This window comes from Levilactobacillus hammesii DSM 16381 (assembly GCF_001434395.1).
Classification (GTDB): Bacteria; Bacillota; Bacilli; order Lactobacillales; family Lactobacillaceae; genus Levilactobacillus; species Levilactobacillus hammesii.
In genome coordinates this window covers 57,672-173,014 of record NZ_AZFS01000044.1, presented here as the reverse complement: position 1 = coordinate 173,014, position 115,343 = coordinate 57,672, and the positions used below count along the sequence as shown (strand labels likewise).

109 protein-coding genes and 2 riboswitches (2 of these 111 cut by a window edge) are annotated in these 115,343 nt (G+C 48.9%); of the genes, 65 read left to right on the top strand and 44 right to left on the bottom strand.

The features are described 5' to 3' along the window. The 21 genes from FD28_RS03455 to FD28_RS03355 form a co-directional block, all read left to right on the top strand. On the top strand, positions 1-549 hold the 3' portion of the coding sequence (locus FD28_RS03455) for a Nif3-like dinuclear metal center hexameric protein (protein WP_057732622.1). It extends 258 nt beyond the left edge of the window; the window shows 549 of its 807 coding nt (coding positions 259-807); its start codon lies beyond the left edge, outside the window; its stop codon occupies positions 547-549. Between the two features lie 55 nt (positions 550-604). Beyond that, complete coding sequence (gene pepT / locus FD28_RS03450; RefSeq protein WP_057732619.1) at positions 605-1,846, top strand: peptidase T; 1,242 nt, start codon at positions 605-607, stop codon at positions 1,844-1,846. 260 nt (positions 1,847-2,106) lie between these two features. Further along, complete coding sequence (clpB, locus tag FD28_RS03445; protein WP_057732617.1) at positions 2,107-4,728, top strand: ATP-dependent chaperone ClpB; 2,622 nt, start codon at positions 2,107-2,109, stop codon at positions 4,726-4,728. 267 nt (positions 4,729-4,995) lie between these two features. Beyond that, positions 4,996-8,343: a DNA polymerase III subunit alpha gene (dnaE, locus tag FD28_RS03440; RefSeq protein ID WP_057732615.1), complete on the top strand. Its 3,348-nt coding sequence runs from the start codon at positions 4,996-4,998 to the stop codon at positions 8,341-8,343. 95 nt (positions 8,344-8,438) lie between these two features. Next, the gene (locus FD28_RS03435; protein WP_057732613.1) at positions 8,439-9,155 is read left to right on the top strand and encodes a transaldolase; all 717 of its coding nucleotides are present in this window, start codon (positions 8,439-8,441) and stop codon (positions 9,153-9,155) included. A gap of 1,086 nt (positions 9,156-10,241) precedes the next feature. Next, complete coding sequence (pyk, locus tag FD28_RS03430; protein ID WP_057732611.1) at positions 10,242-11,999, top strand: pyruvate kinase; 1,758 nt, start codon at positions 10,242-10,244, stop codon at positions 11,997-11,999. A 298-nt stretch (positions 12,000-12,297) separates the two neighbouring features. Further along, complete coding sequence (locus FD28_RS03425) at positions 12,298-13,179, top strand: CvfB family protein (RefSeq protein WP_057732609.1); 882 nt, start codon at positions 12,298-12,300, stop codon at positions 13,177-13,179. A gap of 11 nt (positions 13,180-13,190) precedes the next feature. After that, complete coding sequence (gene xerD / locus FD28_RS03420) at positions 13,191-14,087, top strand: site-specific tyrosine recombinase XerD (RefSeq protein WP_057732607.1); 897 nt, start codon at positions 13,191-13,193, stop codon at positions 14,085-14,087. A 54-nt stretch (positions 14,088-14,141) separates the two neighbouring features. Beyond that, a complete protein-coding gene (locus tag FD28_RS03415; protein ID WP_057732604.1) occupies positions 14,142-14,537 on the top strand; it encodes a hypothetical protein in 396 nt (131 codons plus the stop codon). Continuing rightward, positions 14,491-15,279: a segregation and condensation protein A gene (locus FD28_RS03410; RefSeq protein ID WP_057732602.1), complete on the top strand. Its 789-nt coding sequence runs from the start codon at positions 14,491-14,493 to the stop codon at positions 15,277-15,279. Before FD28_RS03415 ends, FD28_RS03410 begins: the two co-directional genes overlap by 47 nt. After that, the gene (gene scpB, locus FD28_RS03405) at positions 15,257-15,865 is read left to right on the top strand and encodes an SMC-Scp complex subunit ScpB (protein ID WP_057732600.1); all 609 of its coding nucleotides are present in this window, start codon (positions 15,257-15,259) and stop codon (positions 15,863-15,865) included. The genes FD28_RS03410 and scpB overlap by 23 nt, the downstream gene beginning before the upstream one ends. Next, positions 15,866-16,588 (top strand): pseudouridine synthase, encoded by a 723-nt coding sequence (locus FD28_RS03400; protein WP_057732598.1) that lies wholly within the window; start codon positions 15,866-15,868, stop codon positions 16,586-16,588. A gap of 60 nt (positions 16,589-16,648) precedes the next feature. Next, positions 16,649-16,766, top strand: a riboswitch (FMN riboswitch). A 116-nt stretch (positions 16,767-16,882) separates the two neighbouring features. Beyond that, on the top strand, positions 16,883-17,464 hold the full coding sequence (locus FD28_RS03395; protein WP_057732596.1) for an ECF transporter S component: 582 nt from the start codon (positions 16,883-16,885) through the stop codon (positions 17,462-17,464). 102 nt (positions 17,465-17,566) lie between these two features. Next, on the top strand, positions 17,567-18,610 hold the full coding sequence (locus FD28_RS03390) for a helix-turn-helix domain-containing protein (protein WP_057732594.1): 1,044 nt from the start codon (positions 17,567-17,569) through the stop codon (positions 18,608-18,610). After that, a complete protein-coding gene (locus FD28_RS03385) occupies positions 18,603-20,024 on the top strand; it encodes a RecQ family ATP-dependent DNA helicase (protein WP_057732593.1) in 1,422 nt (473 codons plus the stop codon). The genes FD28_RS03390 and FD28_RS03385 overlap by 8 nt, the downstream gene beginning before the upstream one ends. Positions 20,025-20,095: 71 nt before the next feature. Then, entirely contained in the window at positions 20,096-20,728 is a 633-nt protein-coding gene (locus FD28_RS03380) for a LysM peptidoglycan-binding domain-containing protein (RefSeq protein ID WP_057732591.1), read from the top strand. Between the two features lie 32 nt (positions 20,729-20,760). Beyond that, the gene (cmk, locus tag FD28_RS03375) at positions 20,761-21,441 is read left to right on the top strand and encodes a (d)CMP kinase (RefSeq protein ID WP_057732588.1); all 681 of its coding nucleotides are present in this window, start codon (positions 20,761-20,763) and stop codon (positions 21,439-21,441) included. Positions 21,442-21,520: 79 nt separating this feature from the next. Further along, entirely contained in the window at positions 21,521-22,828 is a 1,308-nt protein-coding gene (gene rpsA / locus FD28_RS03370) for a 30S ribosomal protein S1 (RefSeq protein ID WP_057732586.1), read from the top strand. 217 nt (positions 22,829-23,045) lie between these two features. Continuing rightward, a complete protein-coding gene (der, locus tag FD28_RS03365; protein ID WP_057732584.1) occupies positions 23,046-24,353 on the top strand; it encodes a ribosome biogenesis GTPase Der in 1,308 nt (435 codons plus the stop codon). Positions 24,354-24,592: 239 nt separating this feature from the next. Beyond that, positions 24,593-24,868: an HU family DNA-binding protein gene (locus FD28_RS03360; protein WP_011667553.1), complete on the top strand. Its 276-nt coding sequence runs from the start codon at positions 24,593-24,595 to the stop codon at positions 24,866-24,868. Between the two features lie 225 nt (positions 24,869-25,093). Continuing rightward, a complete protein-coding gene (locus tag FD28_RS03355; RefSeq protein WP_057732582.1) occupies positions 25,094-26,356 on the top strand; it encodes a tetratricopeptide repeat protein in 1,263 nt (420 codons plus the stop codon). A gap of 126 nt (positions 26,357-26,482) precedes the next feature. Here the strand turns inward: FD28_RS03355 and FD28_RS03350 are convergent, their stop codons facing one another. After that, positions 26,483-27,376, bottom strand: a complete 894-nt coding sequence (locus FD28_RS03350; RefSeq protein WP_057732580.1) for a YitT family protein — start codon at positions 27,374-27,376, stop codon at positions 26,483-26,485. A 198-nt stretch (positions 27,377-27,574) separates the two neighbouring features. On the opposite strand from FD28_RS03350, the gene FD28_RS03345 reads away from it, so the two are divergent. The 4 genes from FD28_RS03345 to FD28_RS03330 are packed head-to-tail and all read left to right on the top strand — an operon-like array spanning position 27,575 to position 32,162. After that, positions 27,575-28,768 carry a CCA tRNA nucleotidyltransferase gene (locus FD28_RS03345; protein WP_057732578.1) on the top strand — a complete coding sequence of 398 codons (1,194 nt, stop codon included), beginning with the start codon at positions 27,575-27,577 and terminating at the stop codon, positions 28,766-28,768. Between the two features lie 28 nt (positions 28,769-28,796). Then, positions 28,797-30,686, top strand: a complete 1,890-nt coding sequence (locus tag FD28_RS03340; protein WP_057732576.1) for an ABC-F family ATP-binding cassette domain-containing protein — start codon at positions 28,797-28,799, stop codon at positions 30,684-30,686. Positions 30,687-30,698: 12 nt separating this feature from the next. Next, positions 30,699-31,649 (top strand): thymidylate synthase, encoded by a 951-nt coding sequence (locus tag FD28_RS03335; protein WP_057732574.1) that lies wholly within the window; start codon positions 30,699-30,701, stop codon positions 31,647-31,649. Positions 31,650-31,670: 21 nt separating this feature from the next. Then, positions 31,671-32,162 carry a dihydrofolate reductase gene (locus FD28_RS03330; protein WP_057732571.1) on the top strand — a complete coding sequence of 164 codons (492 nt, stop codon included), beginning with the start codon at positions 31,671-31,673 and terminating at the stop codon, positions 32,160-32,162. A gap of 541 nt (positions 32,163-32,703) precedes the next feature. On the opposite strand, the gene trhA is transcribed toward FD28_RS03330, so the two are convergent. Further along, complete coding sequence (trhA, locus tag FD28_RS03320; protein ID WP_057732568.1) at positions 32,704-33,345, bottom strand: PAQR family membrane homeostasis protein TrhA; 642 nt, start codon at positions 33,343-33,345, stop codon at positions 32,704-32,706. Between the two features lie 167 nt (positions 33,346-33,512). Here trhA and FD28_RS03315 point away from each other — a divergent pair, with 167 nt between their 5' ends. The 8 genes from FD28_RS03315 (at position 33,513) to topA (ending at position 41,102) form a co-directional block, all read left to right on the top strand. After that, positions 33,513-34,364, top strand: a complete 852-nt coding sequence (locus FD28_RS03315) for a DegV family protein (protein ID WP_057732565.1) — start codon at positions 33,513-33,515, stop codon at positions 34,362-34,364. Positions 34,365-34,429: 65 nt separating this feature from the next. Next, positions 34,430-35,359, top strand: a complete 930-nt coding sequence (locus FD28_RS03310; RefSeq protein ID WP_057732564.1) for a GDSL-type esterase/lipase family protein — start codon at positions 34,430-34,432, stop codon at positions 35,357-35,359. Positions 35,360-35,407: 48 nt separating this feature from the next. Beyond that, positions 35,408-36,010 carry a YpmS family protein gene (locus FD28_RS03305; protein WP_057732562.1) on the top strand — a complete coding sequence of 201 codons (603 nt, stop codon included), beginning with the start codon at positions 35,408-35,410 and terminating at the stop codon, positions 36,008-36,010. Between the two features lie 15 nt (positions 36,011-36,025). Further along, positions 36,026-36,247 (top strand): YozE family protein, encoded by a 222-nt coding sequence (locus tag FD28_RS03300; RefSeq protein ID WP_057732560.1) that lies wholly within the window; start codon positions 36,026-36,028, stop codon positions 36,245-36,247. Between the two features lie 46 nt (positions 36,248-36,293). Beyond that, positions 36,294-37,157 carry a ribosome biogenesis GTPase YlqF gene (ylqF, locus tag FD28_RS03295; protein ID WP_057732558.1) on the top strand — a complete coding sequence of 288 codons (864 nt, stop codon included), beginning with the start codon at positions 36,294-36,296 and terminating at the stop codon, positions 37,155-37,157. After that, the gene (locus FD28_RS03290; protein WP_057732557.1) at positions 37,147-37,935 is read left to right on the top strand and encodes a ribonuclease HII; all 789 of its coding nucleotides are present in this window, start codon (positions 37,147-37,149) and stop codon (positions 37,933-37,935) included. The genes ylqF and FD28_RS03290 overlap by 11 nt, the downstream gene beginning before the upstream one ends. A 28-nt stretch (positions 37,936-37,963) precedes the next feature. Beyond that, positions 37,964-38,872, top strand: coding sequence for a DNA-processing protein DprA (dprA, locus tag FD28_RS03285; RefSeq protein WP_057732555.1), 909 nt, complete (start codon positions 37,964-37,966; stop codon positions 38,870-38,872). 118 nt (positions 38,873-38,990) lie between these two features. Next, the gene (gene topA / locus FD28_RS03280) at positions 38,991-41,102 is read left to right on the top strand and encodes a type I DNA topoisomerase (protein ID WP_057732553.1); all 2,112 of its coding nucleotides are present in this window, start codon (positions 38,991-38,993) and stop codon (positions 41,100-41,102) included. A 665-nt stretch (positions 41,103-41,767) separates the two neighbouring features. On the opposite strand, the gene FD28_RS03275 is transcribed toward topA, so the two are convergent. From FD28_RS03275 to FD28_RS03265, 3 genes are read right to left on the bottom strand one after another with little or no spacing between them, the layout of a single operon-like run. Then, positions 41,768-42,439 carry a chloramphenicol acetyltransferase gene (locus FD28_RS03275; protein ID WP_057732551.1) on the bottom strand — a complete coding sequence of 224 codons (672 nt, stop codon included), beginning with the start codon at positions 42,437-42,439 and terminating at the stop codon, positions 41,768-41,770. A 9-nt stretch (positions 42,440-42,448) separates the two neighbouring features. After that, positions 42,449-42,778: a GIY-YIG nuclease family protein gene (locus FD28_RS03270; RefSeq protein ID WP_057732549.1), complete on the bottom strand. Its 330-nt coding sequence runs from the start codon at positions 42,776-42,778 to the stop codon at positions 42,449-42,451. A gap of 4 nt (positions 42,779-42,782) precedes the next feature. Beyond that, the gene (locus FD28_RS03265) at positions 42,783-43,535 is read right to left on the bottom strand and encodes a DUF2087 domain-containing protein (protein ID WP_057732547.1); all 753 of its coding nucleotides are present in this window, start codon (positions 43,533-43,535) and stop codon (positions 42,783-42,785) included. Positions 43,536-43,835: 300 nt separating this feature from the next. Between FD28_RS03265 and xerC the strand changes: the two genes are divergently transcribed. From xerC to FD28_RS03245, 4 genes are all read left to right on the top strand, one after another. Beyond that, positions 43,836-44,744: a tyrosine recombinase XerC gene (xerC, locus tag FD28_RS03260; protein ID WP_057732641.1), complete on the top strand. Its 909-nt coding sequence runs from the start codon at positions 43,836-43,838 to the stop codon at positions 44,742-44,744. 13 nt (positions 44,745-44,757) lie between these two features. Further along, a complete protein-coding gene (hslV, locus tag FD28_RS03255; protein ID WP_057732546.1) occupies positions 44,758-45,300 on the top strand; it encodes an HslVU peptidase proteolytic subunit in 543 nt (180 codons plus the stop codon). A 22-nt stretch (positions 45,301-45,322) separates the two neighbouring features. Continuing rightward, positions 45,323-46,735 carry an ATP-dependent protease ATPase subunit HslU gene (gene hslU / locus FD28_RS03250; RefSeq protein WP_057732544.1) on the top strand — a complete coding sequence of 471 codons (1,413 nt, stop codon included), beginning with the start codon at positions 45,323-45,325 and terminating at the stop codon, positions 46,733-46,735. Positions 46,736-46,950: 215 nt separating this feature from the next. Further along, positions 46,951-47,826, top strand: a complete 876-nt coding sequence (locus tag FD28_RS03245; protein WP_057732542.1) for an aldose 1-epimerase family protein — start codon at positions 46,951-46,953, stop codon at positions 47,824-47,826. A gap of 83 nt (positions 47,827-47,909) precedes the next feature. On the opposite strand, the gene plsY is transcribed toward FD28_RS03245, so the two are convergent. Further along, complete coding sequence (gene plsY / locus FD28_RS03240) at positions 47,910-48,533, bottom strand: glycerol-3-phosphate 1-O-acyltransferase PlsY (protein WP_057732540.1); 624 nt, start codon at positions 48,531-48,533, stop codon at positions 47,910-47,912. Positions 48,534-48,807: 274 nt separating this feature from the next. Here plsY and parE point away from each other — a divergent pair, with 274 nt between their 5' ends. The 9 genes from parE (at position 48,808) to xerS (ending at position 59,837) form a co-directional block, all read left to right on the top strand. Continuing rightward, a complete protein-coding gene (gene parE, locus FD28_RS03235) occupies positions 48,808-50,784 on the top strand; it encodes a DNA topoisomerase IV subunit B (protein ID WP_057732538.1) in 1,977 nt (658 codons plus the stop codon). Positions 50,785-50,807: 23 nt separating this feature from the next. Beyond that, on the top strand, positions 50,808-53,255 hold the full coding sequence (gene parC, locus FD28_RS03230) for a DNA topoisomerase IV subunit A (RefSeq protein WP_057732536.1): 2,448 nt from the start codon (positions 50,808-50,810) through the stop codon (positions 53,253-53,255). Positions 53,256-53,416: 161 nt separating this feature from the next. Next, positions 53,417-54,376 carry a LysR family transcriptional regulator gene (locus tag FD28_RS03225; RefSeq protein ID WP_057732533.1) on the top strand — a complete coding sequence of 320 codons (960 nt, stop codon included), beginning with the start codon at positions 53,417-53,419 and terminating at the stop codon, positions 54,374-54,376. 34 nt (positions 54,377-54,410) lie between these two features. Continuing rightward, on the top strand, positions 54,411-55,340 hold the full coding sequence (locus FD28_RS03220; RefSeq protein WP_057732531.1) for a manganese-dependent inorganic pyrophosphatase: 930 nt from the start codon (positions 54,411-54,413) through the stop codon (positions 55,338-55,340). Positions 55,341-55,487: 147 nt separating this feature from the next. Next, a complete protein-coding gene (locus tag FD28_RS03215) occupies positions 55,488-56,063 on the top strand; it encodes a matrixin family metalloprotease (RefSeq protein WP_057732529.1) in 576 nt (191 codons plus the stop codon). Positions 56,064-56,222: 159 nt separating this feature from the next. After that, a complete protein-coding gene (gene msrB, locus FD28_RS03210) occupies positions 56,223-56,672 on the top strand; it encodes a peptide-methionine (R)-S-oxide reductase MsrB (RefSeq protein ID WP_057732527.1) in 450 nt (149 codons plus the stop codon). Between the two features lie 19 nt (positions 56,673-56,691). Beyond that, positions 56,692-57,216: a peptide-methionine (S)-S-oxide reductase MsrA gene (gene msrA / locus FD28_RS03205; RefSeq protein ID WP_057732525.1), complete on the top strand. Its 525-nt coding sequence runs from the start codon at positions 56,692-56,694 to the stop codon at positions 57,214-57,216. 46 nt (positions 57,217-57,262) lie between these two features. Continuing rightward, the gene (locus FD28_RS03200; protein ID WP_057732523.1) at positions 57,263-57,712 is read left to right on the top strand and encodes an NUDIX hydrolase; all 450 of its coding nucleotides are present in this window, start codon (positions 57,263-57,265) and stop codon (positions 57,710-57,712) included. A 1,060-nt stretch (positions 57,713-58,772) separates the two neighbouring features. After that, a complete protein-coding gene (gene xerS, locus FD28_RS03195) occupies positions 58,773-59,837 on the top strand; it encodes a tyrosine recombinase XerS (RefSeq protein ID WP_057732521.1) in 1,065 nt (354 codons plus the stop codon). Positions 59,838-60,104: 267 nt separating this feature from the next. Here xerS and FD28_RS03190 read toward each other — a convergent pair whose 3' ends face one another. Both FD28_RS03190 and FD28_RS03185 read right to left on the bottom strand, forming a co-directional pair. Then, complete coding sequence (locus FD28_RS03190) at positions 60,105-60,461, bottom strand: iron-sulfur cluster biosynthesis family protein (RefSeq protein ID WP_057732519.1); 357 nt, start codon at positions 60,459-60,461, stop codon at positions 60,105-60,107. A 445-nt stretch (positions 60,462-60,906) separates the two neighbouring features. After that, positions 60,907-61,224, bottom strand: a complete 318-nt coding sequence (locus FD28_RS03185; RefSeq protein ID WP_057732517.1) for a hypothetical protein — start codon at positions 61,222-61,224, stop codon at positions 60,907-60,909. Between the two features lie 196 nt (positions 61,225-61,420). Between FD28_RS03185 and FD28_RS03180 the strand changes: the two genes are divergently transcribed. Then, positions 61,421-62,026, top strand: coding sequence for a TetR/AcrR family transcriptional regulator (locus tag FD28_RS03180; RefSeq protein WP_057732514.1), 606 nt, complete (start codon positions 61,421-61,423; stop codon positions 62,024-62,026). A gap of 581 nt (positions 62,027-62,607) precedes the next feature. On the opposite strand, the gene FD28_RS13190 is transcribed toward FD28_RS03180, so the two are convergent. Next, a complete protein-coding gene (locus tag FD28_RS13190; protein WP_157059828.1) occupies positions 62,608-62,802 on the bottom strand; it encodes a hypothetical protein in 195 nt (64 codons plus the stop codon). A 323-nt stretch (positions 62,803-63,125) separates the two neighbouring features. Then, positions 63,126-67,556: an NACHT domain-containing protein gene (locus FD28_RS03170; RefSeq protein ID WP_057732511.1), complete on the bottom strand. Its 4,431-nt coding sequence runs from the start codon at positions 67,554-67,556 to the stop codon at positions 63,126-63,128. A gap of 547 nt (positions 67,557-68,103) precedes the next feature. Between FD28_RS03170 and FD28_RS03165 the strand changes: the two genes are divergently transcribed. Next, complete coding sequence (locus tag FD28_RS03165) at positions 68,104-68,529, top strand: MarR family winged helix-turn-helix transcriptional regulator (RefSeq protein ID WP_057732509.1); 426 nt, start codon at positions 68,104-68,106, stop codon at positions 68,527-68,529. Between the two features lie 6 nt (positions 68,530-68,535). Further along, positions 68,536-69,693, top strand: coding sequence for an MFS transporter (locus tag FD28_RS03160; RefSeq protein WP_057732507.1), 1,158 nt, complete (start codon positions 68,536-68,538; stop codon positions 69,691-69,693). A gap of 269 nt (positions 69,694-69,962) precedes the next feature. Here FD28_RS03160 and FD28_RS03155 read toward each other — a convergent pair whose 3' ends face one another. From FD28_RS03155 to FD28_RS03130, 6 genes are all read right to left on the bottom strand, one after another. Continuing rightward, a complete protein-coding gene (locus FD28_RS03155) occupies positions 69,963-70,460 on the bottom strand; it encodes a cysteine hydrolase family protein (protein ID WP_057732504.1) in 498 nt (165 codons plus the stop codon). Positions 70,461-70,595: 135 nt separating this feature from the next. Next, positions 70,596-70,985 (bottom strand): type II toxin-antitoxin system death-on-curing family toxin, encoded by a 390-nt coding sequence (locus FD28_RS03150; RefSeq protein ID WP_057732502.1) that lies wholly within the window; start codon positions 70,983-70,985, stop codon positions 70,596-70,598. After that, complete coding sequence (locus FD28_RS03145) at positions 70,982-71,236, bottom strand: hypothetical protein (protein ID WP_057732501.1); 255 nt, start codon at positions 71,234-71,236, stop codon at positions 70,982-70,984. Before FD28_RS03145 ends, FD28_RS03150 begins: the two co-directional genes overlap by 4 nt. An 81-nt stretch (positions 71,237-71,317) precedes the next feature. Then, on the bottom strand, positions 71,318-73,450 hold the full coding sequence (locus FD28_RS13185; RefSeq protein WP_157059827.1) for an MFS transporter: 2,133 nt from the start codon (positions 73,448-73,450) through the stop codon (positions 71,318-71,320). A 15-nt stretch (positions 73,451-73,465) separates the two neighbouring features. Further along, on the bottom strand, positions 73,466-74,041 hold the full coding sequence (locus tag FD28_RS03135; RefSeq protein ID WP_057732499.1) for an NAD(P)H-dependent oxidoreductase: 576 nt from the start codon (positions 74,039-74,041) through the stop codon (positions 73,466-73,468). A gap of 75 nt (positions 74,042-74,116) precedes the next feature. Continuing rightward, the gene (locus FD28_RS03130) at positions 74,117-75,826 is read right to left on the bottom strand and encodes an MFS transporter (RefSeq protein WP_057732497.1); all 1,710 of its coding nucleotides are present in this window, start codon (positions 75,824-75,826) and stop codon (positions 74,117-74,119) included. A gap of 91 nt (positions 75,827-75,917) precedes the next feature. On the opposite strand from FD28_RS03130, the gene FD28_RS03125 reads away from it, so the two are divergent. Continuing rightward, positions 75,918-76,457 (top strand): TetR/AcrR family transcriptional regulator, encoded by a 540-nt coding sequence (locus FD28_RS03125; protein WP_057732495.1) that lies wholly within the window; start codon positions 75,918-75,920, stop codon positions 76,455-76,457. Positions 76,458-76,698: 241 nt separating this feature from the next. After that, complete coding sequence (locus tag FD28_RS03120; RefSeq protein ID WP_057732494.1) at positions 76,699-77,445, top strand: HAD hydrolase family protein; 747 nt, start codon at positions 76,699-76,701, stop codon at positions 77,443-77,445. A 31-nt stretch (positions 77,446-77,476) separates the two neighbouring features. Here the strand turns inward: FD28_RS03120 and FD28_RS03115 are convergent, their stop codons facing one another. After that, positions 77,477-77,716: a MerR family DNA-binding protein gene (locus FD28_RS03115; RefSeq protein WP_162255543.1), complete on the bottom strand. Its 240-nt coding sequence runs from the start codon at positions 77,714-77,716 to the stop codon at positions 77,477-77,479. A 223-nt stretch (positions 77,717-77,939) separates the two neighbouring features. Between FD28_RS03115 and FD28_RS13555 the strand changes: the two genes are divergently transcribed. After that, the gene (locus tag FD28_RS13555) at positions 77,940-78,134 is read left to right on the top strand and encodes a type II toxin-antitoxin system PemK/MazF family toxin (RefSeq protein ID WP_338034525.1); all 195 of its coding nucleotides are present in this window, start codon (positions 77,940-77,942) and stop codon (positions 78,132-78,134) included. Between the two features lie 258 nt (positions 78,135-78,392). Here FD28_RS13555 and FD28_RS03100 read toward each other — a convergent pair whose 3' ends face one another. Both FD28_RS03100 and FD28_RS03095 read right to left on the bottom strand, forming a co-directional pair. Beyond that, a complete protein-coding gene (locus tag FD28_RS03100) occupies positions 78,393-79,685 on the bottom strand; it encodes a YhgE/Pip domain-containing protein (RefSeq protein ID WP_057732488.1) in 1,293 nt (430 codons plus the stop codon). Positions 79,686-79,820: 135 nt separating this feature from the next. Further along, on the bottom strand, positions 79,821-80,462 hold the full coding sequence (locus FD28_RS03095; protein WP_057732487.1) for a TetR/AcrR family transcriptional regulator: 642 nt from the start codon (positions 80,460-80,462) through the stop codon (positions 79,821-79,823). A gap of 506 nt (positions 80,463-80,968) precedes the next feature. On the opposite strand from FD28_RS03095, the gene FD28_RS03090 reads away from it, so the two are divergent. Genes FD28_RS03090 through FD28_RS03075 form a run of 4 tightly spaced genes read left to right on the top strand, consistent with a single transcriptional unit; the run spans position 80,969 to position 83,780 of the window. Beyond that, complete coding sequence (locus FD28_RS03090) at positions 80,969-81,856, top strand: ABC transporter ATP-binding protein (protein ID WP_057732485.1); 888 nt, start codon at positions 80,969-80,971, stop codon at positions 81,854-81,856. Next, positions 81,846-82,598 (top strand): ABC transporter permease, encoded by a 753-nt coding sequence (locus FD28_RS03085; RefSeq protein WP_057732483.1) that lies wholly within the window; start codon positions 81,846-81,848, stop codon positions 82,596-82,598. Before FD28_RS03090 ends, FD28_RS03085 begins: the two co-directional genes overlap by 11 nt. Before the next feature lie 25 nt (positions 82,599-82,623). Continuing rightward, a complete protein-coding gene (locus tag FD28_RS03080) occupies positions 82,624-83,388 on the top strand; it encodes an ABC transporter permease (protein ID WP_057732481.1) in 765 nt (254 codons plus the stop codon). Between the two features lie 20 nt (positions 83,389-83,408). Then, complete coding sequence (locus FD28_RS03075) at positions 83,409-83,780, top strand: helix-turn-helix domain-containing protein (protein WP_057732479.1); 372 nt, start codon at positions 83,409-83,411, stop codon at positions 83,778-83,780. A 71-nt stretch (positions 83,781-83,851) separates the two neighbouring features. On the opposite strand, the gene FD28_RS03070 is transcribed toward FD28_RS03075, so the two are convergent. Further along, a complete protein-coding gene (locus FD28_RS03070; protein ID WP_057732477.1) occupies positions 83,852-84,550 on the bottom strand; it encodes an MBL fold metallo-hydrolase in 699 nt (232 codons plus the stop codon). A gap of 185 nt (positions 84,551-84,735) precedes the next feature. On the opposite strand from FD28_RS03070, the gene FD28_RS03065 reads away from it, so the two are divergent. Further along, on the top strand, positions 84,736-85,158 hold the full coding sequence (locus FD28_RS03065; protein ID WP_057732475.1) for a MerR family transcriptional regulator: 423 nt from the start codon (positions 84,736-84,738) through the stop codon (positions 85,156-85,158). Positions 85,159-85,275: 117 nt separating this feature from the next. Here FD28_RS03065 and FD28_RS03060 read toward each other — a convergent pair whose 3' ends face one another. Then, positions 85,276-85,536 (bottom strand): Txe/YoeB family addiction module toxin, encoded by a 261-nt coding sequence (locus FD28_RS03060; protein WP_057732473.1) that lies wholly within the window; start codon positions 85,534-85,536, stop codon positions 85,276-85,278. Further along, the gene (locus FD28_RS03055; protein WP_057732471.1) at positions 85,529-85,801 is read right to left on the bottom strand and encodes a type II toxin-antitoxin system Phd/YefM family antitoxin; all 273 of its coding nucleotides are present in this window, start codon (positions 85,799-85,801) and stop codon (positions 85,529-85,531) included. The genes FD28_RS03060 and FD28_RS03055 overlap by 8 nt, the downstream gene beginning before the upstream one ends. A 376-nt stretch (positions 85,802-86,177) precedes the next feature. Here FD28_RS03055 and FD28_RS03050 point away from each other — a divergent pair, with 376 nt between their 5' ends. From FD28_RS03050 to FD28_RS13180, 4 genes are all read left to right on the top strand, one after another. Next, entirely contained in the window at positions 86,178-86,996 is an 819-nt protein-coding gene (locus FD28_RS03050) for a helix-turn-helix domain-containing protein (protein ID WP_057732469.1), read from the top strand. Between the two features lie 75 nt (positions 86,997-87,071). Beyond that, on the top strand, positions 87,072-87,497 hold the full coding sequence (locus tag FD28_RS03045; RefSeq protein WP_057732467.1) for a hypothetical protein: 426 nt from the start codon (positions 87,072-87,074) through the stop codon (positions 87,495-87,497). Beyond that, complete coding sequence (locus FD28_RS03040) at positions 87,497-88,426, top strand: quinone oxidoreductase family protein (RefSeq protein WP_057732465.1); 930 nt, start codon at positions 87,497-87,499, stop codon at positions 88,424-88,426. The genes FD28_RS03045 and FD28_RS03040 overlap by 1 nt, the downstream gene beginning before the upstream one ends. A 2-nt stretch (positions 88,427-88,428) precedes the next feature. Continuing rightward, positions 88,429-88,566 (top strand): hypothetical protein, encoded by a 138-nt coding sequence (locus FD28_RS13180; protein ID WP_157059824.1) that lies wholly within the window; start codon positions 88,429-88,431, stop codon positions 88,564-88,566. A gap of 191 nt (positions 88,567-88,757) precedes the next feature. On the opposite strand, the gene FD28_RS03035 is transcribed toward FD28_RS13180, so the two are convergent. Beyond that, positions 88,758-89,408 carry an endonuclease III domain-containing protein gene (locus FD28_RS03035; protein WP_057732462.1) on the bottom strand — a complete coding sequence of 217 codons (651 nt, stop codon included), beginning with the start codon at positions 89,406-89,408 and terminating at the stop codon, positions 88,758-88,760. 210 nt (positions 89,409-89,618) lie between these two features. Here FD28_RS03035 and FD28_RS03030 point away from each other — a divergent pair, with 210 nt between their 5' ends. Beyond that, positions 89,619-90,125 carry an LURP-one-related/scramblase family protein gene (locus FD28_RS03030; RefSeq protein WP_057732460.1) on the top strand — a complete coding sequence of 169 codons (507 nt, stop codon included), beginning with the start codon at positions 89,619-89,621 and terminating at the stop codon, positions 90,123-90,125. 70 nt (positions 90,126-90,195) lie between these two features. On the opposite strand, the gene FD28_RS03025 is transcribed toward FD28_RS03030, so the two are convergent. The 7 genes from FD28_RS03025 to FD28_RS02995 all read right to left on the bottom strand — a co-directional run bounded on the left by FD28_RS03025 (position 90,196) and on the right by FD28_RS02995 (position 97,071). Beyond that, a complete protein-coding gene (locus tag FD28_RS03025) occupies positions 90,196-91,719 on the bottom strand; it encodes an endonuclease MutS2 (protein WP_057732458.1) in 1,524 nt (507 codons plus the stop codon). A 202-nt stretch (positions 91,720-91,921) separates the two neighbouring features. After that, positions 91,922-92,770, bottom strand: a complete 849-nt coding sequence (locus FD28_RS03020; protein WP_057732456.1) for an alpha/beta hydrolase — start codon at positions 92,768-92,770, stop codon at positions 91,922-91,924. Positions 92,771-92,909: 139 nt separating this feature from the next. Next, on the bottom strand, positions 92,910-93,233 hold the full coding sequence (locus FD28_RS03015; RefSeq protein WP_057732454.1) for a MazG nucleotide pyrophosphohydrolase domain-containing protein: 324 nt from the start codon (positions 93,231-93,233) through the stop codon (positions 92,910-92,912). Positions 93,234-93,316: 83 nt separating this feature from the next. Next, positions 93,317-94,684 carry an MFS transporter gene (locus FD28_RS03010; protein ID WP_057732452.1) on the bottom strand — a complete coding sequence of 456 codons (1,368 nt, stop codon included), beginning with the start codon at positions 94,682-94,684 and terminating at the stop codon, positions 93,317-93,319. A gap of 137 nt (positions 94,685-94,821) precedes the next feature. Continuing rightward, positions 94,822-95,109, bottom strand: a complete 288-nt coding sequence (locus FD28_RS03005; RefSeq protein WP_057732450.1) for an ArsR/SmtB family transcription factor — start codon at positions 95,107-95,109, stop codon at positions 94,822-94,824. A 92-nt stretch (positions 95,110-95,201) separates the two neighbouring features. Further along, complete coding sequence (locus FD28_RS03000) at positions 95,202-96,116, bottom strand: prenyltransferase (RefSeq protein ID WP_057732448.1); 915 nt, start codon at positions 96,114-96,116, stop codon at positions 95,202-95,204. Between the two features lie 109 nt (positions 96,117-96,225). After that, a complete protein-coding gene (locus FD28_RS02995) occupies positions 96,226-97,071 on the bottom strand; it encodes a class I SAM-dependent methyltransferase (protein WP_057732446.1) in 846 nt (281 codons plus the stop codon). Between the two features lie 251 nt (positions 97,072-97,322). On the opposite strand from FD28_RS02995, the gene FD28_RS02990 reads away from it, so the two are divergent. Then, complete coding sequence (locus FD28_RS02990; protein ID WP_057732444.1) at positions 97,323-97,844, top strand: VanZ family protein; 522 nt, start codon at positions 97,323-97,325, stop codon at positions 97,842-97,844. 189 nt (positions 97,845-98,033) lie between these two features. Here FD28_RS02990 and FD28_RS02985 read toward each other — a convergent pair whose 3' ends face one another. The 6 genes from FD28_RS02985 to FD28_RS02960 all read right to left on the bottom strand — a co-directional run bounded on the left by FD28_RS02985 (position 98,034) and on the right by FD28_RS02960 (position 103,557). Continuing rightward, entirely contained in the window at positions 98,034-98,471 is a 438-nt protein-coding gene (locus tag FD28_RS02985) for a GtrA family protein (RefSeq protein ID WP_057732442.1), read from the bottom strand. A gap of 281 nt (positions 98,472-98,752) precedes the next feature. Continuing rightward, positions 98,753-99,280, bottom strand: coding sequence for a folate family ECF transporter S component (locus tag FD28_RS02980; protein ID WP_235806840.1), 528 nt, complete (start codon positions 99,278-99,280; stop codon positions 98,753-98,755). A gap of 39 nt (positions 99,281-99,319) precedes the next feature. Further along, positions 99,320-99,417, bottom strand: a riboswitch (THF riboswitch). Positions 99,418-99,468: 51 nt separating this feature from the next. Beyond that, a complete protein-coding gene (locus tag FD28_RS02975; RefSeq protein WP_057732438.1) occupies positions 99,469-100,335 on the bottom strand; it encodes a DegV family protein in 867 nt (288 codons plus the stop codon). Positions 100,336-100,557: 222 nt separating this feature from the next. Then, entirely contained in the window at positions 100,558-101,805 is a 1,248-nt protein-coding gene (locus tag FD28_RS02970; protein ID WP_057732436.1) for an MFS transporter, read from the bottom strand. Further along, positions 101,792-103,060, bottom strand: coding sequence for an alkaline phosphatase family protein (locus FD28_RS02965; RefSeq protein ID WP_157059823.1), 1,269 nt, complete (start codon positions 103,058-103,060; stop codon positions 101,792-101,794). The genes FD28_RS02970 and FD28_RS02965 overlap by 14 nt, the downstream gene beginning before the upstream one ends. A gap of 65 nt (positions 103,061-103,125) precedes the next feature. Next, positions 103,126-103,557, bottom strand: a complete 432-nt coding sequence (locus FD28_RS02960; protein WP_057732432.1) for a MarR family winged helix-turn-helix transcriptional regulator — start codon at positions 103,555-103,557, stop codon at positions 103,126-103,128. 283 nt (positions 103,558-103,840) lie between these two features. Between FD28_RS02960 and FD28_RS02955 the strand changes: the two genes are divergently transcribed. Next, the gene (locus FD28_RS02955) at positions 103,841-105,550 is read left to right on the top strand and encodes an NFACT RNA binding domain-containing protein (RefSeq protein ID WP_057732430.1); all 1,710 of its coding nucleotides are present in this window, start codon (positions 103,841-103,843) and stop codon (positions 105,548-105,550) included. A gap of 87 nt (positions 105,551-105,637) precedes the next feature. Here FD28_RS02955 and FD28_RS02950 read toward each other — a convergent pair whose 3' ends face one another. From FD28_RS02950 to FD28_RS02920, 7 genes are all read right to left on the bottom strand, one after another. Then, entirely contained in the window at positions 105,638-108,211 is a 2,574-nt protein-coding gene (locus tag FD28_RS02950; RefSeq protein ID WP_057732428.1) for a carbamoyl phosphate synthase preATP-grasp domain-containing protein, read from the bottom strand. Between the two features lie 3 nt (positions 108,212-108,214). Further along, positions 108,215-109,291 carry a carbamoyl phosphate synthase small subunit gene (locus FD28_RS02945; protein ID WP_057732426.1) on the bottom strand — a complete coding sequence of 359 codons (1,077 nt, stop codon included), beginning with the start codon at positions 109,289-109,291 and terminating at the stop codon, positions 108,215-108,217. A gap of 24 nt (positions 109,292-109,315) precedes the next feature. Further along, positions 109,316-109,849 carry a bifunctional pyr operon transcriptional regulator/uracil phosphoribosyltransferase PyrR gene (gene pyrR, locus FD28_RS02940; protein WP_057732425.1) on the bottom strand — a complete coding sequence of 178 codons (534 nt, stop codon included), beginning with the start codon at positions 109,847-109,849 and terminating at the stop codon, positions 109,316-109,318. Positions 109,850-109,981: 132 nt separating this feature from the next. Continuing rightward, positions 109,982-110,905 (bottom strand): RluA family pseudouridine synthase, encoded by a 924-nt coding sequence (locus FD28_RS02935; RefSeq protein ID WP_057732422.1) that lies wholly within the window; start codon positions 110,903-110,905, stop codon positions 109,982-109,984. A gap of 3 nt (positions 110,906-110,908) precedes the next feature. Continuing rightward, positions 110,909-111,373: a signal peptidase II gene (lspA, locus tag FD28_RS02930; RefSeq protein WP_057732420.1), complete on the bottom strand. Its 465-nt coding sequence runs from the start codon at positions 111,371-111,373 to the stop codon at positions 110,909-110,911. A 495-nt stretch (positions 111,374-111,868) separates the two neighbouring features. Continuing rightward, the gene (locus tag FD28_RS02925; RefSeq protein ID WP_057732418.1) at positions 111,869-113,524 is read right to left on the bottom strand and encodes a formate--tetrahydrofolate ligase; all 1,656 of its coding nucleotides are present in this window, start codon (positions 113,522-113,524) and stop codon (positions 111,869-111,871) included. Beyond that, positions 113,521-113,937 (bottom strand): EbsA family protein, encoded by a 417-nt coding sequence (locus FD28_RS02920; RefSeq protein ID WP_057732416.1) that lies wholly within the window; start codon positions 113,935-113,937, stop codon positions 113,521-113,523. Before FD28_RS02920 ends, FD28_RS02925 begins: the two co-directional genes overlap by 4 nt. Positions 113,938-113,975: 38 nt before the next feature. On the opposite strand from FD28_RS02920, the gene FD28_RS02915 reads away from it, so the two are divergent. Then, positions 113,976-114,383: a ribonuclease HI family protein gene (locus tag FD28_RS02915; RefSeq protein WP_057732414.1), complete on the top strand. Its 408-nt coding sequence runs from the start codon at positions 113,976-113,978 to the stop codon at positions 114,381-114,383. On the opposite strand, the gene FD28_RS02910 is transcribed toward FD28_RS02915, so the two are convergent. Next, positions 114,359-115,343 carry the 3' portion of an NAD(P)/FAD-dependent oxidoreductase gene (locus tag FD28_RS02910; protein WP_057732411.1) on the bottom strand. Its footprint extends 140 nt past the window's final position, so only the last 985 of its 1,125 coding nucleotides appear in the window; the start codon falls outside the window, past its right edge; it ends in the stop codon at positions 114,359-114,361. The genes FD28_RS02915 and FD28_RS02910 overlap by 25 nt on opposite strands.

Here is a 115,343-nt window from a genome sequence, read left to right as displayed (position 1 = left end):
ACGCTCTTGCAGCACGGCATCACGGTCTACGGCGCGCATACCAACCTGGACAGTGCCCCCGGTGGGATGAATGACTGGTTGGCCGCGGCGTTGAATTTGCAAGATGTCGAGGGTTTGGTCCCCAGTAACGGGGTCACGGCGACGCCTAACATTACCATGGGGCGGATCGGCAATCTGGCAACATCAACGACGGTGCGGCAGTTTGCTGAGGATTGCAAGCGGATCTTCAAGGTGAAGGGGTTGCGATTGGTCAGTCATACCCCGGACGCGCCCGTGAAACGGGTTGCCGTCTTAGGCGGTAGCGGCGGGCCCTTTTATCAGACGGCTTTGGCCAAGGGTGCCGACGTGTATGTGACGGGTGATATCTCGTATCATCCCGGACATGACATGATTGCGGCTGGGCTAAACGTAGTCGATCCGGGTCACCATATCGAAAGCATCTGTAAGCCCCATTTGCAGGCGCTCTTCACCCAGTGGGCCACGGAAAATGAGTGGCCGATCACGGTAGTGGCTTCACGGTTAAATACCGACCCATTCACTTTTATTTAGCCATGAAAACGGGTACACTAAAAATGTAGTTAATTCAATTGAGGAGTGATTTATTTTGGCAAAGTATGAAAACCTGATTCCCCGGTTCTTGAAGTACGTCAAGATCAACACGCGTTCCGATCCAAACTCTGGTACGATTCCGTCAACCCCACGGCTGACAGAATTCGCCGAGGGCTTGGTGAAGGACCTTAAGGAAATCGGCCTGGACAATGTTCACATCAATAAGCAATGCGCTTATGTGTTTGCGACCTTACCAGCCAATACGGACAAGCAAGTTAAGAAGCTCGGCTTTATCTCTCACTTTGATACCGCCGACTTCAACAGCGAAAACATTAACCCCCAATTCGTGGAAAACTATGACGGCAAGTCTGTCATTAAGTTGGATGAAGCGGGCAAGTACACGCTGGACCCAGCCGTATTCCCTAACCTGAAGAACTATCAGGGCCACACGCTGATTACCACGGACGGCAGTACCTTGTTGGGTGCCGATGACAAGTCCGGGGTTGCTGAAATCATGGCAGCCGCCGAATACCTGTTGGCTCATCCTGAAATCAAGCATGGTGAAATTGAAATTGGCCTGGGCCCCGACGAAGAAATTGGGACGGGTGCCGACCACTTTGATGTTAAAGACTTTGGTGCCGATATTGCCTACACGGTCGATGGTGGCCCCTTAGGTCAATTGGAATATGAAACCTTTAACGCCGCCGATGCACAGGTTGAAATCACGGGGACCAACGTGCACCCGGCCGAAGCTAAGGACGTGATGGTCAACGCTTCGCAAGTGGCCATGGACTTCCACGCCGCTTTGCCAGAACATGACCGGCCAGAACATACCGAAGGGCGCGAAGGCTTCTTCCACCTTTACAGTATGAACGGGACGGTTGACAGTGCTCACCTGAGCTACATCATCCGAGATCATGACCGGCAGATTTTCGAAGACCGGAAGAAGCTCTTCCAAGGGGTCGCCGATCAATTGAACAAGGAATACGGTAGCGACCGCGTTCAAGTTACCATCAAGGATCAGTACTACAACATGCGTGAAGTTATCGAAAAGGACATGACGGTGGTTGATTTAGCCAAGGAAGCCTTGGAAGAATTGAACATCAAGCCACTGATCTTCCCTGTACGTGGGGGGACTGATGGGTCCAAGATCTCTTACTTGGGCTTACCAACGCCTAACCTGTTTGCCGGTGGCGAGAACATGCACGGTCGGTTCGAATACGTCTCCGAACAAACCATGGAACAAGCAACTGACGTGGTCATTAAGATTGCGGAACTTGCCGAACAACAGGCTTAAATTAATTAGTCAAAATTGGTCAAATTATTTTGAATTTTGGTCAAAATCAGTTAGAATATGAGTGAAAAATGGAGGTTAACCTAAGGGTTGCCTCTTTTTTGACCCCTGAGTTTTGCAAGTGTTGTGTCAGCTGGCTCGACTTATGAGCCAGGGTTAAACCCATAGGAATGATGCAGCGAACGGCAAATTCAGGCGATATGACGAAAACTGATTTGACTAAGCCCATAACTTTCAAAAAATGAAATCAAGGAGGACTCCATATGAATCCAGAAAAAATGACGGAAGCTTTAACCTCTGCACTAGGTGAAGCGCAACGAATTGCGATGACCCGGAAGCATCAGGCTGTGACCGTGGCCCATCTCTTTAAATATTTGATTCAACCGGGTGAACTCGGCCGGGAAATTCTGTCCGATGCCGGGGTTGATATTGCCGCTATGGATGGTGAACTTGACCGGGAACTGGACAGTATTAGTACCGTTTCCGGGAGCGGTGTGCAATACGGTCAGGAATTTTCTCGTAACCTGACGGATCTCCTGCAGAAGGCCGATGCGATTAAGGACAAGTATCACGATGACTTTTTGGCCATTGACACGGTGATGATCGCCCTCATGCAGCTGAATGGTGAGAGCCTGACGGATTATCTGAAGAGCCAGGGCATTACAGAGCAAATGGTGCGTAATGCCGTTGATAAGATTCGCAGCGGCGAACGGGTCACATCCAAGAATCAAGAGGACCAATACAAGGCCCTTGAGAAGTACGGGATCGATCTGGTCAAGGCCATGCGCAGTGGCAAGATCGATCCGATTATTGGGCGGGACGACGAGATTCTCTCGGTCATTCGTATCCTGTCGCGTAAGACCAAGAATAATCCGGTTTTGATTGGTGAGGCCGGTGTCGGGAAGACCGCCATCGTTGAAGGTTTAGCCCAGCGGATTGTGCGGGGGGATGTTCCTGACAATTTGAAGGACAAGACGATCTTCTCACTAGATATGGGGTCGTTAATTGCCGGTGCTAAATATCGGGGCGAGTTCGAGGAACGTCTTAAGGCTGTGCTCAAGGAAGTGACCAAGAGTGATGGTCAAATTATTATGTTCATTGACGAAATCCACAATATTGTGGGCGCAGGCAAGAGTGAAGGCAGCATGGATGCCGGTAACCTGTTGAAGCCCATGCTGGCCCGGGGTGAACTTCACTTGATTGGGGCCACCACGTTGGATGAATACCGCAAGTATTTGGAGCAAGACAAGGCGTTGGCGCGGCGGTTCCAACGCGTGGTGGTCAACGAACCCAGCATTGACGATACGGTGACGATTCTACGGGGCTTACGGGAACGGTTTGAGATCCATCACGGCGTTAAGATTCATGACAACGCCTTGATTGCGGCGGCCAAATTATCCGACCGTTACCTGACCGACCGGTTCTTGCCTGATAAGGCGATTGACCTAGTGGATGACGCCTCGGCCTCTATCCGGGTCGAAATGAACTCGGCACCGACCGAGCTGGATCAGGCCAGACGGCAAATGATGCGGATGCAGGTGGAACAGACGGCGCTGAAGCAGGAAACGGATGACGCTTCAAAGGCGCGTCTCAAGGAGTTGACCAAGGAGTTAGCCGATACCAAGGAAAAGGTCGACAAGTTAAGTGCCCGGTGGAACCAGGAAAAGTCGGCAATCAAGAGCGTGGGGGCCAAGAAGCTGGAACTGGACAAGGCCAAGCGAGACTTGGAAAATGCCGAATCCCAGTACGACCTGAACAAGGCCGCCGAGCTGCAACACGGGACCATTCCTCGCTTGGAACAAGAGTTGGCCGATCTAGAAAAGCAGGATCAGCAGCAGGATTGGCTGGTTTCTGAGTCCGTTACCGAGAATGAAATCGCCAACGTGGTAAGCCGAATGACCGGGATTCCCGTCACAAAACTGGTTCAAGGTGAACGTGAAAAACTCTTGAAACTGGCTGATCGTTTACACGACCGGGTCGTGGGCCAGGATCAAGCCGTGTCGGCGGTCGCCGATGCGGTCTTACGGTCACGTGCGGGTTTACAAGATCCGACCAAGCCACTCGGTTCCTTCCTGTTCCTAGGACCAACCGGGGTCGGGAAGACCGAATTAGCGAAGGCGCTGGCTGAAAACCTCTTCGATAGCGAGGATCACATGGTACGGATTGACATGAGTGAGTACATGGAAAAGGCTTCCGTTTCTCGACTTGTCGGTGCCGCTCCCGGCTACGTGGGTTACGAAGAAGGTGGCCAGCTGACCGAAGCGGTTCGGCGGAATCCGTATACCATTGTGCTCTTTGATGAGGTGGAAAAGGCCCATCCGGATGTCTTTAATCTGTTGCTGCAGGTCTTAGACGATGGTCGACTGACGGACAGTCAGGGACGGACCATTGACTTCAAGAATACGATCTTAATCATGACATCGAACTTGGGGTCCGAGCTGCTACTTCAAGGAACGGATGACCAGGGGCATATTTCACAGTCGGCCCAAGAACAGGTGGCCAAGCTCTTGCAGGCTCACTTCCGGCCGGAATTCTTGAACCGGATTGACGACACGATCATGTTCACGCCGCTGACGTTAGCCGATGTGCAACAGATCGTGGTCAAATTGATTGCGCACCTGGCAACGCGTCTGCACGAGCAGCAACTTGACCTGACCATTACGCCGGCTGCACAGGCCTGGATTGCCCAAAAGGGATACCTACCGGCTTATGGGGCACGGCCACTGCAACGGTTTATCACGACACACGTGGAGACGCCGTTGGCTCGGCAGTTGATTGCGGGTAACATCCCCGTTAACAGCCTGATTACCATTGATGTGGTTGATGATCAATTGACGTTCAGCCACGCGCTACAGGTCAAGACGGTTCCGACACCAGAGGGCTAACCATAGAAGGTCGCCGTAGCCGGAATAGCTGATAATCACAAGTAAAATAGAGACTAGCAAGTGAAACTGGTGGGATACGGCTCTTGGCCGCAATTCCGCCAGTTTTTTGTCGAAGAAATCGGCGGCAAACAAGGGAGAAGTTCTCCCCGTTTTTAGGCTAACGAACGAGCCCTAAATTGCCTAAAGAACATTTGTTCGGATTGACGAATTCCGGCATTTTTTCTGGTATAATAACGATAAATGATGGTGACGAAAGGAGTGGACAGGATGTTTGTCCCATTACAGGTCATGAGTACCTACAGCCTGCTACAGAGTACCAACCGAATTCCTGAGTTGGTTCAAACGGCTAAGGATCGGGGTTACACGACCCTGGCTTTGACGGATAAGAACGTCATGTATGGTGTCGTGGCCTTTTATAATGCCTGTCGTGCAGCGGGCATTAAACCGATACTGGGATTGACGCTGACAACCCAGGCGATTGGGGATGCAACGCAGCCGGCCGAGCTGGTCTTCCTGGCCCGTGACTTTACGGGATACCAGCAGCTGATGCAGTTGTCCACGGCCTATCAGGTGGCAGCGGCTCCCGTAGATTTGAGTCAGCAAACGGCTAATTTGACGCATCTTGACGTGATCGTGCCACTAAACAGTGAGGTTCATCAGCTACTGGAAATTGAAGATGTGCCGGCGGCCGTTCAGACCGTCCAACAGCTACAGCAGTGGGCCCCCGAACGTGTGGCGGTGGGCATTAGTCCGGATTTACCGACAACCAGTCAACACCAGTTAGCACAGCTACAAGAGGCAACACAGGCACCATTGGTGGGCCTCTCACCGGTCGAATACCTCGATCGTGAGGATCACTTCGCCGTGACCGTGTTGCGGGCAATCGATGCCGGTGCCGTGATTGAAGATCTGCCAGCGGCTCAGGCAACACTAGGGACACACTGGCTACGGCCGGCAGCGGAACAGGTGGAACGTTTTGAACATGCCGGATTAGCCGACGCGGTGACCGCCACGGCACAGTTAGCGGCGTCGTGTGACGTGACCCTGAAGTTTCGGCAGCCGCAGTTGCCACAATTTCCGACGCCTGATCAGCAGGCCTCCCAAGATTACCTGCGTCAGCTGTGTGTGGCTGGCTTACAGCGTCGTCTGACGGCGAATGGCATTACGGATAGCAAGCCCTATCAGCAGCGCTTAGAACGCGAGTTAGGGGTCATTCACCGGATGGGGTTTGACGATTACTTCTTGATTATCTGGGACGTGATGAACTTTGCACATCGGGCGCACATTCAGACGGGTCCGGGGCGGGGTTCCGCTGCCGGGTCGCTGGTGGCTTACGTGCTGGCGATTACGGAGGTGGACCCGCTCGCCTATAATCTCCTGTTCGAACGGTTCTTGAATGAAGAGCGGGCCCAGATGCCCGATATTGATCTGGATATCCCCGATGACAAACGCGAGCAGGTGCTGCAATACGTGCACGACAAATACGGCCATTCACGGGTAGCCCAGATCATCACCTTTGGGACGTTGGCGACTAAGGCCGCGCTGCGGGACGTGGGCCGCGTGTTGGGCATGGCCCCGTATCAGATGAGCGACTGGAGTGCGGCGGTGCCCAATCAACTGCACATCACGCTGGCGGCGGCCTACAAGCAGTCACAGAAACTGCGTAATTTGGTGGCCGACAGTTCCAAAAATAAATTGCTATATGACACGGCCTGCAAGCTTGAGGGCTTGCCTAGAAACTACTCAACCCATGCGGCCGGAATCGTCTTGAGTCAGGGCGCGCTAACGGATCTGGTGCCCTTGCAACCGGGGGCGGGATCACTCCTGATGACGCAGTACCCCAAGGATACGGTTGAAGCAGTCGGCCTGTTGAAGATGGATTTTTTGGGCCTGCGGAACCTCAGTATCTTAGCCAATGCCCTGGCACTCGTGAGAAAACAGACGGGACAAGCACTGGACATCAATGCCATTGATCTCAACGATACAGCGACCCTGAAACTCTTCGCCCAGGGGGAAACGAACGGGGTATTTCAATTTGAATCTTCCGGGATTAAGCGGGTGTTGCGTCAGTTGCGGCCCGATAGTTTTGAACTGGTGGCCGCGGTCAATGCCCTGTACCGGCCGGGACCAATGGAGAACATCGATACGTTTATCAAACGTAAAGAGGGCAAGGAGCAGGTCACCTATGCGGCCGCTGCCTTGAAGCCCATCCTGGGCCCCACCTATGGCGTCCTGGTCTACCAGGAACAGGTCATGCAGGTGGCCAGCACCATGGGGGGCTTCACACTGGGGGAAGCCGACCTGTTACGCCGGGCGATGAGTAAAAAGAAGAAGCAGACCATGGACGCCATGCAAAAGAAGTTTGTCAGCGGTGCCCAGCAACTGGGATACGCCGCAGAAACGGCCGAACAGGTCTTTGCTTACATGGATCGCTTTGCCAACTACGGCTTTAACCGGTCACATGCCGTGGCCTACAGCAAGCTGGCCTTTCAACTGGCCTACCTGAAGGCCCACTATCCGGGACCGTTCTATGCGGCCCTGCTGAACTCGGTGATTAACGTGCCGGTGAAGACCAAGCTCTACCTGACAGAAGCCAAGAGGCACGGGGTGACCATTTTGCCCCCCGACATTAACCAGTCCTCGGCGTACTTCAATCTGCGAGATCAGGCCATTATCTTTGGCCTGAGTTCAATCAAAGGGGTGCGGCGGGACTTCCTGCGCGAACTGTTGGCGGATCGGCACGAGCATGGCCCGTATCGCGATCTCCATCAGTTCCTGCAACGGATCGAGAGCAAGTATCGGAAGGCTGACCTATTGAATGCGTTGGTCTATGCCGGGGCGTTTGACCATTTTGGGTATAATCGCGCGGAACTGATCGCGGCGTTGCCGGAATTTCTGAGTACCGTGGAGCTGTCCGGGGATAACGTCGAATTATTTGCGGCGTTAGCGCCCAAGGTGGCCCATAAGCCGGACTTTGACCTGATGACAAAATTAACGCAGGAAGAAGCCGTGCTCGGCGCGTACTTGTCCGGGCACCCCGTCGCGCAGTTTCAGGCGTTGGCCGAGCGGCTGCATGCCGTGACCATCAGTGACCTGGCCGTGAATGGTCGGGTGACGGTGGTGGTTTACGTCACGAAGATCCGAACCATCCGAACCAAGCGCGGGGAACCCATGGCCTTTGTCACCGGGAGTGATGAGACCGCCGACGTTAGCATCACCATCTTCCCTAACCAATACCGAACCGTCAGTGACTGGCTAAAAACCGATCAGGTGATTGTGGTACGGGGGAAAGTGGAACAACAGCGGGGGCTTCAGATTGTGGCGGATCGCCTCGATCTGGCGGAAAACTTACAGCAAACGACCGCACCAACCGCTAAAAAGGGTGCGCGTTGGTTCATTCGGGTGGATGAGAATCATGACCAACGTCCAGTTGCTCAGCAGCTGGCCCAGCTATTGACGGCCAACGTGGGACCGGTACCGGTGATCGTTTATCAGCCCCAAAATGATCAGAAACGCTTGTTACCCAAGACCCAGTGGCTCCGTGCCGACCCGCAGTTGAAGGCGGCGTTGGAACGCTTGATGGGAACGGGAAACGTGGTTTATGAAAATGGATAGACCAATTTAGTTAAAAATACCTCTAGACTATTTATATCAAGTTCTGTATTATATATACCAATGAACGAGATATTCTACTCTGGAGGTATTTTTTAATGAAATTAAACGTTAAAGTTTATTCCGATGGTGCGCAATTAGCCGATATGAAGGCCGTGGCTGCTAAAGGCCTAGTCGAAGGATTTACGACGAATCCGAGCTTAATGAAGGCCGCGGGAATTACGGACTACCTGGCTTTTGCGAAGGAAGCCGTGGCAACGTTCCCGGACCAATCGATCAGTTTTGAAGTCTTCGGTAACACGCCGGAACGCATGCTGGCCGAAGCCAAGGTGTTGGCCGGCTTGGGTAAGCACGTGGCGGTTAAGGTACCAATCATTCGGGCGAGTGGGGATGATAACACCGCTGTGATCACGGCCCTCTCCGATGCTGGCGTGCAGGTCAACGTCACGGCAATTACCACCTTGCATGAAGTGAAGTTGGCCGTGGATGCCTTGAACCCTAAGACTGGGGGAATTGTTTCCGTCTTTGCTGGCCGGATTGCGGATACCGGGGTTGATCCGATGCCTATGATGAAGCAGTCAGCCGCACTGTGCCACGCGAAGGCCAATGTGGAATTGCTCTGGGCCAGCACGCGGGAATCTATTAACGTGGTTCAGGCCGACGAGACGGGCTGTGACATCATCACGGTGCCACCCAAGATCCTGAACAAGCTCGACAAATTCGGCAAGGATGCCTTTCAGGTGTCGGTTGATACGGTTAAGACCTTTGATCAGGACATCGCCGAACTGGGCTTCACGATTCCGGTTGAGGCTTAGACACGACCAGTTGCTTGGCAAAAGGTAAAAGACAAAATGTTTGTCTAGTCCCAGCACCGATAGGCATTTACGCCATTAAATTCGACTAAATTTGACGCACTCCGGCTGCCAGGGATTCCGCCTGCTGTGGGGACGCTTCAGACTGGAAAAGCACCAGTCTTCTCGCTCGCTTTGGAGCCACGAAGAACCCGTGTCTCCAAAGTCGTCCGTGCTGTAAACTGGCTAAAAAACGCCAGTTAACACCACATTCACGGATGGGGCCATCCCTGGCCTCCTCCGGCTCTGATTGTGGTTTATCACGAAAATAGTTGAAAAACGTTGGCAGCTAGTATTTTTGTTCCAATCAATAACGACTGCTGCAGTTATTACCGCAGTCGTCTAAGAACGCCGTGTAAGCCGAGAGGTCGGCAGATATGGGCTCAGGCGCGTCGTTCTTCTTAGCTGGTGGTATTCCAGCTTAGAAGAAGGCCAAGCTTGTAGACTCGGTTCTTTCGAGGCTTCAAGTTGTGCCCGCACCGTTCCAGTCCATATCTGCCGACCGGTAAGGCGAAGAAACCACTGGGGTGCCCAGTTTTAGGTCCGCTTTCGTTAGAACAGGCATTATCAGTATTTTAGGATTTTCAGTCTTTAGCTGGCTGAATAACACACCTTCGAGAATTGCCATCCGGTTAGAGGGGTGGCAATTTTTTATTGGAAAGCTGGGTCAAAAAGCGTTGGTTTGCCGATGAAAAATGCACATCAATTTTCGCCAGTCAAATGGGCTTATTTTTCAGGGGCCACCGTGAGCTTGAAAAATAGGTCCCACGGGAATCACCTTTTTTGGTCGGGCTAAATTATTTTTACAATAACTATTTAGTTATAAAACAACTAGTTTTGTGTGAGTTTTCAACGTTGTTAGGACGGGGAAAACGCTTACTTCGAGAAATTGTGCACAAAGTGCCGAAAAATCGGTAAACATAGCAGACATAGATTTTTAAAAGTGATAGAATAATTTTGGAATCAAATTTGAGCCGAAACTTTTGGCGTGCCAATTTTTAACGAGATTGGTCAACCGTTTCGGCCAATTCTAAAGGAGAGATTTTTCTAATGAAGAAAACCAAGATCGTAAGTACCCTTGGTCCTGCAAGTACTGACGTTGATACGATTGTTAAGTTAATCGAATCTGGCGCCAACATCTTCCGGTTCAACTTTTCACACGGTGACCATGAAGAACATTTAGACCGTTTGGAAAAGGTCCACAAGGCTGAAAAGATTACTGGTAAGACCGTTGGTATCATGTTAGATACTAAGGGTGCCGAAATTCGGACGACTGTTGAAAAGGGTGGCAAGCTTGACTTCCATACCGACGACGTATTCCGGATCTCCATGGATGCATCACTCGAAGGTACCAAGGACAAGATCGCTGTGACCTACCCTGGTTTATACGATGATGTCCACGAAGGCGGCCACGTCTTATTCGATGATGGTTTATTAGATACTGTCGTTGAATCAAAAGATGACGCAACTAAGGAATTAGTTGTTAAGGTTCAAAACGATGGTGTCTTAGGTTCCCGTAAGGGTGTTAACGCTCCTGGCGTTTCCATCAACTTACCAGGGATCACTGAAAAGGACTCCGATGACATTCGTTTTGGTTTGGACCACGAAATCAACTTCATCGCTGCTTCATTCGTTCGTAAGCCACAAGATGTCATGGACATCCGTGAACTCCTCGAAGAAAAGCACATGGAACACGTTCAAATCTTCCCTAAGATCGAATCCCAAGAAGGTATCAACAACTTTGATGACATCATCAAGGTTTCCGATGGTTTGATGGTTGCTCGTGGTGACATGGGTGTCGAAATTCCTACGGAAAACGTACCTTTGGTACAAAAAGCTTTGATCAAGAAGTGTAACATCTTAGGCAAGCCAGTTATCACTGCTACCCAAATGTTAGACTCCATGCAAGAAAACCCACGTCCTACGCGTGCCGAAGCTTCTGACGTTGCTAACGCCGTCTTTGATGGTACTGACGCAACCATGCTTTCTGGTGAAAGTGCTAACGGTGAATACCCTGTAGAATCCGTTGCAACTATGAACCGGATCGACATCAAGGCTGAAAATGCTTTGGCAGAATTTGGCCGTGACAACTTGGACTTCGATAACGGTGACGTTACTGAATCCATCGGTGCTTCCGTTGCCCGTGTTGCTAACGAATTGGGCGTTAAGACCATCGTTGCTGCTACGGAATCCGGCTACACTGCAAAGATGATTTCTAAGTACCGGCCAAATGCTGATATCTTAGCTGTTACCTTTGACGACCGCACTCGTCGTGGCTTGATGGTTAACTGGGGTGTTTACCCAATCGTTACCGAAAAGCCTGCTAACACTGACGCAATGTTTGATTTAGCTGCTGCCAAGGCCGTTGAAACTGGTTTGGCCAAGGAAGGCGACTTAATCTTAATCACTGCCGGTGTTCCCGTTGGCGAACGCGGCACGACTAACTTGATGAAGATCCAATTGATCGGTTCAAAGTTAGTTCAAGGCCAAGGTGTCGGTGATGACACGGTAATCGGCAAGGCCGTTATCGCAAACTCCGCTGCTGACGCAAATGCAAAGGTTGTTGAAGGTGGTATCTTGATTGCCAAGAACACCGACAAGGACTACTTGCCAGCCATCGAAAAGTCTAGCGCCGTTATCGTTGAAAACGGTGGGTTGACTTCTCATGCTGCTGTTGTTGGGATTTCCATGGGGATTCCTGTTATCGTTGGTGCTACTGGTGCCAGCGACAAGATCTCCGATGGCGAATTGATCACCGTTGACTCACGTCGCGGTATCGTTTACCACGGTGCTTCCAACGCGCTTTAATAAGAGATAAACCTGTTATGAAAAACGGACCCTCTGTCGGGGGTCCGTTTTTTGCTGTCCCGCGTTTCGGCACCATCAACATCGGCCAGGTTCCGACCACCCTGCTGTCGTTGTTAACGCTCACTAATGGGAAGAGCGAGGCAGAACGGACCGGGTTACCCATATGGCGCGGCAGCAGGTTTTCCCAGCCCTGCGTAAATTTGTGAGATTAAGGCTCGCTAGTTGGGTGGTTTCCGTGTAAAATAAGGGCTAGACACTTTGAACGGTAGACTGGGTAACCAGTAGAATTGAGGAGATTATGGAAGAACTATTAGGCCGCATCATCGCGGGAAAAGTTACCGATGAAAATGAAAATGATTATTACGTCCAAGTTGCAGGGACCACCTTCCGGCTGGACAAGGCAGAGATCAAGAAACCACTAAAGTTAGGCTCTAACTTTAAGGGGTTTGCTTATGAAAATGAAAATCATGAGATGCAGATTACACGGGACGCCCCCCAAGTTCAAGTGGATCACTATGGTTTCGGTACGGTGGTTCGGACACAGCGGACGTTGGGTGTTTTCGTCGATGTGGGCTTACCCAACAAAGATATTGTCGTGTCATTGGATGATCTTCCTGACATGATGGAATTGTGGCCACAGCAGGGGGATCGTTTGTTGATCGCGCTACGTGAGGACAACAAGCATCGTCTTTGGGGAGTATTGGCCGATGGAGACATCTATGCCGCCATTGCGCAACCCGCTAAGAAGATCATGCAGAACTCGAACGTGATTGTTCGTTCGTATCAGTTGAAGCTGGTGGGAACACGCGTCATGACGGACCACTACGAATTGGGCTTTATTCACCCCTCAGAGCGGGAAACGGAGCCTCGTTTAGGTGAAGAACTGCATGCGCGGGTCATTGGGGTTCACGATGACGGGACCCTTAACTTGTCATTGCGGCCACGGACCTATGAAGCCATTGATGATGACTCAGCCATGTTATTGGCTGCCTTGGAACACAGCGAGGACGGTCATCTCGACTTTAGCGATAAGAGCGATCCAGCAGCCATCAAGGCTTACTTTGGGATCAGCAAGGGACAATTCAAGCGAGCCATTGGTCATCTCTTGAAGGCCCGGAAAATTACGCAACACGACGGTCAATTGTGGCTAGTTGCCACTGAGGCACAACCGAAGGACTAGGAGGGACACGGATGACCGAGCTGGCGGATCAGACGGTGGACTTTGCCCACTATTTAACGGTGGAACAGGGACTTGCCAAGAATTCGGTGACAAGTTACACCCAGGAACTGCATAACTTTGCGGCGTATCTGACCGAACAGCAGGTCATGAGTTTCTTGCAGGTCGATCGGCTGAACGTGATGAACTATCTGAGCGCGTTGACGACGAGTGGCAAATCGCGGAACTCCGTGATTCATGCCGTTTCGGCGTTGCGTAAATTCTATCGTTATCTGGTTCAGACGCATCAGCTGACGGTTAACCCGATGGCCAATATCGCGGCCCCTAAGCACGCCGAACACTTGCCAGCGGTCTTAACCGTGGCCGAGGTTGACCGCTTGCTAGCGGCGCCGGATACCTCAACCAAGTATGGGTTGCGTGACCGGGCCATTTTGGAGGTCATGTACGCTACAGGTCTGCGTGTCAGCGAACTGGTTCACCTGAAGTTAGCCGACCTTCACCTGGAGATGGGGCTCATTCAGACGTTGGGTAAGGGCGATAAGGAACGGATTATCCCGATTGGCGATGTGGCCACGGACTGGATTAATCGGTACTTGGCCCACAGTCGGGCCGTTCTGCTCAAGCAGCGTACCAGTCCCTATCTGTTTTTGAATGCTCACGGCGGCGGTCTGTCGCGGCAGGCCATTTGGCAGAAGATTAAGCACTATGTGGCGTTGGCGGATATTCAAAAAGACGTGACGCCCCATACGTTGCGGCATTCATTTGCGACCCATATCTTAGAAAATGGCGCGGATTTGCGGGTGGTTCAGGAACTCCTGGGCCACGCGGACATCACGACCACGCAGATTTATACCCACATTTCTAAAAAGCGGCTGGTTTCGGTTTATGACCAATACCATCCTCGCGCCTAGCCTTGGTGGGGTGAAGTGTGGTAGAGTATGGAGACGATTTAACGGAGGCACAGCATGTTACTGAAATATCGGAGTGATTATCAAAAAATCGCGATGGGAATGCTCAGCTTGATGCCCAGTTTTAAGGACTGGGATCGTCTGCAGCGGGAATTGGCGTGGTATCAGGGCGGTGACGATCGGACGCTGTATTTGTGGAAGGACGATCGTGATGATTTTGCCGGTGCCGTGGGGACGCAGATTCAGGGAGACTATCTGATTGTGCGTCTCGTGACGCTGATGCCGGATAAGGACCTGACTGAGAATACGTGGCAGTTGTTGGATCAACTGGCCACGTTATTACCAACGAAACGACTGATGGGGACGCTCTCCACAGCCAAGATTATTGCGAAATGGGAGTATCACCATGGACAAAGCCACAGCAAGCGGCCAACCACTGATTCAGGTCAGTGACTTTGAGGGGCCACTAGATTTATTGCTTCACTTGATTAAAACGAATGAAATGTCTATTTATGATATTCAGATTGCCACCATCACCAGTCAGTACCTGGACTACTTGCATCAGATGCAGACCCTGCGTTTGGACGTTGCCGGGGAGTACTTCGTGATGGCGGCCAATTTAATGGCAATTAAGGCGAAATTGCTTTTGCCTAAGCCCCAGACGTTAGAACCCAGTGATGAGGATGACGCCGGGGATCCTCGAGAGGACCTGGTCAATCAGTTGCTGGAGTATCAACGGTATAAGCAGGCGGCTCAGGTGTTGAAGGAACGGGCACAGGCTCGTCAGCAACACTTTACCCGGCCCGCAATGGCCGTTCCCGATTCGGTCGCGCTGACGGTCGCACCCGGCATTGAAACGGCGGATTTGCAGGCAGCGTTGGCCAAGTTGGTCCATCGCGCAATGGTCGCCAAGCCCGTTACCCAGAGCATTCAACAGGCCCATTACACGATTAAGGACCAGATGGCCACAGTGTTGACCCGATTGGAACAGAGCCACGGACCAGTGAGCTTTGAACAGCTAATTGGGCAAACGCCCGTGCTGGCCGAGATTGTGACCACGTTTCTAGCGGTGCTGGAGCTGGCGCGGCAACGTCAGGTTGGCCTGCAACAGGTCAGTCGGCTGGTGCCCCTACAGATTAACTTTTTACGTTTGAAAGGACGGTATGCCACGGATGTCACCTCTAGCACAGATTGAAAGCCTCCTGTTCGTCAGTGGTGACGAAGGGATCACGGTCGCGGATTTGTCCGCGGCAACCGGCTTACTACGACCGGCAATTTTAGCCACATTGGAGCGCTTGGCACAGAAGTACGTTGCCGATCAGGACTCGGCGTTAGAGCTGATGGTGAACGACACTACTTACCGCCTCGTGACCAAGGAAGCGGCCGGCGACCTGGTTAAACGGTATTTCGAGAATCCGTTGAGCACCAGCCTGTCACCAGCCTCCCTAGAAGTATTGGCGATCATTGCCTATCGTCAGCCAATTACCAGAATTGAAGTGGATGAGATTCGGGGCGTTCAGAGCGCTTCGACGGTCCAAAAGCTCGTTTTAAGACGCTTGATTGAGGACGCTGGTCGGTTGGATGAACCGGGACGGCCTAAGCTGTACCGGACCAGTGCTTACTTTCTCGACTACTTTGGCTTGAAACAACTGTCTGAACTGCCACCGCTTCCCGCTGCTGCTAATCCGAGTGAGCAGAGTGATGGGGACGGGGGCGACCTCTTCTTACAAGCCTTTAACCAGCAGCTGAACCAATCAGGAGAATCAGGAGATGAAACCTAAATGGAACGATTACAAAAAGTTTTAGCCCACGATGGTGTGGCTTCACGGCGCCAATCAGAAAAATTAATTATGAGCGGTCGCGTGAAGGTTAACGGAACCGTGGTGACGGAACTGGGAACGAAGGTCAGTGTGCACGATAAGATTCTCGTGGACGGTGTCCCTACGACCAGTGAGGCCCCCGTTTATATGATGTTATATAAGCCACGCGGCGTGATTTCAACGGCCAATGACGAAAAGGGCCGGAAGACCGTGGTCGATTTGGTCGACAATGTGAGTCAACGGGTCTACCCAGTGGGCCGGTTGGACTACGACACGTCAGGCTTAATCTTGTTGACCAACGATGGCGAATTAGCCAACCGGTTAACGCACCCCAAGTATGAGGTGGAAAAGACCTACGTGGCACGGGTTACGGGGATTCCCACGAATGATGCGCTGCGGCAGTTGCGTCAGGGGATTACGGTGGATAAGATCACGTATGCCCCAGCTAAGGCCAAGATCTTAAGTACCGATGACAAGAAAAAGATTGCCATCGTGTCGTTAACGATTCACGAAGGTAAGAACCATCAAGTTAAGAAGATGCTGGATGCGATTGGGTGTCCCGTGGAAAAGCTGAAACGTGAAGAGTATGGCTTCTTGACGTTAAAGGGGCTTCAACCCGGTGATGCACGGAATCTGAAACCAGAAGAGGTCAAGGAACTCCGGCGGTTGACGGGTTTGGCCTGAGGCAAATTGTTGACAGGCGTTGGTTCGTTTAGTACATTAAAGGTGTACTAAAAATTTAAGGTTCATCTTCAGGGCAGGGTGTAATTCCCGACCGGCGGTAAAGTCCGCGACCCGCGCGAGCGGTTGATTCGGTGCAACTCCGGAACCGACAGTATAGTCTGGTATGCAGAAGATGAGACGTTGCTTTTTGCGTAGATTAATTTAGACGTAAACTCCAAGGTCTTGCTCTTCTGTGGCGAGGCCTTTTTTCGTAGGGTCGCGTCACTGAGATGGCCGCAAGGAGGAATTAGTCTCATGGAAAGTAGTCAGAAGGGGTTAAGTGTTCGTGCCATGGTCGAGATGGCATTGTTTGCGGGGGTCTCTTATATTTTAATGTTTGTGTCGATCCCCATCATCCCGATTGTCCCCTACATGAAACTCGATTTGAGTGATCTGGTCGTGTTGCTAGGGTTAGGTATCTTTGGACCAGTCGGGGCGGTGACAATTGCTGCGATTAAGGAGCTCTTGTACTTTGTCACAACGGGGCTGGACATCGTGAACTTTATCGGTGTTTTGACGGCATTCATTGCGGACCTAGCACTGGTTTTGCCGATCAGTGCGGTGTTACGGCGTCACAAGTGGACGTTTAAACGGCAGGTAGTGGCGGTCATTGTTGGGACGTTGAGTCTGACCTTGGTGCTGTCACTGGCTAACTGGTGGATCATTACGCCCCTGTATCTAAAGGTCTGGGGGATGTCACTGGGATTACCCGTTAATAAGCTCATCTTATTCGGTGTGATTCCCTTTAATCTGATTAAGGGAATTGTCCTGGGTATCCTGTTCATCCTGCTTAATCGGCGAATGGCGCCCTGGTTACGCAAGCACACGCTGTCATAACCACACTAATTGGAAATTGAATTGAAATGAAGGGCTGGCGCGCTGCCAGCCCTTTTCGTATGGTAAACTAGGAACAGTTTAAAAACGGAAGGAAGCGGGATTATGGAAGCGGCGGACCTATTGGCCTTACTCGATCAGCAGCAGTTTCGCCGTCTCCGGGTGATTGAAAACCTCCTGCGGGAACGGAAGACGGTGTCGACCCTGTATTGGGGACAACGCTATCACTTGCTATACCTGGTAGGCTTGGCTAAGAAGCTGCCTCGAGGCGCCCTGGATGCGCCGGCGCGTGAGTTGCAACAGCGGGGTTTCATTACGGTGGGCGAAACACCCGATCAGATTCGTCTCTCGCCAGCAGGACAAGCCGCCCAGGCGCAGACCCGTTATTATCAGCCTCAGACACAAGCCACCTGGAGTCAGCTCGATCTGATGGCGGCGAGACAACGAATCTTGCTGGCCGTGCAGGTCGTGAGCCAGTACGCGCATTCTACCAAACGCTATTATCCGTTGACGACAGATCTCGAGACGCGTCAGGCGGTGCGCCGGTGGTTTTATCAAGTGAAGAGTGCTCGGCTATCCGAACAAACGTTCGTGTCACTGCAAAAGAGCTTAGAACAGTTGCCGGAAGCAACGGCCAGCGTGGTCACGGCGCTGTTTACGGGTTATCAGCAACCCGGACTGACGGCGGAACAACTGGCCAGAGAGCAGCAACGGACGCCGTGGGAGATCACCCTGATGCAACTAGATGGGGTGATGCAGATTGCGGGTGATGCCCAGGCGGAAGACCAGCCACTAACCAGACTACTACGGTCGGTTTGGCGTTCGCCAGTGACGCGCAGTGCCCAACAGACGCTGGCGGCCATGGGGCAAGGGCGTAGCTTGGAACAGATTGCGGCGGCACGAAGGATTAAGCCAAGTACGGCACGAGAACACCTTCTGGAGGCCGCGATTCTGTTGCCTCGCGATCAGTTTCCCTATGACTGGATTCTGACGCCTACCATGCGACAAGAATTTGCGAATGTCTTGACGGGACCGATTGATGACTGGCAATATACGGCCATGCCCCAGGCACTACAGGATCGGTATGCGTTCTTTTATTTTCGACTATATGCGATTTGGTGCGATAAGCGAGGTGTAGAAGATGCTTGAGCCATTAACCACGAGTCTTGAAAAAGTATTCGGCTTCAACACGTTTCGCTCTGGCCAAGCAGCGGCACTAACGGCACTAGAAGCGGGGCAAGATACGCTGGCCGTCTTACCCACGGGCGCGGGCAAGACCTTAATTTATCAGTTGTATGGGTATCGCCATCCGGGCTGTGTCTTAATTATCTCGCCCTTACTGTCATTGATGAATGATCAGGTGAACCGGATGCACATGGCCGGGTTTCGCCGGGCAGCCGCGATTAACTCCCTGACCAGTTATTCGGAGCGTCAGGAAATCTTGCGGCATCTGGGGGATTATCAGTTTCTCTTCATGTCACCGGAGATGCTGGCACAACCGCAGATGTTGGCGCAGATCAAGCAGCTGCAGCTGGGACTACTGGTGATTGATGAGGCGCACTGTATCGTCCAGTGGGGCCCAGACTTTCGGCCGGAGTATCTGTTGTTGGGCGCGATTCGGTCGCAATTGCAGCAACCGCTGACCTTGATGCTGACGGCAACGGCGGGGCAGACGACACGTCAAGAGATCGCCAAGCAACTGCGTAGTCAGCCTCAAATTGTGGCCGAGTCCGTTGACCGGCCCAATATCTTTTTGGATGTTGAACACGTCGAGAATGAACCGGAGAAACAGGAACGATTGACCCAACTGGTGGGCCAGATGCAGGGGCCGGGTGTGGTGTACTTTTCCAGCAAGCAGCAGGCGACCGATACGGCGTTGAGTCTGCAACAGCAAACGGGTGCTCGTGTTGCGGCGTACCATGCGGGGCTGAGTAGCGAGGATCGGTTTAAGATTCAGCAGCAATTTATGGCGGATCAGCTGGATGTGATCTGTGCGACCAGTGCATTCGGCATGGGAATCGACAAGAACGATGTGCGTTACGTGATTCATTATCATTTGCCGGCCGACTTTGAAAGCTATGCGCAGGAGATTGGTCGGGCCGGTCGAGATGGACAGCAGAGTATTGCCATTCTGCTCTATGCCAGCGGGGATGAACAATTGCCCCTGATGTTGGGGCAGGCTAACCGGCCGGAGGCGGAGACCATTCACCGCTACTATGCGCGACCGCAGGCGTTTAGCGAGGAGGATGCGGCCATTGCCCTGTTGGCATTTTACCGCCGGCATGGGATTAGCGAGGCGGCCGTGATCCAGCTCTTTAGTCGCCGCGAACGCGAACGTAATCGGGCACTGGCACAAATGTTGGCGTACGTGCGAGAACCGCACTGTTTGCGACACAATTGGCTACAGGCGTTTGACGAACAGAGCCCTGAGCATCAAGCGGATTGTTGTGCACCGGCGGGGATGTCCCCGGATTTAGCACAACTAGGACTGCTGGCTAAGGCTAAAACGGCCCCGGTAGACTCAGTGGACGATTGGCGGGCACGATTACACCGGTTATTTTAAGAAGAATTTAGAGAATTCAGCTAGCTGGTATGGTACAATTACGGTTGAAAGTTTTTCAGGGAGGTTAGATGATGAGTCAAAAGCGTGACGATCAAACGTCGAAGGAGCAAGAGTCCCATCCGTGGGATTCTTCGTTTGCTGATGATCGCGACGATCAGGGTAACCTGTCACGAACGAAAATGCGGCGACAAAATCATAGCAACACCATGGTCACCATTATTCTCGTGGCCATTATCATCGTGATTGCGGCAGCCTCGTTGGTCTATGGACTGGCCCGCCAGAGTGCGGTTAACCGGCCACAAAATACGGAGAAGGTAGCAGCGGGTTCATCCAGCTCATCTTCTAAGAAGGCCAAGAGCTCCGATAAATCATCAAGCAAGAAAGCATCATCGAAGAAGACCACTTCTTCGGCAAGTAGCAAGAAATCAACGACATCGACCACGACTGCTAGTTCGGCTAAGACGACTAGCAGTTCTTCGGCTACCACCAGTCACAGTAGTTCGGCAGTCGCTTCAAGCAGTAGTGTCAGCAGCACGTCAACGAGTAGTGCGACGTCTGGTCAGAAGTACGCCACGGTTGAATCTGGCCAAGGGGTCTACCGGGTAGCCACGAATGCTGGGATTTCCGTTGACAAGTTATTGCAACTGAATGGTCTTTCTTCGGGTGCATCCTTGCATCCTGGCCAGAAGTTACGGGTTAAATAGGTTTTAATTAATTGATAGGGAGTTTGGTTTGCATGGATAAACAAGGTTTGCAGGTCGCCATTGACGGCCCAGCTTCGGCCGGAAAGAGTACGGTCGCTAAGATTGTTGCACAACGTTTCCACTACATATATTGTGATACGGGAGCGATGTACCGGGCAATTACTTGGAAAGTGTTGCAGGAGGGCGTTGGCCTAGGCGATGAAGCTGCAGTTAAGAACCTCTTGGATCAGATCACCATTCGGTTTGAACCCGGGACACCCGTTCAGAAGGTCTTTGTCGATGATACCGAAGTCACCTTGGCCATTCGCCAACCGGATGTCACAAATGCCGTTTCACAAGTCTCTGCCTTATCCGCTGTTCGGACGGAATTGACCGAACGTCAACGGCAGATCGCCGATGCTGGTGGTATCGTGATGGATGGTCGCGACATTGGCTCTACGGTATTGCCACACGCCGAAGTTAAGATCTTTTTGGTGGCCAGCGTGGATGAACGCGCGCAACGTCGCCTGAAGGATAACGCGGCCAAGGGGATCAATACCCCGTTAGCCACGTTAAAGCACGAGATTGAAGAACGTGACCGCAAAGATTCAACCCGGAAGATTTCACCACTGACCCAAGCAGCGGACGCCATTCGTCTCGATACGACGTCAATGTCCATCCAAGAAGTGGCTGATCGGATCGCTGAAATCATCCAAGAAAAAGAATCCCTATAGAAATAGGCAATTTACTAGCTTTTAGCAGCATAATCAGCTAAAATGGTATTTAGAGTTGTCGCAAGGAGGAAAAATTCGCATGAGTGAAAATGGCACGAGTCAAAACAATGAAAATAACGAATTATTAGATGCTTTAAACAGCATCGATAACGTTAAAGTCGGTGACGTCGTTAAGGGTGAAGTTTTAACGATCGATGACGACCAACAAGCAATCGTCGGTATTGCTGACACTGGAATTGAAGGGGTTGTTCCAAAGAAGGAACTTTCCACGAAGCCAGTCGATGATATTAATTCTGTAATTAAAGTCGGGGACGTTATGGACCTCGTCGTAATTTCTCGTATTGGTACTGACAAGGAAGGCGGCAGTTACTTACTGTCACAACGTCGTTTGGAAGCCCGTAAGGTTTGGGACGACATTCAAAAGGAATTCGAAGCAGGTCACACGTTGACTGCACCCGTTACCCAAGTGGTTAAGGGTGGGTTAGTCGTTGATGCTGGTGTGCGTGGATTCGTTCCTGCATCTATGGTATCTGACCACTTCGTTGAAGATTTGGCACAATTCAAGGGTCAAACCCTGGAATTCAAGATTGTCGAAATCGAACCTAGCGAAAACCGCTTAATCCTTTCTCATCGTGCAATCGTTGAAAAGGAACGCGCCGCACAAAAGGCTGAAATCATGGCTAAGTTGACGGCTGGCGACATTGTCGAAGGTAAAGTTGCACGTTTGACCAACTTTGGTGCCTTCGTCGACCTTGGTGGTGTTGATGGGTTAGTTCACGTTTCAGAAATCGCCTTTGAACGGGTTGAAAAGCCTAGTGATGTCTTGAAGGTGGGCCAAGAAGTTAAGGTTAAGGTCTTATCCGTAGACCCAGACCGCGACCGGATTTCCCTTTCTATCAAGCAAACCTTACCAGAACCTTGGGATGGTATCGAAGACAAAGCCCCACAAGGCAGCGTCTTAGACGGTACTGTTAAGCGTTTGACGAGCTTTGGGGCCTTCGTTGAAGTGTTCCCTGGCGTTGAAGGCTTGGTTCACATTTCCCAAATTTCTCACCAACACATCGCAACGCCTGCTGACGTTCTGAAGGTTGGTCAAGAAATCAAGGTTAAGGTCTTAGACGTTCGTCCAGACGATCACCGTTTGGCATTGTCTATCAAAGCCTTGGAAGAAAAGCCACAATCTGGTGACGAAGCTTCCGAAAACCACAGCAACAACAATAACCGGAGCCGGAACAACAACGGTGGTAACAACAACCGTCGTCGTAACAACCGGAACTCTGCTGAAACTTCAACGGCTAACGCCCCAGAAGAAAGCACCGGTTTCTCTTTGGGCGATCTGATTGGTGATAGCTTGAAGAAAGATATGGAAGACAACGAAAACAACTAACATGTTTGGTTGAAGAAGGGTTTGGCGCGGAACTTTGTTGGTTTCGCTCCAAACCCTTTTGTTGTCAAAAGAACTGTTAGAAGTTGACGGGTCTTGCTTTGACAGGCCGCGGTTTGTCGTGTAGACTATGATACTTGTTAGTGGTGTTCGTTATGACACACAGACAAACAGTTAGTTTAAATATAAATTGATTTGAAAGAAAAAGGAGGGATTTGTCGTGGCTTATCCAGTAGTCGCTATCGTGGGTCGTCCCAATGTGGGAAAATCGACCCTGTTCAACCGGATCGCCGGTGAACGAATCTCAATCGTTGAAGATACGCCAGGGGTGACGCGTGACCGAATTTACACGCGGGCCGAATGGCTAGGTACCGAGTTTCGGATGATTGATACTGGGGGGATTGACCTCAGTGACGAACCGTTTATTACCCAAATTACGCAACAGGCAGAAATTGCCATTGAAGAAGCCGACGTGATTGTCTTCATCACCAGTGCACCTGAAGGAGTCACCGATGCTGACGAGAACGTGGCTAAGATCTTGTATCGGGCCAATAAACCCGTCCTCTTGGCCGTTAATAAGGCGGATAATCCTGAGGTTCGGGAGTCTATCTATGACTTCTACTCACTGGGACTGGGCGATCCTTACCCCGTTTCCGGGGCCCATGGTTTGGGCTTGGGTGACTTGTTGGATGCCGTCGTTAAGGAATTCCCTGACGATACCGGTGCACCTAAGGATGATTCCATTCGCTTCAGTCTGATTGGTCGCCCCAATGTGGGAAAATCCTCACTGGTTAATGCCATTCTTGGTGAAGACCGGGTGATTGTTTCCGACGTTGCCGGGACGACCCGTGATGCTATTGACACCAAGTTTACGGCCGATGATACCAAGTTTACGATGGTGGACACGGCCGGGATTCGGAAGCGTGGTAAGGTCTACGAAAACACTGAAAAATACAGTGTGATGCGGGCTATGCGGGCGATCGACAATTCCGACGTTGTCCTGATGGTCATGAATGCCGAAGAAGGTATTCGTGAACAAGACAAGCGGGTTGCGGGTTACGCTCACGAGGCCGGTCGTGGGATCATTATCCTGGTAAATAAGTGGGATACCCTGAAGAAGGACAACCACACGTTGACGGATTTTGAGAACCTGATTCGTATTGAGTTCCAGTACCTGAGCTACGCACCGATTATCTTCGTTTCGGCGAAGACGGGCCAACGGTTGGAGCAATTGCCAGCCATGATCAAACGGGTTTCTGAGAACCATAACAAGCGGGTGCAGTCCGCAACCTTGAACGACGTGGTGATGGACGCGATTGCGCTGAACCCAACGCCTTCCGACAACGGGAAGCGGCTGCGGGTTTACTATGCGACCCAAGTGGCCGTGGCACCACCAACTTTTGTGGTCTTTGTCAACGATCCGAAGATGATGCACTTCTCCTACGAACGATTCTTGGAAAATCAAATCCGCGAACATTTCGATTTCGAGGGGACACCCATCCATCTGATCGAACGGGCACGAAAGTAGAAAAAGGTGGGCTTAGACCTACTCTAAGGCCGATTTGGGCCCATTTCTCATCAAAAATCGTAAAAATAGTGGATAATTGCTAAAAAATGGCGTTATCCCTTGTCATATAAGGCTTCCTGTGCTATCTTTGATTAAGAAATGATGCGGTTGACCGTATTTGTTTCATCATTTTTGGACCACTCAAAAATGACTACTAGATGGCATTCATCTAATCTTCATTGCAGGAGGTGAATTCAAACATGGCAAACAAAGCACAATTGGTTAGCGACGTTGCAACTGCAACGGGTTTAACTAAAAAGGACGCAACTGCTGCAGTTGATGCAGTATTCGATTCTGTCCAAGCAACGTTAGCAAAAGGCGAAAAGGTTCAATTGATCGGCTTTGGTAACTTTGAAGTACGTGAACGTGCAGCTCGTAAGGGCCGTAACCCACAAACTGGACAAGAAATCCAAATCCCAGCAAGCAAAGTACCTGCATTCAAGCCAGGTAAAGCTTTAAAGGATGCTGTTAAGTAATTACAATTAATTATTTAATAGGTAAAGGGCCAGGTCGGCAACTGTCGGACTGGTTTTTTATTACCCAAATTTTGGCTAGCCGAGGGCTGATTGTTTCCATGTTTGAACAGAATGCGTATAATAAAACAGTTGCCTTCGGGCAGAAGATGACTTGAATTTAACCGTTCATCGCAGACTGATGGGTCTGTCATGAACCTTTGGAACATTAAAAATTGGAGGCGGGTTATGAGTTACGCACAAACGGCACTCGATGAATTGGAAAAAGGGCAACTCGAAGACTTTAAGAAACAGTATGCCCTGTCCCTGCGTCATGACGACGATGACACGCTATTCAGCTTGGGCGAAGAACTCTATACACTGGGTTTTCTCAATCAGTCGCGACGGATTTATGAAAAGCTATTAAAAAAGTATCCGGACGAAGATGAATTGCGGACTAATTTGGCGGATATTGCAATTGATGAGGACAAAAACGATGAGGCTCTGGATTACCTGAATCAGGTCAGTCCCGACTCACCGGCTTACGTAGAGGCGCTCATGGTTGCGGCGGATCTTTACCAGACCCAGGAGCTCTTCGAAGTCAGTGAACAGAAGTTATTGACGGCCAAGAAATTGGCCCCTGACGAGCCCGTCATCACGTTTGCTCTGGCAGAGCTCTACTTCACCATGCGTGAGTTTAGAAAGGCCATTCCGCTGTATTTAGACCTGATTACGGCTGGTACCACGGAACTCTCTAAGGTGAACCTGGTGGAACGGCTAGGGGTAGCTTATGCCAACGCAGGACGTTTTGAACAAGCGATTGGCTATCTGAAGCAGATCCACACGGGGGACATGACCCCAGATGTTAAGTTCGAGACGGCCTTTACCTATCTGCAGTTGAAGGAGCGGACTGAAGCCATTACCCTGTTCAATGAATTAAAGGACAGCGACTCGCATTACACGTCGCTCTATCCTTATCTGGGACAGGCCTTGGAACAGGAGAATCGGTTAGCCGAGGCGTTAACGGCCTTGCAAGAGGGCTTGGGTGTCGATCAATACAACGAAAAGCTTTGGTTACAGGCCGCTCACGTGGCGACCAAGCTGGATGATGAGGCCTTGGCGGAGAAGTACCTTAAAAAGGGTCACGAGCTCGACAGCGACGACATTGCGGCCGTTATTCAGTTGAGTAATCTTTACGTCAAGCAGGAACGTTGGGACGAGAACGAGGCCCTGGCGAAACCATACGTGAAGGCCGAAGACGCTGATCCGCAGCTGTACTGGAATTTGGCGATTACGGCGAACCACCAGGAAGACTTTGCGGCTGCGCGTAAGTACTACGATGCGGCAGCACCATTCTTCATGGACCAGCCCGACTTCTTGAAACCAGCCATTTACTTCTATCGTGAGGAAGGGGCGAGCGATCAGGTCGTGAAGCTCTTGACCGCCTATCTCAAGGTGGTACCGGACGATGCCGAAATGGCGTTGATGTTGGAAGGTTATCAAGACATTTAGGCAAAAGGGGAAAGCACGGAGCTTTGAGCGCGTGCTTTTTTTTTATTATAGGTGACACACAATAATTACTTTAACTTATGTTCATAAACAAAAGCAACCGCAAAAACCGCGGTTGCCAGCCCGAAACTAAGGCTTAAACTTGCTCAGAAAACTCTTCTTCGGTCGCGCAAACGTAAACCCTTCACCCAGGGCTTCATTAACGTTAATCACGGAGACAAAAGCCTTGGGGTCATGACGGGAAATGATTTGACGTAAACGATGGAGCTCGCTGGGAGCGACGACCACGTAAATCATCTGACGCGGCTTGTGAGAAAAACCACCTTCGCCATTAACCAGACTGACGCCACGTTGCAGCTCGTCCATGATGCTATCCGTAATCGCTTGGTACTGATCGGACACGATGATGATTCCGCGGGCAGCATAGGCGCCTTCCTGCGTGAAGTTCACCAGCCGTGCAAACACGTACGAGTAGATTAACGTGTAGGCCATGTGTTGGATGTCGATGTAGACCAGCGAGATCAATAGGATCACGACATCAAGCCATAACAAGGTCTGGCCCATAGGAACGCCGTAAAACCTTTCCATGATTCGGGCGACGATGTCGGTCCCACCGGTCGTACCACCATACCGGTAGAGCAGACCAGAACCGAGGCCACCCGTTAGACCGGCTGCCAGAGACGCTAGTAGGAGGTCCTTATGAAGATCAATGGCGAACGGCACCCGTTGCCAGATCCACAGGAACAACGCTAACATGGCCGTACCATAGATGGTATAAATCAGGGACTGCCGCCCTAAGAACCGATACCCAATCAGTAACAAGGGCGCATTGATCAGAATAGTTGAATAGGCTGGATCCAGATGGAAGAGGGCCCGAATAATCAGGGTAATCCCCGAAATACCACCGTCCGCTAGGTTGTTGGCAATGTTAAAAAAGACCAGGCTAAAGGCCATGGTCGCGCAGCCAATCCCAATCATTAACAGGTCAATCAGCCGGATAGATTCGTCCTTAACTTGTGTCATGACGTTCTCTCCTAACCATAATAAATTTTCCTTTTCCATCATAGCACAGTGCAAGCGGTAACAGGCGAGAAACTGGCGCGGACTCGTCACTTTGAATTCAATTATCCGGCTGAATCTGTTAGACTGGCATATAGAGTGTAGCGACGACAACGTCGTTAGAACATTTGGCTATTACAGCCGGCGAAAGGTGAAATTAACATGAAGTTGGAACACTTACCACAAGAATTTGAACTTGCTCGACCAGTGCTGCAGACCATTGAGCAGGCGGGTTATGAAGCCTACTTTGTTGGCGGCAGTGTACGCGATACGATTCTCGGAAAGTCAATCCACGATGTCGATATTGCCACGAGTGCTTACCCTAATGAAATTAAAGCGCTCTTTAAACGAACGGTCGATACGGGCATCGAGCACGGTACGGTGATGATTTTGGACCACGGTACGGGCTATGAAACCACGACATTTCGGTCAGAATCTACCTATACCGATTTTCGGCGTCCCGATCAAGTCACCTTCGTGCGGTCGTTAGCCGAGGACTTAAAACGGCGGGACTTTACGATTAATGCCCTGGCAATGCGTGAAAATGGGGAAGTCATTGACCTTTTCGATGGCCTAAGTGACCTGCAAAACCAGCAAATTCGAGCCGTGGGAAATGCGCAGGAACGCTTCCATGAAGATGCTTTGCGGATGATGCGGGCCGTTCGGTTTGCCAGCCAACTGGATTTCACCATTGTGCCAGACACGCTAGCGGCCATTACAGCCCACGCCCAACTGTTGGACAAGATCGCTGTGGAACGGACCCAGGTCGAGTTACTTAAATTACTCACGGGGAAGACACCCCAACGCGGGCTTACCGATATGCTGGCAACTGGTCTGTGGCAGTACTGCCCGGACTTTGCCGACCATGAGACGGCGTTACAAGAACTGGCTACGGCGTTGACTCAGGGCGTGTCCTCTGAGACCGCGGCATGGACGTTACTGGTGACCAAATTCGGTTTAACGGCAACGGCCATCACACCGTTTATGAAGCACTGGAAGACGGCCAATCAGATGATTAACGCCGTCCAAACGACGAGTAAGACGGCAGCACTACTCGGCCAAGGCGACCTGAATGCTTGGCAACTCTATCAGTGTGGAGCGCCATTAATTGCCACGGCTAACGAGATTGCGGTGATCTTGGGGGCCCCTGATCGGTTGGCCACCTTGACCGACCGACTAGCCGCTTTGCCCATTCAGCATAAGAAAGAATTAGCCGTAACCGGTAAGGACCTGATGCAGGCGGGGATCCAACCCGGACCACAACTGGGGGCCATTCTTGGCGACCTGGAGTATCAAGTGGTTACCGGCGCGGTCGCTAACAAACGTGCCGATCTCGTGGCACAAGCAATGATTTAAGAATTCTAACTAAGAGAGTGAAGAGACTATGCAAACTTTACGCGCGGAAAATTTACACCGAACTTACGGTGAAAAAACGCTATTCGATAACCTGAACTTTATTATTAATGAACATGACCGGATTGGGCTGATCGGGGTTAACGGGAGCGGTAAGACTTCTCTCCTGGATACGCTGGCCGGCGTCAGCAATGAACAGTCCGGTGAGCTGTCGACCCCCAAGGACTACACCATTGGCTATTTGACACAGAAACCAGAGCTCGATGAGAACTTAACCGTCATGGACGCGGTCTTCTCCGGCGATCAACCCGTCTTTGCGACGATTCGGCGGTACGAGTCTGCACTGGCAACCTATGGGGCTCATCCCGAGGACGCTAAGGCCCAACAACGCTACCTGGACGCCGAAGCCCAGATGACTGAAGAAGAAGCGTGGACCGCTGAGAGTGACGTCAAGACAATCCTGACGCAACTTAAAATTACGGACCTATCCCAGGCCATCAAGACCATGTCTGGGGGCCAGATCAAACGGGTCGGTTTGGCTCAGGTCCTGATCCAATCACCAGATCTCCTGTTACTAGATGAACCGACCAACCACCTGGATTTTGATTCAATCGCTTGGCTGCAGCAATATCTAGCCGCATACAAGGGCGCTTTACTCGTGGTTACCCATGATCGGTACTTCTTGGACCAGATTGCCAATCAAATTTGGGAATTGGACTTTGGGAAGCTTTACCAGTATCCAGGGAACTACCAGGCCTACGTGCAGGAAAAGGCAGAGCGGGTCAGTCAAGAGGCCGACGCCGATCAGAAGCAACAACAGCTTTACAAGAAGGAATTGGCCTGGATGAAGGCCGGTGCCAAGGCGCGTTCAACCAAGCAACAGGCGCGAATTAATCGTTTTAATGATCTGGCCAGCAATGTGGGGACCCGTCAAGTGCAGAGCAACGTCTCCATTTCTCTGGGCCAGCAACGCCTAGGCAAGAAGGTCATTGAACTCAAGGACGCCAATCTTACCTTGGGTGGTCATACCATTCTGAAGGATTTCAGTGATCTGATTCAGGGTGGCGAACGTATCGGGATCAGTGGGGAAAATGGTGCCGGAAAATCCAGTCTTCTCAATGTGATTGCACAACGGCTTCCCCTAGATTCTGGGATTGTCACCATTGGTGAGACGGTCAAGATGGCCTATTATACCCAGCAGATCGAACCCATTCCTGAGGACAAGCGCATGATTAACTACCTGTCTGAAGTCGGGCAAAATGTGACGGATAAGGCGGGCAACTCCGTCAGTGTTACCGAACTTTTGGAACAGTTCTTGTTCCCACGTTTTATGCACGGCACGTTAATTCGCAAGCTCTCCGGTGGTGAGAAACGGCGGTTGTACCTGTTGAAGCTCCTGATGGAACAACCGAACGTCTTACTTCTGGATGAACCAACCAATGATTTGGACATTAGCACTTTGACGGTTCTGGAAGACTATATTTCCCAATTTGCCGGCACCGTCATCACGGTTTCTCATGACCGGTACTTCCTGGACAAGGTTGCTGATCGGCTCCTGATCTTCGATGGCAATGGTCAAATCGAACGTTACTCAGGACAATTCAGTGCTTACCTCGCTGCTGCACAACAGCAACACAAGGACAAGCCGGCCAAGGAAAAGAGTGCCAAGCCGACTGAAACTGAACCGGCTAAGCCCAAGAAGAAGGTTAAGCTAACCTACGCCGAACAAAAGGAGTGGGAAGGCATCGAGGGCGTGATTGATGGCCTTGAAGAACAAAAGTCACAGGTTCAGGCGGCCATGAACGCTAACGGCGCTAACTATGACAAGCTCGCTGATTTGCAGGCGCAGCTAGATGATCTTGACAAGCAACTCGATGATAAAATGACCCGTTGGGAATACCTCAGCGAATACGCAGAATAGGAGACGACCCGCATGTTAGAAGATGCTTACTTGGATTTGGCCCGTAAGGTTTTAAATGATGGCCACCGCAAGTCCGACCGAACTGGGACGGGAACCCTGAGCCTGTTTGGCTACCAGATGCGATTCAACTTACAAGAGGGTTTTCCACTGCTCACCACGAAGAAAGTGCCCTTTGGTTTAATCAAGTCCGAACTGCTGTGGTTCTTGAGAGGGGATACGAACATTCGCTTTCTACTACAGCATCACAATCATATTTGGGACGAGTGGGCTTTTCAACGCTTCATCGAGAGCCCAGACTACCATGGCCCGGACATGACGGACTTTGGTCGGCGTTCTCTGGTTGATGCGGACTTTAATCAAGCCTATCAGGCCGAAAAAAAGGCGTTTGACGACCGTATCCTCAATGATCAGGCCTTCGGCGACCATTATGGTGATCTCGGATTAGTGTACGGCAGTCAGTGGCGGGCCTGGCAGGGAAAGAATGGCGAGACAATTGATCAGATTGCGAACGTTATTGAAACCCTGCGGACGCATCCTGACTCCCGCCGTATGATTGTCTCGGCCTGGAATCCCGTCGATGTCCCGTCGATGGCTTTGCCGCCTTGTCACACGCTATTCCAGTTCTACGTCAATGATGGTAAATTGAGCTGTCAGCTCTACCAGCGTAGCGGGGATATCTTCTTAGGGGTTCCGTTCAACATTGCCAGTTACGCCTTGCTAACCTCCTTGATTGCTAAGGAAGTTGGCTTAGAAGTGGGAGACTTTGTACACACGTTGGGGGACGCCCACATCTATAGCAATCACATTGAACAAGTGAAGACACAATTAGCGAGAACGCCTAAGGCTGCGCCACAGCTGTGGTTAAACCCAGACAAGTCGAGTATCTTTGATTACGAGATGGCTGACATTAAGGTGACGGGCTACGATCCCGCACCAGCCATCAAGGCACCCGTTGCTGTTTAGCTAAGATTGGAGGAATGCGCGATGTTAATTTTTCTTTGGGCGGAAGGTCACAATGGCGTGATTGGCGAAAATGGCCACTTGCCTTGGCACTTACCAGCCGACATGCACTTCTTTAAAACCGTCACCACGGGTAACACCATTGTGGCCGGCTCACGGACGTTCCATTCCTTTGGGCGTCCGTTGCCAAATCGACAGAACATCGTGGTGACCCACCAACCGGCTAGTCACTTCCCAAGTGAGGTCATCGTGCTCAATACGCTAACGGCAGTCCGGGAATACGCCGCCAAGCATCGCGATGAAAAAATCTTTGTCGTGGGTGGTGCTCAGCTCTTTATCGCACTATTGGACGACGTGGATTTCCTGTATCGAACGGTGATTGACGCTAACTTTACGGGAGACACTTGGATGCCCGGTATTGACTACGAGAAATTCCAACTGATTGCCACACAGCCTGGTATCCGCAATGAGAAGAATCCTTACGACTACCATTTCGAACAGTATCAACGGCGGTAAAACCGTTCAAATTGTGCGCACTCCGGCTGCCAGGAATTCCGCCTGCTGTGGGGACGCTTCAGCCTGGAAGGCCACCAGTCTTCTCGCTCGATTTGGAGCCACGAAGAACCCGTGTCTCCAAAGTCGCCCGTGGTGTAAACTGGCTGAAAAAACGCCAGTTTACACCACAATCAGAGCCGGATGGGGCCATCCCTGGCCTCCTCCGGCTCTGATTGTGTTTTATCATGACGATAGCTGTAGGTGAAAACTACCTGACACTTGGGGACCAACTGATAACGATTGTCATCGTTATTCTCGAAACCGTCTGAGAATACCATGTAAGCCGAGAGATCGGCAGATATGGGCTCAGGCGCGTTTGCCCCGTAGTCCATACCTGCTGACCGGTAAGGCGAAGGAGCCACCACGTTGCCCAGCTTTAGGTCCACTAATGTTGCTAACAGCATGGTCAGTTCAACCCTTAGATCATTAAAAAGACGCTAGTCAGAATTCGCCAAGTTGAGGCGAGTGTGACTAGCGTCTTTTGAATCAAAATAGCTTTTTTCTAGGCATAGAACAGAATGGAAAAGTACATGAGGCCCGTTCCCAACATCACGAAGATGTGCCAGATCACGTGCCCAAATGGAACGCCCTTGAAGCTGTAGATGACCGCGCCCAATGTGAAGGCTACACCGCCAAAGAAGAGCAGGGTAAAACCGATGGGACCTAAGCCACGATACAGGGGGCCAATACCCATTAAGCACATCCAACCCATAATCACGTAGATCACGGTCGAGAGCGTCTGAAGCTTTCCTAGCCAGATGGCCTTATAAATAATGCCCGCAACGGCCATAGCCCAGATGATGCCGAACATCCACCAGCCCAGTTTACCCCCGACAACTAACAAACTAAATGGCGTATAGGTTCCCGCAATCAATAAATAAATCGCACAGTGATCAAATATTTGAAAGACGTGACTCGCACGGGTAAAGTACAAACCATGAAAAAGTGTCGACGCGAGGTAAAAGAGTACTAAAATGATGCCGTAAATGAGAAACGTGGTCATCCGAAGGGCGCCACCTTCACCGTGGGCTTGTAGAATCAAAATCACCAGGCCGGCAATGCTCAAAGCGGCACCAATGCCATGAGTTACAGCGTTGAGCACCTCATTGACGATTTGGTACGTTCGACTGCGTTTCTTTTCCAAACAAATTCCTCCTTCGTGGATGGTTATCAGTGTTTTCTGATAATCCGAGCGGCGAGTTCGCAGAATTACTGAAAAAAATCCATAATTCTGCTATACTATTACCGTATGTTTCATTACGCATATTGTAGCATAAACCAAAATCTCTGGTCAGAAAGAGTGGGATACCCATGGCTAAAATTAAAATTGTTACGGATTCTTCTGCCGGTTTAACCGACCAGCAAATCCAGGATTACAATATTACCATTATCCCGTTGACGGTCATGATCGATGACACCATTTACGTTGAACGGGAATCCATCACAAATAAAGAATTTATTGAAAAAATGAAGACGTCTAAGACGCTGCCTAAGACGAGCCAACCACCGCTGGGTAAGTTCGTTGAAACGTTTGATCAGCTGGGCGAAGATGGAAGTGCCGTCATCTGCTTCAATATGTTGGCTGCCATTAGTGGTACTGTTCACACAGCGGAACAAGCCGCACAACTGTCCAAGACTGACGTGACCGTCGTGGATAGCCAATACACGGACCAGGCACTGGCTTTCCAAGTAGTTGAAGCCGCAAAGTTGGCTGCTGAAGGTGCCGATAAGCAAGCAATTCTCGACCGTGCCGTCGCTGTTCGCGATCACACGAAGCTATTCATGGGCGTTGTCACCTTGGAAAACATCCTTAAGGGTGGCCGTTTGAGCCGCGCTGCGGGTATGCTGACCTCGTTGCTCAACATCAAGATTGTTCTTCAGGTTACCGGTGGTGAACTGAAGATTCGGGCCAAAGGTCGTGGCATGAAGACGATCGATCGTTACTTTGACAAGGTTTACGAACAGATCAAGCAAACGCCTGACATCATGGCCATCGGGATCTCTCACGTGGAAGCCTTTGAATCAATTGATAAAATTCAGGGCCATTTGCATGAGATTCTGCCGGATAAGGACGTCCTTGTTCGCGAAACGGTGCCCATCATCGCCACTCACGGGGGGCCCGGGGCCTTCGCTTTGATGTACTACACCGATCCAACTAAATAAATTTTTAACTGAGGAAAGGGGTGGCGCGGCCACCGCTTTTTCTTTATCCCGAGGGGGGAGTTTTTATGAAAAATGTTAAAGGTCTCAGTAAGATCATCGGGGTCATCCTCCTGGTGGTCATGGTGACGCTGGCCGTACTCACTTATTGGCATCCCGGCGCACGAACAACGCTGAATGGGGATCACCCCAACGCGGTAAACCGGCGTAAGGTTGTTCGGGTCGTTGCTTTGGGGGACTCACTCACGCAAGGTGTGGGTGATCAACAGGACAAGGGCGGCTACACCCAACGCCTCCAAGCCATGATTCATCGCCGCGATAAGGTGAAAGTCATCATGCACAATTATGGCAAATCCGGCGACCGGAGCGATCAGATCGAAACCCGATTAGTCAATAGTAAGGCGATGCAGCAACAAGTGAAGAAGTCACAGGCCATCGTCATGACTGTCGGCGGCAATGATCTTCTCCAAACGTTAACCAAGAATGTTACGATCAACCAACAGTCACAGTTGAATACGCAACTGGAGAATGCTGAAGCCGCCTACCAAAAGAAATTGAAGCACCTGTTAAACACCGTTCGGCACTATAATCCAACCGCGCCGATTTTCCTTTACTCGATCTATAATCCGGTCTACGTCTACTTTGCCAATATTGACCAAGTGACTAACGCGGTCGACGACTGGAATACGGCGACTAAGAAAACGGCAAGTCAGTATCAGGACCTTCACTGGGTAGACATCAACCGTGCACTATCCGTGGGGCAGTTCAAGTCAGCTACCCAACAAGCGAAGCTAAAGCGTAGCTCACAAGATATTAACAATGGTAAGATTTCAACCAAGACGTTCCAAGAAACGATTTTGGCCAGCGATGCCAGTGACGAACTCAACAACTACTTATCGCCAGTCGATCATTTCCATCCGAACGCGAAGGGTTACCGCTTGATGACGCGCTACGTGTTCCAAGAAATGCAGGCGCATCAACAGTGGCTTCTGAAATAAGCGGTTGACCAGCCAAACGGAATTAAATGAAGGGGGAAGTTAACCACTATGCAACGTCATTCAGCACCTAAAGTTAAAGCCACACGGAATTGGTGGAAATGGGGGTTCCTCACCCTGGTTGTCCTGCTCGTGATTGCACTGATCACGGTCGGAATCAAGGCAACCGGAACGACCAAGGTAGCCTCGACTGCCAAACCAGCTACGGACACCACCAACATCAACGTGACGCTCGACAAGAAGCAGGTCAATGCCCTGGCCGACTATTACGTGAACAAATCACTGAAGGGGCAGGCCGTGAAATATCGCTTTCAAGTCACGGATCACGCCATCTTAACCGGGTCAACTCAGGTTCTCGGGGCCAACGTGAATTTTGTTTTACTCCTGAAGCCAACCGTGTTATCCTCGGGAGACGTGCAATTGAAGGCGGAGAAGCTCTCGGTCGGCTCATTACCGGTCCCCGTTAGCTTTGTCATGAGCTACGTTGCCAAGAACTATCCGTTACCCAAGTGGGTGTCCATGGATAGCCACAAAAAGATTGCGACACTGCATTTGACCGCCATTGGTAATGGCAAAAAGTTGTCGTATGCAGCCAAAAAGATCGACCTATCCGGCGACGGTAAGTTTGTGTTCCAAGCTCGGATTCCGGATTAATGAAGGAGGCTCGTCATGCCTAAGACGTTTTATCAATTTTTAATGACTCAGCGTAATCCTGAGAGTTACGATCCCATTGCCACCTTTGCGAACAATGCCTTTCTGGACAGTTCGTTTCCTAAGCAGGACACTGAGTTCGACTCTCTCTCAAAATATCTTGAAGAAAATGCCGCGTACCTGCCATCCATGACCATCTTTGATGATGCCTGGCAGATGTACCTGGCCGCGTTGGCTTAAAGCCACAGATTTAGAAGTAAAATCGTTATTTCCAAGGAGGAAATTTATGAGCATCATACAATGGTTCCCGGGACACATGGCGAAAGCAATTCGACAGATGGAAGAAAACGTCCATTTGGTCGACATTGTCTTTGAATTAGTCGATGCCCGCATTCCCGCGGCATCACGTAATCCCGAAGTGGCGCGAATTGCCAAGAACAAGCCACATTTGATTATTTTAACCAAGAAAGACTTGGCCGACCCGCAACAGACTGCTGCCTGGATGACTTACTATCGTGAGCATCAACAGCCTGCTATTGCCATTGACTCCCGCGCCAACGTTACCCCTAAACAAATCACCAAGATTGCTCTGAGCATTCTATCTGACAAGCTGGCCGCTGAACAGGCCAAAGGACTCAAGGAACGGCCCATGCGTGCCATGACTGTCGGTGTGCCTAACGTGGGGAAGTCCACACTGTTGAACCACTTAGTCAACCGTAAGGCCGCTCAGGTTGGCGATACGCCCGGGGTCACTAAGGGACAACAGTGGTTACGATCCAGCAAGCATTTGGAATTACTGGATACCCCCGGAATCCTCTGGCCCAAGTTCAAGGACCAGGAAACCGCTCAGAAACTGGCTTTGACCGGGGCAATTAAGGAAAAACTTTACGCCAAGGACGACGTTGCACTGTACGCCCTGAGTTTCTTCCGTAAATATCATGCATCAGCGTTACTGGAACGTTACCACCTCAATGACGCCGACCTCGAGCTGAGTGATATCGACTTGTTGTTGAAGATTACCCAAAAGGTGGGTATGCGCGATGACTATGAACGGGCCAGTGAACGCCTCATTTTAGATGCTCGGCGGAAAAAGCTCGGCGGTTTCACCCTAGACCGGGCACCCTTAACTGGTGATTCTGGTGAGCAGTAAACAGCCAAGTCTAGCCACCCTTCGACAAACACTAGCAGATGTCACTGATCCGGAGGACCCCCGTCTCGTCACGTTAGCGGCTGATTCCCGCAAAGGGGCCCAAGGACTCCTAAAACAGATTAGACGACGCTTAGACAAGCAGGCAGCCGCTGAAATGGCCTTCCAAGAGCGCTTACACTATGAACGTGACCTGTGGGCAACTGGCAAACGCGTTGCCGGTATCGATGAGGTGGGACGGGGACCATTAGCCGGACCAGTTGTGACCAGTGCCGTGATCTTGCCGCACGATTTCGATATTCCACTCGTCAACGATTCCAAGCAACTGACGCCCAAGGAACGGGAACGCTTGTATCCCTTGATTCTGGCACAAGCTACGGCCGTCAGTATCGGGATTGGGAGCAGTGACCTCATCGATCAGATCAATATCTATCAGGCGACCCGGGTGGCCATGCAGCGTGCCGTCTTGGGATTAGGTGTGGCCCCGCAGCATCTGATTGTCGATGCCATGCAGATTCCGGTTGATCTGCCACAGACACGACTGATCAAGGGGGACGCGAAGAGTGCCAGCGTTGCCGCGGCGAGCATCGTGGCCAAGGTTTACCGGGACCACCTCATGGACACGTACGACCGGCTGTATCCGGGCTACGGTTTCAAAAAAAATGCCGGTTACGGAACGGCTGAACACCTTGCGGGACTTGCGGACCGGGGGGTAACCCCCATTCACCGTAAAACTTTTTCACCGGTACAAAAAATAATTGTCGCACAATCACGGAGTTAGTCTAAAAGAGGACTAGGAGGTTGTTTTCATGCAACTGACACTTCGTGATTTTTTCATGCGTATAAATCTAGTAACCGGCGTTGGTCAACGAACGGCCAATGCTTGCTGGCGCTGGCTCGTCATCCACCCGGAAGTTCAAATTATTGACTCACGCGTCGTTACACGACTGGCGCGTGAGCTGGACCTCAACGCGGTTGTGACTGCAGCGCTGCAATTAGAACTATTTAGTCGGGATATGAATGACACGGTTACGGAAAATTTAACGCACAGCGGTTGTCTAACGATTGCCGATGCCGCTTATCCCGAACAGCTGAAGGAGACGTACGCACCGCCGTTAGCGTTGTACTTTTTGGGTGATCTACGCCGGCTAAATGCGCCGCAACTGGCGGTCGTGGGTTCCCGTCATCCCACCAATTATGCCTTACGGGCGATGCGGCTTTTGTTACCGGACGTGGTTGAGCACCGGGTTTGTCTCGTTTCCGGTCTGGCGCAAGGCGTCGATACGCTCACCCATCAGGTGGCCCTGGCACATCGTGGCACCACGATTGCCGTCATTGGTACGGGCCTGGATAAATGTTATCCCGCAGCCAACCGGGCTCTCATGACCACTTTAGCGCATCATCAGTTGGTTTTATCGGAATATCCCTGGGGAACCAAGGGCGCCCGGCATCATTTTCCAGAACGTAATCGCATCATTGCGGGCTTGTCGCAGAGTGTGCTGGTTGTGGAGGCTGCCCACCATTCAGGCAGTCTGATTACGGCTAATATTGCGTTGCAGGAGAATCGAAATGTGCTCGCCGTTCCGGGGACGATTGACGGTAAAAATTCGGTTGGTACCAACGAACTTATTTTAGCTGGTGCGAAACCAATCTTGAATTCTGAACATATAATGGAAGAACTTTTAGTTGACAAGTTACCCTCACTTGAAATACCATGAGTGGGATTATAGTGAAAAAATTAGCGAACAACGTGTTCGTCGTAAAAACAAGTAAGTAGGCGTAAGGACTCGCATTCGGCGGGGCTTTACCACCTACCAACCGAGGGAGTAATGTGATTTGCCGACTAAGTCAAAAGCGAAAGCTAGTACAAAGAAGCGGCGGAAACCGCAAAAAAAATTAGTTATCGTGGAATCACCGGCTAAAGCCAAGACGATTGAAAAATATTTAGGCCGGACCTATAAGGTTGTGCCAAGTCTGGGCCACGTCAGAGATTTACCTAAGAGTTCGATGGGAATCGACTTCGATAACAACTACGACCCGCATTACATTTCCATTCGGGGTAAGGGTGACGTCATCAAAGGGTTACGTTCCGAAGCCAAGAAGGCGAAGGCCGTTTACCTCGCATCTGACCCTGACCGTGAAGGTGAATCAATCGCCTGGCATTTAGCGCACATTCTGAATCTGGATGTCACGGACAAGAACCGGGTTACCTTTAACGAAATCACCAAGGATGCCGTTAAGGAAGCATTTAAGACACCGCGGACCATTGATATGAACCTGGTTAACGCGCAACAGGCGCGGCGGATTCTGGACCGGTTGGTGGGGTATTCAATCTCACCACTCCTCTGGAAAAAGGTTAAAAAGGGCCTCAGTGCGGGTCGGGTTCAGTCCATTGCCTTGTCCTTAATCTTGGAACGTGAAAATGAAATCAAGGCCTTCCAACCGGAAGAATACTGGACCATTGACGCAGACTTCAAGAAGTCACGTCACACGTTTGGCGCTAGTTTCTACGGGTTAAGTGGCAAAAAGGCCGGTTTGAAGGATAATGCCGCCGTTCAAGATGTTCTGGCTAAGCTGGATAAAAAGGGCGACTTTGACATCACCAATGTGGTTCGTAAGGAACGGAAGCGATCCCCACAACCACCATTTACCACGAGTTCCATGCAACAAGATGCTAACCGGAAGCTGAACTTTAGAACGCGGAAGACCATGATGGCCGCCCAACAGCTCTATGAAGGAATCAACCTGGGTAAGGAAGGGACGCAAGGGCTCATTACCTATATGCGGACCGACTCGACTCGGATCTCCAGTATTGCCAAGCATGAGGCCTCAACGTTCATTCACGAAAAGTACGGGGCCGAATACGCGGCCACCAAGCCGATCAAGGGTAAGTTGCCTGAAGGGGCGCAAGATGCCCATGAAGCCATTCGGCCAACCTCCGTTTTCCGAACGCCAGCTAGCTTAAAGGAACGGTTGAATAAGGATCAGTTCCGGCTGTATCAATTGATTTGGAACCGCTTCGTTGCGAGCCAGATGACCAACGCTATCATGGATACCATGGCCGTAACGTTGGAACAAAATGGCGTAACGTTCCGGGCAAATGGCTCAAAGATGAAGTTTGAAGGGTTCTTGAAGATTTACAAGGACGGTAAGGAAAAGGATAACTTATTGCCTGACCTTGAGATTGGTGACCAAGTCAAATTGGCTAAGACCGATCCGGCCCAACACTTCACGCAGCCGCCTGCACGGTATTCCGAAGCCAACCTGATCAAGGCACTGGAAGAAAACGGTGTCGGTCGGCCATCGACCTACGCCCCAACCTTGGATACGATCCAACGCCGGTACTACGTTAAATTAGTCGGCCGGCGGTTTGAACCCACTGAACTGGGTGAAATCGTGGATAAGATCATCAAGGACTACTTCCCAGACATCGTTGACGTTGGCTTTACGGCTGACCTCGAAGGGGAACTGGACAGTGTTGAAGAAGGTAAGCAGGACTGGGTCAAGGTCATCGATAACTTCTACAAGCCCTTCTCAACGGAAGTGGCTCACGCCGAAGATGCGATTGAAAAGATTCAGATCCGTGATGAACCTGCTGGCTTCGACTGTGATATCTGTGGTGCACCAATGGTCATCAAGATGGGGCGTTACGGGAAGTTCTACGCTTGTTCTCGGTTCCCTGATTGCCGCAATACGAAACCCATCGTGAAGGAAATCGGGGTCGTTTGTCCCGTCTGCCATAAGGGTCAGGTCATCGAACGGAAGTCCAAGAAGAACCGGATCTTCTATGGCTGCTCACGCTATCCTGACTGTGACTTCGTGTCATGGGATAAGCCAGTCGGTCGTGATTGCCCTAAGGACGGTCACTACTTGGTTGCCAAGAAGATTCGTGGCGGTGTTCAAATCGTTTGTCCAAACGGCGATTACGAAGAAGCTCCACAAAAGTAAACTAGAATCTGTTTTACCGGGTGTCGGTCCTTTCGAGGATTGGCACTTTTTTGATGGGTTCTGGCTTTCAAAGATGGTCCTGGACACCGTGGTCAATTTTCTACGCCGCTACTTATACTAACGAAATAATTGGAAGTTCAGTCTCACTTTTTTGATCATTTTCGTATCACCCCCTAATCGGTGCATCCCCTACAGCAATCAAAAGGCTATCATGTGGGGACTCACAAGACGATAAAGCGCCCCAAGTTCTGACGGCTATGTCAGGGCTTGGGGCGTTTTATTAAACCGGATTTGTAGACTTATATAACCCGGTGAAACCTATTGAATCCTGGTCAACGTTGATAATTGACCCGTTCCTGAACCCAAGTTTGGCTCACCCATGGATACAAAGTTGCAATTGATCACGATCAAGACTGAAGGCCACCACAATTCGTTATGGATAACCGTCAAACTTAACCGGAGGCGGCTAGAGATGGAGGCAGCCGTGGCAACGGTGTTAGCCGAGAATCGGCTTACAGCGTGGGACGTGTTTGGCTTCAAACCGAGCCGGAGGACCGCTCTTCAGGCCGCAGGCGGTCCCACAGCAGCCGGAATCTCTGGCAGCCGCAGGTGGATGCTTACCTCTCAACCTAGCACCATAAAGTTTTTGTTCAGTCTAGAAAGTTTTAACTCGCCAACCAAACTTCCGGATGATCAAAAGCCAACTGAACCTGTTCCAAAAATTGACTGACGTGGTAACCATCCGCGACCGCATGATGAATGGTAACGGATAGGGGCATTTGCCAACGCTTGGCTTCCAGCTCATACTTGCCCGCCTGGATGATCGGAAAGTACGTGTTGAGTGGCGTAAACGGTAACGGGGTGTAGCTGGTGAAGTGCGTCCAGGGAATGCTACCAATCATGTAGACGTTGCCACTCTGTGGGGCTTTAGGCATCGGCGTGCGTTGATCACCATACGTCGCCAGGTCAGCGAGGTAGTTGCGATGAAACTGTTGAAAGTCTGGATCATACGCGGTCCAAAGGCTAGAAATACTGTGGTCATCCGTGTGCATCACAGAATAGGAGGGGTGTAGCACCTCGTAGCGAATGAGCTGCCCCTTTTCGGTACGACCAATCCGGAATTCCGGGGTCTGGGCGATCACCTTGGAGACCAAGTAGAGGTAGGCCGCGTTGAATTTCAGGTCGCGCGCCGCTAACCATTCCTTAGTCGCCGTGACGTCGATGTCAACGTTTAACGTAAACCCGGTCGGCATCATTTTGGTAAAGTAGTAAAAATAGTCGCGCCGTGACCAGGTCGTCTGGTCAATCGGCATGCTGTTGGTATTTAAAATGGTCATATTAGCTCCTTAATGTTGATTGTAAGCGGGGTGGCATTTCTCCAGCCACTCGACCTTGAGATCCTTGAGTGCCTGTCGAAGATTGTCGGTCTCACTGGTATCCGCCTTCCAGAGAACACGGTAACTGAAGGCCGCAGCGCCCAGCCGATTCCAATCCGCTTGTAGGTCAGTGTCGTGATAAAAGTTGCCGTTCAGATTCGTCTGGTAATAGCCCCAGCGATTGTGAACGTTGCGGGCGACATCGATAAAGGTCTTGCCATTCTGGTCATTTTTGATCTCGATGACGCCGTAAAATGTAGGTGCTGCCTTATACTGTTGCATCAATTCTTTACGATTCATGAGTCTACTCCTTATAGCTAGGGTTACGCCAATAGTCGCGCCCACCATCCGTCCGCCGCAAGAAACCATAGTCGACGAGATAACGGCGCAATAGCGGAAAGTCGGCGTAAATGGGTTTTAACTGGTCCGTTAATTCGCGCTCGGTGAAGTGTTGGTCGGCTGGTAAAGTCGCGGTGATCCGCTTTAACACGGCCAGAATGGCCTTTTGGTGTTTCGGCCATCTAGCCAGTCGTAGCGGGTCAGTGGTCGTGAAATACTTGGCAACCAGTTGCGTATATTCGGCGATTGTGATCGCAAAACGGTCATCCTCCATACCCGACTGTTCGGGCAGACGGACCAATTCATCGGCACTCGTTGGCCGATTGAAGACCTGCTCGTAGATGGCAAGGTACAGTTTAGCCTGTTTGGCCTTCTCACGGAAGGTGAATTTTTGATGGCGAACGGTAGCGGCGGCAACGTCCATCTGTTTGGCGATGGTGGCATCTTTAGCCCCCATTGCAAACGCAGACAGCAGGGCCCGTTGCTTCTCCGTTAGCGTGTTGTACTTGCTATCGGTGCGAATCAGCTCGTCAATGGCTTGTGGGTGAACCGTCGCCAGGTGATACTGGATCATCTTGGCTGCCGGATAAAATCCGTCGCCCACAGGAAAGACTTGATCGTCAGCAAACGTCGCGTCACAGTAGTTGCAGACCAGGGCCGTATCGGTATGATGCCAGCCTTGCTCGATCTCAGTTAACGTCAACTCTAGTAAATTCATGCGTGATCCCTCCAGTGATGACTACTTTACAAATGTTTATTGATTCTGTCAACACTTATTTTTAACATTATCGTCTTGGTATTCAAATTATAAAGGTCATAATCAGCGATGGACTGTTGCTAACATTTCCCTAACGTGTTTATTATTTTGATAAACTAGGACGTGGTTATCGGCAATTTCAACTGGGACCATGACATTTTCGCCGCCGTTTTTGATGAGTTAGTTGAGTTTTGAGGGTGTGTTTGCTAGCATTAACACGTACAGGAGGTGTCAGCCGTGGCTTCAGCAGTCGCACAATTCATGACGTATCTGCAGGGGGAACGGCAGTATTCTCCTGAAACCGTGAAAGCTTATCAGGAGGACTTGGCTGAATTCAGTCACTTTCTCCGGGATAACGGCGGTGAGAAGCCGTGGACTCAGATTGATCAACTTGATGTCGAGGTTTATCTGAGCGATCTTTACGATCACCACTACGCCCGAACCACCATTGCCCGTAAGCTTTCCACGTTGCGCTCGTTTTACAACTTTTTGATGAGTAATGGGTTGGCGAAGGACGATCCATTTGCCTACGTCCAACTCAAACATCATCAGAATCACTTGCCACGTTTCTTTTACGAGCGAGAAATGACGGCGCTGTTTACCGCAGCCGCCGGAAATGCTAACCAGCAGTTGGCGACGCGAGACTCTGCCGTATTGGAAGTGCTCTACGGCACGGGCATTCGGGTGAGTGAATGCGTCAATCTGACGTTGCGTGACGTGGACTTTGACAACCGCATCATGTTGATTCATGGGAAGGGAAATAAGGAGCGTTATGTGCCGTTTGGCCATTACGCGAGCGATGCCCTGGAAACTTACTTTACGGCTGCCAGAACGCCCTTGATGACCAAGTATCATCAGCAGCATGACTTTGTGTTTATCAATTCACGGGGTGCACAACTGACAACGGCAGGGGTGACTTATCTGTTAAATCAGATCATTAAGCGCAGTAGTCTCACCAGTGAGATTCATCCCCATATGCTCCGCCACACGTTTGCCACACACTTACTCAACAACGGTGCTGATCTGCGGTCGGTTCAGGAACTTCTGGGACACAGCAGTCTCTCAACGACTCAGATATACACGCACGTGACGCGGGAACACCTACAGCGAGACTATCGCCAATTCTTCCCGCGTGCGACTGAAGACAAGGATCAACCGAAACAATCATAAGGAGATTATAACTATGCCAGTAAAATTTGAAGCAACGACCATCTGTGCGGTACGCCACAACGGTCACAACGCGATGGCCGGAGACGGTCAGGTTACGATGGGTGAAAAGGTCATCATGAAGGGAACCGCCCACAAGATTCGGCGGATTTACAACAATCAGGTGGTTGTGGGCTTTGCCGGCAGTGTGGCCGACGCCTTCAACCTTGAAGAAAAATTCGAAGGACAACTCAACGAATACAGTGGTAATTTGCAACGGGCAGCCGTTGAATTGGCTAAGCAGTGGCGTTCCGACCAAGCCCTGCAAAAGCTCGAAGCCTTACTGATCGTGATGGACAAGGACGAAATGCTCCTGGTTTCCGGGTCCGGTGAAGTCATTGCACCCGATGATGACATTCTGGCCATTGGTTCCGGTGGGAACTTCGCCCTGGCTGCCGCCACGGCTTTGCACCACCATGCCACGGACATGAGCGCTAAGGAAATCGCGGAAAGCGCCATTCACATTGCCGGGGGTATTGATATCTTTACGAACGAAAACGTTATTTCTGAAGAACTTTAACTTAAAATTGGAGGACTGAACAGTGGACGCAATTAATAAAACACCTAAAGAGATTGTGGGCTTACTCGATCAATACGTGATCGGCCAAGATGAAGCCAAAAAGGCGATTGCCATTGCCTTACGGAACCGTTACCGGCGCATGCAACTCGATGCCGCCATGCAAGAAGAAATTTCACCTAAAAACATGCTGATGATCGGACCAACCGGGGTCGGGAAAACGGAAATTGCCCGTCGGTTAGCGAAGATTGTTCATGCACCATTCACCAAGGTGGAAGCTAGCAAGTTCACTGAAGTGGGTTACGTCGGTCGTGACGTTGAATCCATGGTTCGTGACCTGGTCGAAGTCTCCGTTGCGATGGAGAAGCAAGACCAGTTTAAGAACGTGCGCACGGATGCGACCCAGGCGGCCAACAAGCGCCTGGTTAAGCTGTTAGCACCCGCTAAGAAGAAGGAAAACAAGAATAACAACGACTTCTCCAACATGATGAACATGTTCTCTCAAATGCAAAATGGACAAATGCCCACGGCGCCGAGCGAACAAGAAGAAGTGACCGATGAGATTCGTAACGAACGGTTATCCTTGACGGAACAACTCAACCAAGGCTTACTGGAGAATCACACCGTTGAACTCGAAATGGACGATCCTCAACAAGCAAACGCAACGGACAATAACATGTTGGGCCAAATGGGAATCGATTTGAACGATACCTTAGGGTCTATCATGCCTAAGAAGCGTATTAAGCGAACGGTCACGGTTGCTGAAGCCCGGGAAATCTTGGTTAGTGAAGAATCTGAAAAGCTCGTGAACAACGCTGACATCAATCATGATGCCATCATGCGAGCCGAAAACACAGGGATCATTTTCCTTGATGAAATCGACAAGATTACCAAGGGGAGTGGCCAAAATAGCGGCGACGTTTCCCGTGAAGGGGTCCAACGTGATATCCTGCCAATCGTCGAAGGAACCCAGGTTAAGACCAAGTACGGCACGATCGACACCGATCACATTCTCTTCATTGCAGCTGGTGCCTTCGCCGAATCCAAGCCAAGCGACCTGATTGCTGAATTGCAAGGCCGTTTCCCAATTCGGGTTGAGCTAAATGACCTCAGCAAGGACGATTTCGTGCGGATTCTGACGGAGCCCAACAACGCCTTAATCAAGCAATACATTGCCTTGATTGGGACCGACAATGTTAAGGTGACCTTCACCATGGAAGCCATTGAACGCATTGCGGGTCTAGCCTTTGAATTGAATCACGAGAACCAAAACATTGGGGCTCGGCGCCTGCAAACCGTTCTTGAAAAACTCCTGGAAGATCTGCTCTACGAGGGGCCTGACATGGGAACCGGTGACGTGACGATTACCGAAAGTTACGTCAACGACAAGATCGGCGACATCGTTCAAAACAAAGATTTATCACGGTACATCCTATAAACAGATGTGGGGGCCAGGGCAGTTGTCTTGGCTCTTTTGCGTGGCGTAAGGTATGATAAGATTGGATGACTTAAAGATGGAGGACTCATGCTTTAGGGGTAGTTCCCTTTCGAAATTAGACCATTATCGGCAGGGCTTCAGTGTGGATAGTGGCAGCAACTGAAGGCACGTTATACCAATTGCAAGTGTCGAAGAATTAAGTGGGAGGAATTTTCATGATCACGTTGAAGAACGACTATCTGACGGTGCAAATCAACCCGTTGGGAGCCGAATTAACCAGTGTTAAGGATAACGAAACCGGCTTAGAGTATATGTGGCAGGCGGATAAGGCCTTTTGGGGCCGGCACGCACCCATTCTCTTTCCCATTGTCGGTCGGCTACAAGACAATCAGTATCGGTTAAATGACCAGACGTACCACATGACACAGCATGGGTTCGCGCGGGATCGTGAGTTCACTGTCATTGATCAGACGACTACTCAGGTTAGTCTGGAACTCGCTGCGGACAAACAAACCAAGGCCCTGTATCCATTGGACTTCATTCTGACCTTGTCTTATGAGTTAGTTGACCATCAACTCAAGGTTAATGCCACGGTTACCAATCCAGCCGAAACAGAAATGGTGTTCTCGTTTGGGGCCCATCCCGGGTTCAACCTGCCATTAGGTGGGGCGATGGCCGATTTCACGGATTATCACGTGACGGTTTCGCCGAAGCAGATCTATCAACGCGTCCCACTGGTCGGCCCTTACAGCGATACCCAACATGCCGTACCGTTGGATCTCAAACAACCACTGCAGCTGAACCACGACCTCTTTGACCACGACGCCCAGGTGCTGACGCTGGATAACCACGAGACCACGGTTATGCTCAGCACGCCGGCCGACGACCATGGGATTGCCCTGACGGTGGCTGCGCCTTACTTGGGCATTTGGTCACCTTACCCGAAGCAGGCGCCGTTCGTGTGCCTCGAACCTTGGTGGGGACTGGCTGACGATGTCCAAGCGACCGGTGATCTAACCAGTAAGGTGGCAATTCAAAGATTGGCCGCCAAAGCGTCATTTAAAGCCGGTTACCAAATCACTTACTTTTAAACTACCGGGTCCAATTAACCCCATTATTTTTCGCAAATAAAAAGGCTCCCAACGATGATGACCGTTGAGAGCCTTCCGTGTTCTTATTTTGCTTGACGTTTATGATAGCCGTGACCAAATGGCACCATGGATTCCGTCCCGTTCTTAATCCGGGTAATGTTGGTCCGATGCCGATAAAAGACAAAAATCGTGAGGACCAAGGCAATCCCCGTCAGGTACCAATCGTGAAACCCTAACGAGATGAGGGTGATCAACGAGAAGGCCACCATACTGGCCAGACTCACCATGCTGGTCCAGTAGATGAGGCTCACCCACAAACCCGCCGCAATCACAAACATGATGGGGTTATAAGCCAGTAGCATCCCCGCAGAAGTGGCGACTGCCTTGCCACCCTTGAAATGATCAAAGATCGAAACGGTATGTCCCAAGACGGCGAATAAGCCGAATAAGAGCGGCGTCGCAGTTCCTAAGACCGTAGTCACGTGACCCCAAGTTGGCAATAGGGTTGCGACCGTTCCCTTGGCAATATCGAGGACCATGACCACTGTTCCGGCATAGGGTCCCAGTACCCGGTAAGTATTGGTCGTCCCAATGTTACCAGAGCCGGCTTGCCGAATGTCGGTATGGAAGAAGGTCTTACCCACCCAGACGCCATTTGGAATGGCACCCAAGAGGTAGGCCACAATGAGTAACCCAATTAATTTCACACGTAATTCCTCCGCTCTTTCTCCCGACGGCAATCACCCAAAGGCTGGTCGCCGTCACTAATAAGCTGCTCTATATTTTAGCATGTTTTAACCGTTCCGCCAATTATATCAGGAAAGTAGCCAGTTTTTAGTTTCCTGTGGTATGATAATGTGGTTACTGAAAACCCGCCCCATGCGATTTGGACCATTCATTTGAACATACGTTCGCATTGCGGTAAACTAAAGGGTATCGTAAAGTTAATTTGAAACTAGTAAAAGTAAAGGGGATTTACGCATGGCGAAAGCAAAACCTAAATATGACGATTCCTCCATCCAGGTTTTGGAGGGATTGGAAGCTGTCCGTAAACGTCCTGGGATGTATATCGGCTCCACTGATGGCCGGGGGCTTCACCACTTGGTCTATGAAATTGTCGATAACGCCGTTGATGAAGCACTGGCCGGATACGGTAAGGAAATCAACGTTACCATCCACCAGGACAATAGCATCACGGTCGTGGACCATGGTCGGGGTATGCCCGTGGGTATGCACGCCTCTGGGATTCCGACGCCAGAAGTTATCCTGACGGTGCTTCATGCCGGGGGTAAATTTGGTCAAGGTGGTTACAAGACCTCTGGTGGTCTACATGGTGTGGGGGCCTCTGTCGTCAACGCACTGTCTAGCTCACTAACCGTTACTATCGTGCGTGACGGCGTGCGCTATCAGGAAAAGTTCGCCAAGGGGGGGCATCCCCAGGGGACGCTGGAAAAGAAGGGCAATACCCGTGCCCATAACGGGACCACGATTACCTTCAAACCAGATAGCCAAATTTTCACAACCACAGTGTATAACTTCGGGACATTATCCGAACGGCTCCGAGAGTCTGCCTTCCTGCTGAAGGGCGTTAAGATTACCCTGACCGACGAACGTGAGGGTCAGGAAAAGGCCGAAGAATATCATTTTGAAGACGGTATCAAGGAGTTCGTTAGCTATCTAAACGAAGACAAGGATACCCTCGGCGACGTGATGTACTTTGACGGTAAGAAGGATGGCATTGAAGTCGAGGTTGCCGCACAATACAATGACGGCTACACCGAAAACCTTCTGTCCTTCGTCAACAACGTGCGCACCAAGGATGGTGGGACTCACGAAGTTGGTATGCGGAGTGGGTGGACCAAGGCCTTCAACGAATACGCGCGTAAAGTGGGTCTGCTCAAGGATCGCGATAAGAACCTTGAAGGAACCGATGTGCGTGAAGGTCTCTCTGCCGTAATTTCCCTGCGGATTCCGGAAAACCTGCTGCAGTTTGAAGGGCAGACCAAGGAAAAGCTGGGGACGCCAGAAGCACGAGCCACCGTTGACAGCATTATCAGCGAACAATTGGGCTACTACCTCATGGAAAACGGTGACTTTGGGAAGATGTTGATTCGGAAGTCGACCCAGGCGCGCCAAGCCCGTGAAGCCGCTCGTAAAGCCCGTGACGAAAGCCGTAACGGCAAACGCCATAAGAAACACGAGCGTCTGCTTTCGGGTAAGTTGACACCCGCCCAATCCAAGAACGCCGCTAAGAATGAGCTCTTCCTAGTCGAAGGGGATTCTGCCGGTGGTTCCGCTAAGCAGGGTCGTAACCGAAAGTTTCAGGCGATCCTGCCACTACGGGGGAAAGTGCTGAACACTGAAAAGGCCAAGCTGCCCGATATCATGAAAAACGAAGAAATCAGTACCATGATCTACACGATTGGTGCCGGCGTGGGTGCTGAATTTAATATTGAAGATGCCAATTACGATAAGATTATCATCATGACCGATGCCGATGATGACGGTGCGCACATTCAGATTCTGCTGCTCACCTTCTTCTACAAGTACATGCGGCCCATGATTGATGCTGGTCGGGTTTACATTGCCCTGCCACCCCTGTATCGCATCAAGACGACGGGCAAGAATTCCACGATTGAATACGCCTGGACGAACGATGAGCTCGATCAGAAGACCAAGAAGATTGCCAAGCACGGCTATAACCTGCAACGATTCAAGGGGTTAGGTGAAATGGATGCTGAACAACTCTGGGATACCACGATGGACCCTGATAAGCGGACACTGATTCGGGTTCAGATTGACGATGCGGCTCTGGCTGAACGTCGGGTCACCACCTTAATGGGCGACAAGGTTGAGCCTCGCCGGAAATGGATCGAAAACAACGTGCAGTTTACGCTGGAAGACGATAATACGAGCCTGCTGGAGTCTTCGGAACCTGCAGAGCCAACGGATAAATAACCGGTGAAAGGAGCGCATATTTCGTGAGTGAAGGACAAAATATTCAAGAATTAACTCTGGAAGAAGTTATGGGCGACCGGTTCGGCCGGTACTCCAAATCAATCATTCAGGAACGGGCTTTACCCGATATTCGCGATGGGTTAAAACCCGTGCAACGGCGGATCTTGTTCGCGATGAACAAGGACGGCAATACCTACGATAAGGGTTTCCGTAAGTCGGCTAAGTCCGTCGGAAACGTCATGGGTAATTTTCATCCCCATGGGGATAGTTCCATCTATGAAGCGCTAACCCGGATGAGTCAGGACTGGAAGGTTCGTGAACCCCTGGTTGAGATGCACGGAAACAATGGGTCAATGGATGGTGACCCGGCCGCTGCCATGCGGTATACCGAAGCCCGGTTAAGCAAGTTAGCTGGTGAAATGCTGCGAGACATCGACAAGGACACGGTTGAAATGGTCCTGAACTTCGATGACACGGAGTACGAACCCACTGTCTTGCCAGCGCGTTTTCCCAACCTATTGGTCAACGGATCGACTGGGATTTCAGCCGGTTATGCCACGGAAATTCCGCCGCACAATTTAGGCGAAGTCGTGGATGCGCTGGTTTACCTGCTCAGTCACCCTAAGGCTACGCTCGAGGAACTCATGTCATTCGTCCAGGGTCCCGATTTTCCAACCGGCGGCATCATCCAAGGTAAAGACGGTATCGTCAAAGCCTATGAAACTGGTCGGGGGCGCGTGGTTGTCCGTTCTAAGACGGTCATTGAGCCAATGCGCGGCAATAAGAGCCAAATCGTCGTGACCGAAATTCCCTATGAGGTGAACAAGGCCCAACTCGTCAAAAAGATTGATGAGATTCGGCTCAACAAAAAAGTTGAAGGCCTAGCCGAAGTCCGTGATGAGACCGATCGTGACGGCCTGCGGATTGCCATCGAATTGAAGCGTGACGCCGATGCCCAGGGGGTCTTGAACTACCTGTTTAAGAACACCGAACTGCAGATTACCTACAACTTCAACATGGTCGCCATTAATCATATGCGCCCAGAACACGTGGGCTTAAAGACGATCCTGACGGCATATCTGGAACATCAACGAGACGTCATTACCAAGCGGACCAAGTACGAGTTGCAAAAGGCCCTGGATCGACAACACATTGTGACCGGGCTGATTAAGGCCTTGTCAATCCTGGATCAGGTTATTGCGACCATCCGGGCCAGCAAGGATCGCCGCGATGCTCGCGACAACCTGGTCAGTGCCTACGATTTTTCTGAGAAACAGGCGGATGCCATTGTGGCATTACAGCTTTACCGGTTAACCAACACCGATGTGACCCAGCTACAGGCGGAATCTGATAAGCTTTCGGCCGCTATCGCACAGGATCACAAGATCTTGGCGGAACCAAAGACGTTAAATGCGGTTCTCCGCAAGGAACTAAAGGAAGTTGCGAAGTCTTACCGTAACCCTCGCCGGACTGAAATTCAGGATCAGATTGAAGACTTGAAGATCAAGACGACGGTGACGGTTGCTGACGAAGACGTTGTCGTACTGGTCAGTCATGATGGCTACCTGAAACGCTCAGGTGTCCGTTCATATACGGCTTCCGATCCTGAAGACAATGGTCTAAAGGACGAGGATTATCCGATCTTCATGGAAAAACTCAGTACCCTGGATCATCTGATGATGTTTACCAGCAAGGGCAATCTGATCTACCGACCGGTTCATGAGATTAGTGACGTGAAGTGGAAGGAAACCGGTGAACACATTTCTCAGACCATTGGCCTAGCCAGTGACGAGGAAATTGTCGCCACCTTTGCTTTCAAGTCGTTGAAGGAGACGGGACGCTTCCTGATTGCCACCAGTGATGGCTATGTGAAGCAAACGGCCTTTGCCGACTTAACACCGGGACGGACCTACAAGAGTCGTGCGGCTGTTTATGAAAAGCTCAAGCATGATGATGCCCGAGTCGTTCAAGTGAAGTACCTGACCGAACCCGTTGATCAGGGAATTCTGTTGGTTTCTAAGAATGGCTATGCGCTGCGTTATCCGGTCGATGAAGTCTCCGTGAACGGTGCACGAACAACCGGGGTGCGGTCTATGGATCTTCGTGATGACGATGAGGTGGTGAACCTCGCGTTGGTTAACGACAATGACACGATTGCGATGATCACACAACGCGGTGGGTTTAAACGCCTAGCGATGAAGGAAATCTCCGTCACTAGCCGTGCTCGCCGTGGCGTTCTGGTCCTAAGAGAGCTCAAACGTGATCCGCATCGCGTCGTGGACTTCATGACCATTCCAGCTGGCAACCCACCATTGGAGATCATGACCAGTCGTGAACGCACCCATGACGTGCTGCCAACTGAGCATCCGTTGAGTGGCCGTTATTCCAACGGGTCGTTTGTCGTTGATACTGACGTCGAAGGGGTTCCCGTATCTCTACGCGTTAAACCAGCTGAACTGGTCTTAGATTAAGCATTGCTGGTTCCGCACACAGTTGCTGCTGGCGGATTTGCGAGCGGTAATCGTTGCGCTTTCATACAAAACAGCCTATTATAGAGTTTAATAGTTACTATTAGGCTGACGTAGTTGTCGGCTAGACGGTTCGTCACGCCAGTCATAAGGAGTAAACGCGGATGAAGACGAAACAAGAGAGCATTTTTTCTTCTAAAACCCTGACGTACTTTCTGCAACTCGCAGAAACCATGAATTATACGCAGGCTGCTCAAATTTTGGGGATTACCCAACCAGCTTTGACCCAACAGATCAAAAAATTAGAACGAACGGTGGGGGCACCGCTCTTCTATTCAGTGGGGAAAAAATTACGGTTGTCAGACGCCGGCTACACGATGTTGGATGCGACACACAAGATTTATGCCATTTTGAATCAAGCGACCGATGAGATTCAACAATCGACCAGCGCAACACAAGGTGAGGTTAACATTGGCCTTCTGGCCTCCATTGAGGATGCCGTCTTTGAGGACTTTGCTATCCTGTCTTACCAGAATAACCCCGAACTCAAGATTTCCTTTCACATGTTGACGCGGAAGGAAATTTGGGAGCGGTTAGAAAACAACAAGATTGATCTGGCCATCATGTACTTGCCGGATGATTCCATTAAGAATTGGAAGCCGTATGAATCCAAGAAGATTATTTCGGATGACCTGCTATTCATTCATCACGATGAGCAATTGGCCAAGAAACACCGGATTAAGTTCAAGGATACGACGGCCAACGTTTGGGCAATGTATCCAGACGGTTACTACCTGAACCAGACGATTCATGAAGCCTACAAGAATCAACTGGCCGATTTTCCAAGGGGTGTTGCCAACTTCACGACGCCAACGCAACTGTTACATTTTTCAATGCAGACAGGGGCGTCCACGGCATTACCTAACTCGTTTATGGTCGGGCAAGATAACCTGCCTGAAACCTGGACGGCACACTTTGATCCGAATATCCGCTTCGACCTGGCTTTTGTTTTCCGCAAGGGCAAAGCAGAGATTCCACGGATCAGTCATTTTCTCGCGCAGTTTGACCGGTACTTGCATACCGACGATTACATTTCGCGCCTCAAACAATTGCGTAACAAATAACCTTAAAATTATTGATTAAAGGAGTTTTCTACTCATGAGTAAAGCGTTAATTTTTGGTCACCAGAATCCCGATACGGATGCCATTGTGGCAGCCAAGGCCTTTGCCTATCTTCAAACCCAAAAGGGCTACGATGTTGAAGCCGTTGCCTTGGGTGAACCTAACATGGAAACCAACTACGTTCTGAACCATTTCGACGAACCAGCACCACGGGTCGTTAAGACGGTGTCTAACGAAGTTGATCAAGTGATGCTCGTTGACCATAACGAAGCCCAACAAAGTGTTAGTGATCTCGACAAGGTGCAGGTGACCTTTGTGGTTGACCATCACCGGATCGCCAACTTCCACACGGACTCACCTTTATACTACCGTGCAGAACCAGTGGGTTGTGTCAGCACGATTCTGACGGAAATGTTCGACGAAGCTAAGATCGAAATTCCTGCCAAGTTAGCAGGTTTGATGCTTTCTGCCATCATCTCCGACACGTTGTTGTTACAATCCCCAACAACAACGGATAAGGACCGCGAAGCCGTTCGGGCCTTGGCCGAAATTGCTGACATTGATGTTCAAAGTTATGGTATTGCCATGTTAAAGGCTGGGACTAACCTGGCTGCTAAGACGGACAAGGAATTAATCGATGGCGATGCTAAGTCCTTTGACATGAATGGTCACAGCGTTCGTATTGGCCAAATCAACACGGTTGACTTAGACGACGTCATTTCTCGTCAAGCTGGCTTGGAAAAGGAAATGCACGCTGAAATGGCTGCTGATGGCTACGATCTGTTTGTTACCTTAGCAACGAATGTCCTAAACAGTGACTCCGAAATGATCGTTGCTGGTGATGCAACAGACGTTGTTGAGAAAGCCTTCAACACCAAGCTGGAAAACAATCGCGCTAGCTTGCCTGGCGTTGTTTCCCGGAAGAAGCAAGTTGTGCCACCATTGACTGATGCATTCAACGCTTAATTCGGTTAATTTACAATAATTTTGACGCCCCACGAAGAAATGTTATCTTCGTGGGGCGTTTTTGTCGCATCTCTGATGGAACGCGCATATAATACGGGCCGATGGTAGCCGTCAGGTGTTTTCCCTAATAAGAGAGAGGGATTATACATGACAAGAAGTGCTTGGTATCGAAAAATCGTGATGGTGATGGTAACGATCGGTCTTTTTGTCAGTCAGATCGGTGGTGCTGTGGCGTTGGCAGCGTCCACAACACCGTTTGGACCTGAAAGATTTGCGCAGAATCATGCGACGTATGCAATTACCACTAGGTCGGCCTATTACCAGAAAATTTGGCGGTCAGCCGTCCACGCTTGGAACAAGACGGGGGTCTTTACCTTCAAACTAGCGTCTTCCAAATCCGCACAGATTAAGTTGACAACGGCCTCTGCCAATCAAGCGCAACATCTGGGAAAGGATGTAGGCTTGACGGAATACTGGGCAAAGCGGGATTACTTGATCAAGGTTAGCTCCGAGCTTAACCCGACATTGCTACACAGTTACGGTTACTCACGGTCAGATGATCTTCACGTTGCAGAACACGAGCTGGGTCACGCCATGGGACTCGAACACAATCCATCGAAGCACAGCGTCATGTATTATGAAAACCGGTCCGTGGCCATTCAGCCGGTCGACATTAACGGTGTCAAGGCACGTTACCAAACACCTGCTGGGCAAGCCAGCTAACAGTTGAATAGAAGATAAAATACCGATTCGCGCTGAATCGGTATTTTGGTGTATCGTTAATCATTTTGAAAAACGGGCAAATTAATTGCGTTTTCAGCGCAGAGGCTTAAACTAAACCATAAGCGAAAAAATTGTGTACAATTGATTGGAGGATTTTAAATGAAACCAACAAACTCAGCATCCGACTTAAAAGAACGCCTTACCGCAGAAGAATTTGCGGTGACACAAAATGCGGCCACGGAACCCGCCTTTACTGGCAAATACGATGCCTTTTATGAACCGGGTATCTACGTGGACGTTGTCAGCGGCCAACCGCTGTTTAGTTCAACCGACAAGTACGACGCCGGCTGTGGTTGGCCGTCCTTTACCCAACCAATTGACGCCGCTAACGTTAAGGAAAATACGGATCATTCGTTTGGCATGATCCGGCGGGAGGTTCGGAGTACTGACGCGCAATCCCACTTGGGCCACGTTTTCACTGACGGTCCGGCAGAAGCGGGGGGCTTGCGTTATTGTATTAACTCGGCCGCTTTGAAGTTTATTCCAGCCGATCAGCTGGAGGCTCAAGGCTATCACGACTTTCAACAGCTATTTCCTGATAAAAAATAATTCAAGGAGGACTTTACCCATGTCAACAACTGAAACTGCAATTTTTGCGGGTGGCTGCTTCTGGTGTATGGTGCAGCCGTTCGATACGCAACCTGGTATCCAGTCCGTGATTTCTGGTTATACCGGTGGACACACAGAGAATCCGACGTACGCCGAGGTTGCCAGCCATACCACGGGCCACACTGAGGCCGTTAAGATTACATTTGATCCCGAAACGATCAGTTATGCCCAATTGGTTGAAATTTACTGGCGCCAGACCGATCCCACGGATGCCAGTGGCCAATTTCAGGATCGCGGTGACAGCTACCGTCCCGTCATTTACGTGAATAGTCCGGCACAACGTCAAGCTGCGAAAGCCTCTAAAGCCCAACTTGCTGCCAGCGGTCAATTTGACGCGCCCATTGTGACCACCATCGAAGAGGCCCAGCCATTCTATCCAGCCGAAGAAGAACATCAGGACTTTTACCGTAAGAATCCATTTCGTTATCAGATTGAGGAAATGGGCGGTCGCCAGGATTTTATTCAGCAAAACTGGCATGACTAACTGTCGAATTATGCGTTACAATTTAACGTAGAGGACGGTGACGTATATGGGCTATGTTTTAGATCTCCGTAAGACAATCGGTGCACAACCTTTAATTGTGGTTGGTGCAGCCGCATGGGTACTGCGAGATCAGCAATTGTTACTGGTTAAACGAACGGATAACGCGCTCTGGGGTTTGCCAGCGGGTTCTAAGGAATTGACCGAGAGCTTGCAAACAACCGCAATTCGTGAATTACAAGAAGAAACAGGTTTAATTGGTCAGCAGCCAAAATTACTGACTGTCGTGAGTGGTTCGGGCATGCAGTATACGTATCCCAACGGCGATCAAATTGATTCCGTCACGACCGTTTACCAATTAACCGCAACTGGTCAGCAGCGTGCCGATCAGGATGAAACTAGCGCGGCAAAATTTTTCGCGTTGGCTGAATTGCCGACAGCGTTGACGCCAATCACGCAGCGTATTCTAAAAGTACTAACAGCAGAGAAACTGATTTAAACAGGTAGAGTGCCAATCTGATAATTAAGATCAGAGGAAGCACTCTATTTTTAGCTTTTAAGTCTACTTTCGATAATATATATTATGTAAAGTAGAATGGTCTTTTTTGTTTTAGCCGCGAGATTGGTCATTCCCTATTCCACAATCCGTCTGCAAGTTTTGCTGATACCTTTGCTCAACTAATGAACCTTAAAGCTTGTCGGTTACTAGAATTAACTGGCAGACTCAACTCAACCAATTAACTTGCATTACCAACTTTTACGCGACCACTGATCAGCACAAGTACGCTCGCTAACTACACTGACTAAAATAGCATCACTTCGACAATAGCAGTCGCTATTCTTACAGCTCAGCTTCAGGTATACGTTCACAACTCGTAAACTCATCCAGATCACAAAATTGCTAAAATCACAGGCGAATTCTACGTTAATTTCGTGGTCAGGTCTCCGTCTAACATCTGAACGTGTGCTCAGAATCAACGTCATAATTGACTAATTTTAGGGTCAAACACTTGCAAACCAAACAAGTGGTGTTTGGCGGATTTGCTGTCACCAGGCTGCCATGATATTCGTCCAAGTAAGTCTAGAAAAAGCCTTAAAGTCAACCCACAATGTGCGTTTGGAACATGCACAGCTGGCAGCACTGAAAGCATGGCCACTAGCCGTCATAAACGACAGTTGCTGAAACGATGTTGCTTGACTGTATATCAGCTATTCCGTGAAGCCATGGCATTTATCAACGAGCTATGTTTCAGCAATCAATACTGTCCACAAATGCTGATATATCAGCGTTTTAGAAACCTTTAAAACACCATTCAGAACCGTGAATCCACACATGACGGCCTAATTAAATGACTTCAATCCCAGTATAATAGTATTTTTATTACCGTCACTAGCGGTATCCATCACAATCTATAGCCATAGATCAGGACGACTACTTTCATTAAAACAAATATTTTAAAGATAGTAGTGGGTAAAAATAAGGCGGGGGGCTTGCTAATTTGAGCATTCACCGGTATCATATAAAATATGAGAACGTATGTTTGGAGGCCGCTTCTATTATGGAAAAACAGCACTACTTAAAATTAATCAATGAAGAACTGGCCATCGCGCCCTGGTACGTCCAAGAATACTATCAGGCCAAGGCTACTGTCCCCTTATCGCCTGCCACATTGTACCAATACCTCACGGAGTATCGCCGTTTCTTCAACTGGCTCATCAGTGAAGGCCTAACCACGGCTACCTGCCCCGCTGATATCGACATTCAAGTCTTAGCGAAGTTAAAAAAAGAAACCGTCGAACTGTACAAGTCTGCCCTGCTGAACCAGACTAAGCTCACAGGCGCTCCTGGGAGCCGAACCCATCCAACGATCAATCGTTCTCTAAACGCCCTCTCGTCTCTCTTTAAGTACCTCACGGAGGATACTGAAGATGAACATGGTGAGGCCTACTTTGACCGTAACGTCATGCATAAGATTGCCTTGGTTCGGACCAGCGAAACCTACGCAACGCGAGCAGCTAACTTAAAAACGAAGCTCATGCTGGGCAACACGGATCATGATTACCTGGCCTTTATCGACGAAAAATATGAAGACTTGCTGTCGCCAGCCAAAAAACGGTATTTTCACCGGGATAAACAACGTGATCTGGCCATTAATGCCCTGCTGTTGGGCAGTGGCTTGCGCGTCTCGGAGGCCGCTAATGCTGACTTGCGCCACCTGAATCTGAAGACCGGAACGATTGGCGTGATCCGTAAGGGTGGTCAACGGGATACGGTGCCGATTGCGCCGTGGACTTTGCCTTACATTCAAGACTACGTTGCACACCGAACAGCCATTTATCACGCCACCAGTAGCGACCGGGCCCTTTTCCTCAGCAGTTATCGGGGCCAGGCTTCACGGATGCAGGCCAACTCGATGGAGAAAATGGTGGCCAAATACTCCTCAGCGTTTAAGGTCCGTATCACACCGCATAAGCTGCGTCATACGTTGGCTTCAAAACTCTACCTAGCCACCAAGAATGAACAGCTGGTGGCCACCCAGTTGGGTCAAAACTCAACCAGTGCAACCGGTCTGTATACCCATATCATTGATGAGGAGCAGCGACAGGGATTGGAGAAAATGTAACCTAACCGGCTAATATCAGAGCTGCCCTATATTAACAGGTACTGACGCGCCCCGCAGCTGAAAGTGAACGCACAACCTTAACTGCCCAAGAGCAGACAGAACTGACTCAGAAGCTGAACCAAGACTTTGAACTAGTCAGCAGCTACCGTGGCTTTAAAATATAGTCAACAATAGGATTGTGCTATCGATATTGATAGCACAATCCTATTGTTTTAGCACAGCTATTAACCTGAAATATTAAAGATTTCGATTATTCAAATTTTCCATTTAAGATTGCCCATTGCTGGTATGAATAATTTCAACAGTTTCATCTAATATACCATTCGAACCAACCAGAGAGAAAGTATGCCATCGTGCATTCAATCTAATTTTCATTTGTTCATCTAGTTGATCAGAAGCTTCTCCCTTAATCCACACCAATCCTAAATTTGAGTCAATTGTCTGATCAAAATCTGAAAGCGTAGTCGCTTTATCAACAAAAACTAAACGAAAATGCTGTCCATTTGGAAAATCCCCTTCTTTTGAAAAAGGGCCAATGCCATCATCATAATCAAGTAAAACCTTATTGCTATCTAAATCTGCTTCTAATTCTCGCTGAGCAGAATCAGAAAAAATAAGTTTCATTGTTTTCACCCTTCCTTTTCAGATGTATCCTTACTTAGTAACTGCAGTAGTTCTCATCATATACTGTGAGCTACTGGTTCCCTTGTAACCGCAACAGCTAATTCTCAGCTACTCAATAACAGCATGACTGTAAAAAAACTAACTGTCAATAGTAACGCCGACTTAGGCCCTAGCTTCCACAAGTTGCCGCCCAATGTTACTTCATGTTGTCCCGTGGCCTAACGATTTTAAAACCTGGTCATTCGTAAGGTGTCTCCTAATCCAAATTAAATCGACGTTGTTTGCCGCCGTAGCATACTTAACTGTTTAACGATCTACACCGTTTTCATATAACGGCTTTTAATCCCAAATCAGTTCGAAAAAAAGAGATAGCTAGTGCCATCTCTTTCAACCTAATCCTATTAATTGATCAATCTCATGATTGCCTTCTAACAAATATTGGCATTTAATTAGCAATGCTAGATCTCAATTTAACCTCTTCAACGTTTAAAATAGCCGTCATATCATACCCAGCCATGTCAGCTTTAAAGTCATCGCTTTGCATATATTCCGCATTTAACGCCGCCATGTCATCAGTGTCTTTAGTATGCACCAAGGCAAATACCCGACAAGGCTCATCACCATTTTTAACTTGTTCCAATTGGACACTGTCAACTTGAATATGATATTTTGGCAGACTAATCAAATGTCGTTGCCAATGCACCTTAAAGTAAAGATCCGCCATCGCTTGATTTTTCAACGTATAGATTCGTAATGCTTTCATATTTATTCTGCCTGCCTTCTTTTTTGCTATACCTTATTTTTACCATGTACGCTGAATTTTTAATACCAGCAGGCCGACATCAAAAGTTGTTTATCCAACTCTGATGGCCCATTCGTTGGGTAAGCAACTTCTCAACCCGATTTAATGACGATTTTATTTAAAATTTCGGTATACTTGATAAAAAGGAGCGACAGCCATGACTACCGATTTACGTGTCATCAAAACGCGAGAAACCATCAAGCGTGGTTTCCTAGCCTGTATCGACCGACAATACTTTTCAAAATTAACCATTGCGGAACTCACTCATGAAATGCAGATTAACAAATCAACTTTTTACACTTATTATGAAGATAAGTATGACTTACGCTCAAAACTAATTGCTTCAGCTTTACAATCATTTTCAAACTCGATTGATATTTCTTACTTGAAATTGACCCCTTCTGAGATTAAAAATTATGAACAAAAGTTGCCAACCGCCCTACTTCCGCTGTTCAAACAACGTGCAACCTTCATGACACTGTGGTCACCTAAACTTGAAAGCAATGTCTTTGAACAAATGGAAAAGATTTTTGTGGAAAAATTCTTGGCGGCTTTAGCGACAACTCCCCCTGCCGAAAGCAACGTGCACTATCAGGAACTACAGGCGCGCCTATTTGCCGCTTCAGCAATGCAAGTCATCAAGTGGTGGTTTGAGATCAGTCCCACCACGCCCGTTACTGAAGTTGCCAGAATCATCGCTGCTTGTTTAACTTCAGGGACATACGTGGCCTTCAATTCGCCGACACGTCATCACAATCCTTAGATAATCAATGTAAGTATCTGCTCTTAAATACAGACTGATTTGCTGACTATCGGGCCGAAGAGTTAACTAGATTATGGACGATTGGAAAAATAAATTACAAAGTATGTCTCAGCTGGAAACGTTTCCAATCATGTGCGACATTCTACCAAGTCTCAAAACTGTGTGACAAGAAGATTATTAATCCGCCACACAAGTGTTCAAATTCACTCACAAATGCCCTTGGCGCGCTCCAAACTCTATAAAAATGTAGTAAGATCCATAATCGTTTTTTTCGTCACACTCAACATGAACTTCTACTAAAGGTCGAAATTCTTCAATAAAAGGGCAACTCCGTCTTTCAAAACTCTTTCTGATAAAATCTACAGAGCTTCCCCAACACTATTTAACTGACTTTTGGAATACTATTAGTGATAGTCAAAAAACATCCAAGACCTAATCAAGAAAACGACACCACTACAATAATTGTGGTGGTGTCGTTTTCTTGATTTTGAACATTATCCTTTAGGAAACAATCTTCTATTGCTACATCTGATTCTTAAAAGTTCGTTACTTAAAAATCTAACCTGCTTACTTCATAAAGGTCAAGCAGTGTCCCAATCGGTATTTTTCAAATCATCAGATTGATTTTTTACTGTAGTTTTTCCTCCATTTTCCCTTGCTCGACGCGACTTAAAGCTTACATTTAACCCCAATAATGAACTAGAGGTTACCATAATAGTTTCAACTTTTGCGGAACTATTATGGTACTGACCAATTTTATTTTCACGATGCGGCATAGGCTGCCACTTCTTATTTGGTAGTCTTCAATCTGCAAAATCTGAACGATTACGATTTCTGACTTTTTAACGAAAAACTGTTTTTTCATAAACTTCAAAAAATAATACAGAAATTTTTTGTTAACATCTACCCTCAAAAAAATTTTCTCTTATAGTTAGTCGGATATTACCAAAAATCTCAACAAACTTTTCGCTCTACATTAGGTTTTTCCCCTGATTATTTTCGTCTTAACCCACCTATGACTATTCAGCCAGGTCAACCTCTGCTCCCGAAATGAGTCTAGTTCCTTTATCACTATAACTAGTAGTTAGATTCGAGTAAACTATTTCTCGCATTGCTGCCAAGAGCTTCCAACTATATGACCATTCTCCAAAGCGAATAAACCATCAAATTCTCTCGACTCATATCCTTGTGAATCAGTATTGATATTTTTTTCACCTCCAATTAGCCATACCAAATTATAATTTTCTTTTTTTAGAAATTTCTGAATAATATCCTTTTTGATTAATAGTTTGGACTCACCACCAAATGTCGCACTTGGATCAAAACAGACTAACTCACTGCCTTGATACCATCTACCTTTCTGGTCACATTTCAAGCCTAGCCCGTTAATTAAGAACTTTGAGGGTAAAAGAATTGACTCACTTCGACTCTCCGTATGTTCCTGGTCTGCACTCTCCCAAGAGTATCTAAACACGAGTTCCTGATATTCCACTTTTGAATTATCAATGTCTAATGAGTTATTCGATTCGACTGATTTATTTCTCCAAGGATATTCTAGGTAAAAATATCTATACTCATTATTGTGAAATTCAGCTAAATTGGGCGTTTTAAGATTCGAATCACATTTAACTGATTTCTTAAGAGACATTAGGTCTTGATTGGTTACAGCAATTGCGTTTACTCTATACCAAACCTTAGCTCTAAAATTGGTATGCTTTGATAATCCCTTTTGTGACCAGGTCGGCAACTCAAATAATGATAGCCATTCAGAATTATTTTCAGTATAAATAATGCGCTCCTCTAGTTTCGGAAACAAACTGGAATTGGTTATCCAATCTTTACACTGTTTACCATCATCAACTGATGGTAACTTATACTCCATTGCATTCCACTTACTATGATTTTTGTTCTCTAAGCTATCATATGAATCGATTCCCATATGATTTCCAATCGTGGGATCAAATTTTCGTGAGTAACATTCCGGATAACTAAAGGTCTTTGAATCATAATTATAGGAGCCATGATACAAATACTGGTCAGCTAAAATTGCCAAAAATTCATAGAAAGAAATCCACTGGTATTTCTTTCCAATTCTTTCAACTTTTCTACCTTGACGTGGAAAACGATCACAATATGCCCTCTCAAATTCCCCAAATTGCGACGACGTCCAACCTAAATCGCAAGTTCTTTTGAATACCCATCGTTGTGCGCCTTTCACATCAAAAGAGATGCATTGATTAGATTCATATTGTCCAACAGCTTCTTTGAAGAGTATTTTTTGATCCTTTGAAAGTTTATCCATAATTTTTCTCTGTTGTTCAATCGAGTGATCTTCACCTGTTATTAAACTATCTGTGCCATCACCAGCTGACTGAAAAATTGGAATAAATTTCGAATTTTCAATATTATCACTATTTAGAGTCTGCTTTAACTTAAAGAACATCTCAGACAAATCAGGACGTTCTTTAATTATCTTGCCAAACTTTTGTTCTGAAAGTTCCCCTTCGGTCATCACATGGCCTATTTTACTAGATGGATACTTTGACCAATCTTTTACTATGCCCATAACATAATTACCGAAATCAGCAATCCCTGTTAACACAGACCGCTTAATACTTGAAAATTCCTCTCCCTCGGCCTCAATTTCCTTTTCACTAGGAATTTGAAGATCCGGTAAATAGTTGTTATTATAAAAGGGGTATTCGACTGAGTCGAAATGAATACTTATGCCTTGATACTTTGCATACTCATATATACCACTCAAATAGTCACGTACGACAATATTTGAATGTTGTTCTTTAACTAGCTGTTCCCATGGAATTACTCTTATAGCATCTTTTAAGACAGTAATATCTGAAATTAACAAGGAACCGTATACAGCACCATATAATGACATCACCAAAAACGCATCATCAATATTGGAATATTTTTTTATGAAGTATTCTATATTCTCTGTACCTTTAGCTAATACCTTTGTTAGAGCTTTAGTAGCATCTCTTCTCAAATCGGGATTGACGGTTGTTGTTACCCATAGTAATGTCATGCCAACCAATTTTAGACGGTCGGAGCTAACGTTAGTGAGTTGTGAATCTTCGACCCAATCGATAATCTTCCGAATAGGTTTTTCATAACCATCATTAACGGCTGTATAAGAACTCCACACTTCATCACGATTGTTAAGTGAAAATTTTCGGAGATTTCTATCTAAAAAAATCGCGTTCCAAGGATGATTAGCTTCAGTACTTAGGCCAAGTAATATTTCCCATACTTCGGAACGGTAAAGTTCACTTGCAAATAAGTGATTTAATTCCATCAAAGTTTGCTCATTAAAGCAGTCACTGTTACGCATTTGAACACTTAAGCGGAAAAAATCAACATTAAATTCTTCGCGCGTAAATACCGTATTCTTATATTTCTCGTTTTCCCATGGAATCAAAGTATCGATTTCAACGTTAAACTTGTTTGGAATTTCAATACTTAAAATTTCAATTAATCCGTGACTCCAATTGTTTAAACCAGAGATTTTTCCTAAAATGACTTTTCCTAATTCATTTTCAGGGAGAAAACCAATTTTCAACTGATCCAATGTTGAATACTGACTCAACAATTTTTTTGCCACATAAAAATCTGAAATACGTTGAAAAGTAAACTTAATTACTTCCTGACCATTATTTACCCCTGGTTCCTGGACTAAAATCCCTTCTGATAGCAGGGCATTTAGCATATCTGAATCAAAATACTTAAATAAGACAAATGCCTCTTCGATTGGAACTCCATTCATTTCTTTAGGGTAAAGCTTTTTAGAAAATTGATCTAAGGCCCCTTTAACTATAGATGGGCTTGGAAAGTTCAGTTTGTCACTCACAATCTTTGAGACATTGCTCATATACATTTTAAAAATATCTTCAAATTTTAAGTTTACTTTTGGAAACTCGTGAATTCTCTCGTTTGCCATAGTCTGGCAAACAATTCTTAAAAAAAGTGGATTAGAAAATTCATCCGTCAAAAAAGGAACATCGGGAATTTCAATATCATAACTAGTTAGGTACTTTCTAACTGCTTGTTGACGGCTACCGGCAAAACCATTGTGAGTCAAAAAAGGATATTCTTTCTTAAGATCATCGGGAAGGATAACTTTCTCATACGTGTCTCGACAGCTCATAACTAACGCGACATGATTGTAGCGCCGACATTGTTCTATAAATCGAATAATCTGATTTTTCCATTCATGGCTCCCACTTCCCTCATTTAGCGCATCAATGATAATTAAGACTCGATTATCATTGAGCTCACCAAATGTTTCCAATAAGGGTAAAACGTCTGTAGTATTATCTATTCCAATTTGATCTGCAATAAAATCTAAGGGATTACCCCCACCAAAATGCTGCCCTAACACGAAGATTACCGGATATTTATTCTTTAATTGTTTTTTTGAAAATCCACACAACAAATGAGACTTTCCAGATCCAGCCTTTCCAGTAATCAGCAACATACGCTTACTTGCTGCTTTAAAATTAGTACTAGAAAACATCTTGAACATATCATTACAAGCAGAAAGTACCCTTTTTATTTCATAGAAAAGTGAATCATTTCCAGCATCATCATAATGATGCGTATTCTTAGCATAATCGTTCTCCAAACGTTGAACATCTTCAACTAATTTTTTTAAAATTGACTGAATTATTTCCCTGTTATCAAGAAGTGCAACTTTATTCATCTCAAACTTAAGCAATTTATTTTTTACAAGCCTTAAATTATGATGTACTTCCGTTATATCAACTAAGGTGGATCCCAAGTTGTCTGATTGCCATCTTAAAGCAATTTCCACTATTTCAATAAATTTATGTAATCGTCTTCTTGTTTCACTACTCCAATAATCATTCAACGCTAATGCATCCAAGGCCTTTTCAATGGGAAGGTCTATATTGTTTTCTTCAGAATACCTTTTGCCTAAGGACTTTTCGGATAAAGCACATAGTTTTTTTAGAGAGCTCAAACTTAAAAACTGTTTTGAAAACCATTGTTTAGTAATACCATCCCGAATCGATTCATCCTCTAATATAAGTTCTTTCAATTTTGATGAATCCCAAAGAACAAATTCAACATTCATCGACTTTTCAGAAGCAGTTTTTTTCCAATGTTCGACATGTTCTCTCCAACGATCCATTTCCGTTTTTTTTAAGCCATCCCGACGTCCATCAGCTAATATCCTTGGAACACAAATGTAATACTTTACCAAGCTATCATGAAATTTAAGTGCGGCTTTTACCGATTTATCAAGTTGATTCCATCTTGAGCTTTCGTTAAGAGACTGCAAAAAAAACTTAGCTTGCCAGCCAAACTCGTCTCCATTAGGAAAGGTGCTGTAACACTCTACACCACCGTCACCACCACTGCCATTGTTATTATAAAAGCGTTGTTGGCTATCTTTTTCTACTTGTCTTCTGGCAAGCAAACAAACCAGATCTTCAAATGCAGCTTCTTTGCTTCCATCAACTTCTTGAATTTCACTAAAACTTATTTCTTCCAATTCTAGATCCCCCTAGCTCATTGATTATTGAGATGTAATCAATCTCGAGACAAGCCTGTATTCTCTATCTAATTTAACCATTACCCATTTTCTATCTCATCTCTTCAATTAGTGTATCATGCTTCCCTTTAAAAATAAAAATCTCTCTGAGGTTGTTGCTTCATTCTGCCCTCGTAACCATATGATGAAATGAACCGTTTTTCTCAGTATACTTACGAGAGAGAAAGTTTATTCCATCATATGGTTTTATTTGCACTGAATTTAAACCCGTACAAAAAATGATATTCTTTAGTTCGTTAGGTAAACTAATTATTTCCTTGAATACAAATATAAGCTTCAATCTCTTAATAATTGAAGTTGAATGACTTTATCAAACTCTAGGAGACTTTTCCCCTGGAGTTGTCACAGAAAACGTTGCATTTTGGTACGCTCAAAAACTCCTTCATTTCATATAAAAACAAGCTCGAACTTGTAACTTAATCTTTCACAAAAAAATCCTTACAAAATTATACAGTCTACTGTACAATATGTTCCATGAGGTGATCACATGAATAGAGACGACATGATTTCGCGGCAACTACTACAGTTGGCTCGCCGAATTAAACAGCGTCGGAATCTACACATTAAGAATCTGAATTTAACCACGGAACAAGGGGATGCCCTGCGGTATTTTGCGGAACACCCCCATCAAACAATTGCGATGTATAAAGACTATCAAGGAATTACCCACCAAACCGCCCGGGTGATTGTTCAACACATGGTGACCGCAGGAGTCGTGACCTTAGCCGCCAATCCTGACGACGGCCGCTCGAAACTAGTCGTGGTAACTTCATTAGGGGCAACCAAATACGCGCAACTTGATAAGCATGGCTGGCAAACGAGTAAGGAACTCTTTGCTGGCTTTACACCGAAAGAACAACAACAATTTCTAGCATTGGCCCGCCGCGCTAATGCTAATCTAGAAGGGAAATGATTTGGCGTGCACACACGCTTATACACCAAAGATGTTATCTTAGTTTTAGTAGCCAGTTTCTTTTATTTAATGGGACCAATGCTGATCAATCCGATTATTGCAGGATTTGCGGCAAACATTGGCGCTAGCAGCATTTTAGCTGGTGTCATTGCCGGCGCAATGAACTTGGTCGCGCTAATCTTGCGGCCATTAGCTGGAAATCTGACCGATCGCGTTTCGAAATACACCCTGACTCTAGTCGGTGGCCTTTTACTCTTATTGGCAAGCTTAGGCTATATGTTAACCACCAATGTGGCCTTAGTTCTGCTTTCTCGAATCATTAGTGGCTTAGGCTATACGTTATGTTCCGTCTGTATGGCCACCTGGATGGCAGACCTCTTACCAGCCAATCGGATTGGCTCGGGGATGGGCATCTACGGTTTGGCCAGCGCCTTGGGGATGGCCGTGGGTCCAGCAGTCAGTGTCTATTTATACCAACACTACAGTTACCAAAGTGTTTTTTGGGTCGCCGCTCTATTTAGTATCCTCATGCTGATTGTCATTCAGTTTGTCGGCAACCACGGTCTTCCTGTTTCTACGCCTAAAACGACATCGACGGCCACCCCCAAAATGCAGTTGGTTCAACCCAAAGTTATTCCCTTGGCGGTCATCTTGCTGTTATTTTCGTTACCCTATTTTGCGACAGAAAACTACATCGTGAGTTATATTGCTCACCGCCACTTTGCTGTGCCAGCTGGTGCCTTCTTTCCCATTTACGCAATTATACTATTAGTGATGCGGCTGGCGTTACGCGATGCTTTTGACCACGTTCCCTTCAAGAAATTCTTTTGGCTATGCCTAGGCTTTAATCTGTTGGGCGTCATTGGCTTAACCGATTTAAGCAATTGGTTCATGTTGTTCCTAGGGGCTTTTGGCTTCGCTGCTGGTTATGGCTTGATGTTTTCAATTTGCCAAGCCAAGGCACTATCACTTGTACCAGCATCGGATCGGGGCTTAGCCAACAGTACCTTCTATATTGGTATCGACCTCGGTATGTCTGGCGGACCGATGCTGGCAGGACTCATTACAGCGATTCTTCCTTGGGCATGGCTCTACCCAGTTATGGGATTGACCTTACCCATGATTGTGGCTGTTTACTGGGCCAATCGCCGGTCACTAGCCTAGTCACTGGTTAAATCCATCAAATGGCAATGGCGCTGGTAAAAGCACTTTGTTTGAGGTATATCCGGTTTTATTTAACCACACGTAGCGAATCAACGCCGACAAAATTCTTCGTTCTCAAAATGGCGATTGGCTACCTAACGAACAAGATTTACGCAAAACCTGATATGTCATAAAAGAGCTGGTATCCTTCGAAATTGAGGGACGCCAGCTCTTTTGCGAGATTACCCGACGACAAAAAAGCTCACCAACAAACGGTGAGCCCTGATTCATTAAGCTTCAAGCATTGTCACAAACCGGTGATTCCAAATACCTTCGTAAAAGGCAATGGTCTGTTCAGCCGTCATAAATTGATTATCTACCGTGGTCGTTAACCCCGGGGTCATTTGGAGATCGTAGCCAATCCCATGGGCAACTTTGGTCGTCGTATCGACGCAGTACTCGGTTTGCGCACCACAAATCTCTAATGACTCAGCGGCAAAGCTGGTTAAGACACGTCGCAAATTGGTGTGATAGAAAGCATTCGCATGGTTCTTAATAACTACGGGGTCCGCATCGCGATGGTCCAGTTCTGGAATCAGCTCCCAGTCGTGGGTTCCTTGAACTAAATCTTCGTCCGTGTGTTGGACAAAGACGATTGGCTTCTTCGCCTTGCGGTACGCTGCGATCCGCGCGTTAATCCCCGCAAGCACTTGGGGCATATTTGCAGCCGGCTTGTCACCGTAACAAACACCGTTTTGAAGATCAATCACTAATAAAACATCTGCCATGTGTTGCTGGCCTCCTTCGAGAATCTTTCAACTTAACTTCTATCATACCCTAGTCAAGGTTTATTCGAAAGAGACGATTATACTAACCAACGATGTTCGGCCGCTACTTAAACGAATAAGGGTGACCGGCCATGTCTATGCCTGGTGAGTTTTAAGCCACTCAGCAAGCGTCAGCATAATTTCTTCACTATCTGGACTATTCGTAACGCTTAAGATTAAGCTTTCACCCTCGTCATCACTAAAAGCTAATATATAACCATTAACTTTTAGAAAGGTTAACCCCGACAAAAGCGCGGTTCGCTTATTTCCATCCACAAAAATATGTTTCTTAGTTATTTTTTGAATAATAAAAGCTGCCTTAAGCCAGACACTAGGGTACAATTCTTTACCAAAAATCACCTGCTGTGGCTGTTCCACGACAATGTCTAATCCTTGTGGGTACTGTATGCCAAAGGAATGACTCTGAGCACGCCCTAAAACTAATTGATTAAGTGCCACAAATTCTTCTTTGGTTAAAAAAATCATAGGTTTTCCAATCTCTTCATTAAATCAGCATGATCATCAAAAATATCGTTTGCCGCTTCCAAGATATTAGGTCTGACCGCTTCTATTTTTCTAAAGATAACCTCTTTACCATCAGGTGAAATGATTTTTTCAAACTCAGTATTACCATCGACTTTTAAGAATTCTCGATCTTTTTTTGAAAGACGAAAAGCATACGAATTTCCATTTTTAAACAACTTTACGGATTCATTCAGATTCTCTGGATTAATCATAGATTATCACGCTCCTCACCTCGTAAGCACATTATACACATATGTACTTACGAAATCCACAGACAAGTTTCTTTAATAATTCTAATTTGACAAGGTATCGTCCTCGTGAAATTCACCAGTCCTATCCGTATACATACCCGCAATGGTAAAAAGTAGAATAAAAATTGCCGCAACTAAGAATGTATCGGTAAACGCCGTTGTTAAATGCGTGTTTTTTGAATTTCTGAGCGTCTGGGTATAACTAGTTACCCGTCGCTCTAAATCCGTATCAGAAAGCCCCGTTTGAATCTGATCTAAGCCGGTTAGAAGATGGTCACTCTTTTTCAACCCAGTTAATAAGGCCATCTGACCGGCCAATAACTGTTGTTGCCCGACTAGCAACGACTGAGTGTTGGGAGAAAGTCGTTCAATTTGAGCTTTGAACTGCGATACCGTTTGAACGGTAGGATTCAATCCAACTCGGTACACCGCAATCAGCATCGCTAGTAATTGCTGTTTCTGCACGTTTGCTGCTGTCTCTGACGATTGCGACAAAAGCTTTAAGTCATTCTCATAAGTGGCCAATTGCGCGACGCCATTCACGTTACCCTTTATCAATTCAAACAGTAACTGATATTGCGTATCTTGTGAGGAAACCATTGCGGTTCGCATTTTCTTCTGTCCTGAAATCAATCGTTCCAAAGACTGCTGGTCGCGTTTATTTACGTAGCGATAGGCATCCTTGATAGCCTGCGTTCCGTTATACAACCGCTTTAAATTGCTATTCTGTGGTTGTCCATTAGCGTATGGTTGACTTTGATCCTTTTTTAAATCCGTCTTTAGTTTCGCTTGTAAATCATAAGTCGTTTCAGAATTTAGCGCCTGATTTAAATCCTGTTTTATCGTGGTTGAAAATGGTTTAGGGATTGCTAAACGGGTAATCGCAGTATTAGAATCCCGTTTAATACTACTTTTGGCCAAATTGGTAGTGTGCGTCATCGTCCCGACCAGTAAGGCGATCCCCAGACACGTTCCTAGCTGGCGGCTAGCATTAACAATGCCCGATGCCATACCCGCCTTATCTTGAGGAATGAATTGAACCGCTGAAACGATGGTCAAACACCCTAGGCCAAATCCCGAGCCTAAAATAATCATCATCAAGACCATTGCCAGCCACGAGGTTGACTGACTGAGCCGCGTTAGCATCAATAAGCTAATACCCATCAAAACAATGCCAGCAGTAATCAGGGGTTTATAGCCTAATTTTCTTTGTAGTTTTGTTCCTAATGGCATGACGACCATTACCGTAATTGACATAAACATAATCACGTAGGAAGCTTTGAGAGCCGTGTATGCCCGCACATTTTCCAAATAAAAATTAAAGATCAAGGACGAACAGATAATGGCGAAGCCACAAACAAAATAAACCAGGCTCGATGCCGTGAATGTGCTTTCTTTGAATAAGTCAAACTCGATAAATGGTGTCTGCGTATGCTTTTCCCACCAAACAAATAACCCGATGCAAAGGACAGAGCCAATCATTAGTCCAATGCTCCACTGGGAAAACCACCCCAGGTCATAACCCTTGATTAAAACATAGGTTAATTGCGCAATTCCGGTCAGAAACAAGCTTAATCCTAAAACATCGATTCTCTTAGAAATCGTTTGGTCATAAGATTCATTAAAACAGATCAACATTAGAATAAATGTCAAAACAACGATGGGGATGTTGATAAAGAAGATATATTTCCATGCAAAATATTGGAGAATAACACCACCGATTGGTGGCCCAGCGGCTGCTGCTACGGCAGTCACAGCACCAATTGTTCCCACCGCATCAGTCGCTTTTTTTCGGCCAAATAAACTCACCGACAACGGAATCATAATTGGCGTCACAATGGCCCCACCAATACCCTGCATAAATCTAACCGCAATTAGAAAGATCAAGTTCTCGGATAAACCACATAATAACGACCCGATACCAAATAAAGCTAATCCCAACAGCATGATCTTTTTACGCCCAAACTGATCACCAAATTTCGCCGCTGGGATAATAAACACTGACATTGCTAAAACATAGATTGTACTTATCCAATTAGTAGTTGTGAGGCTCGCATTAAAGTACTTGGTGATATCGGGCAGGGCAATATTGGTGATGGTTGTATCTAGTGTCACCATAAACATAATCAAGCAAAGGGCACTTAGCCCCAACTTCCCCCGTAATTTTTCTCCCATGAAGGAACGCCCCCTTTAAAACTCATGTTGGACTTTCGCTAAATAATGACGACACTGACTAGCCGTTTTAACAGTGACCCCACCAAAATTCTGCCAAGAACGGGTCTTGATCCCCAGCTGCTTAAATGTCCCGTTCAAGAAAACCTTGCGAATGGCATCACCGCAGAATAGCTTTAGATACCAGGTCGGTGAGGTCGACGTGGTTAAAACCTGCACACTTTTTAACTGCGGCATATTTCCCCGAATCCCACGCTTGCCGGCGAAGTAAAACAGGTTCCGCTTAAATACCACGTCCACGAACCCCTTCACAATCGCTGGGACGTCATTCCACCAGATTGGACAAATAAAGATGAGCCGCTCGCAATGACGTAACTGTGTTTCATAGCTTTTAACCAACGGATCCAACGTTTTCCCTTGACGGTATAAATGGTATTCAGCAGCCGTATATTGGCCATTAAAGTGATCTGCGTACAGATCCAAGACGTTAAAAGAAATACCCTCTTGGATCAATTGGTTCTCCACAGCCAGCAAAATAGCATGATTCAAACTCGTTTCTTGCGGATGAGCGTACACAATGACCGTATTCGTCATCAGAAATTCCCCCCCTCGTCAATCTTTCTTCTTACCTATCAGGGCAGTTACTTCTAAAGAAGCGTGTCAACCAAGCTATTCAGCGTCCTTACTTAGATAATCATGTCGCTTTCTAAACAGAAAGACCGTCAATAATAGGATACCTGTAAATGGCATGGCCATTCGATACGGCCGCATAAAAGCTTGGGTCAGTTGGCGTTTGGTCTCATGCCCAATTGTCGCCACCTCGGTTGTCAGCAGCCGATTATCACGAGTCACCTGTTGCGTTACCGACTGGCTAACACGTTGATAAACGGCTTGTTTGACTGTGGCTGGGGCCTTCATGAGCTGATGCTGCTGTAAGGTTTGCTGATAGGTTGATTGAATCAATTTCCGGGTTTTAGCTTTGCCAATAAATGTGGTCCGTTCATGCTGAGGCGTTTGCTCTGTCGCTAATTGAGACTTAACCTGCGTTAACGTATCACTTTTTACTTTGGCGGTAACGGGTAACGCCGCAACGCTATTCTGTGAATACAGCCAAATGTTGGTCTTGGCAGTAACTAAGTTAGCAGATAACGCCGACACAAAGATAGCGACTGCTAAAGACGTCCCTATTTGCCGGAAAACCCCAATGACACTTTGTGATGCCGTTAATAGATTACCCGTAAACTTGCCAGCCGCTAATACCGTAATGGGCCCAATCACGACACCGTAACCCGTCCCAACTAACAATGCCGCTAAACAGACCTGCCAATAAATATTGGGATTCATCCAGCTCATCGCGACGTAACCCCCAATCATGGACAAGCTTCCCAGCGAAATAACCATGCGCGGACCCACTTTGCCCAAGATCCAACCACTAATCGGTGACCAGATAAAGATCATCAATGATGCCGGGGTAATCATCAGCGCGGCTAACAACTCTCCTTTATTTTGAACTTTAGTAAAGAAGCTCGGCATCAAGACTAACAAGGCGACTAGAAAGATGCCCGACATGATCGTGACAATAGCTGAACCGACAAACTGCTTGTCCTTAAATAGCGCTAAGGGCACCATCGGCTGTTGGACATGACTTTCGACCATAATAAAACGAATCAACGAAAGTACACTTAGCAGAATCAACCCCAAACATTGATAACTCGTCCAGCCCCAGTCATTTCCCTTAACTAAGAATAAGGTCAAACTAAACAGCATTGTCATGGACAAAATCGTCCCACCCATATCTAAATGTTCCTTTTGCTGATGGCTTTCGTGTCGATCAAATAGTCGCCAACAAAGCACTAATGATAGTAAGGCAAACGGTACATTGATCAAGAAGATTCCTCGCCAGCTAAAGAACTGTGTCACCACGCCGCCAATCGTCGGCCCCATTGCGGCAGCCAGACCTTGTGTCACGCCTAGTGTTGCGATGGCACTGGTTCTTTTCGCCAGCGGGACACTCTGAATTCCAATGGTCATACTTGCTGGAAAAACAATCGCTGCGCCCAAGCTTTGAATTCCGCGACCGACGATCAGCCAAGCCACACTGCCAGCCAATCCAGAAAACAGTGAACCCAATAAGAATAAGCTGAGCCCCAGCAGGTAGAAGCGCTGCCGACCATAAATATCCGCCAACCGGCCCAGCGGAATCGTTAACGTCGCAAATAGAATGGTATACAGGTTGAGCGCCCAGGATAATTGTTCTAGGCTGGTTGACAGGCCCGTTTGAATTGCCGGTAACGCAATGTTCATCACCGTTGTATCCAGAATACAGAGGAAAATCCCAATGGCCATTGTGCCAACTAACGCTGTGGTCTTTTTCATCATAAACTCCCCCTCTTCAAGCGTTATCGTTAGTTTATGCGCGTCGATCACGATAAACTAGATTTGGGTTACAGAAAGGGGGATGTTGTAACCGATGAATCCGCATGATCGTAAACAACAGAATTTAGAAACCATCTATCGTGCGTTGTTGGAGCTAATGATGGCTAAACCATTAGCGACGATTTCAATAACCGAGCTCTGCCAACGCGCGCACGTCTCGCGAACTTATTTTTACCGTCACTATCAAAACTTTGATCAAATTATTGCCGCCTACCAAACGCAGAATATGCTGCATTACTTACGACGATTACCCAGAACAGACCAGGTCACGCTCCCTGAGCTGATGACCCATTATTTTGAGCACACCAAAACAGAAGCTGAAACTTATCAGCTCCTGATCAAAAATAATAAGCTGGACGTTTTAGTTCAAACCTTCCAAACTGTTTTTAAACTACTCATCAAGCAGGACCGCATTGGCGGACACGGCCCTAATATCACCAATCCTTACTACCTCTTGTTTTTCTCGGGTGGCGTAATCAATATCGCTGCCAACTGGGTGAGCAATGGCTGTGTCGAATCCCCCCAATATCTGGGACAGATGATCGCTCACTTCGCATTAAGTCCTTCAAACTAGCAGGTAAGACAGATGAAGGCGACCACACAGAATGGTCGCCTTCATTTTTTTATTTATAAAATTCGTATGTAGCCGCACCACCTTTGATATGACGGCCAGTGTACGCTTCCTCATTCCGTGTGCTTTCGGTGCAGATTATGGTATGCTATCTCCAACCTATTTTCACCGCTTACCAAGAATAAAGTAATTTATAAAGCAGCCACGTTTATTTTAACTATACGATGAGGAGTCGGAATCTAATATGAATTATGTCTTTGATGTTGACGGTACGCTAAGCTTTAACGGCACAAGCATCTCAGCCGAGATTACAGCAGGTCTAAAAGTCTTAGAAAAACACGGTCATCACTTAATCTTTGCTTCCGCTCGTCCGATAAGGGATTTACTCCCCATTGTTCCTGAATTTCGGCACAATCTGCTAATTGGCGCGAATGGCGCTATCGTCTCACAGGCTGATACGATTAAGGTTATGACTCCAATCGCTATACCAGATAGGGATTATCTGAAAACCTTAATCACCCACTATAATTTAGAGTATGTGGTCGATGGCGATTGGAATTATGCCGCGCACGTTTCACCGGATAATTTGATCACAAAGCAACTCGATTCAGGCCATCTCGCCCATAACGTTCCCTTGGAACAGATCACAACAGCCATTAAAGTAATCCTCTTAGGGATGGCTGATCAACAGTTGGAAAAAATTGTGCGACTGGTCACTGACCATACGAACCTAGAACTTGTGCAGCACGTTGGCGAAGGTAACCTAGATCTGACTGCACAGAACATTAATAAGGCTAATACGTTAGCCTTATTAGGAATTCATGATTACATCGCCTTTGGTAACGATATGAATGACGTCAAGATGCTCTCACAGGCCGCCACTAGTTTTTGGGTGGACAGCAAGTCGGAGCTACTCGAACAAGCTGGATCTTTTGCTCGTACGATCGTAGCCCCTAATCAAGTTGCGGCGGTAATCCGTCAATTAGGCTAGTCACCGCAAGGCACCTTGGTTTCTGTCAAGCTTAGTGAGCATTATCCGATGATTCTGCTGTTTTCATCTGTTGGTATACTGCCATCTTATGATGAATGAAATCTAAATAATCCTGAGTCTGCTGGGCTTGTTGTTGCAATCTTTCTTCCTGAACTTTCAGTAAGTTCAGTCGCTCATCAATCGTTGTGTTTCCCTGCGCACGAAGCTGAGAATAACGTCGAATCTCGCGAATGGGCATACCCGTCTGCTTAAGCCGTTTAAGAAAGTCCACCCACTTCAAATCATCCTCATCGTAAACGCGGTGATTTCGTTGGTGCCATCATTCCCAGTGAGATTAAAGCCCAAGCTGGTGATAAATATAAGATTGTTAAAATCGGTGATACCCTTGTCCTGACCCCTATACGTGATGACTTGTTTTCTAATAAAAATGACTGAGTTGGGTTTCGCGATAGTATTTCTAAAACTGATCATGAATGGGATGAGGTAGATAACTAATGTACAATCCTGCACAGACAGACCTCGTTTACATCAATTTTGATCCGGCCGGTCATGAAATTCAAAAGCGCCGTCCCGGCCTGGTCGTCAGCAAAACAATCTTTAACCAGTTAACTGGATTCTGTCTGATTTGCCCGATTACCAGTACACAGCGGGCATTTGGCACGTACATCACGATTGAACAGCCACGGTAAATAAAAGGTGAAGTGGCTACTCATCAGATACGATCCATGGATTTCGAAAAAAGAGAATTACAATTCGTTGAAAAGTGTGATCCCGTCACTTGGGCACGAGTTATCGCAACCATTGATCAATTCATTTAAAACAAGGCTCCCAACGATCATTAATCGCTAGGGGCCTTATTTCTGTATCCTTGAGCGTGCCCTATGATGTCCTAATGCGTACAGGTCGAACCAGTAATCAGAGATTGGTTTGCTTATGCCAACATCTGATTAAACAACGGCCGGGTCTTTCCGGTGGGCATAAAAGTAGGCCAACGTCCCCGCGCTAAAAAGTCCGACCATTCCTACTAGAACCCAAATAATCCCGGTAATCGATCCTCCCAGTGAAATCGTATGTCGCAACCCGGTCATTGCCACGGTCATCGGCAAATAGGGATGCACGGCGCGGTAAAACGGATTGGTTAATTCAATGGGGTACGTGCCACCTGAAGCCCCAATCTGGAAAAGCATGAACATGAGCATGAGCCAAGCACCGGTTAGTCCAAACCATAGTCGGAAAAAGGTAACCAGGCTGAAGAACGCTAGGACAATCAGTAAGCTTAACAGATACGTCCTCCCCGGTTCTAATGGTCGTAATCCGATTACATACCGCACACTGAGCCACATGGCGTAAGCCGCTAACAGGACGAAACCCCAGAGAAAGCCCATTTTGTCTAACCACGCCCGGACAAAGTTGCGGTACTCGCCGTGACGTTGACGGGCATCATAGATAATGTTGAGTGTGATGCAGCCTACGAATAGTGAAATTGCCATAAAGTAAGGCGCCATACCAGTGCCGTTATTGGCAACTGAGACCACATTGTGCTGCACTAATTTTACCGGCATAGCCAACCGCCGTAGCTGATCTGGCTGACGGACTGTACTGAGCTGTTCACCACCACGCGTCAATCCTGCGCTAATTTTCTGCGTCGCCGCGGCAATCTGCGTGGCCGGTAAACCGGCCATACTGGCCTGACTCAACTGCCCGAGCTGCTTGGCCGTCACCGTCAACCGCTGACCCGCCTGGAGAGCTGCCTGCTGATTAACCTGCAATTCGGTCTGAATGGTCGTTTGGTTCAACTCGGCCTGTAGCTTCTGCATGGCCGTAGCGCCCATCTTTGAAGCCACCGTACTCTGGCCCGCATTGGTTTCATACGTCACCTTTAATTGCCGTGGCGCCGTTGCCAACTGACTTAGTTTCTTTGAAGCATTTGCCGGAACTTTTAAAACTAAAAATAATTGGCCTGACTTCAATTCACGTTGTGCCCGCCGTAACGTCATTCGTTGGAAATGTAATGTTTTACTAGCGACCAACTTTTTCGAGACAGGCTTCCCCCAGTCCAACGTCCGCGTTCCCTGGTCCTGATCGACCACCGCCATTGGCAAGCGGTGAAATTCGCCATAAGGATCCCAAACGGAGGCCAACAAGAGACTTGCGTAAAATAGTGGAACCACCAGAATTCCTAACAAAATTCGCCAAAGCGCCGGATGCTGCTTCAGATACAGCCATTCATGAGATTTCATTCTCATTTTCCCCCTTTTTCAGAAAGAATGAACGAATCATTCATTCGAATGCCACCCAGTTTAATCACACACAGCAGAAAGACAATTTTTACCGATTGTTTGGTGTAATTTGGGCTGGTTAGCTAATTAAGGGGCTTACTGATAACTCCGCCGCAACATGTCACGAACCACCGTCAGCATTTGCTCATCGTCATTGCGGGCCATCTCCGTTTCAAAACTGTCATAGCGTTTGTGAGCACACCACCAGAACACCAGGTCCACGATCACTATGCCGTTGCGCTGCGCATCCTCTACTTCTGGTTGGTGGTGCTGGATAAAGTCGCCCACCCGTTGATAGATGGCTTGGCGCTGTTGCCGATAGAGTGCTGTCAACGCTGGATTGGCGGTTGGATTATGCTCCAAGATTAAGAAGTAACGGCCGTACCTTTTAAAGGCCGTAAACAAATCCGCCAGTAGGCGATCAAAATCCGTTGTTTGCTGTCTTGCCAGTTGATGATTCCAGTCGGCATAAGCCGTCTCCGTTCGCCGGACCAACTCGCGGGGATCCATCGGTTGGATGGGATAAGTTGCTGAGGAAGCCCCCGTTTCTGTCGGCAAGGTCGTTAGAAAGACATAGTCTAGCAGGGCTTCTTTACCACTAAAAAGGCGATATAAGGTGCCGACCGCCACCTGCGCCCGCTGCGCAATCATTTGCATCTGCGTTTCGTGATAACCTGGTTGAATGAACAGTTCACTCGCTGCTGCATAAATCCGTTGCAACTTTTCTTCATCCGTCATTGCAGACCAACTCCTCTCAGTCTCCATTAAACCCTAAATGGTGGCGAAATACTGGCATCACCATGCCGATGCGATAGCAACTTTACAAACAAATATTTGTATGCTACAAAAAGGATAACTACGGGGGTATTGTAAAATAAGTGGTGTTCCACATTGTATACTACAAACATTTTTGGGCTACTCTTCTTCAAGGTTTTCCACAGAAACAAACTATGAGCAACCACTTATCCGTGACTACTTGTCCCCTCAAAAAAAGAAAATTGATGCTGGATTATTAAAACCAAAATAACCTTTGATCAATTCATTTAGAATGATTAAAACCAATGCAACTCTGATCAACGTTGCTATGACAACACTTATGCGTCCTTGCGAAACTAGTAGTTGCGCGAATTCTCCTCTCTTTTTGCGAAATGGCGGTCACCTATTGCTTGTAGGCAACTAGCAAATTGAACGACAGTAGAACTAGTCAAGACACACAAGTAATTTACGCTTAGGGGGAAAACGATATGCTCGTCGTTCAAAACGTCAATACTTATATTGGTCGCAAGCAAATCATCACAGATGCCAGTTTTAAGATTCATCCAGGAGATATCATTGGTCTAATTGGACCCAATGGCGCTGGCAAGACAACCCTGATGAAGACCATTCTGGGCCTTACTAAATTTGATGGTCAGATTCAGCTCAATCAGGTCTCGGTCACAGAAAATCAACACGCCGCATTAGCTCAGGTTGGGGCCTTGATTGAGCACCCTGCAATCTACCCCTTCTTAACCGGCCAACAGAATTTAGCCCTGTATGCGCACGACTCAGCAGCTTGTCAACGTCTCATCTCCGAGCTAAACATGACGACCTATATTCACGACCAAGCCAAGGGGTACTCCTTGGGCATGAAACAGAAACTAGGCATTGCCATTGCTCTCTTAAATAACCCGCAACTCGTCATTCTTGATGAACCGATGAATGGCCTCGACGTCGAAGCAACGATTGGTGTTCGCCAGCTGATTCGCCAATACGCGGCCCAAGGAACAGCTTTTCTAATTTCCAGTCATATTTTGAGTGAGCTGCAAAAGGTCATGACCCAAGTCATTCTCATCAATCACGGCCGAATCATCGTTAATCAGTCCACCGCAGAGTTTGAACGCCTGCATCATCAAGCTTATCAGTTACGCACAGAAGATTCTCAGCTAACTGTAGAAAGCTTAGCGAAGAACCAGATTCATTACGTTTTAGATGGTGACACCTTTCAGGTTAATTCCGAGAATATCTTTGAAATTCAAGACATTCTTACCGCACAACACGTGCACCTGAAAGAATTAGCACCAATTTCTAGCAATTTTGAGCAAATGGTCGTTCATCTTTTGAACCAGCAACGAGGTGACCATCATGATAACTAGCTTGCGCGCAGAACTGTTTAAGTTTAGTCATCAAAAATCGGTCGCAGCCGGCATTCTCGTACTGATTATCTTGATGACCTACAGCGTCTTAACGACGAAAACGAATACGACCCAAGTCATTTTCGAGTTTGGGGCCGTTCAATGGATTCCGATTATTATGATTGCCATTGGCTCAACCTTTTGGGCCATGGAATATCAAAACCGGACGATCTTGATTCTGCTCTATAAAAATACAAGCCGCTGGCAAATCTACTTAGCAAAATTGGTGATTGTTTGGCTATACAGCATCGTCTTGACGCTCATCGCCACACTTTTGACGATTGTTTTTAAATCTTTTCTTGTCAGAACACCGTGGTCCGCATTAATCATCAATCATCAGACGCAACTTGATTTGCTCATGGGTAATGTCATGGGCACACTGATCTATGCGCTATTCATCGTGACCCTGTCGTTCATGCTGATTATGCTGCTGAAACTCAACGCCGCAGTGATTGGGGTGGGACTCGCGTTAGGCTTTCTTGGTGCTGGCATTTCAGTCGCACTCATGAAAACTTTTACGTCTTTAATCCCCATTCTACGCTGGAACCCACTAAATATGATTTTCGTCACCCAGCAACTGGCCAACCCACCGTACGCGGCCGTCTCGCACTTAAGTTCACTCGAAATCATCGGGGGCAATTTGATTTACGCCGCCATTTTTATCTTTTTAGGTTATGCCTTATTTAAGAATCGGCGCAGCTAATCTAGCTAAGGAGAGGACATTTAAAATGGCTTTTAGTCTTTATCAAGAATTCTATAAACTTAATCATCGGAAACTCACTTGGCTGGCACCGCTCGTCTTACTCATCCTCATGATTTTAACCGGTCTATCAATTGGGTATAATGAGAGTAAGCTGCTTATGGCAACCTGCTATAATGCCCCAGACTGGATAATGCTCATCCTGGTCGTCGTTGGGGCCACGACCTTTTCCATGGAGTTCCAGAACAACGCGATTCTCACGTTGCTCTATAAGTCACCTAATAAGGCGCTAGTCTATTTATCAAAGTATATCGTTATTCTGGTTTATAACCTCTGGCTACACCTGCTTGCCATGCTATTTACGTTGGGACTTCATACAATTCCCATGAATCAGTCGGTGTCCTGGTCCGCCATTTACCTGTACCAACAACCACTTTGGGAAAACATGCTGAAAACCGTTGCAGTTGATGTACTCACGACAACTTTTATTATCAGTCTAATCTTTCTGCTCTCTTGTCTAATTAACAGCAATGCCGTCGTCATTAGCGTCAGTCTACTGATGGTGTTCATGGGGCAGTTTGTCTCTGCCAACTTGTTAAACGCTGAAAAGTTCACGCAAATTCTGCGTTGGAACCCGTTTAACATGACGAATCTAACTCGCCAGTACTATAACTACACCACCTACTTCGATACCAGCCACCTCCTTAATCAGCAATTGCTACAGGGAACCCTCAGTTACACGTTGCTCTTCATCGTCGTTGGCTACCTTATTTTTAGAAAAAAACGTTTTTAACCATTCAGGAGGATGCAACCATGAATAAGTTTCCCGCACAACTCAAAAAGATTCGTAACGAACAAAACACTACGCAAGACGACCTGGCGAGCCAGCTTTTCGTCACGCGCCAGGCCATTTCAAAATGGGAGTCCGGCGATTCAACCCCGGACTTGAACAACTTAATTAAGCTAACGGATATCTTCAACGTCAGTCTAGATACTCTGGTCTTTGGCGCTGAACACGAGACTAAGGTTGATCCAACTGAATTCGTTTTCGACCCCAAACACAACCGCTATGTTCGCCGCCTTGGTAAGATGAACTTCTGGGACTTCTTGGCTGGCTATTGGTGGGCAGTCCTTGCAATTGTTTTCGTGATTGGCTTCTTTTCCCTTTTCTGGTCCGGTCAGTAGCCATATATTGGGAAAGCAGCGGCTCTCAACGGCTGGAGTTAGTCGTTGAGAGCCACTGCTTTCTTTCGTGATTATCTTTTTTTAGCCCGACTAATTGCCGTGTCCATCTGCCGATTTGCCCGTTGAATAACCTTACCGTGACCGACCATTAAATACTGAATCGGCAACTGATTCAACCGTTCAGCACTCTTAATCGCCGTTGATAAGCTCCAAGTCGCTGCCGCAGAAAAGGGAAACCGCCACCGCTTATCGCCGGCCACTGCCAGTCCACCCTGCACCACGAACGCGTCACCCGCCAATAATGATTGTGAACTCGCCTGATAAAAGGCCATAGAACCTGGCGTGTGACCGGGTGCCAGGTAAGCCGTCAACGAGCCAACGTGATCGCCCGCAGTCAGTAGTTTATCTGGCTTGGTTTCAACTTGAATCGTCCCACCCTTAATTTCCGTTTGATCTTCCGGCGCTTCTAAACTTAAGTCGCCGGCGAGTAATTTGGCATCACGCGTAGAGATGTAAACACACGCTTGTGGAAACGCCGCTTTGACTGCATCTAATGATCCCACGTGGTCGACGTGCGCGTGGGTCAGTAAGATTCGGGTCAGTGGTTTTTTTAGCCGTTTGATGGCCTTTAAAATACCTTTCGTACAAAATGACATGCCTGTATCGACCAGTGTTAGGTCCGCGCCCTCATCAACTAAATAGCAGTTAATTGGAAAAAGATGTGGCAAAAAAGGCAGCTGATAAATCTGATCAAAGCGTCTCATTCTCATAAGAATTCCCCCTTCAACACCGAGGTTCCCTCGATTGCCCCTACCTTAACATGGGGGTATACACCCAGCTCAAGGACTTTTCGCATCAATTGTCCACTTCTTGGTCTAACTAACGAGACGTGTGGTAAACATTCTATCTGCTATCACATGCTATACTTGACTCACTATTAAAGGAGGCCCACCTGATGAATACCACTGAATTTTGTCAGCGTGCCCACACAACGCGTGATACCCTGCGATTCTACGATACCCTTGGCATTCTGACACCTAAACGATTGCCAAACAACTACCGTGATTATACGACAGACGATTTAAATAAATATCAGATCATTCAAAATCTCAAAACGGCCGGGATTTCCCTCACTGAGATTGCCCAAATTCTTACCTTACGAACTCAGCCAGTAACAACGGCTTGCCGTGATGACGTGCTTGCCATTATTCAGAGAAACGCCGCCGACTTTGCGAAGCAACAGCAGTTCTACACGCAATTATTACAGATTACGAATCAGATGCGTACGGTATTACAGTCCAACCACCAAGAACAACTGGCTAGTTTGATTGAGCAGCTTGGCCGGGTTGGTGAGTCAACTGCTTCTGCTCACCCGTGATTGCTGCATTAAAAGACAAGGCACCTGACAAAAACAGTGTGATTCAGTCCGTTGGGGATGAATCACGCTGTTTTTAATTGATCTATTCACTGTTTACACGATCAGTTTGAGCTACGCCTATTTCGCATAGTGCGTGCGACAAGCCAAAATTGTAATAACCTTATCCGTCACACCATAAACCAATCGATCCTTTTCATTGACTCGTCGAGACCAATAGCCAGTCAAATTGCCATGTAACGGTTCTGGCTTACCAATCTCATTGAATGGCGTCCGGGAGACGTCTCTTAACAACAAGTTAACCCGCTTCAACGATCGTTTATCATTCTTCAGTAGCCATAAATAATCTTGCCAAACATTTTCGGTAAACATGCTATTCATCGTCAGGCTGACTCACTTTCAGCAGTTTATGTTGGACAACCTGACCACGCTTTGCCTGCACCAACGAGTCTTGTAACCACTCCCGGTTGGCTGGGTTTTCCAACACGTAGCGATTCTCTAACATATTATTATATTCTTTCTCAGAGATCAGTACGGCATTCTGGCAGTTCTTACGTGTAATCGTAATGGGTTCATAATCCCTCGTTGCTTTATCCATGTACTTTTTCAAATCTTTGCGAAAATCAGAATACGTCGTTGTTTCCATCAACGTCAGCCTTTCTGTACTTGGCTTTGTACGAAATGTTTTTGCACTCGTAATGTACCTTACTAAGTACAAAAAAACAAATCATCCGCACCTATCGGTAATCTAAGCACGATCATATTTTCACCAAAGATCGTAACCACTGACAGTCACTCCCAGAAATAATCAGTAACAAAAAGAGCAAAATGAAATCACCGATAAAAAATAGGTGCATTTCATTTTAACTCGGGGTATGCTCTAACCATGTTGCGTGTTCAGATATCAAACGGCAAGCTAGATGACCAATTGAACAAGAACTGCCAACCACAGCTATTGATTTGAGAGAGCCATGTTTGTCGCCCTAATTTGAATAGCTAATTTTTAAGGAGGCCTACCCTAAATGTCACTCGGCACCACACTCAAACAAGTTCGTCAACAGCAAGGTCACTCCCAAAAGGACGTAGCGGCTGGGATCTGCGCGCAGTCCATGCTGTCCGCTATTGAAAATGATCACTACACGCCCAACGCCAGACTTCTACTCGCGCTCTGCCAACGACTAGCCATCTCCCTTGACGAGATTAGTCTGGCCAATGACTTTGCCATTAGTGGGGATGACACGTTGAACGCCCACATGCAGCAGCTGTGCGACCAGCACCGTTATCAAGCGCTTAACGCCTTTTTACAATTACCCAGCACACTAGCCGCCGTGACCACTGATCAGCAGACCCAGGCCTACTACTATTATCTAGGGGTCGCCCAAATACACTTGGCCGAACATCGAGGTGAAGCCGAGCAGAATCTCAGATTTGCCACCAACTTGGGTACGGATAAAATACCAACGACCTTAACGCGCCTGGCACTTGCCTCGCTAGCGACCGTGAAAGCACAACAGCATCACGATCACGATGCCATACGACTGGTCACCGCTGCCCTGACTGGCCTCACGGCGATCACTTATGAAGAGAATACCAATATTATTTTCTACTTAGCCGCTTTGACGGCATACTTTCTCCACGACGGTCAACTGGCAACGCAACGCCTCCTGACTGGAATCGCCTACATCACCGACCACAACTCCCACTACATGTTAGCCAACAGCTACCGTTTACTCGCAGAGATTGCCGAACAGGCCGGTCGGGCAAACGAGGCCCAGGTTGCCCAGCAGAAACAACAATTCCTAACCGACCTCTTTCATGAAAAAGTTCCCGATCAATTTTGAGTATCAGTATTCTGATTTTCCCGCAAGTCCCTATTCCGTTAAAGTAAGGCCATCCAATAAGAGGAGGCCTTTTTTATGTCAGATCTTTTATTCACCAATACCGCTGTCACCCATGCCACCATTGCCCGCATTCAAACCATTCTCGCACACCCGGAGAATCTCCCCTTGTGGGACGGCGAAATTATCACCGTTACCGCCACACCACTCGGTTTTGAGATTAGTCGCCAAGCGCCAGCGCTAAATACCACGGAGGAGCTCATCACTTCAATGACCGCCAATCACATCAGTTATCACAGTCACGGCGGTCGGCTGGCCTACCAGCTGGACTTTTCATTCACTGCCACAGACGCATTGACCACCATCACGGAAACACTCAGAACTTCAGGCGATGACTTGCCAGTCCCCATCAAATTGCTGGTGCCGATTGCGAAACAAGCTTTCGCGCAGAAACTCCAGTCACTCGTTGCCTTGGCGGAATCGGATCAGGAGGTGACGGTCTAATGCAAGCCATTATCCAAGATAGCTATCAGGGTATAGATGCCTTGAAGCTCCTGCCACGCGCCTTGCCCGCGCTCACCCCGCTCGGCGTTCGTGTTGAAACCCGCTACACACCCGTGATGCCTTATGACGTGCTCACGGAAACGGGACAGTTAAAACAACAGCGTCCCGTTAGGCTTCCCATCGTGGTGGGTTACGGCTTCGGGGGCATCGTCCGTGAAGTCGGCCAGCTCCGTCACACCCAGCTCCTGAATCATGCCGTCATCGGGGTTCACCCCGCCGGCAGTCATCAGGAACAACTCCTTTCAACGTTTCCCCCTTTGCTCCTGCCAGTTCCCGAGGGCGTTTCTCTGGCGGCAGCTACCACCCTCATCGGTGGTGGGGATGCTGCTTACTTGGCGCTTAAGAAAAGTCGCCTTCATGCTGGAGAGACCGTCTTGATTACTGGGGCTAGTGGAAGTGTTGGCACCTATCTCATCCAGCTCCTTCGTCTGGCAGATATTCACACGATTGCCGTGGGCCATTCGAGTCGCCGTGATTTACTGCGTCATTTGGGCGCTGAGCAAGTCGTCGTCTATGATCAGTCTCTAACCGCTCAGCTGCCTTCATCCACCGCTGTCAATCAGGTGATCGACTTAGCCGGCTCACCACAATTACTCGATCAGCTAACCGAGTTACTTGGTGCCGTGCCTATCCTGTCACTAGCACTACCGACCTACCACGCACGGTTACCGCAACAGGCCTTTACTTTTGTCAGCGGGGCTATCATGCCCAAAGACTACCGATGGTTGCTCCAACAATTGGCCCAGGGGACGCTGCAAGCGATGATTCAAGAACGCTTGCCTTTCACGGCCGTTAAACTTGCCCAGCACCGCTTACAGGAACAACATGCGGCTGGGCGTATCCTACTCACCTACAATCAGGAGGCTTAATCATGTTTCTACTCACGACGAATTGGAATCACTTACTGCCACAACTGCTCTCCCTTTGGTTGATTGGCTGGGGACTTCGTGCCTTACTGGTTGGCCTCATTCTGGGAAGTTTAATCTGGCTTTACAAACGCACCAAGTAAACCTATTCAAAAAGACAGCGACGTTCTGAGAAATTCTCTGATGTCGCTGTCTCTTTTATTTTCATTCAAGGATGAAGTTGCTTACCATCACTAGCCGCCTAGCAACCAGAAACTGCCATTGCACTAACCAGTGGCTGAACCTAAGCTACAATTGACTGCTTCTCAAGTCCCATGAACAGGCCTCGTGGAATCTACAATTCAGCTTCGTTTTCCTCATTCAGCCGATCACAAGCAATGATCAACTGGCAGACTTCTTTCTCCGGCGCCAACTTCATCGAGTACTTGCGACCATACTCGATCATCGTGTGATGTGCCTGATGGAGTTCCGTCGGTTCTAGGACCCCGACAATTTTATTCTCCACTTGTAAGGGTGACGCCGACTGTGGAACAAAGTGTAGGCGTTTAGAAATGGCCGAGACGTGCGTATCCACCGCAAAGGTATTTTGTTCAAAGACATCACTCAGCACCACGTTAGCGGTCTTGCGGCCGGCCCCCGGTAGTGCCATAATTCCCTTGCGATCGGTGGGAACCACGTCATTCAGTTCTTCGTGAACGATTCGGGCCGTCTTAATGATATTTTTAGCCTTGTTGTGAAAGAGTCCCACACTCCGGATAATGTCCTCAACGTCCGTCACATTGGCAGCCATGAGATCTTTAGGTTCCGGATACTTCTCAAATAAAATCGGTGTCACTTTATTGACGGAAACATCCGTTGCTTGCGCGCTTAAGATCACCGATACCAAGAACTGAAATGGCGTCCTGGCATCCAGTGAAGGGCCAACTGGGCCAATATCTGCCTCCATTTGATGAATGGCCCAGACAATCTGATCGTCTTTTAACATAATTCTTCCCAACTTTCTTCACCATTTTACGAGGTTCCTTATCACCTCAATTCTACCCGAAATCAGCAGAAAAGTAAGTGTCAATGCCGTGAAAAGTGGACGGGGAGAAATACCACCCTGGCTGGCAGAAGATTAGCCGTTAATACTAGCCAGAGCATTCGTGTTGGCGTATTCTTAAGACAATCTCTGTTATGCCTGGGAGGCAATCTTATGCGCAAACTCTATCTCAATCAAAAAGTCTGGTCTCTGCGTGAAAAATTCACGATTCGTGACGAGCACGACCACCCCGTCTATCAGGCTGTTGGCAGTGTTTTCCAGGTTCCCAAACATTTTGACATTCTAGACATGCAAAACACCGTCATCGCCAGAGTCACCAAGAAGCCGCTATCCTGGCTGCCGTTATTTTCCCTAGAAATTGGGGGCCAACCGGTCGCTACCATTCAAAAGAAGTTCACCCTGTTTAAACCACGTTATGACTTGTCGGCCTCAGGGGTAACCGTGACCGGGGACTTCTGGGATATGAACTTTACGGTCTCACGACAGGGGCATACCGTTGGCAAGGTGGCGAAGCGATGGTTCAGTTTGGGGGATCAATACGAGATCACGATTGCCCACGATGACGATACCCTCCTTCTCGTGGGGCTCGTCATTGCCATCGACTACGTCAAACGTACGGAACAAGCTGCCGCCAATAGTGGCAATCACGCTGGCAACTGAGTGGCAAATGCCATTAAAATAAGAAATCACGTCAATCGCCCTTTGCGGCCACTGACGTGATTTTTTTAAATTAGTTGATTTTATTTGCTAAACGCTGATGCGCCGCCGTAATAATCGGCTGGGCTAACCCCAACCGCTCCGCCAACCAGATGGCTTCACTTGCGCCAACCTGATGCAGGAGTAAGCGGTACGTGGGCTGCAACGTCTGCGGGTCAAAGGCCATGGTGGCCGTCATGAATCCCGAACAGTCCACGGCGTACGACTTGATGGCACTAAAGTGGGTCGTCGCAATGATCGTGGCCTGGTGTTGCCGCAAGTAGTCGATGATGGCAATACTCAGGGCCGACCCCTCTTCCGGATCGGTCCCACTCCCAATCTCGTCAAGCAAGACCAACGCATTAGGCTGAATGTGATCGGTCATCTCGACCAAGGTCGTCATTTCTGCCGCAAACGTACTCAGTTGGGCAGCAATACTCTGATTGTCCCCAATGTCGACCCAGAATTGACTGAAGACGGCCATCTGGGTTCCCGCCGCAACGGGCAGCTCTAAGCCAAACTGAATCATGAGGGCAAATAACGCGATGGTCTTGAGAACCACCGTCTTACCGCCCGAGTTGGCACCCGTAATCATGAGGCCCTGCCGTGAGGTCAGTTCCACATCCAACGGAACGGCCTTTTCACCGAGTAAGGGATGACGACCCGCCACAATCTTGATGTGCTGCGTCGCATTTAGCTCGGGTACCCGACTATTTGTTTCTAGCGCGTACCGACCACGGGCCATGATTTGATCGAATTGACTGAGCAACTCTCGATTCTGAGTTAGGTCGTCCCAGTGATCTAAAACGTCTCCCGTCAAGGTCGCCAATAGTTGGTAGATCTCGGCGTTCTCGTCAGCGATCAGGTCGCTCAGCACGGCTGCTTTCTTGGCAACCGCTGCCGGTTCAAAGAAAATCGTCGAACCTGAACCGGACTGATCCACCGTCTGGCCACTGAAACGATGCTTATAGCTTGCTTTAAGCTGGATGCAGACCCGATCGTTACGGGTGATCAGACGATTGCTCTGAACCGCTTGCGAATGTTTTTGCACAAACTGTGTCAACGCCGTCTGAACCTGTTGGCGTTGCTTGCGAATCCGTTTGCGAATCTCAGCCAGCTCTGGTGTCGCATCGTCTGCGACCTGTCCGTGAACAATCACGTGGGCTAATCGACCCTGTAACCCGCTCAGCTGCGTTGCCGGACTCATCAATTCCACCAGTTGTGGTGCTAGGGACTGGTGGAGCTTCAGCACCGTCTTCAAACGCTGAAGGTTGGTCAGCAGGTCACTGATTAACCCCAGTTGCTGGGCGTTAAGCAATAATCCCTGATCCAACTTATCCTGTAAGCCAGCCAGCTGACCCAAGTCAAAGAACGTGAGTAACACGTCATTGGCCAGCAACCGGTGAGCCTCCGCCGTTAGCGTTAACTGTTGCTGAACCGCAGTCAGTTCCGTTATCGCCGGTGCGGTTTGTAACGCGGTGGCTGCCTGTTGACTGTGGGTGTACGTGGCTACCGTTTCTAAGATTTGATCTAACTGGGTAATTTGTTTAATGTTCATTTTTTCTCCTTGCAGCGAACAGCATGGAGAAACCGTCATTGTTTTGAATTGTCGGTCCTGCTGTTGCTAAAACTTGCACGAATTCGTGCCGGACATCGCGCGACAATTTGGCACACTCATTAACTTCACTCCTATTTTTTCAATTGCCCTCAACTGTAACACAACCGGCCACCCCGGGGCAAACCGGCCTAGCCGTCAACACTTACTTCTCCCACAGAAAATGAATGAGAACTCGGTCGACCGCCGGATTTTCGTGAAGCTTGCTGTGGCGGGCTAGTTTACCCGTGAATTCGTGTTCCTGGTAGGACTTGGCGCGCGGCTTGACCAGATACTTTAAGGAGAGCGTCGAGACGTTCGGGACGGTGCCATCCGTATGGCCGCCGATGTTGCCATACAGATTCAGCACCTTAATTTGGTTTTTCGGCAAGGTCTGACGCAATTGGGTCATCTCCCGGTAAGTTTCATTCATTTTGTTGGGTTTACCCGCTGCGTTCAACCGTAACCCGGCCGGTTGCTTCACCCGCGCCGGCATCTGTTTGAAATTCAGGCCGGCAAAGTGGCCCGCAATGTCCACTTGTTTACGCAACTTGGGCAAGTTCTGCTGTTTCTGGGCCTCCAGTGAGTAGTAAATCAAGGAAATATTGCCCAAAGAATGGCCCACCATATTGATCACTTTAAAGTGATATTGCTTCTGAAGCGCACGGACCACGTTGATCGCCCAAACCCCGTGCGTCCGGTAATTCATTTGTTTGTTATTGGCATAATTCACTTCTACGATGGGATTGATGGCGCCGGGCTTAATCTTTCCCACCAACCGGACGTGGCCCTGCGTATCGACCATTGCCCGAATGATCGTATGCGTGACTCCCACCTGTTTAGCCGCCTTAGCCATGTGTTCCTCCGCATGATAACTACTGCCTCCACCGTGAAAGAAGAGCGTAGGCGTCGTCTCCTGCACGTATTTTTGTGAATTCAGACGGGACGCACACCCCGTTAAGCCACCTAAGATGATGATTAAACTTACCAAAAATAACCAATATTGACGTCGCATATCCCCAGGTCCCCTTGTTTTCGTTTTTCTAAAGTATACAAGCTTCGAGTTAGTTGAAGGCAAGTCTTTTTTCTAAAGATAACCAATCGTATTTAAAAAGCGACACTAGTTTTCACAACTAGAATCGCGTTTTAAGAAATCACTTTTGGTTTTCGAAGCGATGGGTTAATTTTCGCTCACTGGCTGCCAGTAAATCTTGGGCATCGATATTGTAGAGACTGCTAATCACTAAAATCTGATCCAGGGCATCCGATAGCTCTTCTTTGAGGTTGGCTTGGCGCTCCGCAGACGTGGCTTGCCTTTCACCGGGATGGTCCCGACCAATCTCGATGGCCCGAATGGCGCGGGCAACTTCCCCGGTCTCTTCCGTCAGAAAGTTGAGATGAACAAAGGGTGAATATTGATACCAATGGCGTTGCTGGTAAAAATCAACGAGCCACTGCTGATGATCATTAATGGTCAATGGAACGGCCTCCTTCTTATGCTGATTTAACTGTACCAGACTCTGCTAAATCCACAAGTCCTATTCCACTGGTACTAATTGCATTAATGCCGCAATAGTCGCCTTGTCCACCAAATCCCCAACCAGGAGAGCAGTGCCGTGCCCAGCATGGTGACTTGAAAACCACCGATAAACTTGCTAAGTGTGAGATTTCCGCCAACCCAACTGAAGATCAGCACGGCCAGTGTCGTCCCCACTGCCCCACCAAACAAGCGAAAGACGTTGTAGATTCCGGAAGCCTGTCCCATTGCCCCTCGCGGAACAGCACCCAGGACGGCCTTTTGTAGCGCTGGTCCCGCCATGGAGAGCCCCATGCCCGCAAATACCAACGGCAAGACCAGCCAGGAATACGGCCGTTGCTGACGAACCAGTTCAGCAATCAAGGCATACCCCAAGCCCTGCAGGAACAATCCCAGGGTCGCAAGTCGGCCTTCCCCGAACCGATCAACGGCCCGACCAGCAAATGGGGCAATCACGACGAGTGTTCCCGTCCACGGCAACAATTCCAGTCCAGCCGTGAGTGCTGAGGCACCCTGGCTGAGTTGAAAGAATTGCGGCAGGAAGAAGACCACCCCATACATTGACCCGTAGAGACAGGCCGTTGCCATATTACTGCCATTGAATTGTGCTGACTTAAAGAGACTGAGGGACACCATCGGGTTCGTTGCGACCGTCTGCCGCTTCAAGAACCAAGCACCACTTCCCAGACTGACGACACCCACAAGACCGACCAACACCAGTTGCCCGGTCATACTGCCATTAAATGTCGACAAAACCCAAATCAGTCCAGCCAGTGTCAACGTAATCAGTAAGCCGTCCAGAAGATTCACGCGTGCCGCATCTCCTCGACTCTCTGGCAAGTACTGACGTGACAGAGCAATGGCCGCGATGCCCACGGGAACGTTAATCCAAAAGATCCACTGCCAAGCGAGACGAGCAACGATCACGCCTCCCAGTGATGGTCCCACAATCAAGGCTAAGCCACCGATACCGCTCCAGATGCCCAAAGCCCGGCCCCGTTCACTGGCGGGTAAGGTATTTGAGAGAATGGCCATAGACATGGGCGTCATGACCGACGCCCCGATCCCTGCAATCACCCGCGCTAGGATTAGAAAACCGATATTCCCCGCCAACGCGCACAGCGCCGAACCGAGGGTAAAGATCAGGATGCCCCAGTTATAAATCCGTCGGCGACCCCACCGCTCACCCAGCGCCACCCCAACCAACAGTACAGCAGCAATGGTAATATTATAGGCATTTAGCGCCCATTGCAGTGTACTGACCGAAATGTGAAAATCGGTTCGAATCGCCGTCGATGCCGTGGTCACAATCATTGCATCCATCATCGACATGAAAAATCCCAAAGAAGTCAGTCCTAAAAGCCATTTGGTGCTGGTTGTCTTGGTCATCATTTTTCGTCTCCCTGATTGGTCATAATAGTTCAAAATGTTTTGAACTATTTAACCATACCATCTCACCTAGAGCCTGACAAGATGACCGTTACAAAAAAAGAAGACCTGTGCAGTCTTCTCATTAGTGGTCTAGGGCATCAAAGATTGTCCCAGAAATGGCCGACGACCCGTTCAAATGTCGACTGGTCTAACGCAACATATTTTTCTCGTGATTCTTTCCGTGCCGTGATTAAACCGGCTGCCTGCAACAGCTTAAAATGGTAAGACCCGGACGTCTTGCTAATCCCGATGGCCTGTCCGACCTCACCACAGGATACTTCGTGATCACACTGCTTCAGATAGTGTAAAATATCGAGTCGTACCGGGTCGGCGAGCGCCTTAAAGACGAGGATAGCTTGTTCATTTTTTCCTGTTTGTTTTGTCATACCTTTATCTTACTAGAAAGAAAAATATCCGCAAGCGCCATGACCTCTTGGTAGCAACTACAGCAGACATTTTCTCACTTGTCTAGTGCGTCTCAAAGCCAGGTACCCGCCACAAACAACAGCGGGTACGCCAGAAAGAATAGCGAGGCACTCTTCACCGTGCTCATAAAAGTCCGCCGCTTGTCTTGGACCTTAAAGAAAGGCCGCATGCCCAGCCACATCACGGGCAGTAGTAGCGCGACCCACCCCGTACTGAGGGGCGCAATCCCGAGGACGAGATTAACCAGGGGCCACAGACTCCCAATGACCAAAAAAGCTTGAATTAATCTCACCGCGCCCACCTTTCCCAAATAGTAGGCCAACGTGTAACGATGATTCAGAATATCTTCCTCGCGATCGGCAGTGTTATTCGCCAGCTGCAGGGTAAAGAAGATCAACGTCAGCGGCAAACACAACAGGAAGGTGACCCCCACTGTCGACCAAGTCAGTGGCTGGACGCCATAGGTTGAGACAACGACACAGGTCAATTGAATCAAGAAGGCAATGGACAAGGCCACGACCGTCTCGCACAGCGGTGTCGCATTGATGGGTCGAGGCCCCGCCGTATAAAAGATACCAATCAGGTACCCACAGACGCCCAGTAAGAATACGAGCCAGCCGGTCCGCAAAACCAGCCACGCCCCCGGTAGCAGGGCAATCACATACAAGGCCATTGCCAATTGACCGACCCCGCGTGCAGGTAAATTTAGACGCCCAATGGGATTGACCTTTTGCGCATACCCCTCACGGTCACTGGCGTGTTGGTAATCAAAGTAGTTGTCGGATACGTTGACCGCCAAATCAAAAATAAAGACGGTCACCAGGCAGAGGCCAACGTTTACCCAATTCACAACGCCTAAATGGTATTGCGCAATGGCGACACCTAGAACAAACCACATGATATTTAGTGGTGCGGTATAAATCTCCGTCAGTTCATAAAACACTGGCCAATTCAGCCAACGACGCATAGAATCTCCCCCAAGAATAAGTACTCGTTTCAAGATACTTCAACTGTATCAAATATCAGCCATTCCGCCACTCGAAACGCCTTACAAATATATTTATACACCCCGGCGGCTACTGAACCATCTTTTTCACCACCAACGCAAACGTTAACGGAATCCGTGGTGCCGTTGCCGGCAGCTCGTACCACCCCTCTCGCTGAACCAAGTCAGGGAGCGCGGGCCATTCCGTGCGGGGATATTCGCCTAAGAATTCAATCGTCAGTCCTGCAGCCCGCAGTGCAGTCGTGATCTCCTGAAAATCATGATTCCAATTGTGGTTGGTCGTATGCTGAATCCTATGGGCTGAGTGATCCGTATAGGAACCGTCCTGCTCGTAGGTTAAGGCACCGTCATTGAAGTAATCCGCGTGAACCACCAGTGAGTCAAAATCCAGGGCATTCAAGAACGGGTGATCATCACGAATCATGAAGGTACCACCGGTCTTTAACAGCTGTGCAATTGACCGGGCCCACGTCGTCAGTTCGGGCAACCAGGTGATGGTACCCATACTGGTGACGATCACATCGAATAACGATTGAATCTGATCACTAGCAAAACGGGCATCGCCCTGGACATAGGTGATTTCAGCGTTGGCCCGCGCCGCAATCTCACGCGCGTAAGTTAAGGACTGTGGTGAAAAATCCAACCCCGTGACGTGTGTTGCGCCAAGCCGCTGCCAGGACAAAGTATCGGTACCAATATGGCACTGCAGATGTAGCAAGTCTAGGTTGGCCACCGTTTCTTGTGGCAACCAGGGCTTTAAAACGGCATAATCGTGCTGGACGGTAGTGGTGATTTGGGTGACATCGGCCACGAGATGATCGACGTCGTAAAAGTTCGACGTCATATGTACGCTTGCGCGGTCATCCCAATTGGCCTGATTGTCACGTAAATCTGCTCGGTAATCCGCATCAGACATGTGTGTCGCCTCCTCTTTCATCATTTAACTCTTAGATTATCACATTTCGGCGACAATCCCCATATGAACGCCCCCACTACTAAATCTGCGAAAGAATGTGATGTTTCTTTGCCCAAGACCTTATGAATTTGCTAAAGCCCCAAAGAAACCTTAAAACCCCCGCCACTTTTCCCACAGGCCCGTTATTCTGCGTTAGTCTAGAAACATGTTGAACGACCGTTTAAGAAACAGCATCCTGTGGAGGTGATTCGATGCGTTGGGAACCCTTATTGATTATCTTACTCATGGCCAGTCTCAGTGGCCTTCTGATCTTAACAACCACTCATAAACATCGGTGGTTTGCACTATTGACGCTAGCTTATCTCACCGGCTTAGCCGCAATCCTGTTTACACCGATTTCGTTCTCCGGTACCGGTATTTACATCATGCCCGCCGGCTTTGGACGCGTGAATCTGACCCACTTGTCCGTATTCAATCTTGGCTTTGCGGAAAATATTCTGCTGACACTGCCCTTAGGACTACTCCTAAAGTGGCTTGCCCCTAAGATATCACTCTGGGGCGTCGGCGCCTTTGGACTCTTCGTTGGAAGCAGTGTTGAAACCCTGCAGTACATTCTCTCCCAACACTGGCTCATCAACCGGAGCAGTGATATCAACGATGTTCTGGCCAATGCCCTGGGCATCCTGATCGGTGGCCTAGTCGTCGCTGTATATTACCGCATCCGTGTGAGTCATCGACAACGCCAACAACGTCAAGCACGGGCCGTCGCTTAGAAAGCCCTGTTAAACACGCCTATTTAAACCCCAAGTTCTACCGTTAATTATCGACGGTGGGACTTGGGGTTTTTATGACCAAATCGCGGTCCTACTATTACTAACGTTTTTTTCGCAAATCAGTCTCATTTTTTTGCGAAAAACAAAAAAATCACGCCATCCAATTGGATAGCGTGATCTGAATTCACTTTAATCGTTCATCGACGAGGCAGCTTTAGTCTTACGAAAGACGAACCACTTGCTGAAGAAGTAGTTGGCCACGACAACGATGACTTGGTCGACTAATTTCGTGAGCATTTCATTTTGTGATAACAGGGAAACCCCGATCCACATAATCCCTTCATCCATGATCAACGTGGCAGCACGCACCGAGAAGAAGGTGATGATTTCTCGCCATAGTGCGCCAAACGTGGTGAAATGGGAATGAAAGACCCAAACCCGATTGGTTAAGTAGGCAAATAAAACGGAAACGAACCAAGCAACGGCCGTCCCAATTTGATAGTTCCAATGCCACAAACTTGCGGTCACAAAGAACACGACCAAGTTAACTAGTGTCGTCAGCCCACCGAAAAACAGGTATGCAATAACACTTTTATATTTATCATAGAGCTGTAGTAGCTGCTTCATAAAAATCCTCCCCGAAATGGCACCTCGTCAATCCTTGTTATAACTGAAATTTGAATGGGACACAAGCCAAATCCCCGATTCGATAGAAAAAGTTAAGGGTTCACGCCCTCACCGAACTTTCCTTAGTGACGAGTTTGTGTTTAGCTGCAAGTTTGTGGTTGGTAAGGTAGAGGGTGATTTTGGGTAGGCCTATAAGTTAAAGTAATTTATTTAATTTAACCTAACGAACGCCAAGTAAAAGCACCATCCCAACGATACCGTCGAAATGGTGCCCCTTAAATTTAAAGTTTTAACCGTTTCTGCATCAGGTCAACCACGTGACTCTTAAATAATAGGAACAGCAGGATCACCTGAATGGGTGTCATAATGCCCTCTTTTAAGAGCCGTACGGGCAGCAAGCCCCAGAACGGGGTCTTATACATAATCGCGACCCACAACGTGTTTAGCAGCGCGTTAACCACCAATGAGATGATAACCTGCGCGATGATCAACCGCGTCCAGCTCGCTGGCTTCTGATACAGGAACAAGGCGTAAATCAGTGACCCCAGCACCGCCGAGAGCGTAAACCCGATAAAGAAGGGCCCACCAGACATCAACGTCCCCACCACGTCAACCACGGCGGCAGTCATCATCCCCCACCAGGGGCCAAACAACCGCGCAATTAACGCTGCAACCAGGAATGTGAAGCTAAACTTCAAGAACGCGGGTCCCACCGAAAAACTCTTGATCACCAATTGTAGTGCCATCAACAGGCCCATTGTGACCAAACTCAACGTACTCAGCTTTGGCAGCCGAGTGTCTACCGTCATCTTCAATTCAGACATCTCCTAAGGGAGTTGCCACATCGCTGCGGCCAATGCGGAAATAAAATCGCGGGCCAGTTGCCCTTCGTCCGGTGTTCACATTGCGTTCCACCAGCACTTGACGCTTTATTTCCTACTCCGTAAATTTTAATTACAGCAACTAGCTTACCATAACCCCTTAGAAGATGCACGCCTTAAGCGCGATCGAAATCTTTAAGCCAAGCCAATGCCAACGCCTTTTCCCCAAGATGGGTCCCAATGACCGGACCGAAGTACGACCGTTCCAGGGGAATCTCTGGGTACTGCGTGGCAATCTTGTTCGCCCAAGCCTGACCGCCTTCCGGATCGTTAGCGTCTAAGACTAACGCCCGTAGCGGGTAATCCACCTTGGCCTGGGCCTCCACGAAGAGATCTTCAACTCGCGCCAAAGCCTTCTTCCGTGACCGCACCTTTTCGAAGGCGACAATCTCATGTGTCTCGTCATCAAATGTCAACAATGGCTTGATCCGCAGGACGCTGCCGATGAACCCGGAAGCGTTGGACAAACGGCCCCCACGAACCAAGTTTTGGAGATCATCGACCACGAAGTACTCACCAATCGTTGACCGCAAGTCGTCGAGCCGGGCAATGATTTCGTCCGGTTCAGCGCCCTTAGCTGCCATGCGAGATGCTTCAATGGCCAGATAACCCATCAGTTTGACGGTGATCTGTGAATCGTAAGGGATCACCTTGATGTTTTCAATCGTTGGCGCTAACGCTTTTAACTGATTGACAAAGCCAGAGATCGTGCTTGCCAGGTGAATGCTAATCACCGCGTCGTAACCCTCCTCAGCCAACTGATCATAGAGATTGATCATCTCACCTAATGGCGGCTGAGAGGTGCTTGGAAACGACTTGGAGTTACGTAATCGTTCGTAAAATTCGCTCGTGGTAATATCAACATCTTCATCATAGGAGCGACCATCAATGATCACCGGAATTGGGACGACGTGAATGTGATACCGCTCGACCTCTTCTGCGGACAAATAGCTGGTACTATCGGTGACCACAGCAATCTTCATGTTTGTACCCCCACTTTATCTTTCATTTAGGACTTGCTTAAGTCCCGCATTCAATCTGAGCGTCACTGCATCCCCAAGATTCGGACGCCACAGGTCATGCCCCCTAACTGGTCTCACCAGTCAAACGCATCCTTGCTCAAGATTGAAACGTCATTTATTCTACTTAACTTCACGTTCAAATTAAGTTTCAGAAACTAGAATACCATAAATCACGCAACACGACTAGGATTTGTCCATAGCTGTTCGCGGAATCATCAGAAAAATAATCAAGCCTAAAACAAAGAGAATCGACAGTGAAGCCGCACCAATCCGCGACTGCCCGGTCATCTGGGTCACGACACCGACCAGAATCGGTCCCAACACCGCCGAAAATTTCCCTAGAATGTTGTAGAAGCCAAAGAACTCGCTCGACCGTTGCTTAGGCACCAACCGACCGAAGTAGGAACGTGAAAGGGCCTGAATGCCACCCTGACTGGTACCGACTAAGACCGCCAAAATCCAAAAGTCCATCGTCGATTTGAGATTTAGCGCATCCATACAGATTAAGAGGTAGACCACGATGGCAACGAGGATCCCGGTTCGGGTACTGGTCTTTCCCGCCAACCACCCATAGAAGATGGAGAACGGAAAGGCTACCAGCTGCACGACCAATAACACCATAATTAGGGTTGTACTGTTGATCCCGATATCTAGTCCAATCGAGGTCGCCATGGTAAAAATCGTATCGACCCCGTCAATGTAACAGAAGTAGGCCACCAGGAACCAAGCTAAGTACTTGTGTTGGCGCAGTTGAAGGATCGTTTGCCACACCCGGTGCCAGCTCTGTCGCAAGGGCGCCGCAGTAGCCGCCAAGGCATGACGCTGGTGAACGTGCCGTTGAAACGGAATGTAGAAGATGAGCCACCATACAGCAGCTAACACAAATCCCCACCGAGCCACGGCCAAGCTGGACAGCCGACCAAAACCGTTGGTGAATTCCAAAACCATAAATAATAGAAAGGCAATGACGCCACCCAGATAACCGAAGCCATAACCGACACTGGACAAACGATCCATTTGGCGATCATCACTGACATCCGTCAGGAAACTATCATAGAATAGATTACCGCCGGAATAGCCCAAGATCGACAGCACGTAGATGAACAGTAACCATTGCCACTGCGAGGACGGTAACAGAGCCAGTCCAAGGGTCATCACCATCCCCAGACTAGCGAATCCCGTCAGCAGGCGTTTCTTATATCCCTGGTAATCCGCCAAGGCACCCAGGAAAGGTGCCAGAATTGCGACCAGTAAGGTACCGAAACTATTGGCATACCCCCAATAGGCCGTGGCATTCGCCGCAGCAACCCCGCTACTCTCCGCAACCCCCTTGAAGTAGATGGGGAGAACGGCGGTCGTGACAATGATCCCGTAACCGGAGTTGGCCCAATCATAGAAGACCCAACTCCACTGTTCCTTATTTAGCTTCATCATGACCCTCCTTAAACGCCGCCGTCAGGGCGTGTCCAGGAAGAGGCTCCGGAAACTGAACATGCAATAGCTTGGCAAAGGTTGGCGCCTCATCGATCAGGCGGGCCTCGTCAATCGTTTCATTCGGCTTAATTGCCGGACCATTTAACACCAGTGTGGTAAAGTAATCCGGCTTATCCGGATCGTAGCCGTGCACCCCGTGATAGCGGTCAGGTTGCCCCAAGCTATCCGGATCGACGGCCTCCACCACGGCTGGGCGTTGGGTCTCATCCGTAAAGTAGTAGCCGGCCTGCGCTTCGACCATGAACTGGCAATGTGGATCGGCCCCCCGTTTTGCAGCCGCCTGACCATCAATGACCCGAGCAACCCCCGGTGTCTCTTCCAGGAGCTGCCGCAGGTGCTTGCTGTCCGCAAACTTACGGGTATAGATGTAAGTACTCCCATCGCAGGACTTTGCCCACACGTGCCAATCATTCTTGACGGTACCGTTGGCCGTGGGGGTCAGCCATCCCCGCTGGGCAAAGACTTGATTCAAGTGGATCATGTGGTCCACGTTAATCTGATAGTGATCGCCTAAAATGGCAAAATTGGTCTCTGGAAAAGTGCCGGCCGCAATCGTGGCATCGATGAGCTGGCCCACTCGCTTGTCCAACCGTTTCAACGCAGCCATGGCTGCCGTGGACCGAACACCATAACGGTGGCGCATGCTGTCCATATCAACCAGGTGAATCAACGTTAACGTGGGCTTCTTATGGGTTAGTGTATCAACCGCACAAGCCGTGATGAAGTCATCCAGCTCCGGTTGTTGAATCCCCCGGCGAAGATGCCCATACCGCTGGTTCATCCGCAACAGGAAAGCGGGACTACTGGCCTTTAAGGAAACCAGCACCTGATTGGTCCAAATCCGGTTGGGGAAGATCTCCGCTAAATTATACGAAATCTTACTCCCGGCCGTAACTGGCCACAGGAAGGCCGCCGTCTTATGGTGCTGCTGGCGAACCAGATCATACAGCGTTGGCACCTTCACGTCCCGCTGATACCAATACCAGTCCGGTGACTGCCGCTGTGGCTGCATCTTCGTATTATTCACAATGCCATGCACCGCGGGATACTGCCCGGTAATGATGGTCGTGTGCGACGGGTAAGTCAGTGTGGGGTAAATGCCGCGGACCTTTTTAACCCGCGTCCCCGTGACCACCAGCCGCCGTAAATTAGGCAGTTCCTCGAGATGTTCATCCAGATCTCGACTACCCATTGCATCTAAAGAAATCACAACTAATCTCTGCTGAATAATGACTCACTCCTTATGCTTAAACGTCCTCAAGGTTCCTTGACGGTACGTTGCCGGTCCATACTTTTATCGAGCCGGTTCAATAATATTTGTAATAAATTGCGTTCATCGGTTGACCAATGTTCGAAAACATCATCGGATAAGGCTTCAAAAGCCGTGTTAATTGTCGCGGCCGTTTCCGTACCATTATCGGTTATTGTATAGACCAACTGGCGTTTGTCCCGTCCAATGGCTTTTTTGGTCACCATATCCTTGGCGACTAAGCCCTTGAGTTGTCGACTCAAAGTTGAGGTATCCAACTTGGTCCGTTGGGCAAGAATCTCTTGGGTATTTTCACCGCCGCCGATGTGGTCCAAAAGTTGCCACTCGGAGACGGTCAGATGATGCTGCTTGGTCATCCGTTGCAGCAACGTTTGCTGCACCTTATTAATGGCCATTAACGCCGCTAAACTGGATTTCATTTGCCCTCACTCCTTTTGATTGTATTGTACAACGATTTGCTTGCTAATCACAAGTCAATTTGATGACAAGTTTTGCCCCGATTCACCGAATTCCAAGGAAACTTCTTTGCACTTCCCGGGCGAGGCCGGTATACTTTAAGTTGTGTCGTTTTTAACGGTGAAAACAGTTCCCTGCTGGCTTGGTTCGTTCACCTTACGTGACGTCATCGCCAGCGAGCGGAACACTTAACGTGATCAAAAGTCTCTTACAAAAATTAAACTTAGAAAGGTGTTGTTTCCTAATATGTCATTTGACGGATCCTTTACCCATGCGATGGTTCAGGAACTTGACCAGAATCTGACGACTGGACGGGTCAGCAAGATCAACCAGCCCTATGATAACGAAGTCGTCTTGACCATTCGGGCGAACAGCCATAACTACCCGATTCTTCTATCGGCTAACCCGACCTATGCACGCATTCAAGTCACGCAGATTCCCTACGTCAATCCCCCGGTACCCACCAATTTTACGATGATCCTTCGAAAGTACCTTCAAGGTGCCATTTTAAGGGGTATCACGCAGGTGGCTAACGACCGGGTTGTCCACCTGCATTTCACCTCCCGTAACGAACTGGGAGACCAACAGGAACTCCTGTTGATTATTGAAATCATGGCGCGACACAGTAACGTTATCCTCGTGGACAGCGCCACCGGAAAAATTCTCGACGCGATCAAACACGTCGGCTCCGATCAGAACCGTTACCGGTTACTGCTGCCCGGTGCGCAGTACATTAACCCGCCCAAGCAGGACTTGACCGATCCCTTTGATGGTCCACGTCCCGATCTCGAGCAAACCCTGCGCGACTTCCCCAACCGGGATGTCTTAGCACAGACCCTTCAGCATCAATATCAGGGCCTTGGTAAGGACACTGTTGCCGCTCTGGCAACCGCGCTACACGCCCCCGGCAACGTGACTCAACATTTCCAAGACTTCTTTGCCGGCTTCGATCACCCGCAGCCCACGCTGAACATCTCGCCTAAGGGCAAGACCAGTTTCACGGCCTTCCCTTACCCAACGGATGGCCAGCAGCAGGCCGCCCCTACTCTCAGCGAACTGCTGGACACCTACTACCAGGATAAGGCCGAGCGCGACCGCGTTCAGCAACAAGGTAGTGTTCTCATTCGGGTTGTCCGTAACGAGTTAAAGAAGAACCGCAATAAGTTAAAGAAACTCCAAAAGACGTTAGCGGAAACGGAAAACGCCGATGAATACCGGATTAAGGGTGAGATCCTAACGACCTACCTCAATCAGGTGGAACGCGGCCAAACCACGGTTTCACTGCCTAACTTTTACGATGAGAATAAACCCTTAAAGATCCAGTTAAGCAATCAGCTTTCACCCAATCAAAACGCACAAAAATACTTCAAACGTTATCAAAAGGCCAAGAACGCCGTCATCTACGTCAATGAGCAGTTAAAGATTACCCAGGCCGATGTCGACTACTTCACCAACATCATGGCTCAGATCGAACTGGCTGCGCCGAAGGATCTGGTTGATATTCGGCTTGAACTGCAACAAGGGGGCTACCTGCGCGATCACGACCACCAAAAGAAGAACAAGAAGCAGCGCCGGCAGAAGGTCAGCAAGCCCGATCGTTTCACGGCGAGCGATGGCACGAAGATCTCCGTGGGTAAAAATAACCTGCAAAACGATCAGCTCAGCCTGCATACGGCCAAGCGCACGGACATCTGGCTGCACGTCAAGGACATGCCCGGTTCCCACGTGATCATTCACGCGGATAATCCCAGTGAGGAGACCATTATGGAAGCCGCCAACCTCGCGGCCTACTTCTCCAAGGGCCGCGAATCAAGCAACGTCCCCGTCGACTATCTGCCCGTTAAGCGACTGCACAAACCAAATGGTGCCAAGCCGGGTTACGTGATCTTTACGGGGCAACGGACCGTCTACGTCACACCGGAGAGTACTTTGGTTGAAAAACTAGCGGATAATTAGACTAGTTGTATAACACAAATAAGTATCCATAAAAAAGCGTCCTCTCAAATACAATTGAGAGGACGCTTTTTGCTACATACAATTGAGCTAAATCGTCCGATTAATGATTTTATCGAGTTGTTCCGTATCGCTGAGGTTGCTCAACGTTAACGCCTCACTCGACCCGAAGGCAATCGTGGCCCCCATCTCTTGATCCGTCGTTCCCGGTCGATTCAGAACGTGTAACTGCCTGAATGGGAAGACGGCGTTCATCAGAGCGACCCGTTTGCTATTCAAATCAATCTTTACTGCCCGCAGTTCATCATCGTCCAAAGTGCCGATGTGCTGCCGGGTGAGCATCCGGACCCAGTTGATCCCCGTCACCTTACTGAGGAAGGCCATTTCGGTCAACCGAGTCGGCCGAATACCCACCACGGCCATCTGCTGACTGGTCGTGTTTTTCGGGGCAAATAGGACCTCGACCATGCCGGTCAGCTGATGTTCACTGACAGCCTGTTTGGCTTGTTCCACCAATTTCAGCCGATCTGCCTTAGGTAGCTCAGCTGGCATCCGGAAGGCTGTTACCTGAGCAATATCTTGATTCATCCCCGGGGCAATCATGTCCATAATTCCGACCGCAATCTTGTGCTGCTCGTGGACAAATAGACTCACCCCAATGGTAGCCATCTTGGGTTGTGGTTTGCCGCTCTCTTGATCCGGCGGCAAGACGTGGAGATTTAAATTCAGCTTACTGAGCTCCCGGGTCAGATAGTGGCGATTCCCCGGTACAATCACAATATCCGGATGTTCCACCTTAATCACGTTTAAGACGTCCCCCAATTGAATGGGATCAACGTATTGCTTATCCGTGAATTCTGGGGCAATCCCGATCGCATTGGGATTGGTATTCATCAGGATCGTATGATACCCGGCACGTTTCAACTGCTTGAGCATCTCGGTGGTAAAGTACTCGGCCGCCGTGTTAGGGCCTAACTGATTACCACCCCGCCCCAGAACCAATGCCGTCCGATCGCCCAGCGGCTCACTTTCGTTCTCGTACTCAAAGGTGCTGTAATAGCCGCTGGCGTGCTCGTCAAATTCACCGGCTGTGGGCTCAATCATCTTGTAGGTCGGCTTGATGTCTGCTTCAAGCGACAGTCGCCGGACGGTCGCCGTATCCGTTTGCCAGATCCGCGCGATCATGCCATCCCCGAAGCCATAGTAGCGCCCCGTCTTGAGGGTTGCCACATCCAAGGGATGATCTTTGATCTGTTTTTCAATTTTTAACAGGTGCTGTAATTTTACAAAATAGAAATTATCGATCTTGGTCAATTCACTCAGCTCATCGGGCGCATACCCCCGTCGTAAGGCCTCAATCAGAACCAGAATCCGGTTAGCCAAGGGATGGATCAGCTGACTGATCATTTCCCCATCGGTCAGATTACTAACGCTGGGGAGCACGTCTCGTGGTGAGAACTGCGAGCTCCGAACCGACTTTAGCATGGCCTCTTCCACCGATCGGCCCACGCCAATAGTCGACCCGACCGCCTTCATCACCGTATCCAGGTGCTGATCCGCGTCGGGGATCTCCTGAAACGGCCAGATGGGAATACGCACGCTGACGTGATCGATGCTGGGTTCCATGATCGCCGTCTGCTTGATAAAGCGACTTGGTAACTTGATATCGACCAGGCGTTGTCCGAGTAACAGGGCCCCCACCACGTAGGCTAAGGGGTAACCGGTCGTCCGTGCCGCCATGGCGACGCCCCGCGTGAAGTACGGGGCAATCTTAGTCACATAGAAGTGTTGGTTGTCCGGATTCAACGCGAAGTGAATGTGAATAACCCCCACCACATTTAACTCGGTGGCCACCCGAAAGGTCGCATCCCGTAAATCCTGATACTCCCGATCGTTTAGCGTCTGCGGCGGCGTCACGACAATCGAATCACCGGAGTGAATCCCGATTGGATCGACGTTCTCCAGTCCCGCAATGAGAATCCTGGTATCCGCCACATCGCGAATGGCAATCATTTCGACTTCCTTGTAGCCGACGACGCTGCGCTCCAACGTACACTGGTCAAATCGTGACTGTGAGAAACCTTGGCCCAAAGCATCCAGCATCTCATCCACGTTTTCACAAATGGTCCGGTTGGTATCCAATCGTGGGGCAACGGGCTTCACAATTAGGGGGAAACCAATTGAATCGACCAAGCCCAGCGCCTCGTCTTCGGTCGCCACGACCTGTGCTTCAATCACCGGTTCGTGGATCTCCTTTAGGGTCGCGTTTAGCGCAGCCGGATTATTGATCTGCCGGATGGTCGCCGCGGGCATCCCCAAAATGGTCACACCAAAACGGCCAATGTCGCCGCTTTCAATTAACTCCTGCGCGATCCGGACACCCAATAAACCCCCTAATGTGGGCAGAATGGCATCCGGTTGGTCGCGTTCAATAATGTGCCGGACATTGGCGGTGGTGACCGCCTGAATGTACATATTGGTCGGTTGAATCTCTTCAAGTGCCACGGAGAAGGGATTGTTATCAATCACCAGGGTCCGGACACCGTGTTTTTTAAAGTTCGTTATGATCTGCACTGTGGCACTGTCAAGCTCGGTCTCGTGGCCAATTTCCGTCGGACCACTCCCAATGATCAAAACTTTTTGTAAGTCATCCAAGTTCTGCAAGCCTTATCCCTCCCGTGCTGTCATAGCTTCCATGAATTCATCAAATAAATCGCGACTTTCGTGGGGACCCGGTGCGCCGTCCGCAAAGAACTGCACGGAGAACGCCGGAAAGTCCCGGTGACGCAACCCCTGTACGGTCCCGTTGATGAGATCGACGTAGGTCGTAATCAACCGATCCCGATCAATGGACTTGGCAATCACCGCATATCCCTGTCCCTGGGTCGCATAAATAATATCGTTGGTAATGATCCGCCGAATGGGGTGACTGCTCCCGTGATATTCAACGGGGAGCGCCTCTAATTGGGCCCCATTAGCCAGTGCAAACAGCTCATGGCCTAGGCCAATAGCAAATAGCGGAATCTCCGCCTGAACGGCTCTAATCATCTCTAAGACCCCTTCACCGAGGTCTAGGGGTGAACCTGGTCCGGTCGACAGGAGAACACCGTCGGGATCGAGGTTCAGCACATCCTGCGCGCTCGCCGTCCACGGGAGCACCGTCACGTTACACCGGCGCTCGGACAGCTGCCGTAGGATCCCGTGTTTGAGCCCGAAATCAATCACCACCACGTTCTTACCGGTATCCGGGTTGGGATAGGGTTTAGGGGTGGCCACCTGATCGACTTGCCGGTTCGTTAACACCGTCGCGTTCAACTGGTCAAAGGCGTGGGCGTCAGCGACATCCACGATACTGCCCTTGACTGGCCCATCCATCTTGCGGAGCTTCCGAATCAGATGACGGGTATCAATCCCACTGATCCCGGGGATATTGTGTTGTTGCAGAAACTCATCGAGCGATAGTCGGGATAGCCGGTTGGTCGAGATGTTCGTGACATCCCGAACCACCATCCCCTTGGCCGTGGGCAGAATCGATTCATAGCTATCATGGTTGATGCCCACGTTACCAATAGCTGGTTGTGCAAAAATAATGATTTGGTTGTGATAAATTTGATCGGTAATCGTTTCCTGATAGCCTAAGAGATTCAAGTTGGAAATGACTTCCCCGCTCGTCGTGGCGCCAGCACCAAATCCCTCACCAGCGTAGGCCGAGCCGTCTTCTAAAATCAAATAGCGTTTTGCCATGCTAAATCGGCCCCTTTATCAAGTCTATGCCTGTTGGATCTCCACGGCGTCACGGTCATCGATTTCACTAACGGAAACCTTGATCCGTTCACGTTGAGAGCTGGGAATGTTTTTACCCACAAAGTCCGCACGAATCGGCAATTCGCGGTGGCCCCGATCAACTAAGACGGCGAGGTTGATCGACTTGGGCCGACCTAAATCCATCACCGCACTCATCGCTGCCCGAATCGTCCGTCCCGTATACAAAACATCATCGACTAAGATGACCTTCTTGCCGGCAACGGAGAAATTGATGTTCGCAGCGGAGACTTTAGGATCGTTATCGGCATCGTGCTCAATATCATCGCGATAGGAGGTAATATCCAGATCGCCGACGGGCACCGTCACATTTTCAAGTTGTTGTAAGCGACTGGCAATTCGTCGCGCTAAATACACGCCGCGTGTCTTAATCCCTAGAATAACGAGATCGTCCACGCCCTTGTTTCTTTCGATAATTTCATATGTGATCCGGGTCAGGGCCCGTTGCATTGCCATTGCGTCCACAACTACCTTTGCCATCTTAAATTCCTCCTTAAAGTTTCACGCGTTCATGTGCAGGAAACGGGCCGATCTCTTCGGTTAAATGGTGAAGAAACCCGCCCGCCTAGCTACCGGCAAACCCGCTTATCTCGTACGTTTAGCATAAAAAACCTAAATTGCTTTGTCAACCGGTAATCCGGCCTCGTGCCGCAGTTTCTTGACCACCGCCGCAAAATGCGCGGGCACCGGCGCCGTGAAGTCGAGCTGTTCACCCGTCGTGGGTTGAACGAAACCTAATTCTCGCGCATGCAAGAACTGGCCCTCACCCTTTAGCGTCTTCTTAGGCCCGTATAAGGGGTCCCCGGCAACCGGATGATTAATGTAGGCCATGTGCACCCGAATCTGATGCGTGCGTCCGGTCTCTAACCGGCAGGCAATCAGCGTGTAGGTGCCGTAGCGTTCCAGAACACGGAAATGGGTCACGGCTGGTCGGCCGTCAGCCACAACGGCTTGCTTCTTACGGTCCTTGGGGGAACGACCTAGAGGTGCGCGAATGACGCCCTCTTCTTCCTTGAAGTTACCGTGAACAATGGCCACGTACTCGCGAAGATTGGTCTTGGCCTGAAGCTGTTCGGACAGACTGTGATGGGCATGATCGTTCTTAGCCACCATTAACAGACCGGACGTATCCTTATCAATCCGGTGGACAATCCCCGGTCGTAAGGTCCCGTTGATGCTCGACAAGGGGCTATGATACAACAAGGCATTAACTAACGTGTGGTTAGGATGTCCCGGTGCCGGGTGCACCACCATCCCCTGGGGCTTGTTGACCACAATCACGTCATCGTCTTCGTAGACGATATCCAGGGGAATATCTTCCGGCGTCAAATCCACCGGTTGAGGATCGGGCAATTCAATGTGAATCGCCGCCCCAACGGCTGGTTTATCCTTGGGTCTCGCCGTCTGACCATCAACCGTAATCTGACCAGCCTCGATCGCCGCCTTCGCCTGTGATCGTGAAATGGTGGGCACCGTTTCGGCCACCAGCTTGTCTAACCGCGCAGCTTCCTGAACGGTAAAATCTTCTATTTGCATGAATTAATGAGCCTCCCGCCGATCGGCCAGAAAAACACCAATCGCAATAAATATCACGCCAACCGTCAAACAACTGTCGGCAAAGTTAAAGATTGGAAAATTAATAAAGTCGAGTTGGAACATATCTACCACGTACCCTTGGGTCAGTCGATCGATAAAGTTTCCGATCGTTCCGGCCATCATTAAGGCCAGGCCCAACTCTTCTGGCCAGTGTTCACCACGATTGCGGTACTGCCAGAAAAAGTAGCCCATGATGCCCAATGCCACTACCGCGATGACGGCAAAGAACCACATTTGTCCCTGGAGGATACTCCAGGCGGCCCCGTCATTACGGAGATGGGTCAGTGAGACCACACCGGGAATGAAGCTTTGTTCACCACCCAGGGCGATATTAGCCACCACGGCATATTTGATCCACTGGTCGATTCCGACCAGTAGAATAATTAAGATGGTATCAGCAATCAGCATAACGTCTGGAACACCTTTCCTATAAGTCGTTGTTGAAAATTATACCAGAAAAACCCGGCTTCCGACGATTTGGACGAAATAAAAGTTGCAGAACCGCACCCAGGGGGTTAGCCATCACGGCAGCTCTCGTTTATGGGGGTGATGAACGTGGCGCACTGCCAACTGCCGTGGTGGACACGACGCGTGTTGGCTAGGATGAGTTAGCTTATTAATCAATTGCGGGATAAAATGAAAAACGGCACCGCTTGTCAATTGAGTGAGACTATTGGCCGCTAAAATTCGTTAGTAACTAGTGAGGGGCCCCACTTAGCAAAAAAATTCCGAGATGCTCTGGACAACCATCGCGATCGCCGTTATTCGCTTAAGCGCCCATTCGTCCCTCTTGCCATCCTAAATAATGGCTTCACCGTTCAAAAAAAGAGGTTCAATTCGACAATGAATTGAACCTCTCGGGACGCTTTCATGATTAATAGATTAACGCCAGCCTAAAACTGTCTAGAACAGCCCCGTAATCTTACCATCCGCATCAATATCCATATCCAACGCCGCTGGATGCTTTGGTAGGCCGGGCATGGTTAAGACATTACCGGTCAACGCAACGACAAAGCCCGCACCCAAGCGTGGGGCAAACTCGCGGACGTGGATGGTGAAGTCCGTCGGTGCACCCAATTGGTGGGCATCGTCGGTCAGTGAGTACTGAGTTTTGGCCATGCAGACGGGCAGCTTGTCCCACCCGTGCTTGGCAAACGTCTTCAGCTGACGCGCCGCCTTAGTTGAAAGTTCAACCTTGGCCCCGCCATAGATTTTCTGGGTAATCGCCGTCATCTGGGTCATCAGGTCGGCATGTTCCGGCGATAACCGGGTGAAATGACTCGGTTGTTGGGTCGCCGCCACCACCTTTTCGGCCAGGTCCATGGCACCCGCACCGCCATCGGCCCAAACGGTCGTGGTGGCCACGGGAACGTCTAGGGCTTCGATATCGTGGGTTAACGCCGCAATTTCCGCATCAGTATCACTGGTGAAACGGTTAATGGCAACCACGACGGGAACCCCGTACTGCTGCATGCTGGCAATGTGACGCTTTAAGTTCGCACTTCCTTGTTGTAACGCCGCAACGTTTTCGGTTTCCAAGTCAGCGCGTTTAACACCACCGTTATACTTGAGGGCCCGCACCGTGGCAACGATCACCACGGCGTCCGGCGTCTTTCCGAGCACGGGCGTCTTGATGTCCATAAACTTCTCACCGCCAAGATCAGCCCCAAAACCGGCCTCGGTGACGGCAAAGTCACCGAGTTGTAGGGCCGTTTGGGTCGCCAACACGGAGTTACAGCCGTGGGCGATGTTGGCAAAGGGTCCCCCGTGGATAATAGCGGGGTTGTGTTCCAGCGTCTGAACCAGGTTCGGCTTGATGGCGTCCTTGAGGAGCAGGGTAATAGCCCCACCAACCTTCAGATCGCCCACCGTTACGGGTTCCTTGTCTTCATTGTAACCAATCAGAATCCGGTTGACCCGCCGTTTTAAGTCGGCCAGGTCTTCGCTCAAACAGAGCACCGCCATTAATTCACTGGCGACCGTGATGTCAAAGCCATCCTGCCGCGGAATACCAGAGGTTCGGCCACCCAGGCCAATCACCGTCTGCCGTAGCTCCCGGTCGTTGATGTCCAACACCCGCTTCCACACAATCCGCCGGGGATCCAAGTGAAGCGCGTTACCCTGTTGAATGTGATTATCAATCAGTGCCGCCAACGTGTCATGGGCCTCAGTCAGGGCGTGGAAATCGCCCGTAAAATGCAGGTTGATATCTTCCATGGGAACGACCTGGGCGTATCCGCCACCAGTCGCACCACCCTTGAGCCCCATCACAGGTCCCATGGAGGGCTCACGCAACGCGAGTACGGTCTTGTGACCGCCCCGGTTCATCGCATCCCCCAGACCCACAACCACCGTTGACTTGCCTTCGCCGGCCGGTGTAGGGTTAATGGAAGTGACCAGAACCAGTTTCCCGGTCTTGTGTTCACCAGTTAAGGGGAGGTTAATCTTGGCCTTAGTATGGCCGTAAGGTTCAATCTGATCGGGGGTTAACCCCACCTTAGCCGCAATTTTTTCAATGGACTCTAGCGGCGTTTTCTGTGAAATTTCGATGTCGCTCAATGTGCTTCCTCCTTCACCACGTTCGGCGCAGCAGCCTGAATCAAGCTCGCCAGTTCAATCGCCGAGTTGCGTGGTAATAAAAATTGATAGATCTTCCCTTGGGCCACGATCCCCATGCGATACCGGGAAATATGCACGCCACTGACGTGTGCCAAGGGGATCACCAAGTGACGGTGATTTAAGACCGTGCTGACCGTTAAGACCCCATTGGCCATGGTAATGTTGCGGTAGTGAACTTCAACCCAACATAGCAGGGCAAATAAGGCAAATAGCCCCAGCGTCCACCAATTAAAGTGGGTCACTTCCAGCCAAAAGATGGCACCTAACATGAGGACCATCAGTGTCCAGCTCCAGCAAATAATGCTGCTAACGGGATTAGGTTGATACAAAAATCGTCGTTCTTGGGTTATCATAACTTCAAACACCTCACGCAAAAGATTGGAGTGATTCTTTGTTTTCTTTGTATACCGATGCCGCTACCCAGCCGCAAAGTGGCCTGAGTGCCGGGGGCATTCTGATCATTCACGACCACGAACAGACCCAGCTTAAAACCAGCCTCACCGCGACCAACAATCACGCCGCCGAATTTGAGATTGCCCGGTTGGGCTTTCAGCGATTGGCGGACATGCTTGGCGATGATTGCGCTACGACTACTGTTTTATTTTATACCGATAGCCAGATTGTTAACGACAGTTTGACGAAACATTATGCAAAACATTACCAATCACTGGTCGATGACCTGTTGGCCGCGCAAGCCCCCTTCCAACTGGTACTCACCCAGTGGGTTCCCGAAAAGCAAAACCAGGGGGCGCACACGTTGGCCAATCAGGCGCTTCATTCGGCCGAAGAGGCCAAGTAAGTCGCCAGGGGCTTTTCGTACTGACTCCAATCGGGGGTTCCACCGTATAATGCGGAACCGGCCAGGAACTTCCCAATCTGTGGCCCCGTCGTTAAGCCGGATGACCCCAGCCCGGACGCCACGAGAAAGTCTTCGTGGTCGGGAATGAGCCCAAAGAACGGCGCAAAGTCACTGGTGTAGGCCCGCGTACCAACGCGAACACCCGTCAGACTATCAGCCGTCACCCCGCTAACCAGGCGCTGCGCACTTTCCAGCAAGTCAGCCGTCACGTCAGCGTTGACGCTCAGATCGAATTTACCGTCATCTTCATGCGTGGCCCCCACGATTAATTTGCCATGACCAAAGGGCACAAAGTCCCGTTCGCCTTCTGGCATCACCACGGGCATGTGTTCCTGCAGGGGGTAATCCTTGACCGCTAATTCGATCAGCTGCCCCTTTTGCGGCCGAACGTCGGCGACGATTCCTAGCGGTGCCAGCAATTCCTTAAGCCAGGCCCCGGCCGAGATAATCACGCGGTCAAACTGCCGCGCACCCAAGGAGGTCAAGACTTGGCCCTGGGCATTCAACTTCACCCGCTCGTGACTGATCTTGAGATTGCGTTGACTAGCCAAAGCCAGCAAGCCGTCAACCAGAGCGCCACCATCAACTCGGGCACCACCGGTAATCAGGACACCGGGTTGCGGATTCGTCAGCAAGGGCACCTGCGCCTGAACCTCCTGAGCGGTCAGCGTGCTGACTTCTCCCATGGTGGCGGCAGTCTGACGCCGATCCTGGGCCAAAGCAAATAGGGTTTCCAAATCAGCCGTATCTTCTCGCGTCACGATGGTTCCGGTCTGCTGGTAAACATCGGTTCCCAATTGTGCGTCGTGAATCAGCTCTGGATAGAGGTCGGCCCCGGCCTTGGCTAGGCGGTACCACTGTTGATTCCGCCGCTTAGATAGCCACGGTGAGATGATCCCT

Coding starts and splice junctions, on each gene's coding strand:
- FD28_RS13555 (WP_338034525.1), top strand. CDS start 77,940: ATGTACAATCCTGCACAGACAGACCTCGTTTACATCAATTTTGATCCG.
- FD28_RS03340 (WP_057732576.1), top strand. CDS start 28,797: ATGCAAACTTTACGCGCGGAAAATTTACACCGAACTTACGGTGAAAAA.
- FD28_RS03355 (WP_057732582.1), top strand. CDS start 25,094: ATGAGTTACGCACAAACGGCACTCGATGAATTGGAAAAAGGGCAACTC.
- FD28_RS03150 (WP_057732502.1), bottom strand. CDS start 70,985: ATGATTTTTTTAACCAAAGAAGAATTTGTGGCACTTAATCAATTAGTT.
- msrB (WP_057732527.1), top strand. CDS start 56,223: ATGAAACCAACAAACTCAGCATCCGACTTAAAAGAACGCCTTACCGCA.
- FD28_RS03300 (WP_057732560.1), top strand. CDS start 36,026: ATGCCTAAGACGTTTTATCAATTTTTAATGACTCAGCGTAATCCTGAG.
- parE (WP_057732538.1), top strand. CDS start 48,808: ATGGCGAAAGCAAAACCTAAATATGACGATTCCTCCATCCAGGTTTTG.
- FD28_RS13180 (WP_157059824.1), top strand. CDS start 88,429: ATGTTTCTACTCACGACGAATTGGAATCACTTACTGCCACAACTGCTC.
- FD28_RS03435 (WP_057732613.1), top strand. CDS start 8,439: ATGAAATTAAACGTTAAAGTTTATTCCGATGGTGCGCAATTAGCCGAT.
- FD28_RS02970 (WP_057732436.1), bottom strand. CDS start 101,805: ATGAAGCTAAATAAGGAACAGTGGAGTTGGGTCTTCTATGATTGGGCC.
- rpsA (WP_057732586.1), top strand. CDS start 21,521: ATGAGTGAAAATGGCACGAGTCAAAACAATGAAAATAACGAATTATTA.
- dnaE (WP_057732615.1), top strand. CDS start 4,996: ATGTTTGTCCCATTACAGGTCATGAGTACCTACAGCCTGCTACAGAGT.
- FD28_RS03345 (WP_057732578.1), top strand. CDS start 27,575: ATGAAGTTGGAACACTTACCACAAGAATTTGAACTTGCTCGACCAGTG.
- msrA (WP_057732525.1), top strand. CDS start 56,692: ATGTCAACAACTGAAACTGCAATTTTTGCGGGTGGCTGCTTCTGGTGT.
- hslV (WP_057732546.1), top strand. CDS start 44,758: ATGCCAGTAAAATTTGAAGCAACGACCATCTGTGCGGTACGCCACAAC.
- FD28_RS03005 (WP_057732450.1), bottom strand. CDS start 95,109: ATGACAAAACAAACAGGAAAAAATGAACAAGCTATCCTCGTCTTTAAG.
- cmk (WP_057732588.1), top strand. CDS start 20,761: ATGGATAAACAAGGTTTGCAGGTCGCCATTGACGGCCCAGCTTCGGCC.
- ylqF (WP_057732558.1), top strand. CDS start 36,294: ATGAGCATCATACAATGGTTCCCGGGACACATGGCGAAAGCAATTCGA.
- FD28_RS03155 (WP_057732504.1), bottom strand. CDS start 70,460: ATGGCAGATGTTTTATTAGTGATTGATCTTCAAAACGGTGTTTGTTAC.
- FD28_RS03380 (WP_057732591.1), top strand. CDS start 20,096: ATGAGTCAAAAGCGTGACGATCAAACGTCGAAGGAGCAAGAGTCCCAT.
- xerC (WP_057732641.1), top strand. CDS start 43,836: ATGACGTATCTGCAGGGGGAACGGCAGTATTCTCCTGAAACCGTGAAA.
- FD28_RS03085 (WP_057732483.1), top strand. CDS start 81,846: ATGATAACTAGCTTGCGCGCAGAACTGTTTAAGTTTAGTCATCAAAAA.
- FD28_RS03350 (WP_057732580.1), bottom strand. CDS start 27,376: ATGACACAAGTTAAGGACGAATCTATCCGGCTGATTGACCTGTTAATG.
- FD28_RS03275 (WP_057732551.1), bottom strand. CDS start 42,439: ATGACCATTTTAAATACCAACAGCATGCCGATTGACCAGACGACCTGG.
- FD28_RS03265 (WP_057732547.1), bottom strand. CDS start 43,535: ATGAATTTACTAGAGTTGACGTTAACTGAGATCGAGCAAGGCTGGCAT.
- FD28_RS03395 (WP_057732596.1), top strand. CDS start 16,883: ATGGAAAGTAGTCAGAAGGGGTTAAGTGTTCGTGCCATGGTCGAGATG.
- FD28_RS03305 (WP_057732562.1), top strand. CDS start 35,408: ATGCAACGTCATTCAGCACCTAAAGTTAAAGCCACACGGAATTGGTGG.
- FD28_RS03215 (WP_057732529.1), top strand. CDS start 55,488: ATGACAAGAAGTGCTTGGTATCGAAAAATCGTGATGGTGATGGTAACG.
- FD28_RS03270 (WP_057732549.1), bottom strand. CDS start 42,778: ATGAATCGTAAAGAATTGATGCAACAGTATAAGGCAGCACCTACATTT.
- FD28_RS03120 (WP_057732494.1), top strand. CDS start 76,699: ATGAATTATGTCTTTGATGTTGACGGTACGCTAAGCTTTAACGGCACA.
- FD28_RS03200 (WP_057732523.1), top strand. CDS start 57,263: ATGGGCTATGTTTTAGATCTCCGTAAGACAATCGGTGCACAACCTTTA.
- FD28_RS03400 (WP_057732598.1), top strand. CDS start 15,866: ATGGAACGATTACAAAAAGTTTTAGCCCACGATGGTGTGGCTTCACGG.
- FD28_RS03060 (WP_057732473.1), bottom strand. CDS start 85,536: ATGAATAGCATGTTTACCGAAAATGTTTGGCAAGATTATTTATGGCTA.
- FD28_RS03425 (WP_057732609.1), top strand. CDS start 12,298: ATGGAAGAACTATTAGGCCGCATCATCGCGGGAAAAGTTACCGATGAA.
- FD28_RS03125 (WP_057732495.1), top strand. CDS start 75,918: ATGAATCCGCATGATCGTAAACAACAGAATTTAGAAACCATCTATCGT.
- FD28_RS02980 (WP_235806840.1), bottom strand. CDS start 99,280: ATGACGGTAGACACTCGGCTGCCAAAGCTGAGTACGTTGAGTTTGGTC.
- clpB (WP_057732617.1), top strand. CDS start 2,107: ATGAATCCAGAAAAAATGACGGAAGCTTTAACCTCTGCACTAGGTGAA.
- FD28_RS03190 (WP_057732519.1), bottom strand. CDS start 60,461: ATGAAACTTATTTTTTCTGATTCTGCTCAGCGAGAATTAGAAGCAGAT.
- FD28_RS03010 (WP_057732452.1), bottom strand. CDS start 94,684: ATGATGACCAAGACAACCAGCACCAAATGGCTTTTAGGACTGACTTCT.
- xerD (WP_057732607.1), top strand. CDS start 13,191: ATGACCGAGCTGGCGGATCAGACGGTGGACTTTGCCCACTATTTAACG.
- FD28_RS03035 (WP_057732462.1), bottom strand. CDS start 89,408: ATGTTAAAAGACGATCAGATTGTCTGGGCCATTCATCAAATGGAGGCA.
- FD28_RS02990 (WP_057732444.1), top strand. CDS start 97,323: ATGCGTTGGGAACCCTTATTGATTATCTTACTCATGGCCAGTCTCAGT.
- FD28_RS03335 (WP_057732574.1), top strand. CDS start 30,699: ATGTTAGAAGATGCTTACTTGGATTTGGCCCGTAAGGTTTTAAATGAT.
- FD28_RS03185 (WP_057732517.1), bottom strand. CDS start 61,224: ATGAAAGCATTACGAATCTATACGTTGAAAAATCAAGCGATGGCGGAT.
- FD28_RS03050 (WP_057732469.1), top strand. CDS start 86,178: ATGTCACTCGGCACCACACTCAAACAAGTTCGTCAACAGCAAGGTCAC.
- xerS (WP_057732521.1), top strand. CDS start 58,773: ATGGAAAAACAGCACTACTTAAAATTAATCAATGAAGAACTGGCCATC.
- FD28_RS03245 (WP_057732542.1), top strand. CDS start 46,951: ATGATCACGTTGAAGAACGACTATCTGACGGTGCAAATCAACCCGTTG.
- FD28_RS02955 (WP_057732430.1), top strand. CDS start 103,841: ATGTCATTTGACGGATCCTTTACCCATGCGATGGTTCAGGAACTTGAC.
- FD28_RS02935 (WP_057732422.1), bottom strand. CDS start 110,905: ATGCAAATAGAAGATTTTACCGTTCAGGAAGCTGCGCGGTTAGACAAG.
- FD28_RS03385 (WP_057732593.1), top strand. CDS start 18,603: ATGCTTGAGCCATTAACCACGAGTCTTGAAAAAGTATTCGGCTTCAAC.
- FD28_RS03360 (WP_011667553.1), top strand. CDS start 24,593: ATGGCAAACAAAGCACAATTGGTTAGCGACGTTGCAACTGCAACGGGT.
- FD28_RS02965 (WP_157059823.1), bottom strand. CDS start 103,060: ATGGGTAGTCGAGATCTGGATGAACATCTCGAGGAACTGCCTAATTTA.
- FD28_RS03135 (WP_057732499.1), bottom strand. CDS start 74,041: ATGACGAATACGGTCATTGTGTACGCTCATCCGCAAGAAACGAGTTTG.
- FD28_RS03180 (WP_057732514.1), top strand. CDS start 61,421: ATGACTACCGATTTACGTGTCATCAAAACGCGAGAAACCATCAAGCGT.
- FD28_RS03220 (WP_057732531.1), top strand. CDS start 54,411: ATGAGTAAAGCGTTAATTTTTGGTCACCAGAATCCCGATACGGATGCC.
- FD28_RS13190 (WP_157059828.1), bottom strand. CDS start 62,802: ATGCCGCATCGTGAAAATAAAATTGGTCAGTACCATAATAGTTCCGCA.
- FD28_RS02945 (WP_057732426.1), bottom strand. CDS start 109,291: ATGGCAAAACGCTATTTGATTTTAGAAGACGGCTCGGCCTACGCTGGT.
- FD28_RS03045 (WP_057732467.1), top strand. CDS start 87,072: ATGTCAGATCTTTTATTCACCAATACCGCTGTCACCCATGCCACCATT.
- FD28_RS03315 (WP_057732565.1), top strand. CDS start 33,513: ATGGCTAAAATTAAAATTGTTACGGATTCTTCTGCCGGTTTAACCGAC.
- FD28_RS03415 (WP_057732604.1), top strand. CDS start 14,142: ATGTTACTGAAATATCGGAGTGATTATCAAAAAATCGCGATGGGAATG.
- lspA (WP_057732420.1), bottom strand. CDS start 111,373: ATGCTGATTGCTGATACCATCTTAATTATTCTACTGGTCGGAATCGAC.
- pyk (WP_057732611.1), top strand. CDS start 10,242: ATGAAGAAAACCAAGATCGTAAGTACCCTTGGTCCTGCAAGTACTGAC.
- FD28_RS03330 (WP_057732571.1), top strand. CDS start 31,671: ATGTTAATTTTTCTTTGGGCGGAAGGTCACAATGGCGTGATTGGCGAA.
- FD28_RS03030 (WP_057732460.1), top strand. CDS start 89,619: ATGCGCAAACTCTATCTCAATCAAAAAGTCTGGTCTCTGCGTGAAAAA.
- FD28_RS03025 (WP_057732458.1), bottom strand. CDS start 91,719: ATGAACATTAAACAAATTACCCAGTTAGATCAAATCTTAGAAACGGTA.
- pyrR (WP_057732425.1), bottom strand. CDS start 109,849: ATGGCAAAGGTAGTTGTGGACGCAATGGCAATGCAACGGGCCCTGACC.
- FD28_RS03020 (WP_057732456.1), bottom strand. CDS start 92,770: ATGCGACGTCAATATTGGTTATTTTTGGTAAGTTTAATCATCATCTTA.
- FD28_RS03070 (WP_057732477.1), bottom strand. CDS start 84,550: ATGAGAATGAGACGCTTTGATCAGATTTATCAGCTGCCTTTTTTGCCA.
- FD28_RS02985 (WP_057732442.1), bottom strand. CDS start 98,471: ATGAAGCAGCTACTACAGCTCTATGATAAATATAAAAGTGTTATTGCA.
- FD28_RS03390 (WP_057732594.1), top strand. CDS start 17,567: ATGGAAGCGGCGGACCTATTGGCCTTACTCGATCAGCAGCAGTTTCGC.
- FD28_RS03090 (WP_057732485.1), top strand. CDS start 80,969: ATGCTCGTCGTTCAAAACGTCAATACTTATATTGGTCGCAAGCAAATC.
- FD28_RS03055 (WP_057732471.1), bottom strand. CDS start 85,801: ATGGAAACAACGACGTATTCTGATTTTCGCAAAGATTTGAAAAAGTAC.
- FD28_RS02995 (WP_057732446.1), bottom strand. CDS start 97,071: ATGTCTGATGCGGATTACCGAGCAGATTTACGTGACAATCAGGCCAAT.
- FD28_RS03100 (WP_057732488.1), bottom strand. CDS start 79,685: ATGAAATCTCATGAATGGCTGTATCTGAAGCAGCATCCGGCGCTTTGG.
- FD28_RS03310 (WP_057732564.1), top strand. CDS start 34,430: ATGAAAAATGTTAAAGGTCTCAGTAAGATCATCGGGGTCATCCTCCTG.
- FD28_RS03410 (WP_057732602.1), top strand. CDS start 14,491: ATGGACAAAGCCACAGCAAGCGGCCAACCACTGATTCAGGTCAGTGAC.
- FD28_RS03065 (WP_057732475.1), top strand. CDS start 84,736: ATGAATACCACTGAATTTTGTCAGCGTGCCCACACAACGCGTGATACC.
- FD28_RS03095 (WP_057732487.1), bottom strand. CDS start 80,462: ATGACGGATGAAGAAAAGTTGCAACGGATTTATGCAGCAGCGAGTGAA.
- FD28_RS03040 (WP_057732465.1), top strand. CDS start 87,497: ATGCAAGCCATTATCCAAGATAGCTATCAGGGTATAGATGCCTTGAAG.
- FD28_RS13185 (WP_157059827.1), bottom strand. CDS start 73,450: ATGGGAGAAAAATTACGGGGGAAGTTGGGGCTAAGTGCCCTTTGCTTG.
- FD28_RS02975 (WP_057732438.1), bottom strand. CDS start 100,335: ATGAAGATTGCTGTGGTCACCGATAGTACCAGCTATTTGTCCGCAGAA.
- FD28_RS03000 (WP_057732448.1), bottom strand. CDS start 96,116: ATGCGTCGTTGGCTGAATTGGCCAGTGTTTTATGAACTGACGGAGATT.
- scpB (WP_057732600.1), top strand. CDS start 15,257: ATGTCACCTCTAGCACAGATTGAAAGCCTCCTGTTCGTCAGTGGTGAC.
- FD28_RS02960 (WP_057732432.1), bottom strand. CDS start 103,557: ATGAAATCCAGTTTAGCGGCGTTAATGGCCATTAATAAGGTGCAGCAA.
- FD28_RS03130 (WP_057732497.1), bottom strand. CDS start 75,826: ATGATGAAAAAGACCACAGCGTTAGTTGGCACAATGGCCATTGGGATT.
- FD28_RS03225 (WP_057732533.1), top strand. CDS start 53,417: ATGAAGACGAAACAAGAGAGCATTTTTTCTTCTAAAACCCTGACGTAC.
- FD28_RS03080 (WP_057732481.1), top strand. CDS start 82,624: ATGGCTTTTAGTCTTTATCAAGAATTCTATAAACTTAATCATCGGAAA.
- dprA (WP_057732555.1), top strand. CDS start 37,964: ATGCAACTGACACTTCGTGATTTTTTCATGCGTATAAATCTAGTAACC.
- FD28_RS03075 (WP_057732479.1), top strand. CDS start 83,409: ATGAATAAGTTTCCCGCACAACTCAAAAAGATTCGTAACGAACAAAAC.
- FD28_RS03145 (WP_057732501.1), bottom strand. CDS start 71,236: ATGATTAATCCAGAGAATCTGAATGAATCCGTAAAGTTGTTTAAAAAT.
- FD28_RS02920 (WP_057732416.1), bottom strand. CDS start 113,937: ATGATAACCCAAGAACGACGATTTTTGTATCAACCTAATCCCGTTAGC.
- FD28_RS03165 (WP_057732509.1), top strand. CDS start 68,104: ATGAATAGAGACGACATGATTTCGCGGCAACTACTACAGTTGGCTCGC.